109 protein-coding genes, 1 tRNA gene and 1 riboswitch (2 of these 111 running past the window's edge) are annotated in these 114,278 nt (G+C 52.2%); of the genes, 59 read left to right on the top strand and 51 right to left on the bottom strand.

Features of this window, described 5'->3' with window-relative positions; all coding sequences use genetic code 11:
- The 3 genes from AC55FS_RS01490 to AC55FS_RS01480 all read right to left on the bottom strand — a co-directional run.
- Positions 1-558: the beginning of an Ig-like domain-containing protein gene (locus tag AC55FS_RS01490; RefSeq protein ID WP_496934296.1), read on the bottom strand. It extends 1,875 nt beyond the left edge of the window; only the first 558 of its 2,433 coding nucleotides appear in the window; the start codon lies at positions 556-558; the stop codon falls past the left edge of the window.
- A 97-nt stretch (positions 559-655) separates the two neighbouring features.
- The gene (locus tag AC55FS_RS01485; RefSeq protein WP_496934295.1) at positions 656-1,285 is read right to left on the bottom strand and encodes a sensor histidine kinase; all 630 of its coding nucleotides are present in this window, start codon (positions 1,283-1,285) and stop codon (positions 656-658) included.
- Positions 1,282-2,922, bottom strand: coding sequence for a response regulator (locus AC55FS_RS01480; RefSeq protein ID WP_496934294.1), 1,641 nt, complete (start codon positions 2,920-2,922; stop codon positions 1,282-1,284). The genes AC55FS_RS01485 and AC55FS_RS01480 overlap by 4 nt, the downstream gene beginning before the upstream one ends.
- Positions 2,923-3,039: 117 nt before the next feature.
- On the opposite strand from AC55FS_RS01480, the gene AC55FS_RS01475 reads away from it, so the two are divergent.
- Positions 3,040-3,933, top strand: coding sequence for a lysophospholipid acyltransferase family protein (locus AC55FS_RS01475; protein WP_496934293.1), 894 nt, complete (start codon positions 3,040-3,042; stop codon positions 3,931-3,933).
- 22 nt (positions 3,934-3,955) lie between these two features.
- On the opposite strand, the gene AC55FS_RS01470 is transcribed toward AC55FS_RS01475, so the two are convergent.
- The 9 genes from AC55FS_RS01470 to def form a co-directional block, all read right to left on the bottom strand.
- On the bottom strand, positions 3,956-4,576 hold the full coding sequence (locus AC55FS_RS01470; protein ID WP_496934292.1) for an HvfX family Cu-binding RiPP maturation protein: 621 nt from the start codon (positions 4,574-4,576) through the stop codon (positions 3,956-3,958).
- A 57-nt stretch (positions 4,577-4,633) separates the two neighbouring features.
- On the bottom strand, positions 4,634-5,014 hold the full coding sequence (locus tag AC55FS_RS01465) for an HvfA family oxazolone/thioamide-modified RiPP metallophore (protein ID WP_496934291.1): 381 nt from the start codon (positions 5,012-5,014) through the stop codon (positions 4,634-4,636).
- Between the two features lie 216 nt (positions 5,015-5,230).
- The gene (locus AC55FS_RS01460; protein ID WP_496934290.1) at positions 5,231-5,419 is read right to left on the bottom strand and encodes a zf-HC2 domain-containing protein; all 189 of its coding nucleotides are present in this window, start codon (positions 5,417-5,419) and stop codon (positions 5,231-5,233) included.
- The gene (locus tag AC55FS_RS01455) at positions 5,406-5,996 is read right to left on the bottom strand and encodes a sigma-70 family RNA polymerase sigma factor (RefSeq protein WP_496934289.1); all 591 of its coding nucleotides are present in this window, start codon (positions 5,994-5,996) and stop codon (positions 5,406-5,408) included. Before AC55FS_RS01455 ends, AC55FS_RS01460 begins: the two co-directional genes overlap by 14 nt.
- Positions 5,997-5,999: 3 nt before the next feature.
- Positions 6,000-7,454, bottom strand: a complete 1,455-nt coding sequence (locus AC55FS_RS01450; RefSeq protein ID WP_496934288.1) for a TrkH family potassium uptake protein — start codon at positions 7,452-7,454, stop codon at positions 6,000-6,002.
- 27 nt (positions 7,455-7,481) lie between these two features.
- Positions 7,482-8,855, bottom strand: a complete 1,374-nt coding sequence (gene trkA / locus AC55FS_RS01445) for a Trk system potassium transporter TrkA (protein WP_496934287.1) — start codon at positions 8,853-8,855, stop codon at positions 7,482-7,484.
- 49 nt (positions 8,856-8,904) lie between these two features.
- Positions 8,905-10,224 carry a 16S rRNA (cytosine(967)-C(5))-methyltransferase RsmB gene (rsmB, locus tag AC55FS_RS01440; protein WP_496934286.1) on the bottom strand — a complete coding sequence of 440 codons (1,320 nt, stop codon included), beginning with the start codon at positions 10,222-10,224 and terminating at the stop codon, positions 8,905-8,907.
- A complete protein-coding gene (gene fmt / locus AC55FS_RS01435) occupies positions 10,221-11,177 on the bottom strand; it encodes a methionyl-tRNA formyltransferase (protein WP_496934285.1) in 957 nt (318 codons plus the stop codon). The genes rsmB and fmt overlap by 4 nt, the downstream gene beginning before the upstream one ends.
- A gap of 1 nt (position 11,178) precedes the next feature.
- A complete protein-coding gene (def, locus tag AC55FS_RS01430) occupies positions 11,179-11,700 on the bottom strand; it encodes a peptide deformylase (RefSeq protein WP_496934284.1) in 522 nt (173 codons plus the stop codon).
- Positions 11,701-11,882: 182 nt separating this feature from the next.
- Here def and AC55FS_RS01425 point away from each other — a divergent pair, with 182 nt between their 5' ends.
- From AC55FS_RS01425 to aroE, 7 genes are all read left to right on the top strand, one after another.
- On the top strand, positions 11,883-12,953 hold the full coding sequence (locus AC55FS_RS01425) for a LysM peptidoglycan-binding domain-containing protein (RefSeq protein WP_496934283.1): 1,071 nt from the start codon (positions 11,883-11,885) through the stop codon (positions 12,951-12,953).
- Positions 12,954-12,974: 21 nt separating this feature from the next.
- Positions 12,975-14,066 carry a DNA-processing protein DprA gene (gene dprA / locus AC55FS_RS01420; RefSeq protein ID WP_496934282.1) on the top strand — a complete coding sequence of 364 codons (1,092 nt, stop codon included), beginning with the start codon at positions 12,975-12,977 and terminating at the stop codon, positions 14,064-14,066.
- Positions 14,067-14,078: 12 nt separating this feature from the next.
- A complete protein-coding gene (locus AC55FS_RS01415) occupies positions 14,079-16,205 on the top strand; it encodes an ATP-binding protein (protein ID WP_496934281.1) in 2,127 nt (708 codons plus the stop codon).
- The gene (locus AC55FS_RS01410) at positions 16,159-16,854 is read left to right on the top strand and encodes a response regulator transcription factor (RefSeq protein WP_496934280.1); all 696 of its coding nucleotides are present in this window, start codon (positions 16,159-16,161) and stop codon (positions 16,852-16,854) included. Before AC55FS_RS01415 ends, AC55FS_RS01410 begins: the two co-directional genes overlap by 47 nt.
- A 73-nt stretch (positions 16,855-16,927) precedes the next feature.
- The gene (gene tsaC, locus AC55FS_RS01405; protein WP_496934279.1) at positions 16,928-17,503 is read left to right on the top strand and encodes an L-threonylcarbamoyladenylate synthase type 1 TsaC; all 576 of its coding nucleotides are present in this window, start codon (positions 16,928-16,930) and stop codon (positions 17,501-17,503) included.
- A 9-nt stretch (positions 17,504-17,512) separates the two neighbouring features.
- Entirely contained in the window at positions 17,513-18,454 is a 942-nt protein-coding gene (gene hemF / locus AC55FS_RS01400) for an oxygen-dependent coproporphyrinogen oxidase (protein ID WP_496934278.1), read from the top strand.
- A 9-nt stretch (positions 18,455-18,463) separates the two neighbouring features.
- Positions 18,464-19,285 (top strand): shikimate dehydrogenase, encoded by an 822-nt coding sequence (gene aroE / locus AC55FS_RS01395; protein ID WP_496934277.1) that lies wholly within the window; start codon positions 18,464-18,466, stop codon positions 19,283-19,285.
- A gap of 37 nt (positions 19,286-19,322) precedes the next feature.
- Here the strand turns inward: aroE and AC55FS_RS01390 are convergent, their stop codons facing one another.
- Positions 19,323-20,042: a YebC/PmpR family DNA-binding transcriptional regulator gene (locus AC55FS_RS01390; RefSeq protein ID WP_496934276.1), complete on the bottom strand. Its 720-nt coding sequence runs from the start codon at positions 20,040-20,042 to the stop codon at positions 19,323-19,325.
- A gap of 80 nt (positions 20,043-20,122) precedes the next feature.
- On the bottom strand, positions 20,123-20,518 hold the full coding sequence (locus AC55FS_RS01385; protein ID WP_496934275.1) for an acyl-CoA thioesterase: 396 nt from the start codon (positions 20,516-20,518) through the stop codon (positions 20,123-20,125).
- Positions 20,519-20,798: 280 nt separating this feature from the next.
- On the opposite strand from AC55FS_RS01385, the gene AC55FS_RS01380 reads away from it, so the two are divergent.
- The 6 genes from AC55FS_RS01380 to AC55FS_RS01355 all read left to right on the top strand — a co-directional run bounded on the left by AC55FS_RS01380 (position 20,799) and on the right by AC55FS_RS01355 (position 27,348).
- Entirely contained in the window at positions 20,799-21,842 is a 1,044-nt protein-coding gene (locus AC55FS_RS01380; RefSeq protein ID WP_496934274.1) for a PstS family phosphate ABC transporter substrate-binding protein, read from the top strand.
- Positions 21,843-22,021: 179 nt separating this feature from the next.
- Complete coding sequence (gene pstC / locus AC55FS_RS01375) at positions 22,022-23,395, top strand: phosphate ABC transporter permease subunit PstC (protein WP_496934273.1); 1,374 nt, start codon at positions 22,022-22,024, stop codon at positions 23,393-23,395.
- Positions 23,388-24,656, top strand: coding sequence for a phosphate ABC transporter permease PstA (gene pstA, locus AC55FS_RS01370; protein ID WP_496934272.1), 1,269 nt, complete (start codon positions 23,388-23,390; stop codon positions 24,654-24,656). The genes pstC and pstA overlap by 8 nt, the downstream gene beginning before the upstream one ends.
- 37 nt (positions 24,657-24,693) lie before the next feature.
- The gene (gene pstB, locus AC55FS_RS01365; RefSeq protein WP_496934271.1) at positions 24,694-25,497 is read left to right on the top strand and encodes a phosphate ABC transporter ATP-binding protein PstB; all 804 of its coding nucleotides are present in this window, start codon (positions 24,694-24,696) and stop codon (positions 25,495-25,497) included.
- Positions 25,498-25,507: 10 nt separating this feature from the next.
- A complete protein-coding gene (gene phoU / locus AC55FS_RS01360; RefSeq protein ID WP_496934270.1) occupies positions 25,508-26,227 on the top strand; it encodes a phosphate signaling complex protein PhoU in 720 nt (239 codons plus the stop codon).
- Between the two features lie 206 nt (positions 26,228-26,433).
- The gene (locus AC55FS_RS01355; RefSeq protein WP_496934269.1) at positions 26,434-27,348 is read left to right on the top strand and encodes a porin; all 915 of its coding nucleotides are present in this window, start codon (positions 26,434-26,436) and stop codon (positions 27,346-27,348) included.
- A 149-nt stretch (positions 27,349-27,497) separates the two neighbouring features.
- On the opposite strand, the gene AC55FS_RS01350 is transcribed toward AC55FS_RS01355, so the two are convergent.
- The 4 genes from AC55FS_RS01350 to phoB (AC55FS_RS01335) form a co-directional block, all read right to left on the bottom strand.
- The gene (locus AC55FS_RS01350; protein ID WP_496934268.1) at positions 27,498-27,821 is read right to left on the bottom strand and encodes a hypothetical protein; all 324 of its coding nucleotides are present in this window, start codon (positions 27,819-27,821) and stop codon (positions 27,498-27,500) included.
- 425 nt (positions 27,822-28,246) lie between these two features.
- A complete protein-coding gene (locus tag AC55FS_RS01345) occupies positions 28,247-28,564 on the bottom strand; it encodes a hypothetical protein (protein WP_496934267.1) in 318 nt (105 codons plus the stop codon).
- 387 nt (positions 28,565-28,951) lie between these two features.
- Positions 28,952-30,223, bottom strand: coding sequence for a phosphate regulon sensor histidine kinase PhoR (gene phoR, locus AC55FS_RS01340; protein ID WP_496934266.1), 1,272 nt, complete (start codon positions 30,221-30,223; stop codon positions 28,952-28,954).
- 23 nt (positions 30,224-30,246) lie between these two features.
- Positions 30,247-30,951: a phosphate regulon transcriptional regulator PhoB gene (gene phoB, locus AC55FS_RS01335; protein ID WP_496934265.1), complete on the bottom strand. Its 705-nt coding sequence runs from the start codon at positions 30,949-30,951 to the stop codon at positions 30,247-30,249.
- A 163-nt stretch (positions 30,952-31,114) separates the two neighbouring features.
- Between phoB (AC55FS_RS01335) and AC55FS_RS01330 the strand changes: the two genes are divergently transcribed.
- The 3 genes from AC55FS_RS01330 to AC55FS_RS01320 all read left to right on the top strand — a co-directional run bounded on the left by AC55FS_RS01330 (position 31,115) and on the right by AC55FS_RS01320 (position 32,919).
- A tRNA-Thr gene (locus tag AC55FS_RS01330) sits at positions 31,115-31,190 on the top strand.
- A 103-nt stretch (positions 31,191-31,293) separates the two neighbouring features.
- Positions 31,294-31,617, top strand: coding sequence for a DUF3392 domain-containing protein (locus tag AC55FS_RS01325; protein ID WP_496934264.1), 324 nt, complete (start codon positions 31,294-31,296; stop codon positions 31,615-31,617).
- Positions 31,618-32,106: 489 nt separating this feature from the next.
- Positions 32,107-32,919, top strand: coding sequence for a hypothetical protein (locus AC55FS_RS01320; RefSeq protein ID WP_496934263.1), 813 nt, complete (start codon positions 32,107-32,109; stop codon positions 32,917-32,919).
- Here AC55FS_RS01320 and trmH read toward each other — a convergent pair.
- The gene (trmH, locus tag AC55FS_RS01315; protein ID WP_496934262.1) at positions 32,894-33,595 is read right to left on the bottom strand and encodes a tRNA (guanosine(18)-2'-O)-methyltransferase TrmH; all 702 of its coding nucleotides are present in this window, start codon (positions 33,593-33,595) and stop codon (positions 32,894-32,896) included. The two genes, AC55FS_RS01320 and trmH, sit on opposite strands and share 26 nt — an antisense overlap.
- Positions 33,596-33,722: 127 nt before the next feature.
- Between trmH and cysZ the strand changes: the two genes are divergently transcribed.
- Together cysZ and AC55FS_RS01305 are read left to right on the top strand one after the other, a co-directional pair.
- Entirely contained in the window at positions 33,723-34,484 is a 762-nt protein-coding gene (gene cysZ / locus AC55FS_RS01310; protein ID WP_496934261.1) for a sulfate transporter CysZ, read from the top strand.
- A 12-nt stretch (positions 34,485-34,496) separates the two neighbouring features.
- The gene (locus AC55FS_RS01305) at positions 34,497-35,432 is read left to right on the top strand and encodes a response regulator (RefSeq protein WP_496934260.1); all 936 of its coding nucleotides are present in this window, start codon (positions 34,497-34,499) and stop codon (positions 35,430-35,432) included.
- A gap of 137 nt (positions 35,433-35,569) precedes the next feature.
- On the opposite strand, the gene phoR (AC55FS_RS01300) is transcribed toward AC55FS_RS01305, so the two are convergent.
- The 4 genes from phoR (AC55FS_RS01300) to AC55FS_RS01285 all read right to left on the bottom strand — a co-directional run bounded on the left by phoR (AC55FS_RS01300) (position 35,570) and on the right by AC55FS_RS01285 (position 39,469).
- Positions 35,570-36,877, bottom strand: a complete 1,308-nt coding sequence (gene phoR / locus AC55FS_RS01300) for a phosphate regulon sensor histidine kinase PhoR (protein ID WP_496934259.1) — start codon at positions 36,875-36,877, stop codon at positions 35,570-35,572.
- A 3-nt stretch (positions 36,878-36,880) separates the two neighbouring features.
- Positions 36,881-37,579 (bottom strand): phosphate regulon transcriptional regulator PhoB, encoded by a 699-nt coding sequence (gene phoB, locus AC55FS_RS01295; RefSeq protein WP_496934258.1) that lies wholly within the window; start codon positions 37,577-37,579, stop codon positions 36,881-36,883.
- A gap of 352 nt (positions 37,580-37,931) precedes the next feature.
- A complete protein-coding gene (gene ubiA, locus AC55FS_RS01290) occupies positions 37,932-38,837 on the bottom strand; it encodes a 4-hydroxybenzoate octaprenyltransferase (RefSeq protein WP_496934257.1) in 906 nt (301 codons plus the stop codon).
- A gap of 35 nt (positions 38,838-38,872) precedes the next feature.
- Positions 38,873-39,469, bottom strand: coding sequence for a chorismate--pyruvate lyase family protein (locus AC55FS_RS01285; protein WP_496934256.1), 597 nt, complete (start codon positions 39,467-39,469; stop codon positions 38,873-38,875).
- Between the two features lie 143 nt (positions 39,470-39,612).
- Here AC55FS_RS01285 and AC55FS_RS01280 point away from each other — a divergent pair, with 143 nt between their 5' ends.
- From AC55FS_RS01280 to AC55FS_RS01255, 6 genes are all read left to right on the top strand, one after another.
- A complete protein-coding gene (locus tag AC55FS_RS01280; RefSeq protein WP_496934255.1) occupies positions 39,613-39,777 on the top strand; it encodes a rubredoxin in 165 nt (54 codons plus the stop codon).
- A gap of 57 nt (positions 39,778-39,834) precedes the next feature.
- Positions 39,835-40,992 (top strand): FAD-dependent oxidoreductase, encoded by a 1,158-nt coding sequence (locus AC55FS_RS01275; protein ID WP_496934254.1) that lies wholly within the window; start codon positions 39,835-39,837, stop codon positions 40,990-40,992.
- A 65-nt stretch (positions 40,993-41,057) separates the two neighbouring features.
- A complete protein-coding gene (locus AC55FS_RS01270; RefSeq protein ID WP_496934253.1) occupies positions 41,058-41,330 on the top strand; it encodes an HU family DNA-binding protein in 273 nt (90 codons plus the stop codon).
- Positions 41,331-41,347: 17 nt separating this feature from the next.
- A complete protein-coding gene (locus AC55FS_RS01265) occupies positions 41,348-41,881 on the top strand; it encodes a DUF1415 domain-containing protein (RefSeq protein ID WP_496934252.1) in 534 nt (177 codons plus the stop codon).
- A 54-nt stretch (positions 41,882-41,935) separates the two neighbouring features.
- Positions 41,936-42,310: an SCP2 sterol-binding domain-containing protein gene (locus AC55FS_RS01260; protein WP_496934251.1), complete on the top strand. Its 375-nt coding sequence runs from the start codon at positions 41,936-41,938 to the stop codon at positions 42,308-42,310.
- Between the two features lie 18 nt (positions 42,311-42,328).
- Positions 42,329-43,072 carry a hypothetical protein gene (locus AC55FS_RS01255; RefSeq protein WP_496934250.1) on the top strand — a complete coding sequence of 248 codons (744 nt, stop codon included), beginning with the start codon at positions 42,329-42,331 and terminating at the stop codon, positions 43,070-43,072.
- Here the strand turns inward: AC55FS_RS01255 and AC55FS_RS01250 are convergent.
- The 3 genes from AC55FS_RS01250 to AC55FS_RS01240 form a co-directional block, all read right to left on the bottom strand.
- Positions 43,062-44,456, bottom strand: coding sequence for an HDOD domain-containing protein (locus AC55FS_RS01250; protein ID WP_496934249.1), 1,395 nt, complete (start codon positions 44,454-44,456; stop codon positions 43,062-43,064). The genes AC55FS_RS01255 and AC55FS_RS01250 overlap by 11 nt on opposite strands.
- Before the next feature lie 110 nt (positions 44,457-44,566).
- Complete coding sequence (gene recG, locus AC55FS_RS01245) at positions 44,567-46,645, bottom strand: ATP-dependent DNA helicase RecG (protein WP_496934248.1); 2,079 nt, start codon at positions 46,643-46,645, stop codon at positions 44,567-44,569.
- 8 nt (positions 46,646-46,653) lie between these two features.
- Positions 46,654-47,550, bottom strand: a complete 897-nt coding sequence (locus AC55FS_RS01240; protein WP_496934247.1) for a hydrogen peroxide-inducible genes activator — start codon at positions 47,548-47,550, stop codon at positions 46,654-46,656.
- 151 nt (positions 47,551-47,701) lie between these two features.
- On the opposite strand from AC55FS_RS01240, the gene AC55FS_RS01235 reads away from it, so the two are divergent.
- The gene (locus AC55FS_RS01235) at positions 47,702-48,553 is read left to right on the top strand and encodes an SDR family oxidoreductase (RefSeq protein WP_496934246.1); all 852 of its coding nucleotides are present in this window, start codon (positions 47,702-47,704) and stop codon (positions 48,551-48,553) included.
- A 74-nt stretch (positions 48,554-48,627) separates the two neighbouring features.
- On the opposite strand, the gene glmU is transcribed toward AC55FS_RS01235, so the two are convergent.
- Together glmU and AC55FS_RS01225 are read right to left on the bottom strand one after the other, a co-directional pair.
- On the bottom strand, positions 48,628-49,986 hold the full coding sequence (glmU, locus tag AC55FS_RS01230) for a bifunctional UDP-N-acetylglucosamine diphosphorylase/glucosamine-1-phosphate N-acetyltransferase GlmU (protein WP_496934245.1): 1,359 nt from the start codon (positions 49,984-49,986) through the stop codon (positions 48,628-48,630).
- 61 nt (positions 49,987-50,047) lie between these two features.
- Entirely contained in the window at positions 50,048-50,866 is an 819-nt protein-coding gene (locus tag AC55FS_RS01225) for a metal ABC transporter solute-binding protein, Zn/Mn family (protein ID WP_496934244.1), read from the bottom strand.
- A gap of 56 nt (positions 50,867-50,922) precedes the next feature.
- Between AC55FS_RS01225 and AC55FS_RS01220 the strand changes: the two genes are divergently transcribed.
- The 3 genes from AC55FS_RS01220 to znuB are packed head-to-tail and all read left to right on the top strand — an operon-like array spanning position 50,923 to position 52,954.
- Positions 50,923-51,414 carry a Fur family transcriptional regulator gene (locus AC55FS_RS01220; protein ID WP_496934243.1) on the top strand — a complete coding sequence of 164 codons (492 nt, stop codon included), beginning with the start codon at positions 50,923-50,925 and terminating at the stop codon, positions 51,412-51,414.
- Positions 51,411-52,166, top strand: a complete 756-nt coding sequence (znuC, locus tag AC55FS_RS01215) for a zinc ABC transporter ATP-binding protein ZnuC (protein ID WP_496934242.1) — start codon at positions 51,411-51,413, stop codon at positions 52,164-52,166. The genes AC55FS_RS01220 and znuC overlap by 4 nt, the downstream gene beginning before the upstream one ends.
- Positions 52,163-52,954, top strand: a complete 792-nt coding sequence (gene znuB / locus AC55FS_RS01210) for a zinc ABC transporter permease subunit ZnuB (protein ID WP_496934241.1) — start codon at positions 52,163-52,165, stop codon at positions 52,952-52,954. Before znuC ends, znuB begins: the two co-directional genes overlap by 4 nt.
- Here the strand turns inward: znuB and AC55FS_RS01205 are convergent.
- Positions 52,923-53,543, bottom strand: coding sequence for an SCO family protein (locus AC55FS_RS01205; protein ID WP_496934240.1), 621 nt, complete (start codon positions 53,541-53,543; stop codon positions 52,923-52,925). The two genes, znuB and AC55FS_RS01205, sit on opposite strands and share 32 nt — an antisense overlap.
- A 42-nt stretch (positions 53,544-53,585) precedes the next feature.
- On the opposite strand from AC55FS_RS01205, the gene AC55FS_RS01200 reads away from it, so the two are divergent.
- Both AC55FS_RS01200 and AC55FS_RS01195 read left to right on the top strand, forming a co-directional pair.
- Complete coding sequence (locus AC55FS_RS01200; RefSeq protein WP_496934239.1) at positions 53,586-54,926, top strand: MATE family efflux transporter; 1,341 nt, start codon at positions 53,586-53,588, stop codon at positions 54,924-54,926.
- A 209-nt stretch (positions 54,927-55,135) separates the two neighbouring features.
- Positions 55,136-55,759, top strand: a complete 624-nt coding sequence (locus tag AC55FS_RS01195) for a hypothetical protein (protein ID WP_496934238.1) — start codon at positions 55,136-55,138, stop codon at positions 55,757-55,759.
- A gap of 8 nt (positions 55,760-55,767) precedes the next feature.
- Here AC55FS_RS01195 and AC55FS_RS01190 read toward each other — a convergent pair whose 3' ends face one another.
- Positions 55,768-56,685 (bottom strand): LysR family transcriptional regulator, encoded by a 918-nt coding sequence (locus AC55FS_RS01190; protein ID WP_496934237.1) that lies wholly within the window; start codon positions 56,683-56,685, stop codon positions 55,768-55,770.
- 80 nt (positions 56,686-56,765) lie between these two features.
- Between AC55FS_RS01190 and AC55FS_RS01185 the strand changes: the two genes are divergently transcribed.
- Both AC55FS_RS01185 and AC55FS_RS01180 read left to right on the top strand, forming a co-directional pair.
- Positions 56,766-57,308, top strand: coding sequence for a cytochrome b (locus AC55FS_RS01185; protein WP_496934236.1), 543 nt, complete (start codon positions 56,766-56,768; stop codon positions 57,306-57,308).
- 10 nt (positions 57,309-57,318) lie between these two features.
- Positions 57,319-57,894 carry a YceI family protein gene (locus AC55FS_RS01180; RefSeq protein ID WP_496934235.1) on the top strand — a complete coding sequence of 192 codons (576 nt, stop codon included), beginning with the start codon at positions 57,319-57,321 and terminating at the stop codon, positions 57,892-57,894.
- Between the two features lie 66 nt (positions 57,895-57,960).
- Here the strand turns inward: AC55FS_RS01180 and AC55FS_RS01175 are convergent, their stop codons facing one another.
- The 5 genes from AC55FS_RS01175 to prlC all read right to left on the bottom strand — a co-directional run bounded on the left by AC55FS_RS01175 (position 57,961) and on the right by prlC (position 63,891).
- On the bottom strand, positions 57,961-58,995 hold the full coding sequence (locus AC55FS_RS01175) for a hypothetical protein (protein ID WP_496934234.1): 1,035 nt from the start codon (positions 58,993-58,995) through the stop codon (positions 57,961-57,963).
- Entirely contained in the window at positions 58,985-59,590 is a 606-nt protein-coding gene (locus AC55FS_RS01170; RefSeq protein WP_496934233.1) for a penicillin-binding protein activator LpoB, read from the bottom strand. Before AC55FS_RS01170 ends, AC55FS_RS01175 begins: the two co-directional genes overlap by 11 nt.
- A 12-nt stretch (positions 59,591-59,602) precedes the next feature.
- Positions 59,603-61,369 (bottom strand): COG3014 family protein, encoded by a 1,767-nt coding sequence (locus AC55FS_RS01165; protein WP_496934232.1) that lies wholly within the window; start codon positions 61,367-61,369, stop codon positions 59,603-59,605.
- Between the two features lie 216 nt (positions 61,370-61,585).
- Positions 61,586-61,843: a YheV family putative zinc ribbon protein gene (locus AC55FS_RS01160; protein WP_496934231.1), complete on the bottom strand. Its 258-nt coding sequence runs from the start codon at positions 61,841-61,843 to the stop codon at positions 61,586-61,588.
- Positions 61,843-63,891 (bottom strand): oligopeptidase A, encoded by a 2,049-nt coding sequence (gene prlC, locus AC55FS_RS01155; RefSeq protein ID WP_496934230.1) that lies wholly within the window; start codon positions 63,889-63,891, stop codon positions 61,843-61,845. Before prlC ends, AC55FS_RS01160 begins: the two co-directional genes overlap by 1 nt.
- A gap of 74 nt (positions 63,892-63,965) precedes the next feature.
- On the opposite strand from prlC, the gene AC55FS_RS01150 reads away from it, so the two are divergent.
- Positions 63,966-64,517 carry a gamma carbonic anhydrase family protein gene (locus tag AC55FS_RS01150; RefSeq protein WP_496934229.1) on the top strand — a complete coding sequence of 184 codons (552 nt, stop codon included), beginning with the start codon at positions 63,966-63,968 and terminating at the stop codon, positions 64,515-64,517.
- 26 nt (positions 64,518-64,543) lie between these two features.
- Here AC55FS_RS01150 and htpX read toward each other — a convergent pair whose 3' ends face one another.
- Positions 64,544-65,431: a protease HtpX gene (gene htpX, locus AC55FS_RS01145; protein ID WP_496934228.1), complete on the bottom strand. Its 888-nt coding sequence runs from the start codon at positions 65,429-65,431 to the stop codon at positions 64,544-64,546.
- A gap of 194 nt (positions 65,432-65,625) precedes the next feature.
- Between htpX and AC55FS_RS01140 the strand changes: the two genes are divergently transcribed.
- From AC55FS_RS01140 to AC55FS_RS01120, 5 genes are all read left to right on the top strand, one after another.
- Entirely contained in the window at positions 65,626-67,146 is a 1,521-nt protein-coding gene (locus tag AC55FS_RS01140) for a hypothetical protein (RefSeq protein ID WP_496934227.1), read from the top strand.
- Between the two features lie 108 nt (positions 67,147-67,254).
- Positions 67,255-67,355, top strand: a riboswitch (TPP riboswitch).
- A 102-nt stretch (positions 67,356-67,457) separates the two neighbouring features.
- The gene (locus AC55FS_RS01135) at positions 67,458-69,530 is read left to right on the top strand and encodes a TonB-dependent receptor (RefSeq protein ID WP_496934226.1); all 2,073 of its coding nucleotides are present in this window, start codon (positions 67,458-67,460) and stop codon (positions 69,528-69,530) included.
- Positions 69,531-69,542: 12 nt separating this feature from the next.
- Complete coding sequence (locus tag AC55FS_RS01130; RefSeq protein ID WP_496934225.1) at positions 69,543-69,809, top strand: hypothetical protein; 267 nt, start codon at positions 69,543-69,545, stop codon at positions 69,807-69,809.
- Between the two features lie 10 nt (positions 69,810-69,819).
- Entirely contained in the window at positions 69,820-70,443 is a 624-nt protein-coding gene (gene pnuC / locus AC55FS_RS01125) for a nicotinamide riboside transporter PnuC (RefSeq protein ID WP_496934224.1), read from the top strand.
- Positions 70,443-71,258: a phosphotransferase gene (locus AC55FS_RS01120; protein ID WP_496934223.1), complete on the top strand. Its 816-nt coding sequence runs from the start codon at positions 70,443-70,445 to the stop codon at positions 71,256-71,258. The genes pnuC and AC55FS_RS01120 overlap by 1 nt, the downstream gene beginning before the upstream one ends.
- Here the strand turns inward: AC55FS_RS01120 and AC55FS_RS01115 are convergent.
- Positions 71,243-72,196, bottom strand: coding sequence for a homoserine kinase (locus AC55FS_RS01115; protein WP_496934222.1), 954 nt, complete (start codon positions 72,194-72,196; stop codon positions 71,243-71,245). The two genes, AC55FS_RS01120 and AC55FS_RS01115, sit on opposite strands and share 16 nt — an antisense overlap.
- Positions 72,197-72,239: 43 nt before the next feature.
- Entirely contained in the window at positions 72,240-72,509 is a 270-nt protein-coding gene (locus AC55FS_RS01110) for a DUF2782 domain-containing protein (protein WP_496934221.1), read from the bottom strand.
- Between the two features lie 100 nt (positions 72,510-72,609).
- On the opposite strand from AC55FS_RS01110, the gene polA reads away from it, so the two are divergent.
- Complete coding sequence (gene polA, locus AC55FS_RS01105; protein WP_496934220.1) at positions 72,610-75,336, top strand: DNA polymerase I; 2,727 nt, start codon at positions 72,610-72,612, stop codon at positions 75,334-75,336.
- Between the two features lie 269 nt (positions 75,337-75,605).
- Here the strand turns inward: polA and yihA are convergent, their stop codons facing one another.
- Positions 75,606-76,268 (bottom strand): ribosome biogenesis GTP-binding protein YihA/YsxC, encoded by a 663-nt coding sequence (gene yihA / locus AC55FS_RS01100; protein ID WP_496934219.1) that lies wholly within the window; start codon positions 76,266-76,268, stop codon positions 75,606-75,608.
- A 138-nt stretch (positions 76,269-76,406) separates the two neighbouring features.
- On the opposite strand from yihA, the gene AC55FS_RS01095 reads away from it, so the two are divergent.
- The 8 genes from AC55FS_RS01095 (at position 76,407) to AC55FS_RS01060 (ending at position 84,074) form a co-directional block, all read left to right on the top strand.
- Positions 76,407-76,709 (top strand): c-type cytochrome, encoded by a 303-nt coding sequence (locus AC55FS_RS01095; protein ID WP_496934218.1) that lies wholly within the window; start codon positions 76,407-76,409, stop codon positions 76,707-76,709.
- 33 nt (positions 76,710-76,742) lie between these two features.
- Positions 76,743-77,342 carry a c-type cytochrome gene (locus AC55FS_RS01090; protein WP_496934217.1) on the top strand — a complete coding sequence of 200 codons (600 nt, stop codon included), beginning with the start codon at positions 76,743-76,745 and terminating at the stop codon, positions 77,340-77,342.
- 147 nt (positions 77,343-77,489) lie between these two features.
- Positions 77,490-78,125: a thiol:disulfide interchange protein DsbA/DsbL gene (locus AC55FS_RS01085; protein ID WP_496934216.1), complete on the top strand. Its 636-nt coding sequence runs from the start codon at positions 77,490-77,492 to the stop codon at positions 78,123-78,125.
- 70 nt (positions 78,126-78,195) lie between these two features.
- On the top strand, positions 78,196-78,930 hold the full coding sequence (locus tag AC55FS_RS01080) for an endonuclease/exonuclease/phosphatase family protein (protein ID WP_496934215.1): 735 nt from the start codon (positions 78,196-78,198) through the stop codon (positions 78,928-78,930).
- Positions 78,931-78,992: 62 nt separating this feature from the next.
- Positions 78,993-80,696: a GGDEF domain-containing protein gene (locus AC55FS_RS01075; RefSeq protein WP_496934214.1), complete on the top strand. Its 1,704-nt coding sequence runs from the start codon at positions 78,993-78,995 to the stop codon at positions 80,694-80,696.
- 60 nt (positions 80,697-80,756) lie between these two features.
- On the top strand, positions 80,757-81,524 hold the full coding sequence (locus AC55FS_RS01070; protein ID WP_496934213.1) for a DeoR/GlpR family DNA-binding transcription regulator: 768 nt from the start codon (positions 80,757-80,759) through the stop codon (positions 81,522-81,524).
- 9 nt (positions 81,525-81,533) lie between these two features.
- Entirely contained in the window at positions 81,534-83,345 is a 1,812-nt protein-coding gene (gene glmS, locus AC55FS_RS01065) for a glutamine--fructose-6-phosphate transaminase (isomerizing) (protein WP_496934212.1), read from the top strand.
- A gap of 201 nt (positions 83,346-83,546) precedes the next feature.
- Complete coding sequence (locus AC55FS_RS01060; protein WP_496934211.1) at positions 83,547-84,074, top strand: outer membrane beta-barrel protein; 528 nt, start codon at positions 83,547-83,549, stop codon at positions 84,072-84,074.
- A 341-nt stretch (positions 84,075-84,415) separates the two neighbouring features.
- On the opposite strand, the gene AC55FS_RS01055 is transcribed toward AC55FS_RS01060, so the two are convergent.
- The 3 genes from AC55FS_RS01055 to AC55FS_RS01045 all read right to left on the bottom strand — a co-directional run bounded on the left by AC55FS_RS01055 (position 84,416) and on the right by AC55FS_RS01045 (position 89,146).
- Positions 84,416-85,159, bottom strand: a complete 744-nt coding sequence (locus tag AC55FS_RS01055; RefSeq protein ID WP_496934210.1) for a substrate-binding periplasmic protein — start codon at positions 85,157-85,159, stop codon at positions 84,416-84,418.
- A gap of 152 nt (positions 85,160-85,311) precedes the next feature.
- Entirely contained in the window at positions 85,312-87,330 is a 2,019-nt protein-coding gene (gene rep, locus AC55FS_RS01050) for a DNA helicase Rep (protein ID WP_496935930.1), read from the bottom strand.
- 301 nt (positions 87,331-87,631) lie between these two features.
- Positions 87,632-89,146 (bottom strand): YifB family Mg chelatase-like AAA ATPase, encoded by a 1,515-nt coding sequence (locus AC55FS_RS01045; protein ID WP_496934209.1) that lies wholly within the window; start codon positions 89,144-89,146, stop codon positions 87,632-87,634.
- A 121-nt stretch (positions 89,147-89,267) separates the two neighbouring features.
- On the opposite strand from AC55FS_RS01045, the gene AC55FS_RS01040 reads away from it, so the two are divergent.
- Positions 89,268-91,862, top strand: a complete 2,595-nt coding sequence (locus tag AC55FS_RS01040; RefSeq protein WP_496934208.1) for a S8 family serine peptidase — start codon at positions 89,268-89,270, stop codon at positions 91,860-91,862.
- Positions 91,863-91,916: 54 nt separating this feature from the next.
- Here AC55FS_RS01040 and AC55FS_RS01035 read toward each other — a convergent pair whose 3' ends face one another.
- The 6 genes from AC55FS_RS01035 to AC55FS_RS01010 all read right to left on the bottom strand — a co-directional run bounded on the left by AC55FS_RS01035 (position 91,917) and on the right by AC55FS_RS01010 (position 97,769).
- Complete coding sequence (locus AC55FS_RS01035; RefSeq protein ID WP_496934207.1) at positions 91,917-92,975, bottom strand: SMP-30/gluconolactonase/LRE family protein; 1,059 nt, start codon at positions 92,973-92,975, stop codon at positions 91,917-91,919.
- A gap of 48 nt (positions 92,976-93,023) precedes the next feature.
- Entirely contained in the window at positions 93,024-93,794 is a 771-nt protein-coding gene (locus AC55FS_RS01030) for an SDR family oxidoreductase (RefSeq protein WP_496934206.1), read from the bottom strand.
- 23 nt (positions 93,795-93,817) lie between these two features.
- Positions 93,818-94,510, bottom strand: coding sequence for a histidine phosphatase family protein (locus AC55FS_RS01025; RefSeq protein WP_496934205.1), 693 nt, complete (start codon positions 94,508-94,510; stop codon positions 93,818-93,820).
- 3 nt (positions 94,511-94,513) lie between these two features.
- Positions 94,514-95,608 (bottom strand): phosphotransferase family protein, encoded by a 1,095-nt coding sequence (locus AC55FS_RS01020; RefSeq protein ID WP_496934204.1) that lies wholly within the window; start codon positions 95,606-95,608, stop codon positions 94,514-94,516.
- Between the two features lie 10 nt (positions 95,609-95,618).
- Positions 95,619-96,449 (bottom strand): SDR family oxidoreductase, encoded by an 831-nt coding sequence (locus AC55FS_RS01015; RefSeq protein WP_496934203.1) that lies wholly within the window; start codon positions 96,447-96,449, stop codon positions 95,619-95,621.
- Positions 96,450-96,545: 96 nt separating this feature from the next.
- Positions 96,546-97,769, bottom strand: a complete 1,224-nt coding sequence (locus AC55FS_RS01010; protein ID WP_496934202.1) for an acyl-CoA dehydrogenase family protein — start codon at positions 97,767-97,769, stop codon at positions 96,546-96,548.
- A gap of 241 nt (positions 97,770-98,010) precedes the next feature.
- Between AC55FS_RS01010 and AC55FS_RS01005 the strand changes: the two genes are divergently transcribed.
- The 4 genes from AC55FS_RS01005 to AC55FS_RS00990 all read left to right on the top strand — a co-directional run bounded on the left by AC55FS_RS01005 (position 98,011) and on the right by AC55FS_RS00990 (position 105,339).
- Positions 98,011-98,703, top strand: coding sequence for a hypothetical protein (locus AC55FS_RS01005; RefSeq protein WP_496934201.1), 693 nt, complete (start codon positions 98,011-98,013; stop codon positions 98,701-98,703).
- A gap of 319 nt (positions 98,704-99,022) precedes the next feature.
- Positions 99,023-100,834, top strand: a complete 1,812-nt coding sequence (atzF, locus tag AC55FS_RS01000; protein WP_496934200.1) for an allophanate hydrolase — start codon at positions 99,023-99,025, stop codon at positions 100,832-100,834.
- Between the two features lie 27 nt (positions 100,835-100,861).
- Positions 100,862-104,563 carry an urea carboxylase gene (uca, locus tag AC55FS_RS00995; protein ID WP_496934199.1) on the top strand — a complete coding sequence of 1,234 codons (3,702 nt, stop codon included), beginning with the start codon at positions 100,862-100,864 and terminating at the stop codon, positions 104,561-104,563.
- The gene (locus AC55FS_RS00990) at positions 104,560-105,339 is read left to right on the top strand and encodes a GntR family transcriptional regulator (RefSeq protein WP_496934198.1); all 780 of its coding nucleotides are present in this window, start codon (positions 104,560-104,562) and stop codon (positions 105,337-105,339) included. The genes uca and AC55FS_RS00990 overlap by 4 nt, the downstream gene beginning before the upstream one ends.
- 5 nt (positions 105,340-105,344) lie before the next feature.
- Here the strand turns inward: AC55FS_RS00990 and AC55FS_RS00985 are convergent, their stop codons facing one another.
- The 3 genes from AC55FS_RS00985 to AC55FS_RS00975 all read right to left on the bottom strand — a co-directional run bounded on the left by AC55FS_RS00985 (position 105,345) and on the right by AC55FS_RS00975 (position 107,724).
- Positions 105,345-106,088, bottom strand: a complete 744-nt coding sequence (locus AC55FS_RS00985; RefSeq protein WP_496934197.1) for a substrate-binding periplasmic protein — start codon at positions 106,086-106,088, stop codon at positions 105,345-105,347.
- 86 nt (positions 106,089-106,174) lie between these two features.
- Positions 106,175-106,918, bottom strand: coding sequence for a substrate-binding periplasmic protein (locus AC55FS_RS00980; protein WP_496934196.1), 744 nt, complete (start codon positions 106,916-106,918; stop codon positions 106,175-106,177).
- 137 nt (positions 106,919-107,055) lie between these two features.
- Positions 107,056-107,724 (bottom strand): LysE/ArgO family amino acid transporter, encoded by a 669-nt coding sequence (locus AC55FS_RS00975; protein WP_496934195.1) that lies wholly within the window; start codon positions 107,722-107,724, stop codon positions 107,056-107,058.
- Positions 107,725-107,874: 150 nt separating this feature from the next.
- On the opposite strand from AC55FS_RS00975, the gene AC55FS_RS00970 reads away from it, so the two are divergent.
- The 6 genes from AC55FS_RS00970 to urtE form a co-directional block, all read left to right on the top strand.
- Entirely contained in the window at positions 107,875-108,735 is an 861-nt protein-coding gene (locus AC55FS_RS00970; protein ID WP_496934194.1) for a LysR family transcriptional regulator ArgP, read from the top strand.
- A 237-nt stretch (positions 108,736-108,972) separates the two neighbouring features.
- Positions 108,973-110,271, top strand: a complete 1,299-nt coding sequence (gene urtA / locus AC55FS_RS00965) for an urea ABC transporter substrate-binding protein (RefSeq protein WP_496934193.1) — start codon at positions 108,973-108,975, stop codon at positions 110,269-110,271.
- A gap of 55 nt (positions 110,272-110,326) precedes the next feature.
- Positions 110,327-111,961, top strand: a complete 1,635-nt coding sequence (gene urtB / locus AC55FS_RS00960; protein WP_496934192.1) for an urea ABC transporter permease subunit UrtB — start codon at positions 110,327-110,329, stop codon at positions 111,959-111,961.
- A 3-nt stretch (positions 111,962-111,964) separates the two neighbouring features.
- Positions 111,965-113,134 (top strand): urea ABC transporter permease subunit UrtC, encoded by a 1,170-nt coding sequence (gene urtC / locus AC55FS_RS00955; protein ID WP_496934191.1) that lies wholly within the window; start codon positions 111,965-111,967, stop codon positions 113,132-113,134.
- Entirely contained in the window at positions 113,131-113,895 is a 765-nt protein-coding gene (gene urtD, locus AC55FS_RS00950; RefSeq protein ID WP_496934190.1) for an urea ABC transporter ATP-binding protein UrtD, read from the top strand. Before urtC ends, urtD begins: the two co-directional genes overlap by 4 nt.
- Positions 113,896-114,278, top strand: the 5' portion of a protein-coding gene (gene urtE, locus AC55FS_RS00945) for an urea ABC transporter ATP-binding subunit UrtE (RefSeq protein WP_496934189.1). Its footprint extends 316 nt past the window's final position; 383 of the gene's 699 nt are visible here — the first part of the coding sequence; its start codon is at positions 113,896-113,898; its stop codon lies off the right edge, out of view.

Here is a 114,278-nt window from a genome sequence, read left to right as displayed (position 1 = left end):
GGTTTTTTCCGTCTCACCCACTTTAATGGTGTAGTAGCGATGCTGAGACAGGGTGAGCTGATCGTCTTGAATCCATTGCTGGCTGGGATCTAGCCACTCTCCACATGATTGGCCGTCACTGATACTGCAGTCTCTGTTATTTGAAGCCAATACCTGAGCACCGGCGGGTAAATCACCCAAGAATAGCTGTGAATAGTGCTCACCTATCCAAGCTTTAATGCGGTATTCATGATCCACGATTATCGGCCACTGTGCAGAATCAACGCCATTGCTTGCTGTAATAGTCGTTTTACCTGGTTGTGCTGCGGTTACAACGCCGCTATCAGTTACGCTGGCGACACTTGGATTAGAGGAAGAGTACGTCACACTTTCCGCGTTAGTGCTACGTAAGCTATTCGATAACGTTTGCCCAGGTTTTAGGTTAGAAATCTCTGTATGACTAAACTGAAAATTGCTGTTGGTGTCGTCATTGTTATCTTTTTTATCATCAGCGCCACCACAGGCGGAAATAAGAGCAGCACTTAACAGCGGCAGAGTTATTTTTTTGCAGCGGAGCATTACGATTACCACAATCTGAAATAAGGCGGCGGATGATGGTAGTAGGTATGATTAAGGTCAATCTTGTCTGTGAAGAATTTGCAATAACCTGAAGATTCTAGGGTAGGTTAATCGCCACGTGAGCGCCAATGGAACAATTTTTGAGCACAAGCAGGCCCGTCTGTTGCTCCGACCCATGGTGTTTTGCGATTAGATCAACAAAGTACAGGCCAAGGCCGGTCCCATCCTGCTTTTGACTTTTCCAATCACCTTGCAGCACTTCAGGAGGAAAGCCCGGGCCATTATCTTCGACAATGAGCTTTAGCCCATCGCTATCGTCAGCTCGGAATATAATTTCCGACGCACCGGCTTGGGCGCTATTGGTGATTATGGTAATTAGAGCGAGATGAATCAGTGTATCGCTATAAAACCCCTGACATTGCTCGTCTACCTGATTTTTAAATGTTATGCCGGGATACTGCAGTGATGTTGCTTCTATAGCGTCATTGATCGTGTCGTAAGGCCAAGCATCATCGAGAGGGAATTGGTTAATATCGTCTAGCTTATATAAGCTCAGCAATTTCAACGTGTCATTTTTAAGCCGGTTAGTTCGCTGTAAAACTGGCTGTAACAAAGAGTGAAACTCTGATGGAATATTTTCTAAAGCATCGCGCTCACAATCAAGCAAGGACTGCAATTGATTTTTGAGGTCGTGAATAACTGCAGCCACAAGTTGATCAAATTTCATAATCCCGCCGCTCGTTTAAGGCGAGTGTAGGTTTTTCTTAAACGATCATATCGAGGAAAACGCTCGTCGCTTTCACCTATATGGCCTATGCGTTTAAATAGTGCGTGGCAATCCTTTAAGTACGCGACCCGAATATCTTTTTCTTCCATATAACTGATTTTGGCTTGAATTGAATTTAACATGACACTGATGCCAGCCTCATCAAAGTCAGTGGCTTCATCAAAGGCCTCAACGGCCTGTTCATATAGCCCTTTTTCGTAGCACTCAACGCCTTTGGCATTCAGCTCAGTGGTGTATTGGCGTACCTTGATTTGATTTAGCGTTTCCTGCAGGCGCTCCCACTCTTTTTGTACAGACTCTTCGTTGCAGTCGCGCTCTTGAATAACCTTTAACAGTTTTTTCGCTTTGATATGTTGGTCGGTCTGAATATAAGCCTCAGTCATTTGCAGTTGTTGATCAACGCTGGGGTCTTCCATTTTATTGAGTATTTCTTCAGCGTGGTCAGCCGACCTTCGGGCTTTATCAGCTTGACCCATGCGCTGGAACGTTTTTCCTTCAATAATGCTGGTATCAAACATCACACCGGATTGACCCGCATAATCCTGCCGTAGCTCTTCGACATAACGCATTACTTTATCTGCGCGCAGGCGGCTGTCGCGGCCGCCATTTTCTTGTATTCGGCCCTGCACAGCCTTGGCAAACTGTATATAGTTATCTGAATTTTTATAGCAGGAATGGCGACCGAGCCTTACCGCAGCTTCAAAAGCAACCTCTGCGGTAGCAAAGTCTTCATTGGCTGTTGCTAGTTGGCCCAGCTCCATTTGTCGGCGCACGGCTTTGGGAGATATACCCACGGCTTTTTGCAAAAACTGCTGGGCCTCGGCGGGTTGCTCCAGTTCCAGCATAATGCGTGCAAGCCAGTCATAACACTGCACATATAATGGGTGCTTAACCAGAGTTTGCTTTAGCTGCGCCATGGCACCGTGGGAATCACCTAAGTGGTGCATGCAAATGGCTTGCCCTAAGCGTGCCCAAGCAACCGAGCGAATATTAAGTAGATCTGAATACACCCGTATGGCGTCGTCATACTGGTGTTGCTGCATATATAAACGACCAAGAATCCGGGTCAGCGGCATAATGAGTTTAGGTTTTTTGCTCAGTAATTGCTCACTGTGCCGTATGGCATCACTGATACGTTTTTCATCAATGGCATGGTTCACGTCGTACAAGTGAGATTTAATGTTGAGGATACGCGCCAGGCGTTCCTGCAGCATATTGAGGGTAAAGGGTTTGGTAAGGTAGGCATCGGGGTCATACTCGAGGGCACCCATGACCATGTCTACGGCATTTTCTCCCGTCACCATAACGAACAAGGCGGTTGCTCGTAAGCGTTGGGTATAGCGCGCCTCTTCCAAAATCTGTTGACCGTCTTTGCCTTTGCCCAGGTTGTAGTCGGACAGCACCATGTCATAGTCAAACTCGCGCAAGTAATTCATAGCCTCATTGCCATCGACAGCGGTATCGATATGGCTACCGCCGATCACGTTCATCATTTTTTTCAAAGAGGTGCGCGCCTCTACCAGATCATCGACAATCAGGATGCGCTTCGATGCCAGTTCGGTTTCCAGATTGATCATAGGGCCGCCGCTTATTTGGTCATTTCAGTCTAGCAGAGGCCTTCATCCGTGCTGCTGGTCCTTGCCTGTCTGAACAGGTTGCGTACACTGCCGTTTCCCGACGTTAAAGGTGTCAGTATGGGTCATTTTATTGTTGCAATTCTTAAGCTGAGCGGCCGTATCCCCTTGCCATGGGCCCAGCGTTTAGGGGCGGCTATTGGCGTAATAATGGGCTGGTATCGCAATCGCTCGCGTGAAGTCGCACGGCTGAATTTGCAGATGGTATATCCGCAGTTACCCGAACAGGAGCGACAGCAGCTGTGGCGAGAAAGTCTGCGTCACACTGGCATAGTATCGATGGAAATGGGGGTGCTGTGGGGAGCCAGCCCAGACAAAGGCCTAGCTCTGGTGCGTAAGGTGCACAATATCGAACTATTACATGAGGCGTTGGCAGCCCAGAAGGGAGTGCTGTTTTGCGTGCCACATTTGGGCAACTGGGAAATACTTAACCACTACATCACCTCCCAAACAGACGTGGTAGCCATGTACCGTCCCGCCAAAGATCCGGTGTTGGACGAATGGATGCTGAGCAGTCGCAGTAAAACTGGCATTCGCTTGGTACCGACCACATCGGGTGGGGTCAAAGAGTTGTTTAAGGCGATAAAGCGCGGTGCATTCGTTGGCATCTTGCCCGATCAAGAGCCACGTGCTCGTAGCGGTGTGTTTGCTCCCTTTATGGGCCAAGAGACACTGACACCAAAGCTGTGCCATGAGCTGCTACAGCGCAGTGATGCAGTAGCTTTATGTGGCTTTAGTCGCCGCCTGCCCAACGGTGAAGGTTTTGATATCCACTTTGTTAAACCAGATGATGCTATTTACGATAGCGATCCTGTGGTATCGGCGGGCGCGTTGAATGCAGCGATTGAGGCTTGCGTGGAGCAGGCTCCGGAGCAATACCAGTGGACCTATAAGCGCTTTAAGCGCCAGCCCAACGGCGGCAAAAACCCCTATCGGGCAGCGGGAATCCGTTGACAAACTCAGCCCATCAGCCAGCTTAGCGCTGGCTGTCGGGTAACAGAGTGAAACGTCGTGCCAGCCAGTAATCCATGCTGGTGTAGCGACCGCCGCCGGTGAAAAACAAGCTCAGCAGCATAATGAAATAGGTGGCAGCAAACTCGATACCGTTATTTAGTATCACTACGGAACCACGTCCGGTCAGCCAGGAATAGTTACCGTGCTGTTGCAAAATGGATTTGGCTCGTTGCAGTCGCTCGGCTGCTTCCAATACTCTGTCATTGGCCAGCCAGCTACTGGCGTCGGCAATGGCCAGCCAGCCGTTAGGCCAGTGGACTGTGACGGCCGCAATCACCATAGTGATCATCAATGGAATACTAATCCAACGTATTGCTAGACCTAGCAGTAATAGCACGCCACCGAAGAATTCAGTTCCAGCCGCTAAGCCCGCCAGCAACTCGGGAGCAGGCAAACCTAATCCCCACTCAGAGTTGCCAAACCAGGCGGCTGTGTCTTCAAAGTGATCGAGCTTATTCCAGCCGGCTTGCAGCATCACTGGAGCGAGATATAGGCGTAATAACAAGGGGGCCAGCCCATCGGCTACGCTGGTGCGTTGCAGTGCGTGATGAGCAGGTTGGTAAAGGTCTAACAATGTGCGCATGTAATGCTCCAGTGGCGTAGAAATCAGGGGAGAAAACTCCCCTCAATCGATGAAGGCTTAGCTGTTACCGCCGCATTTACCTTCACCACATTTGCCTTCTGATTCGGCTTTGCCACCACATTTGCCTTCGCCGCATTTACCTTCCGACTCGGCTTTGCCACCGCATTTGCCTTCGCCGCATTTACCTTCCGACTCGGCTTTGCCACCGCACTTGCCTTCGCCGCATTTACCTTCTGACTCGGCTTTGCCACCGCACTTGCCTTCGCCGCACTTACCTTCGCCGTGCTTACCGGCTAATTGATAGCCCTGGCTCAGAGTTTGTGATGCAAACGGGTTGTCTGCTTGCGAAGGTGCGCTGGCGGCTTGGCTGGCTGCGGCGGCACTCAGCAAAAAAGCGGCGGTTAAAGAGGCAGATACGGGCTTGAATGACTTTTTCATAAGGCGTTCTCATCAGTTGAATTAACGGGTTGAGCAAGGGCTCAAGAGCGCAGCTTAGCCTGCGTACTGCCTTTGTCGCGGCGATGGTCAATTCATTACAACAGATAGGAAAAAATTTCAGCCGTTGGTGGGGCGCTGTGCGCTGGTTCACACTCCTCATGCCTTACTCAAGAAAAAACGGACTTCCAGCAGCAAGGAGCTAAAAAATGTTAGGCCCTAGTCTTTTTGCTCGGGCTGGTCGCGATATTGGCGGGTAAGGTCACGCAAGGTAACGACCTGGCGACCGAATTGGCGGCAGGCGCTGCAGATGGCGGTGTGCATCTTAAGCGCCATTTTCTCGCGCACAGATAACGGCCGCTCCATGGCGTCCGATTGCAATCGTGTGGCTTGTTCACAGTTCAGCATGTCGCTCCCCTTCAAACCATTGGCTGCTTAAGCACTCGCGCAGTCGCAAGCGAGCGCGGTGTAGCAGCACGTGTACATTGCTGGTGGTCAGTGCCAGGTTGTGGCAAATCTCCTGACTGGTGAGTTCCAGCATCTCTCGCATCATAAAGACGCGCCCTTGATCGGCGGGAAGATGATTCAGGCAATGGTCAAACACGCGCCAGAAATCATCGCTTAATGCTTGCTGGTCGGTGCCACTCCAAGCTCCAGGCTTGCGTTCGCTATGCCAATGTCCGCGCTGATCAAACCATGAGTCGTCGCCATCACCGCATTCATTACACTCATCGTACGAGTCACTTTCTAGATTGCGATAACGTTTGCGCAACAGGTCGGAAATCTTGTTGCGCAAGATAGTAAATATCCAGGTTTTTAGCGCTGCCTTGTGGGCAAAGCGTTCGGCGTTTTTAAAGGCGCCGGCCAGTGCTTCTTGCACCGCATCTTCAGCTTCCTGCTCGTGATTTAACTGCGAGCGCGCAAATGCCAGCATTTGTGTGCGTACTTGGCTTACAAAGGCCGGATCGTGCAGTGAATCTGTCATAGGCTAGCTCCGCCAGAACGCTGGGCTGATCAGTACCAACAGGGTGAAAATTTCTAACCGCCCTAACAGCATAGTCAGAGATAAAATCCACTTGGCGGCGTCGGTAATATCGCCGTAGTGAGCTGCCACGTCGCCCAGTCCTGGGCCGAGGTTGTTCAGGCAGGCACCGACGGCAGAAAAGGCGGTGACGTGGTCAAGGCCGGTGGCCAGCAACGCCAGCATCATCACTAGATAGGTGATGACGTAGAGGGCAAAAAAGCCCCAAACGGCTTCTAATACGCGCTCATTCACTGGCGCATTGCCCAGTTTGACCGGAATGATGGCATTGGGGTGAATCAAGCGGCGGATTTCACGCACCCCCTGTTTATGAATCAGCAGTACTCGAATGGCCTTCATACCACCGCCAGTGGAGCCTGCACAGCCGCCAATAAAGGCCATCATAAACAGCAGCACCGGCAAGAAAATGGGCCAAACAGAAAAGTCTGAGGTGCCAAAGCCTGTGGTGGTGGCGACGGAAACCACCTCAAACACGCCGTAGCGTAGCGACTCAAGCCAGCCATAGGTGTCGGTCAGGTACAGGGCTGGCACCGTCAGCACAATGCCACCGGCAATCACAAAGAAGAAAAATTTCAGCTCGGAGTCGCGCATATAGTGCACCAGAGCTTGGGTTTTGTTATGCCAAGCAAAAAAATGCAAACCGAAGTTAAGCGCGGATATCAGCATAAACACCACGGCGATCATTTCGATGGCTGCGCTATCAAAATGACCAATGCTGGCGTCGTAAGTCGAAAAACCGCCGATGGCGACGGTAGCAAAGCTGTGAGCAACGGCGTCAAAGGCATCCATTCCGGCAAACCAATACGCACTGGCGCAACTGATGGTGAGCATCAAATAGATGTTCCACAGTGCCTTCGCGGTTTCTGCTATGCGTGGGGTGAGTTTGGAATCCTTGATTGGCCCTGGCGTCTCCGCCCGAAATAGCTGCATGCCACCAATGCCTAGCATCGGCAAGATAGCGACCGCCAATACGATAATGCCCATACCGCCTAGCCATTGCAGTTGCTGGCGGTACCATAAAATGGACTTGGGCAGATGCTCGATCCCGGTGATGACGGTGGCACCCGTGGTCGTCCAGCCCGATAAAGACTCAAAAAAGGCATCGGTAAAGCTTAAGCTGGGATTATCGGCCAGCATAAACGGAAAGGAGCCAGTAAGAGACAAGACCAGCCAGAACAACACTGTGATTAAGAAGCCGTCTCGGGTGCGTAGGTCCTGGCGGACCTTACGCACAGGTAACCAGCAAAAAAATCCCAGTCCAAAAATCAGCAGCAAGGCGGTGGCAAAGGCCTGAGTGGCATTGTCGTTGTACCACATCGACACCAGCATGGGAGGCAGCATGGTGAGACTGAATAGCATCAACAGAATGCCCAGCACACGTGCGATCACGGTAAAGTGCATAAATTATAAATCCTTTAATTACCGTGCTTAAAAGAAGCCCAATCCGACCTGGAATAAACGCTCAACATCACTGATATGACGTTTATCAACCACAAACAGAATAACGTGATCTTCTGACTGAATGACGACGTCAGAGGTCGCCATAATCACTTCTTCGCCACGGACTACTGCACCTATGGTGGTGCCTGGTGGCAGGGTAATCTCGCTGATGCTGCGACCAACCACTTTCGACGAGCGACTGTCGCCATGGGCGATGGCTTCTATGGCTTCGGCGGCACCGCGTCGCAGCGAGTGTACGTTGGCAACATCACCACGGCGAACATGAGTTAACAGGCTGCCAATGGTGGCTTGTTGCGGTGAAATGGCGACATCGATCATGCCGCCCTGAACCAAGTCGACGTACGCTGCCTTGTTGATCAGGGTCATCACCTTGCGTGCGCCCAAGCGCTTGGCCAGCAAAGACGACATGATATTCACTTCATCATCGTTGGTGAGGGCGCAGAACACATCGGTGTTTTCGATGTTTTCTTCTTCCAGCAAGGCTTTATCCGTGGCGCTGCCAAACAGTACTACGGTGTGCTTAAGGTTCTCGCTCAAGTACTTGGCACGGTCACGGGAATGCTCAATCAGCTTAAGGCGATAATCACGTTCCAGGGTTTTGGCTAAGCGATAGCCAATATTGCCGCCACCAGCAATGATGATGCGCTTATAAGAATCCTCAGCGCGTCTGAGCTCGCCCATGACGGCGCGAATATTGTCTTTGGCGGCAACAAAAAAGACCTCATCATCGGCTTCTATAACGGTACTGCCGACTGGCTCAATGGCCTGGCCACGGCGGAATATCGCCGCCACACGGGCATCGATATTGGGCAAATGCTCTTTGAGAGTTTGAATCTGCTGCCCCACCAACAAGCCGCCGTAAAAGGCTTTAACGGCCACCAGCTGGACCTTGTTATTGGCAAAATCCAGCACCTGCAGCGACCCTGGGTATTGCAGCAAGCGGCTGACGTATTCGGTTACCACCTTTTCAGGGGAGATGAGTACGTCGATGGGAAAACCTTCATCGCTGAACAAGCCCGTTTCTTTCAGATAAGCATTGGCGCGAATGCGACTGAGCTTTTTCGGCGTGCGAAACAGGGTAAAGGCCACTTGGCAGGCGACCATATTGGTCTCATCCGAGTTGGTGACGGCAATCAGCAGGTCGGCGTCATCGGCCTCGGCATCGGCTAATACCTTCGGATGTGAGGCACTGCCACACACGGTTTTGATGTCGATACGATCCTGCAGCTCACGCAAGCGCTCCTGATCGGTATCCACCACGGTAATGTCATTTTGCTCGTTGGCCAGGTTCTCGGCCAGCGTACCGCCGACCTGACCAGCACCGAGAATAATGATCTTCATATGCGACCTCTGTCAGTGAGCCAGGATCGCTGGCTCGAAGGCGGTTGCGTTAAGCTTTATGCAGCAGGGCGTAATAAAACCCGTCGTGGCCATCTGTTTGCGGTAGCAGTTGGCGACCGGCATTACAGGCATTTCCCCACGGTTTGTCCAGTGTCTGCACGCTAGCATCGGCATTTTGCGACACAAATTGAGCAATTTGCTCGCTGTTCTCCTGCGGCAGCACGGAGCAGGTGGCGTAAAGCAAACGCCCGCCGGGTCGTAAGGCCTTCCAGGCCAGCGACAGCAGTTGTGCTTGAGTCTGCGCCAAGGCAGCAATGTCTTCGCGGCGGCGCAATAGCTTGATATCTGGATGACGGCGAATAACACCGGTCGCTGAGCACGGCACATCCAGCAGGATGGCATCGTATTGCTGCTCGGGCCAGCTGTCAGGGGCTAGCATATCGGCGCACAAGATCTGTGCTGATAGTTGCAAGCGTTCAAGATTCTCTTGGACCCGCTCTAAGCGTGATGCGTCGATATCAGCGGCGGTCACCTGGGCATCAGCCATTTCTAACAAATGGCAGGTTTTACCGCCAGGAGCGGCACAGGCATCCAGTATCTGTTCGCCTGCTTGTGGCTGTAACAGCTGCGCCGCCAGTTGGGCCGCTTCGTCTTGCACGCTAACAAAACCGGCAGCAAAACCCGGTAGGGTGGTGACATCGAGGCCAGTGTTTAGGTAGATACCATCATCACTGAAGGGTGCTGGACGAGCGTCGATCTCGGCCTGCTGCAACTGCTGCAAATAGTCATCACGACTGACTTGGCGACGGTTGACGCGCAAGCACAAGGGGGGCTTATCGTTGTTGTTGCGGAGAATGTCGTCGACCTGATCTGGCCAGGCTTTGCTCAGCATTTTGACTAACCATTTAGGATGGCTGCTGGCGGTCACTGGATTGTCGTCCAGTGCGTGTGTCAGACTTTCGTACTCGCGACCAAAACGTCGCAGGCAAGCGTTGATCACTGCCTTGCCATAGCCCTTGCCCAGTTCTTCACAGCCACTCACGGTGGCATGTACAGCTGCATGAGGTGCCTTGCCTTGCACATGTAACTGATACAAGCCGATGACTAATAAGGCGTGTAGATCCTGGTCGCTGTCATCAAACGGGTTTTTCAGCAGCATTTTGGCCAGCGCATTGAGACGCTGAAAATGGCGGCAACTGCCCAATACCATGTCGCGCAAAAAGCCGCGATCGGCTTGGTCAACGCGTTGCTCTAAGGTTGGCAACAGCTGGTTGAGGGATTGCCCTTGCATAACACCGGCCAGTGCCCGTGCAGCGGCCGCACGGGCAGACAAGGAGGCGCTACTGGCGCCGTACAAAGATGATTTCACACTGGGCTCACTGCACTGAAAACGTAGTTGGGCTGTAGCAATTGCGGCTGGCCATTGATGATGTCAGCCACGGACATGGCCTTTTTGCCCGCTAGCTGTAGCTGAGTGAGGCGCAACAGGCCCTGGCCACAGGCGACTTCAACGCCCTCACTGTCGACAGCAACTATGGTGCCTGGCAGCAGATGATGGGGTTTATGTAAGGCCTGTGCTGCAACGATGCGTATGCGCTCACTGCCTAGAATGGAGTAGCTCATGGGCACCGGGTTAAAGGCGCGTATTTGCAACGCCAATTCGGAACAGGGACGCGACCAGTCGATCTGTGCTTCCTGTTTGCTGAGTTTATGGGCGTAGCAGGCTTGCTCGTGTTGCTGCTGTTCGGGCTGCAATTGGCCGTTTTCTAGTGCGTGTAGGGTATCGAGCAGGGCTGCCGGGCCGAGTTCGGCCAGTCGATCGTGCAAACTACCGCCGGTATCTTCCTGACTGATCACCGTCGTGAGCTTGTGCAACATATCGCCTGTGTCTAAGCCTTCATCCATTTGCATGATGGTAATGCCGGTACAGCTGTCGCCGGCTTCTAGACAGCGCTGAATGGGTGCTGCACCACGCCAGCGCGGTAACAGTGAGGCATGTACGTTAAGACAGCCATTGCGTGGTGCATCCAAGACGGACTTCGGCAATAACAGGCCATAAGCGACCACCACCATGACATCGGCCTGATGCGCTTGCAGCTGCTCAACATCTTCTGCGTGTTTGAAGTTAAGCGGCTGATAAACCGCTAACTGGTGCTCATGGGCCAGTGCTTTGACCGCACTGGGCTGCATTTTTTTGCCACGCTTAGCGGGGCGGTCAGGCTGGGTGTAAACGGCGACTATGTCGTGCTCGCTGTCGATCAATGCCTGTAAGTGCACCGCGGCAAACTCAGGTGTACCGGCAAAAATAACTTTCAATGACATATCAGCGTTGTCCCTGGCGCGCTTCGAGCTTGTGTTTTTTATCGAGTTTGTCTTTGATGCGCTTACGCTTGAGCGGCGACAGGTAATCGACCATTAGCTTGCCTTCCAAGTGGTCCACCTCATGTTGGATACATACCGCCAGAAGACCACGGCACTCCATTTCGAAGGATTGGCCGTTTCGGTCCAGTGCTTTTACTAAGCAGTGCTCAATCCTGGAAATTTCTTCGTAAAAGCCAGGCACGGACAAGCAGCCTTCCTGCATACTTTCAATTTCGCCTTCCAGCACGGTGATTTCAGGGTTGATGAACACCAGCGGCTCGCTGTTATCCTCGGACACATCGATGGTAATAATGCGCTCGTGAACATTCACCTGAGTGGCCGCTAAGCCTATCCCTGGTGCGTCATACATGGTGTCGAACATGTCGTCGATAATGCGACGAATGCGGTCATCTACTTGCTGCACTGGAGTAGCAACGGTACGCAGGCGGGGATCTGGGTATTCGAGGATATCGAGTATGGCCATAGTATCTCTGTCGATAGATTTCTCGTGCTTTATAGAACAGCAAGCTATTGACTTGCTAAACTGGCTGGCGATACAGAAAGAAAGCTAGTGCGCGGTTCCTGCCAAAATGCAGGAGCGGCTATGTCGCCGCGGCGCTGTCGACTGCGCATCGTCAGATGCGTTTATGATAAAGGGAATACAGGATGAGCAAAACCATCAAGCGCGTTCTTCTTACCGGTTTGCTGTGTCTGTCGACTACGGTCGCAGCCTTACCGTTGAAAGCAGACGCTCCGCAGCGTTACACGGTGAAAGATGGCGACACTCTGTGGCACATCTCCGAACGTTTCACCGATGATCCATGGCAGTGGCCGGAAATCTGGTACCTGAATCGTCAAATTGAAGATCCTCATTTGATTTTCCCTGGGGACGAGTTGGCATTGATCGATGTCGGTGGCGAGACCCGTGTGACGGTCGTTAAACGCGGTCAAAGTGCCCGCACGGTCAAACTGTCACCTGGCTCTGAGCCTGGGACCATGAAAATGCATCCAATGGTACGCGTTGAGCCCATTGAGTCAGCCATCCCTGCTATCCCAATGGATGCTGTTCGCGGCTTCTTACGTGATCATCGTGTGGTCGAGCAGAAAGAACTGGATGAGGCTCCTCGAGTACTGTCGGGTAGCGACGGCCACTTGTTAATGGGCGCCGGTAGTACCATTTACGCCCGTGGCGAGATAGGTGAGCAGGTTGCTGCTGCCTACTCGATATACCGCCGTGGCCAGGTTTACATCGATCCTAAGACCGAGGAAGTGTTGGGTTTAGAGGCTCTCGACATTGGCCAGGGGCGTGTAACAGACGTTAATGACGATATTCTAACGCTCGAACTTGAACGCACTAATCAGCAGGTCTCTGTTGGCGATCGTTTACTACAGACAGAAGACCGCACTTTGTTGTCTCGCTTCATCCCCAAGGCTCCAAAGCGGGAGGTTGATGGGCAGATTTTAGCGGTGTCTGGTGGTGTATCGCAGGTTGGCCAGTTTGATGTGGTGGCACTCAATCGTGGCGAACGTGATGGTTTGGAAGCTGGTAGTGTTCTCCTGGTGAAGAAAGAGGGAGAGGTGGTCTATGACCGCGCCGTTGACGAGTATGTGCGTCTGCCATCAGAACGAGCGGGTGTGATGATGGTGTTCCGTACCTATGAAAAGATGTCTTACGGCTTGATCATGCGTGCCACCAAGCCTTTGCGTGTTGGAGATCACTTCTCTTCACCTAACTAACGTCTTAATGGAATATAAACAATGCTCACGGATGAGCAGTTACTCGCCTGGTGGCGGTTACGCCGCCTGCCAGGGATCGGAAATATCGCTGTTAATCGCGTTCGCCTGCAGCTAGACGATCCCGCCCAGTTATTTAGCTCAACCGTCGAGCAACTCATTGATTTCGGCTTAACGCTGCACGCCGCCCAAAATTGGCAACAACAAGCAAGTTTGAGCCAAGGCTTTGAGATGCTACAGCATTGGCGTCAGCAGCCTGACTGTTATGTGTTGCTAGCCGGCGTATCGCCTTACCCTGAATGCTTATCCGCCTTATCGGATGCCCCCATCCTGTTGTATGCCCGTGGCGATTTAACGGCATTAGAGCAACCTTGCATTGCTATGGTCGGTAGTCGCAACCCCAGTCACTATGGCATTGATTGGGCGCAGCAGTGTGCCAACCGTTTGGCTGGAGCGGGCCTGACCGTAGTGTCTGGCTTAGCGTTGGGCATTGATGGTGCCAGTCATCAAGGTGCTGTTGAGCAAGGGCGTAGCATTGCGGTGCTCGGCTGTGGCGCCGATATTATCTACCCGCGCCGGCATCTGAAACTGGCTCAGCAAGTGCTCGAGCAGGGGCTAATTGTGTCGGAGTTTGAACCAGGCACTGCACCTAGGGCGCAACAGTTCCCCTCCCGCAACCGCATCATCAGTGGTCTAAGCCTAGGAACTGTGGTGGTGGAGGCGACGTTGAAAAGCGGCTCGCTTATCACTGCTGGTTTGGCTGCAGAGCAGGGCCGTGACGTCATGGCATTACCAGGGGCTGTGAATAATCCGCTCAGTCATGGCTGCCATCAGCTGATTCGCGACGGTGCTACGCTAGTGCGTGATGCTGACGATGTATTGCAGCAGATTGGCTGGTTTGAACGGCAGCCGCAGCCTGCTTCGCTGGCAATGATACCATCCACGGCAGATAGCCAACCGAGCTTGCTGGCCTGTATTGATTACGGACCAACATCAGTGGATGCCATTGCTGTGCGCAGCCAGTTGCCGGTAGCAGAATTATTGCCGCAGCTCTTGGAGCTGGAGCTTGCTGGCTGGTTGACACAAAGCGCAGGTGGATTTGTAAGGATACGCTGACAGGAGTCGCCTATGGGACCTGCTTTTCATTATCAGGCCTTTGCCATGATAGCCACCGCTTGTGCCGTTTTTTTATGGCCATTGTATTTGTTAAATCGCCATCAGCCGGCGATGCGTCCTTGGCTATGGGCGTCATTGTGCTTACCGGTGGGAACCATATTATTACCGTTGCAGCTGCAAGGGGATGTCTGGTGGGGAGTCACCTTTGCTAACCACTGTCTGCTGTTGTGGAACATCTTCACGGTAATTGGGTTGCTGCTTTATTGCGGCTGGGATGAAGGCCGGGTATGGCGTTTAATGATCACACTCTTCTTACTTATTAGCCTACCGTTTAACTATTTCACCTGGGTCGATTTTGATACTCGTTCCCGCATTCTGATTTTTAGCCTTATGTACATTTTGCTGTATGGCATTGGTGCTACCGTCCTCTGGCAGCGTTTTGGACTGCGTACCGGGCGCTATGGCGTTAACTTGTTGTTTGCCATGTGCAGCTTGATGGCGGTCATTATGGTGTTGAGGGTGCCCGCGGTGTTATTCGATGTCAGCTTTGACTCGATATTGGAGGGGCGCCTAATCAACTTAATCGTCTCCAGTGTGGGTTACTTCGTTGCTTACGGCTTGGTGTTGAGCTTTGCCCTATTGATGCAAGAAGACCGGCAGCTGGAACTCCAGTTACTGCAGCAACAAGCGCAGCACAATGCGGCGGTGAAAAGCCATTTTTTGGCGACCTTAAGCCATGAACTACGAACTCCACTCAATGCCATTACCGGTATTGCAGAAAAGCTACAAAACGACTGTCACGATGCAATGCAAAAGCAGGATTGCAGCTTGATTATTGATCAGGCTATGGGTCTGTCGAAGCTAGCCCGCGATGTGTTAATGCAGTCAGAACAAGAGCATTCAGAAATTTCGCGCCCACAGCAAGCCGTGATGTTGAATCATTGGCTGCGCTGCTTGATAGCCGGTTTGCAACCTGTAGTTCAGCGGCCAAATGTTCTGCTGGAATTGATCTGCCATACCGATCTCGGTTGTCGCCAAATAGACAGCGTACGATTACGCCAGACGCTAACCAACTTGATCGGTAATGCCATCAAATACACCCAACAAGGCAGTATCCGATTGCAAGTCACCGCCGTTGATGAAGGTCGTATTCGCTTTGACGTTGAAGATACAGGTTGCGGCTTAGCAGCAGAAGATATCCCTAGGCTGTTACAGCCATTTACTCGGGCCGATAGTGCGCGTGAACAGGAAGGCAGTGGCTTGGGGTTATCGTTAGCCCAGCAATGGCTGCGGCAAATGGGTAGCCAACTTGATTGCGTTAGCTGGCCTGGGGTTGGTAGTCGTTTTGGGTTTACCTTAGCGCTAGAGCCTGCTGATGTGCAGCTTGAAGATCCAGTGTCGGTCGAGAACAGTTCAGTGGATATCGCATTGTCGGTATTGGTGGTGGAGGACGTATTGCTCAATCGCGAGTTGGTGGTGAATCAGCTGCGCCAGATGGGTCATTGGGTCGCCAGTGTTGCTAGCTTGGCTGAAGCTCGATTACATAGGCAGCAACATCATGTCGATGTCATCCTGTTAGACATGAACCTGCCCGATGGCGATGGCTTAAGCCTATTGCCTTGGTTAAAACAGCAGCAGCTCGATAGCAAGGTCATCGCTTTCACTGCCGATAGCAGTCCAAGGCGACTGCAGCAACTGCAGCAGTCTGGCCTAGACGGTGTCGTTAATAAGCCGGTAACACAAAACATGCTAAAAGCAGCGTTACAGCCGCTGCAGCTGGCAGTGGCTGATCCTATTATCGACAGGCTACAGCTGTCTCAGACTCGCCGGCACATTCCAGAAACGCAATGGCCGCAGCAACTTGAGCAGGCATTGCAGCGACTGCAGCAGGAGACGCCGATTAGTGTGGACGATGAGCAGTGGCGTGCCAAAGTGCATCGCATCGCCAGTCAAAGCAGTAGTTTGGGATTACAACGACTGCGGCTATTGGCGCTTGAGTTACTTGACCAAACTGAGCAGATAGAATCTTATCAGTGTGTTCGTCTACAACAGCTGTTGTTGTTCAGTATCGAATGTCTCAAGGAGCAGAGCCATGCTGGAATACGAAACACAGATACCCTTACTGTTGCTGGAGGATGATGGCCTACTGCAGCAGTCATTAGCCTTCTTTTTGACTCAACAGGGGTTTCAAGTCAGTTGTGCAGAAACGTTGCAGCAGGCGCGTCAACTGCTGTTGCAGATAACACCGCGTATCCTGATTGCCGATGTTTCTTTGCCCGATGGCGAAGCCATGAGTTTGGTGCCAGATCTGCCAGCCCAGTGTGGCAGCATATTGATATCGGTTCACGATGGTGACCAAGATCGCATTCGAGGTCTGCAAGCCGGCGCCGATGATTATGTCTGCAAGCCCGTTAACTATGACGAGCTGCTGTTGCGTATAGAGGCACTATTGCGGCGTATACCGGAAACGGACCCTGACGGCATTCACTTTCTAGGTTTTCAGTTAAATGTGGAAACCCGGGTACTGAGTAAAGACAATGAACACGTCAGTTTGGGCGAACAGGAAATGAATTTGCTGCTGCGCTTATTAGCTAATCAAGGGCAATTGGTTGCACGCGATCGACTAGAACATTGTGTCTATGGCGATGTTTGTGAAGACGCCTGGAAACGCCGCCGTGCCATGGATGTATTGATCAGCCGATTAAGACGCAAGCTGACGCTGGATGGGGTATGCGACAATCGTATTGTCGCCTATCGTGGCCAGGGTTATATGCTGGTTGCGGGTTAACTCACGTGGCTGACCCTTGTGAGGGCAGCCGCCTTGGGTTAGTGTGCAAAGCTAATCTGTATTTGATCAACCCATGAAGACACCGTCCGACAAACCTCCACCTGGAACACTTCCTTCACATTTGGCGCAGGCTGCTTTGCGCGTACAGCAAGGCGATATCTTGGCTTACCCGACCGAAGCCGTTTGGGGGGTGGGCTGTGATCCGGCCAATGAGCAAGCTTTAGAACACCTGTTAGCCTTAAAGCAGCGGCCCTGGCAAAAGGGTCTGATTGTTGTTGCCGCCGATTTGTCACAGCTGGACGACTATCTGTTGCCACTATCGGCCGAAGCTAAGGCTATGGTGCTGCCCGGTTGGCCCGGCCCCAACACCTGGCTGTTACCCTGCTACGACCGTGTGTCGCCGTTGCTGCGTGGCGAACATCAAACGTTAGCGGTTCGAATCAGCGCCCATCCATTGGTGCAGGCGTTGTGCCATCAATGTGGTCCACTGGTATCGACCTCTGCTAATCCAGCCGGTGAGCCACCGGCGTTGTCGCAACAGCAAGTGCAGCAGTACTTTGCTGATGGTGTTTTCTGCGTGCCTGGTGAACTGGGTGATCGCGATCGACCTTCTGATATCCGCACGCTGGATGGCCAGCGTTTACGTTAAGGAACCCCTATGAGTCAGTGTGATGTGGCTGCGGTAAAAGCCTACTTGCTGGATTTACAACAGCGAATTTGTGACGCGCTGGAAGCAGAAGACGGCAGCGCTCGTTTTCAACACGATGACTGGCAGCGTGAACCCAGCGCGCAAAATAGCCTGCGCGGCGAAGGGCGTACCCGGGTAATGGCCAATGGCCAGGTGGTGGAAAAAGGCGGCGTTAACTTTTCTCATGTCTATGGTGATCAGCTGCCAGCGTCAGCCACTGCCTCTCGACCAGAACTGGCGGGGCGTAGCTTTCAAGCTTTAGGGGTGTCTCTGGTAATCCACCCCCACAATCCTTATGTGCCGACTTCCCACGCCAATGTACGTTTGTTTGTTGCCGAAAAAGAAGGTGAAGAGCCGGTATGGTGGTTCGGCGGCGGTTTTGATCTTACGCCATTTTATCCGTTTGAAGAGGATGTGGTGCATTGGCATCAAACTGCTAAGAATCTATGCCAACCGTTTGGCGACCAGGTGTATGCGCGTTACAAGCGCTGGTGCGACGACTACTTTTTCCTCAAGCACCGCAACGAAACTCGTGGCGTGGGCGGTTTGTTCTTTGATGATCTGAATCGCTGGGACGGCGATGACGCAGATTTTGAACGCAGTTTTGCCTTTATGCAGGCGGTAGGTAATGGTTATATCGACGCCTATCTGCCGATTATGGCGCGCCGCAAGGACTACGAGTTTGGCGAGCGGGAACGTAAATTTCAATGCTATCGCCGCGGACGCTACGTCGAGTTTAACTTGGTGTTTGACCGCGGCACCATCTTTGGGCTGCAAAGTGGTGGCCGTACCGAATCCATCTTGATGTCGATGCCACCCGTCGCTCATTGGGACTACGACTGGCAGCCTGAGGCCGGCTCCTGGGAAGAGCGCCTCTACACCGACTTCTTGCCGCACAAAGATTGGGTATAAGGACATTGAATGGCTGATTTATACGCCGTGATGGGCAATCCCATCGCCCACAGCAAGTCTCCTCAAATTCACAGCGCCTTTGCCGAGCAAACAGGTGAGACCGTGATTTATTCCGCCATGCTGGTACCAATGGATGGCTTTGACGATGCCGTCAGCCAGTTTTTCCGCCGTGGCGGCAAAGGCTTAAATGTGACGGTGCCGTTCAAAGAACAGGCATTTCGCTACGCCGATCTGCACAGCGAGCGTGCTCAACGCGCCCAGGCTGTGAATACCCTAGTGATGCAAGCTGATGGTCAGCTGTTAGCCGACAATACCGACGGTGTTGGTTTGTTAACTGACCTGACGGTGAATCATGGCATTGAGTTAGCGGCTAAACGTATTTTGCTACTAGGCGCTGGCGGAGCGGTGCGCGGTGTTCTGCAGCCACTGTTGGCGCAGCAGCCAGCCGAGGTGGTGATTGCCAATCGTACGCTAGCCAAAGCCCAAACTCTGGCCACCGATTTTGCTGACCTAGGCAACCTTCAAGGCTGTGGTTTCGAGCAGCTCAGTGGCAACTTTGATGTGGTGATTAACGGCACCTCGGCTAGTTTAAGCGGTGAGCTACCACCGCTGCCAGCGGGGCTGGTCGATGGTCATACGGCCTGTTACGACATGATGTACGGTGCTGACATGACGGTATTTAGCCAGTGGGCACAACAGCAAGGTGCCGCCATTACTCTAGATGGCCTTGGCATGCTGGTAGAGCAAGCGGCTGAAGCCTTTACTCTGTGGCGTGGCGTGCGACCCGACACCCGCGAGGTGATTGCTGCGATCCGTGCAACGTTAAAATAGCAAGGCCTGGCCGGAGCGGTGGCTCCGGCCAGTCGACTTAGGCAAATTGACCGTTGTGGTAGATTTCCTGCACGTCTTCCAAATCGTTTAGCAGACCCACAAAGCGCTCAAAGCTGTCGGCATCATCGCCACTGATTGGGTGTTCCATGGTAGGCAGATAGGTGATCTCCTGGACTTCAAAGTCGAGGCTGTCATCCATCTCCAGCAATGCCGTTTTGGTTTTGAAGAATTCCGTCGGCGGCACCAATACGGTGATCATGCCGTCTTCACTGTCGATATCAGACACATCGACATCGGCCATCATCAAGGCTTCTAGCGCTGCTTCTTCGTCGTCGCCAGCAAATACAAACATGGCTCTGTGGTCGAACATATGTGACACCGAGCCCTGAGTTCCGAGCTTGGCTTTGCACTTCGAGAAGACACCACGAATTTCGCCAAAGGTGCGGTTGCCGTTGTCGGTCAGAGCGCTGATCAGCACCATCACGCCGCCAGGGCCAATGCCTTCGTATAACGCAGGTTGGAAGTCTTCTCCACCAGCACCCGAGGCTTTGTCTAGGGCTTTTTCAATAACGTGGGATGGCACCTGGTCTTTTTTGGCGCGATCGATCAGGCTGCGCAAGGCCAGGTTGCCACTCGGGTCACTGCCGCCGGCTTTGGCGGTTACATAGATTTCACGGCCGTACTTGGAGTAGACCTTGGTTTTTGCCGCGGCCGTTTTGGCCATGGATTCTTTACGGTTTTGATACGCTCTGCCCATGGGATTCGTCTTGGTTGCAAATAGAATAAGAAAAACGCGTCGATTGTAACCAGACTTGCACAGCAGAGCGAGGCCTGAGCTTAGCGCGGTACCCGGCGAATGCGGCCTTTTTCATCAATCGCGACGTACACAAACTCGGCATCCACCACTTTACGGCGATGATTTTCTTGGGGATTGCGCGACCATACTTCGATACCGATGCGGATAGATGACGTGCCGATATCTAACAGTCGGGTGTAGAAACACACTGCCGCGCCGACCCGGATGGGCGACATAAACGCCACCTGCTCCAGCGCCACGGTGGCGATTCGGCCCTTGGCGACCTGACTGGCGACACTTTCGGCGGCCAGATCCATTTGTGATACCACCCAACCACCACTGATATCACCGTGTGCATTGGCATCACAGCGTGATGGAATCAACCTTAGAGACAGTTCTCCCTCTGGGCTTGGCTGGTTGTCTTCAGAGGATGTCATGGCAAACCTGATTTGTTGTTGTTTGGCGCTGAGTTTACTGCTTTTGCTACGCCAGTACACTCAACTTTGATGTTATCTACCACTCGGTCACAGTCTGTTTCCTCAGGCCCAATAATCCTTATCTGGAGGGGCTAGCAAGACGCTTGGCAGGAGTGGCTGTCATGCAATGGTCATCAAATAGTCACAAAACAAGCCGTTGTCATGTTTCTGTAACATTGCAGCCAAATAATGGCGGCCAGTAACAGCAATCACCCAGCAACCCTGTATAAAGGACACTGTGATGAAAAAAGTTTTGTTGACCGGCGCCGCTTTCATGGCCACTTTGGTGGGCAGCGCTGCGCATGCCGAGCGCGACTACATCAGCATCGTTGGCTCATCGACCGTTTACCCGTTTTCTACTGTGGTAGCTGAACGTTTTGGCAAGTCGACTGATTTCCGTACTCCTAAGGTTGAGTCCACAGGCTCAGGCGGCGGCTTGAAGCTGTTCTGTTCCGGTGTTGGCGGTGCGACGCCGGATATCACCAACGCTTCTCGTGCCATCAAACCGTCTGAAGTTGAGCTGTGTGCCAGCAACGGCGTGACCGACATCATCGAAGTTAAAATCGGTTACGACGGCATCGTTCTGGCCAACGCCAAGACCGCAGAGCGCATGCAGTTGAGCACTAAGGATGTATTCCTGGCGCTGGCGAAAAACATTCCGAATCCAGACGGCACTGACACTCTGGTTGAGAACCCTTACAAAACCTGGAAAGACGTGAACCCAGCACTGCCTGCTCGTGCTATTGAAGTGTTAGGCCCACCGCCAACTTCCGGTACGCGTGATGCCTTTGTTGAGCTGGCGATGGAAGGTGGCTGTAAGCAGTTCCCATTCATCAAGGCGATGAAAAAAGCAGACAAAAACAAATACAAGGCGGTATGCCATGGCATGCGTGAAGACGGTGCTTATGTTGAAGCGGGCGAAAACGATAACTTGATCGTGCAAAAGCTGGCGGCTAATCCTGCAGCACTGGGCATCTTTGGTTACAGCTTCCTGGAGCAAAACGCCGACAAGGTTCAAGGTTCTCTGATCAATGGTATGGAGCCAACCTTCGATAACATCTCTAGCGGTGAATACCCCGTCAGCCGTTCGCTGTACTTCTATGTGAAGAAGGCGCATATCGGTGTGATTCCGGGCATCGAGCAGTACCTGGCTGAGTTCACTTCAGATCGCGCCATGGGTGAGTATGGTTACCTGGCCGAAAAAGGTATGATCCCGATGACTCAGGAAGAGTGGACTGTCGTTCGCAATAGCGTTCAGAGTCTGAAGACTCTGGCTGCTAACTAACGCAGACAAACACTCTGTTTTCAAAAGCCGAGGCTATGCCTCGGCTTTTGTGCGTTAACTTCCCGGCCGGTGCACTAACACGGGCCGCTGGCTTGGATGCCATAACGTCACTGCCGTGGCACAACCGATAACGGGTCAGTCCAGTTAGTGAGGACCGGCCAGGAACTGATTTCAGAACGATGAATTACAGTAGCTTGATTATCGCGATCATCATTTTGTTTGGTGGGGCTTACCTGCTCGGACGAAATCGTGCTCGCATGCTGGCCAACGCCGGCAATTCGCTGCATTCGCTGCCGACCCATTATGGCGCTTTGATGGCAATGTGGACCGGCATCCCAGCCGTACTCTTGGTCCTGCTGTGGACTTTATTGCAAGGCCCGGTGGTCGATACTCTGGTGGTCAAACAGCTGCCGGCCGCTATTCAGCAGGGCAGTGAGGTCGATATTCAGCTGACCTTAAGCAAGGTGCATAACCTGGCCCAAGGCGCAGGTCTAGCGGCAGATGCCAGTTTGCAGCCTGCCGTTGAGCACTTGTTGGCGCTGGAAGAGCGTACCCGAGTATTGCAAGCGGGCGCCGTGCTGGTGTTGGCGCTGCTGGGTTTTGCTCTGAGTTGGAAACGTCTGCGGCCAACGTTGCGTGCGCGTACCGAAGTTGAGCGTATCGTCGGCGTGTTGCTGTTTGCTAGCTCTGGCATTGCCGTGCTCACCACCTTTGGCATTTTGGCGTCGGTATTGTACGAAGCCTGGATGTTCTTCCAGAAAGTTAATGCGCTGGATTTCCTGTTTGGCACCACGTGGTCACCCCAGGTAGCGCTGCGTGCCGACCAGTCTGGCTCATCGGGCAGCTTTGGCGCCGTGCCGCTGTTTGCCGGTACCTTGCTGATCTCCATGATTGCCATGTTAATCGCAGTCCCCGTAGGTCTGATGGCAGCGATTTATTTATCTGAATACGCCACCGCGACGGTGCGCAAATATGCCAAGCCTGCATTGGAGATTCTCGCTGGTATCCCAACCGTGGTGTATGGCTTCTTTGCTGCACTAACGGTCGCACCTTTGGTGCGTGATCTGGGCACCGGCATGGGTTTTGAGGTGTCGTCGGAAAGTGCCCTGGCAGCGGGTTTGGTGATGGGCATTATGATCATTCCGTTTGTGTCGTCATTGTCGGACGACGTGATTAACGCGGTGCCGCAGTCTCTGCGTGACGGCAGCTATGGTCTCGGTGCAACGCGCAGTGAAACCGTACGTCAGGTGATCATTCCTGCGGCCCTGCCGGGCATTGTCGGCGCTGTGATGCTGGCCATTTCGCGTGCCATTGGTGAAACCATGATTGTAGCGATGGCGGCCGGTCTAGCGGCCAATCTGACCGCCAATCCACTCGACTCAGTGACTACGGTGACGGTGCAAATCGTCACCCTACTGGTGGGTGACCAAGAGTTCGACTCGCCGAAAACTTTGGCGGCATTTGCCTTGGGCTTGGTGCTGTTCCTGGTGACCCTGACATTGAACTTCGTTGCCCTGAAAGTGGTGCAGAAATACCGGGAGCAATATGACTAATTTAACCACTCGAGAAAAAGTTGAGCGCAGCATGAAGCGCCGCCGTGCGTCGGAAGCCCGCTTTCGCGCTTACGGCATAGCCTCGGTTACCTTTGGTTTGCTGTGTTTGGTGGTGTTGTTCTCTGACATTTTGAGTAAAGGCCTGTCGGCGTTTCAACAGACGGTGATTGAAGTCAGCATTGAGCTCGACAGCGACTACCTCGGCATCGATGCCAACGCCGATGATAAGGCCGTCAAACTGGCCAACTTCGATGGTCTGATCAAGCGCCATCTGGTGCAGGAACTGCAGCCGGAACGTCGCGACCGGCGCCAGCTGTTTAGCCTTGTCAGTGCCGGGGCCTCTTGGCAACTGCAGCAAATGGTATTGGATGATCGCAGTGTACTGGGGCAGACTATCACCATTGCCCTGATTGCCGATGACGATGTTGATCAGTGGTTTAAGCATGATCGTGAGTTGCAACAAAACCAGCGCCTGAGCGAAGTGCAGTTGGGCTGGCTTAAGCAATGGCAGGACGATGGCCAGCTGTATACACGCTTTAACCGCTTGTTCTTTACCAATGGTGATTCGCGTGAGCCGGAGTTGGCGGGTATTCGTGGTGCCATCTCTGGTACCTTCCTGACCCTGATGGTGACCTTCCTGCTGTCGTTTCCTATCGGCGTGGCGGCGGCTATCTACCTGGAAGAGTTTGCGCCGAAGAACCGCATTACCGAGTTTGTTGAAATCAACATCAACAACCTGGCGGCGGTGCCTTCCATTACCTTTGGTCTGCTTGGCTTGGCGATCTTTATTAATGTCTTTGGTGTATCACGCTCGACGCCGCTGGTGGGCGGCTTGGTGCTCACCCTGATGACCTTGCCAACCATCATCATCTCGGGTCGTGCAGCCATTAAGGCGGTGCCACCGTCAATCCGTGAAGCGGCTTATGGCCTGGGTGCTTCCAAGATGCAGGTGGTTTTCCACCATGTGTTACCGCTGGCCCTGCCAGGCATGCTGACCGGAACCATTATCGGTATGGCACAAGCACTGGGTGAAACCGCTCCGTTGTTGATGATTGGTATGATCGCCTTTGTGGTCGACGTACCAGGCTTTATCAACGATCCATCGACGGTATTGCCGGTGCAGATTTTCCTCTGGTCAGACAGCCCGGAGCGCGCCTTTACTGAGCGTACCTCTGGCGCCATCATCGTGTTGCTGGGCTTTTTGATTACTATGAATGCCGCTGCGGTTTGGTTACGCCGTAAGTTAGAGCGTCGTTGGTAAGCGTGTACAGAGATAAGAGTTATTACTAGGTGCAATTATGAGCATTATTGAAAACCACAAAACTAATGGCCGACCCTTCTCTGACGCGCCCAAGCTGCAGGCACGTGGCGTAGATGTGTTTTACGGTGAAAAGCAGGCGATCTTCGATGTTAGCTTAGATATCGGTGCCAACGAAGTGATCGCCCTGATCGGTCCGTCCGGTTGTGGTAAATCCACTTTTTTGCGTTGCCTGAATCGCATGAATGACACCATCGATATTTGCAATATCAAAGGTGACATTTTGCTCGATGGCGACAACATCTACGATGCTAAGGTCGATGTAGTGCCACTGCGTGCCCGTGTTGGCATGGTGTTTCAGAAGCCAAACCCGTTTCCAAAATCCATCTATGACAACATTGCCTACGGGCCTCGAATTCATGGTTTGGCGCAGTCACGGGTTGAATTAGACGAAATCGTTGAGCGCAGCCTGCAGCGTGCCGGCTTGTGGAATGAGGTCAAAGACCGTTTGCATGCACCGGGTACCGGCCTTTCTGGCGGTCAGCAGCAGCGTTTGTGTATCGCCCGTACCATTGCCGTGGACCCTGAAGTTATTTTGATGGATGAACCCTGTTCTGCCCTGGACCCCATTGCAACGGCTAAAATTGAAGAGCTGATTGACGAGCTGCGCGAAAATTACACCATCGCCATCGTTACTCACTCGATGCAACAAGCTGCTCGGGTGTCTCAGCGCACGGCTTACTTCCATATGGGCCAGCTGATTGAAGTGAATCCAACCGATCAGGTATTTACTACCCCGGAGCATTCACTCACTGAGGCCTACATTACTGGCCGCTTTGGCTAAGGATTAGATGATGGAAATGAATTTTAACCAGCATATCTCTGGCCAGTTCAATGCCGATCTGGAAGCGATTCGCAACCAGATGATGGGCATGGGTGGCTTGGTTGAACGCCAGGTATCGGCTGCCATCGAAGCCATTTGTGGCGGTGATACCAGTGGTGCCGACGATATTATTCGACGCGAAGATGAAGTCGATAATATGGAAGTGACTATTGACCATGAATGCACGCAAATCTTGGTACGGCGCCAGCCGGCTGCCTCCGACTTGCGCATGGTGTTAGCGGTATCGCGGGTGGTGCGTGATCTCGAGCGTATCGGTGATGAAGCGTGCAAGATTGCCATTCATACCCTGGAAGTGGCAGACGCGCGCAACTCGCAGATTTGCCAGCAGTCACTGCGCTATATGGGCTCTGAAGTGGTGAAGATGATATCGGGGGCGCTGGATGCTTTCGCCCGTGCCGATGTTGAAGGTGCCATTGAAGTAGTGCGCAACGACAAATTGGTCGATAAGCAATACGCAGCGGCGCTGCGTGAGCTGATCACCTACATGATGGAAGATCCGCGCTCGATATCTCAAGCCATTAACATCCTGTGGATTTTGCGCGCTCTGGAGCGCATTGGTGATCATGCACGTAACATCTCAGAGCAGGTTATCTACCTGGTCAGTGGTACCGATGTGCGTCATACACCGCTGTCCGAAATGGAAGAGCAAGCGCACAAAGACGACAAGTAAGCACGTCATACTGTGGCGTCATTTGGCGCCGCATCTTTCCACCTTAAGCTTTCCTCTAATCCAGGCCTGCTACAGTGGTAGCGAACAAGTGAGCATGCGGGGTGTGACACAAAGTTGTCGCAAAGAGCTGGCTTGTCATAAAAGTGCAATCTTTTTGAAACATCATTGTCACCCAACGGTAACGATCACCTTCATTGGATAACTTTATGAAAAACTACGCTTTGCTGGCCGCCATGTTGGCGCCAATGGCGGCACAAGCTGCCGACACCATCGAAATTCAAATGCCAGAATTTTACGGCAAGCTGAACCTAACGGTGCAGGCCAACGATGACAGCAAAGGTGAATACACCGAAGTCAGCAGCAATGCATCGCGTTTGGGTCTGAAAGGCAAAGGCCAGTTGAAGCACGGCATTGAAGCGATTTATCAGGTGGAATATCAGACCACTCCCGATAGCAAAGACGGTGACTTTTCTCAGCGCAACACCTTTGCTGGCTTACAAGGCTCAGCGGGTCAGCTGATCATAGGTACCTTTGATACGCCTCTAAAAGCACTGCAGAAAAAAATCGATCAGTTCAACGACCTCGAAGGTGACATAAAAAGTGCCATCACCAGCGCCGAAAACCGTATGGGCAACAGTGTGATGTACACCAGCCCTCGTTTGGCGGGTGTGCAGCTGGCAGTCGATTACATCAGCTCCGAAGACGAAGAGGTTAACGATGGTAAATCTATCGCTCTGAACTATGAGCGTGGCCCTATTTACCTGGGCGTTGCCCGTGATATTGACGTCAAAGCCGAAGACATTGATGTGACCCGTGTCGTGGTGCAAACCAAAGTGGCTGGTTTGCAGCTGGGTGCTTTGTGGGAGCAACAGGATAAAGATGACGTAGACACCGAAGGCTGGGTGGCTTCTGTGGCTTATAAACTGGATATGGGTTTGGCTTTGAAAGCTCAATATGGCCAGTCGGACATCGTCGCTGAAGGTATGAGCACCTACAGCCTGGGAGCTGACTACAGCCTCGGCAAAGGCGCCAAGGCGATGCTGTTCTACACCGACGAAAGTGCCGACGATGAAAGCAAAGACGCCAGCTACGCCGGTGCCGGTATTGAATACAAGTTCTAAGGCTTGCCTGTAAGCATCACACGTTGCGATGGCGTCTGTGTGATTGCTGCACCTTCGACGGCTGCCGGGTAACAGCAGCCGTCGCACGATTTGGCTTTAGCGGCTATCGGTAATTCCCCCGAACAGCCAAAAGCAACAAAGCTCTCATCTCATTTTTCCGTATTCTGATACGGAGTCATATCAATAATTGAATTATCACTGTTATCCATCACTTTATTGATAATTTTTTCAGCCTGTTCCAATGACTCAACTTTGAAAATTGCACAAGAAGCTTTGTTATTTTGGCCCTGTGTGCCGAAGTAAAACCTAAGTGTGTTATGCTGCTCTGAGTAGGTAATATTTATCATAGACACCCCATTCACCCAATTATAGAGCTTTTTGTCACCAAAGATATTTTCGGACTTGTATTTGATTGTTGCTGCATTTGCAATGGCTGTAATTGCCATCAATCCAGCGAAAATAATCCCGCGCATTCTTACTCCTAAATGCAGGGCCGCCTCTCAGAAGCCCTTCCTATATCAATTCAATCGATTACCCGAATGTTTCATCCAAACACTAATCTGCTCTCGCTGACTTAGCACTGGTGATACTGCAGGCACTTTGCCCCATGGCAAGAGCAGCATTATACAAACTGCCGTGAATAGCGAAATGTGTTGGCTTTACTTATATTTTTGTTTGACTTCCGATTAACTGAGGTTTTAGCGCTGAATTTTGTTCGGTGAAACTAGTAATACAAACGAAGTGCAAACGAGACACCCTAAGCCTAGTGCCTGCTTACTCGGTTATTCGCCTAGGTTTTTAGCGCCCTAGTAGGCCGCCTGAATTGGAAATGGCTGTGCCCGCAGGGGCAGCCCTGGACAGCTTTTTTGGGGGATTCATATAATCCCATGTAACCCTGCTATTCAAAATGTTTCGAGATAGCTTCCAGATAATATGTAAGATCTTGTTCTCCATTACTATTGGTATATCTATAGCTCCCGTTTTTTTTGTATTTTTCTAATAACCTGCGTATTTCCATAGACACAAAGTCTGGCAAATCTTCCAAACCTTCTATTGAGTCATGATCATATATGGCAAAAATCACCTTCAGCACCAAACTTGATTCATCACCAAAACCGTATTCCTTCCAAGCCTCATATACCTCAATAATAGTCGCGCCAGCATGAAACATAATCTTCAACCTCTCACTGCTTTTAAGCTTCTTGTGTTCGTCCATAGTGATTTTATTTGCTTAAAATAAGTAATTACAGTTACAAACGAGGCACCCATCCTAAGCCTTGTGCCTGTCCTCTCGATCGTGCGCCTAGGTTTTTGGCGCTTTAGCAGGCCGCCTGAGTTGGCAATGGCTGTGCCCGCAGGGGCTGCCCGGACGGCAGCGCTAGCCAACATCCTGCCGGGATGCAGGCTGTTGGTGTTGCGGCGACCACAGCATTGCAAACAAAGGAGAAAAGGCCTGCGCAGCGCAAAGCAGGGAGTTCGCCTGCCCGGCGTGAGGGATAAGATCCCTCAAGGAGGGCATTAGCTGTTCGGCAAATAAAAACCAGTCACTGGGGCAAGCTGATATTGGCGCACTCACCGCAGTAACATCACTCGGCTAGCGCTTTTATTGTGACCGCACCCGTTCGCCAGGCAAGACAAAGCTAAAGGTACTGCCAGATCCTAAATGAGAATCTATTTCCAGTTGTGAGTCATGGTGTTCTAGTGCGTGTTTGGCAATGGCCAAGCCTAAGCCAGAGCCGCCGACTGTTGATTCGCGCGAGTCGTCAACGCGATAAAAGCGCTCGGTTAAGCGGCTGAGGTGTTCGGGGGCGATGCCCGGGCCCTGATCTGAGATGCTGACTCGTAAACCATTGCCTTCGGCACGAATCTGCAGTCGCACTTCACCATCGCCGCCATATTTATAGGCATTGGTCAGCAAGTTACTGAGCACAGAACGCATTTCTTGTTCAAAGCCCAGTACCTCAACATGGGCATCACAGCTCAGCACCACTGGGTTGTTGGCATAAGATTGCAGCTGATCAATGACGCTATGAGCTAATTGCGGCATATTGAAATACTCGCCGCCGGCATCACGATTGGCGCTTTCCAGCCGTGATAGCTCAATCAAATCGTTAACCAGGCTTTGCATACGCTCGCCTTGGCCGGACATTTGGCCGATGGCTTTTGACAGCGTGGCGGGCAGTTCCATATCGCGGAACATTTCCAAATAGCCATTGATAACGGTTAGTGGCGTGCGTAATTCGTGAGAAACGTCGGCGATAAAGTTCTGACGCATGGTTTCGACCCGCTTGCGTTCCGTCACATCGCGCACCAGCAGGACCTTTTGGTCTAAGCCAAACTGAGTGATCTGCAGCATCAGGGTTTGCGAGCGAATATGATTGAAGTCGAACTGCAGCGCCTTGCTGTAGTCGCCACCATCAAAATACTTAGTGAAGCGTGGAATTCGCAGCAGGTTTTTGATGTGTTGGCCTTGGTCGTCACTGCGCAGGCCCAGTAACCGAACGGCGGCACTGTTGAAGTTGGTGATATAGCCGTCGGCGTCGATAATCAGTACACCGTCTTGCAGGGATTCCAGCCCGTCGTTGTAACGTCGCAGCTGTTTGGCTTGCTGGCTGAGCTTAGTGCGCAGGTTTTTTTCTCGGCGCACAATACGATCAACGCTGTAACCAACCAGGCCACTGTCTTGAGGCGGCGGCCCCATACGATGACTCCAACGATACAGATTGGCCATTGCCCGCAGCGACATGGCATGAGCCACCAGCATACCGGCGATTAAGCCTGGCAAGGGATAGCCCACCGACCAGCCTGCTGCCAGTCCCAAACCGACTGGCACTGCAACACGTAGCAGTTCTCTCTGCCAAATACCCTGGTGCAAGGGCTACCTCACTGTTGAGCCGTTTATCCGGTTTCGACCGCGTCTGGGGTCAGGCGATAACCTGCACCGCGAACGGTCTGAATCATGGCTTGCTGGTCTTGTGGACTCAAAGCCTTGCGCAATCGCCGAATATGCACGTCTACCGTGCGGTCTTCGACATAAACATTGCCACCCCATACCCGATCGAGCAGTTGGGCGCGCGAGTATACTCGATTCGGATGCAGCATAAAGAATTCCAGCAGGCGAAATTCGAGTGGCCCCAATGTCACTTGCTCATCACCTATTGTGCAGCTTTGTGCATTGCGGTTCAGCACTATGGCACCTGCTCGCAGCGTGCCGTCTTCACTCAAACCCTGGCTGCGGCGCAGAACGGCGCGAATGCGTGCCACCAATTCACGCGGCGAGAAGGGTTTAACAACATAGTCATCAGCACCTGCATCCAGGCCACTGATACGGTCGTCTTCATCGCCCCGGGCCGTCAGCAAAATAATTGGGATGTCGGCAGTCCTATCGTCTTTTTTCAGCCGTTTGGTCAGCTCTATGCCAGACAACATGGGCATCATCCAGTCGAGCAAAATCAGATCGGGCCGGTCGTTGACCACCATCTGATGCGCCAGGTGGCCATTAGCAGCAAGTTTGACCTGAAAACCGGCCAGCTCAAGGCTGGTGGAGATCATTTCGCAAATGGCTGGTTCATCGTCGACGACCAAAATGTGATTACCACTCATGTTGCGCCCCGTATTGTGCAGAAATAACCGAGCGTCATTGTGACATTTTTATGAAATTGAGCCAGCGCTTTGGCGACAAATGAAAACCTACGGAGAATCAGATATTTATCGTAAAAAGGGGTTGACGGGGCCAGGCTTCATCAGTAATATCCCCGCCCACTTAGCCGGTATAGCTCAGTTGGTAGAGCAACTGACTTGTAATCAGTAGGTCCCGAGTTCGACTCTTGGTGCCGGCACCATATTAAAAACCCGCTCATCGAGCGGGTTTTTTTATGCCCGTCAGTTGCCGTTTGGCAGCGGATTACTCACTATGCATGCTCTGCATTGTTGTGAGGAAAAGCCATGCTGAGCTGGCTTAATCAATGGTCGGTTTATCTGCGACCACATCTCGATGATATAGCTTTGGCAATGGTGGCAACGCTGCTGGTCATTTTTGGCGACAGTATTAACGATCTGGTACGTCATTTGATGCGCCGCCGCCCTGTCTGGCTGCGTGTCGCTGTTTTTATTGCCTTGTGTGCTTTTGGCTATGGTGCGCTGTCAGTTTTGTTAACGCCGTTGTTGGAAGTGTTTTTACGCCAGTTGCCTGGTTGGCAAATGTTGCTGACGGTGGTGGGGAGCTTTGTCTTGATAGGAGTGTTGGCCGAGCGCTATAAAAAAAGCTAAGGGCCAAAACGAAATCGGGCGCTGCAGACATCCTGTCTGCAGCGCCACAGCACCCTAGATCATCCTGATCTGTCATCGTCCTTGCGGCTATCCAAAGCCTTCATTCATCCTTGCAGCATCCCATGCTGATAGCCATCCTAGCTATGCTCTCCTGAGCAACATCCTTGTGGCATCCTTTGCCGTCATCCATGCAGGTCTCCTGACCTGATCCTTGTTTCCTACTTCGTCCTGAAGAAGAGACGTCCTGTCTCTGTGTCTCCGTACAGGAATTACAATAGCAGAATGGCCACGTTGGAAAAGCCGTGTCTATCTATAATGTGATCTTGTTGGGAAAAACGACTACGCTGAAAAAGCCTTTAAATACAGTGCTTTAGCTTCAGACCTCGGTGTTTTCGGGACAAGAGTGCAGGCTGATTTATGGAGATCTCTTACCACCTTGTGAGATATCTCCTACAAGGGCTAGAGTGCCTCTCTCAAGGGTGAAAAACTATGTCGAAGATCGACGACCGCAGCAGTGAGCCATTTGCGAAACCGTGGCGTTACTTGGCTATGGCGGAAGAAGCGATCACCTTGCTAAAGCAAGGCGTGATTGCCGTGCCAGAAATATCACGCTGGCCTTTGCCCTGGTTTACTTCTTTGTCGGAATCGAATGCGGGGGTTGTTTCTGAACAGGCCTATCAGAGCTATTTGCAGCAAGCTTATGACAAGCTGCCAGCAGCCGTTGCGTCGTTGTTAACCTTCGAGCAGTTCTGTCACCAGGCTAACAGCAAAAGGGCGGAAATAGAGGCACAACTACAGCAGTACAGTGATCAGCAGCAGCGCCAACAGCAAGGCAGTTACCAGGACTGGATGCTACAGCGCTTGTATTCGCAGCCAGACAATGTGGCCGCCTGGCAGCAGCACGAGCACGAGTTGGCATCTGTCTGGTTAGCCATTGAACCCAACAACTGGCCTCAAGCAGAGCTGCAGCCGGTGCAGTATCAAGCACAAAGCTCTTTAGCATATCCGCAAAGATTGCTGGTCGATCCACCGGACAACCAATGCCTGGGTGAGTACCGGCTGTTGCTTCAACGGCAGCAGCAAGAAAAGTGCATTCAGGTGCAAGACATCGATAACGCGCTGATACGTTTGCCGCCCAATGCTATTCGTGCGCTGCTGATAGGGAGTGCGGTTAGCTCAAGCGGACAACAGGAGTTATTGGATTTCTGGTATGGCGATTTTCGCTACCAGCGCATTCCTGTGTTTAAGATGCGCTGGCAGGCTGGACTCACGCGTCCTACTTTTTCCCTTTGCTCGCGCTGAGTTCATTGATTAGCCGCGAAAACTCTTGCGGATCAGCCACTTCGCCGTCCTCGCGCAAGGCTGGATAGGGCACGCCGTATTTCTTACACAGCTTCGTCAGCTGCGGTTGGCACCATTCAAACAATAAGCGCTGGTAGTGCTCGTCGGGCAAGCGCCGTTGATCGTAAAAGCCTGCTCGCTGGCGCTGGTATTGAGCCTCATTCAGCATAATGGCGGCGGCAACTGAGACGTTGAAAGACTCGACCATGCCTTGCATCGGAATCACCAAATGCTGATCGCACAGCCCAGCGGCAATGGCACTCACGCCCTCGCGCTCTGTGCCCATTAACAGCACCGTCGGTTGAGTGAAGTCATATTCACGATAATCGACGGCCTCATCGGTCAGATGAGCGGCCACCACCTTATAGCCTTGTTGCTGAAATCCGCGAATGGCGCCTTCGATATTGGCGTGGGTATGGGCTTCAACCCATTCCGCTGAACCTGCGGTAGCCGCAGTGCGCAAGCGGTAGCGATCACGTGGCCAGACGACGTGAATGTCTGGAATACCGACAGCGTCGCAGGTTCGCGCTATCGCAGCCAGGTTATGTGGCTTATACACTTCATCGGTTAATACCGTCAGGTCTGGCTGACGTCGGTCCAGCGTGGCAGTGATACGCTGCAGGCGTTCGGGAGTCATGATGCAAATCTCTAGCGATCTGGTAATTCAAACCGGCGCTCAGCTGTTGGTTGCTGTCATCGACATGGCTGGTGCTCGGCGGGCACGCATTGTATAAAAGCGCCCCCTTGAATGCACGGAGACCGCTATGAAAGGCAACCCGTTATTAGGTGGACGCTATTGGCTATCGGGCTTGAGCAGCCTGACCCAGCCGGGTTTGCGCCGCTATGTCGCTTGGCCATTGCTGATCAATATTGTGTTGATGAGTGCTGGCAGTTGGTGGGGTATACAGTGGTTAGATGGTGTGACCGACTGGATCTTAAGCGCCTTGCCCGGCTGGTTAAGCTGGATGTATTGGCTGCTGATGCCGTTATTGGTAATGGCTTTTTTAATGGTGCTGGCCTACGTCTTCAGTGCTGTATTGATGTTGATTGCCAGCCCCTTTAATGGCCTGTTGAGCGAAAAAGTCGAGGTGCAGGCTGGCAACCAAATCCCGTACGAAGCCTTAATGCCGATGATTCGTCGCACTTTGGGCCGCGAATTAACCAAGATGGGTTACTACTTGCCGCGTTATCTGGTGTTGTTCATCCTAACCTTTATCCCAGGGATAAACCTGATTAGCCCAGTATTGTGGTTCTTGTTTGGTAGCTGGGTGCTGGGCTTGCAGTACTTGGATTATTCCTACGACAACCATGGCGTCAGCTTTAAGGACATGCGTCAGCAATTGCGTCGGCAACGCTTTACGGTGATGGGCTTAGGGGCGGTGGTGTCTTTGGTGATGCTGGTGCCAGTGCTCAATTGGTTTGTCATGTCGGCTGCCGTTATTGGCGCTACTCGCATGCGCATGCAGCACTTTCCTCTACCAGCGATGCAGCATTCTGTCAGCTATGCTAACAGGAGTTCTGACTGATAAGGCTTGAGCATGGCAAAGCTGAATATTCTGGTGGTTGATGATGCCGCTTTCATTCGTGATTTGGTGAAAAAGGCGATCAAGGAAATCTACCCGGGCTGTACCTTGTTTGAAGCAGTCAATGGCCGTAAGGCCATCACCACCATGAGCAGCAACGAGATTCACGTGGTGCTGTGTGATTGGGAAATGCCTGAGATGTCTGGCTTGGAAGTGCTCGAATGGATGCGCTCAGACGAACGCTATAAAAAAACTCCCTTTATGATGATCACCAGCCGCGGCGAGCGCGACCACGTCGTCAAGGCCGTGACGGCTGGTGTATCCGATTACATCGGCAAGCCTTTTACCCGCGATAACTTTACCGCCAAGGTATCTAAGATGGTGTACAAGCACCATAAGATAAAACCCGGTGGTGGTGGCGCTGCCACGCAGTTGAATGACTCTGCCAGTGTGCTAACGGGAGGACAGGCCGCTGCCGCGAAACCGAAGCATGACATGGGTGGAGCTTCGGTATTAATGGGCCAAAAACCGGCGCCACCTGCCAAAGCCGCAGCGCCGGTAAAACAGGATATGGGCGGTGCATCGGTACTGATGGGTAGCCCTGCGGCTGATAAAAAGGCCGCCAAGGGAGGCAAAGCGAAGGCGGTGGCCAGTGTTCGTTTTGGCTCAGGTGGTACCGCCAAATTAGTGATCAAAGACATCAGTTTGCAAGAGTTGGTCGGCGTGTTTCGCCGCGAAGGTGATCTGCCAGGGCTGCTGGAAACCGTAGTGATCGACATCATGCTGGGAGATGATCCCGGCGATGTAGCGCGCATCAACGGTTATATCCGTGCCATGCAGGCGCAAGAAGCGCACCCTGATGCGGAAACCATTCAAACCGTGATTCGTTACGTTGACGATGATCCGGAAAAACTGGCGATCTTGTCGAAGTTTATTGCGCGAGTTCGCTAAGGACAGTTAACACTATTTCGATCACGCTGTTATGAACTGAAAACCTCTCTATTAAGGCGCAAAGAGTGATGTTTAGCGAGTTAAACAGCACTCCTCATGCCTCACTCAAGAAACAACGGACGTCCAGCAGCAAAGAGCTAAATAGTGTTAACTGGCCTAATGTTTGCCAATAAGCGCTGCGTCGGGAAATGACAGCAAAAGGTGCTGCCCTGGCCCATCTGGCTGTCGACGGTTAAGCGGCCATCATGGCGTAGCAAAACGTGTTTCACTATGGCCAGCCCTAGCCCGGTGCCGCCCGTTTGTGGATTGCGGCTGGGGTCTGCGCGGTAAAAACGTTCGGTCAGGCGCGGCCAGTGATGCTCGGCAATACCTATGCCGCTATCTTGCACGGCCAAAACCCCTTCACCTTCTTGGCAGCGCCAGCTGACTTGGATGCGACCGCCGGCCGGCGTGTACTTGACGGCATTAAAGATCAAATTAGAAAACGCGCTGCGCAGCTCGCTGTCGTACCCTGATAAGTGCCAGTGCGAATCAACCTGTAGGACTATGTCGTGTTGCTCGCCGCTCAGTGCCCGGGCATCGCTGCATATTTGCGCCAATAGCTGTTCCATATCGATCATTTGGGCTTCATGGGGGCGATCGGTTTCCAGGTGCGACAGGGTCAGCAAGTCGGTGATCAGGGCTTCCATACGCTGCGACTGCTGTGACATCTGCTCTAGCATGCGCTGACTGCGACCGGGCAGTTCAACGGCCGTGAGCAAGGTTTCCACATAACCGCGAATGACTGTGAGTGGTGTGCGCAGTTCATGGCTGACGTTAGCGACAAAATCCTTGCGCATCTGCTCCAGTTGCGCGAGGCGGGTAACGTCATGCACCAGCATCAATCGGTCTTTACGGCCAAACAGAGTAATGTTGAACTGCAGCTGTTGTTGCGGATTGACGGGCGACGCTAGGGTCAAGGGCTCATCGTACTGAATGCTATTGAAGTAGCGTTTAAAGTCTGGGTCGCGAATCAAATTGGTCATTGGTTGGCCGACATCGACCGGTGATCTCAGCCCCAGATAGCGACTGGCTGCAGCGTTCCACCATTCGAGATTACCGTGACTGTCGACCATCAATACGGCATCCTGCAGCGCCGCAGTCGAGTCTTGAATGCGATGTAAAATGGCCTTTAGCCGTTGATGATGGCGGCGGCTGCGCTGTTGCAAGCGCTGAGTTTCACGAAACACCTCTCCCCAGATACCGAGGGTGTTGGGCAGTTGGCCACTTTGTCCATCGGCTAACCAGCGATGCAATCGCGCCAGTTGCAGCCATTGCCAGCCGACATAGGCCGCTAAGGTAGTAAACAGTGCCCAACCGGGCTGCTGAAGATAATGACCGACTGCTGCTGCGACCAGCAATAATGCCAGTATACGGCGTAACTCCCTGCGCCAGACGGGGCGCATGGTTTATGCCGCTTTGGTAGAAAAGCGGTAACCCGTGCCGCGCACCGTTTGAATCAGATGTTCGTGAGCAGGCCCTAGGGCTTTTCGCAGGCGGCGAATATGTACATCGACGGTGCGCTCCTCAACATAAACATTGCCGCCCCACACCTGATCCAGCAGCTGAGTGCGCGAATAGGCACGCTCTTGATGGGTCATAAAAAACTGCAGTAAACGATATTCCGTTGGGCCAATATCAACCGGACTATCAAATGAGGTGACTCGATGACATACCGGATCCAGCACTAGGCCGCCCACTTCAATCGGCTCCTCTATGCCTTGCGGCGTGGTGCGGCGCAATACTGCTTTTAGCCGGGCAACCAATTCGCGCGGTGAGAAGGGTTTGGTGATGTAGTCGTCGGCACCGGCTTCCAGCCCTTGCACCTTGTTGTCTTCTTCACCTTTGGCGGTAAGCATAATGATGGGCAGCTCGGCGGTGAGATCTTCACGCTTGAGGCGGCGCGCGAACTCCACACCACTGGTGCCGGGCAGCATCCAGTCAAGCAAGATCATATCCGGCTTGTGGTCCACCACATGGGAGTGAGCCTCCTGGGCGCTGGCGGCCTCAAGACACTCATAGCCTGCCATTTCTAAAGCGACGGCGATCATTTCCCGGATCGGCGCCTCATCGTCGACGATAAGAACGGTCTTGCCTGATTTGCTCATAGTGATGTCACGCAACTGTCATAGTCTGTTCAGCGAAGCTATTACAGCCATAGATTGTTACAGCCATGTGACAGGTCGGAGTTTTGCGTACGAGTTGGCCGCTAGCTTAGGGCCTGTGAACACTATTTCGATCACGCTGTTATGAGATGAACACCCCTCAATTAAGGCGCGACGATGGACGTTTAACGAGTTGAATGAAGGATAAGCAACACGGATTGAGGGATGTTCAGCCATATCCCAAAGGCTTGCAGTCCGTTTTTCCCTGAGTCGTGTTATTCGTTGCTTAATTAACCGGTTAAACCGCGCTCCTCATGCCTCACTCAAGAAAAAACTGACTTGCAGCAGCAAAGAGCTAAATAGTGTTAACAGGCCCTAGGGCAAAAGCAGCAGCCACGCCGGCGAACAATATGGCGCCATACCAGTGGCTCAGACGAAACATGCGAAAGCAAGTATCGCGCTGGCGCTGGCGAATGTTCCACACTTGCCAGCCAGCAAACAGCTGAGCGGCGGCCCAGCCAAGATAATAAACACCGCCCAGTTCTAGTTGCTGTCCAGCCAACAGATAAAACAATCCGGTTAGCACCATCAGAGTGGCGACCATAGTCACGTCCAGGTCGCCAAACAGCACCGCGGTGGATTTAACGCCGATGCGCAGGTCATCATCACGGTCGACCATTGCATAGATAGTATCGAAGGCCACGGTCCAGGTCAGATTGGCAAAATACAATAGCCATAAGCCTTGGGGGAGTTCATTGCTTTGCGCCGCAAAGGCCATAGGAATCGACCAGGAATAGGCGGCACCTAAAAACAGCTGCGGCAAATGGGTATGGCGTTTCATAAAGGGGTAAATAGACGCCAAGCCTAAACCTGCAAATGACAAGGCCACGGTAAATGGGTTGGTTAGCAGCACTAACGCAAAAGCGATGGCCACCAGCAGGGCAAATCCGCTGAGTGCCTGTTTGGCCGTCAGTCGACCCGTGGCCAGAGGGCGGTCTTTGGTACGTTTTACATGGCCATCAATATGGCGATCGGCATAGTCGTTGATGACACAGCCGGCAGAGCGCATTAAAAAAACGCCAATTACAAAAATCAGTACATTGGCTAGATCTGGCTGGCCGGCACCGGCGATCCACAGCGCTCCTAAGGTCGGCCACAGCAGCAGGTAAGAACCAATCGGTCGGTCTAAACGAGTGAGATGAACCCAGTCTATCCATTGAGGCCAGAGTTGGTCGAGTTGGCGGGCGATCTGTGTGCGCACAAGAAGTCCTGTTAGCGAGGCCGACGGAGGCGCAATTATGCCTCAGACGCAGGGGCCTCGCACCCGCCTAGCTGTGCCACTCGCTGCAGTAGATCATCGGCGAAAGCTTCGCTGACCATGATGGGGCTCTGGTTCAGATAAAACAGCGAATAGCGACAACGTTGCCAGCCAGGAATGCGACTACGACAGACCTGCAGAGGGGTGCGTTGAAGATCGGGCTGGCGGAACAAAAAACTGCCTAATGAGCGATTACCGAGGGCTCGCAAGCGCCGCAATGAGCCTTGCAAGGCCTGCAAAGGAACCACGCTGCGAGCTCGCACCATGGCTACTTCACCAACCCACAGCACCACTTCGCGCTGCCAAACCGAGGCACCTGCGGGGAGCTGCATCTGCTGTTGCTCAAATGGCGTGGCCTGACAGCATTGCTCTTGCACCACCTGGACCCAAAACATGCCTGGACGAAGGTTGTCCAATCGCTGACTGAGAGAGCCTGGGTGCAATAACCAGTCGCGCCAAGCGGGCGACAAAGGCGCTAACTGTAAGCACCGTTGACCCGACCAAGTGGGAGTCAAAGGGTGAAATTGCTGGCCGCCCGGTTTGGGGCTGGGTACGAGGGGAGTGCTGCTTTTCATCGGCGCGCAGCATGCGCCAAAGGCGCCGTTCTAGCAAGTGCATTGCAGCCATATCGTATCGCTATGCCCGCAATTGACCGTTGCTTTTCCAACTTCGCGACAGTAGTTTTACCTGCCCGAGAACGTTTGAGAGAGTAGTAAGCATGAAAAAGTGGCAGTGCGTCGTATGCGGCTGGATATACGATGAAGCGGAAGGTGCCCCGGACGAAGGCATCCCGCCAGGCACGCGCTGGGACGACGTGCCCGACGATTTTATCTGCCCAGATTGCGGTGTCGGCAAAGAAGACTTTGAGATGATCGAAATCTAATCCCTTGGGTTAGCACTGAGCTGACCAGACATTGCCCCCTTACGTTAGGTAGTCAGTATGACGGATACGCAAGCTCCGATTGTTGTCATTGGGTCCGGCTTGGCCGGTTACAACCTGGTGAAAGAAGTGCGCAAGCTCAACGCTGAGCTGCCAATTTTGGTGATCACCGCAGATGATGGTGCCAATTATTCCAAGCCCATGTTATCGACCGGTTTCACCAAAGAAAAAACCGCAGAGCAGTTGGTGATGGCCACCGCCGCTGACATGGCTGAACAACTGAATATCGTTATTCGCCCGCACACGCGGGTGAGCCATATCGATCCGCAACTGAAAAAAGTGTTTATTGGTGAAGAACCGGTGTCCTACAGCAAGCTGGTATTGGCCTGGGGTGCCGAGGTGGTCAAGGCTCGTTATGAAGGCGATGGCGATGACCGCGTCTTTTCCATCAATGACCTGAGTGATTATGGCCGTTTCCGCCGTGCTGCCATTGGTAAAGAGCGCGCGTTAATCATGGGTGCCGGTTTGATTGGTTGTGAATTTGCCAACGATCTGGCCAATGGTGGCATCCGCACAGAGGTGGTTGCTCCGTGTGAACATATTCTGCCCGGATTGTTACCGGCAGCGGCGGCGCAGGCCGTACAGCAAGGGCTCGAATCGTTAGGTGTGCGCTTTCATCTGGGACCCTTGGTGACTCGCATTGAGCGCCTTGATGACGGCGTGCGTGCCACTTTGAGTAACGGTGAAGTGATCGATGCTGATGTGGTGTTATCGGCTATCGGCTTGCGCCCTCGGTTAGATTTGGCGGTGAAAGCAGGCCTTAAAGTAAATCGTGGTATTTGCGTTGACCAGACCCTGCTAACCAGCGAAGCCGATATTTATGCCCTTGGCGACTGTGCTGAGATCGAAGGTCACGTGCTGTTATATGTGTTGCCGCTGATGACCTCCGCTCGGGCATTGGCCAAGACCTTAACCGGCGATACCACGCCTGCCAGCTTTGGTGCCATGCCGGTGACGATAAAAACCCCAGTGGTGCCCGTGGTGGCCGCTTTGCCAGCGGCCAATGCGGCTGGAGAATGGCACATTGAAGCTGAAGGTTGTGACGTACAAGCGGAATTTCGTGCCCCAGAGGGTGATTTACTGGGATACGCTTTGACCGGCGGCAAACTTAGCAATAAAGTAGCGCTCAACAAACAACTGCCGCCTTTGTTACCCTGACAGCGGCAGTTTGGTGTGTGTATTCCCGGTCGGGATACTGAGTTAATCAATATAGGAAGCAATTCATGCGTAAACCAGAACTGGCGGCAGCTATCGCTGAAGCAACTGACCTGAGCAAAGAAAAAGCCGCTGAGGTTGTGACAGCATTCACCGATCAGGTCGCCAAGGCCCTGAGCGAAGGTGACAGCGTTAGCCTGATCGGCTTCGGTACTTTCGAAGTTCGTGACCGTAAAGAGCGTCAGGGTAAAAACCCGCAGACCGGTGAAGCCATCACCATCGCAGCGGCCAAAGTTCCTGCGTTTAAAGCAGGTAAAGGCCTGAAGGAAGCAGTGCAATAAGCGCTGAATCCCCTCAGTTGCTGACCCGTGAGTGGGTTCAGCAACTGGTCATTGGCGAGGGACTGTGCCCTTTTGCGGCACCCGTATTTGAGCAGATGCGCATCGATGTCTGCGACAGCCGTGATCTGACCACCATTACCCATAGTTTTTTGCAGTTGCTGCGTGAAGTGGCGGCGGCCAATCCACAACAGCTGCCGACGGCGCTGTTTGTTGTTCCTAACGCGTTGCACGATTTTTACGATTACCTGGATTGGTGTCAGGTGTGTGATGATTTGCTGGTGCAGCAGGAGCTGGAAGGCGAATTGCAGCTAGCCACCTTTCATCCGCGTTATCAATTTGCTGATGAGCATATGGACGATTGGTCCAACTTTTCCAATCGCTCACCGTATCCCATGCTGCATCTGATCCGAGAAGCCGATATAGAAGCGGCGTTGGCCGATGTGTCGCACCCTGAGCGCATTCCTGAGCGCAATAAAAAGCATTTGCGCAGGCTCGGCCGAGACGGACTCTTGCAAGCAGCCCCGGCTCTGGCAAAATCCGGCCTGCTGTAGCTGGCAGCGCCATCCTTCCCGCCGCTACGGATTCGTTTTTATTAAGGAACCTTCATGATCAAATTTCGAATGCTGTTGTGGCTACTTGGCTACATGATGAAAAAAAATGCTCGTGCCAACGAGGATTTTCAAAAACAGCTGCAAGACAAAGACTTTGCTTTCCAAATGCAAACTGACGATGGCAGCGTGGTGCGCAGCTTCCGTATCAAGGACCAGCGCATTAAGAGCAAAGGCAAAGCCCATCAGGAACCGGCGTTCACCATCAGCTTTAAAGATGCAGAAACCGGGCTAAAGATTCTGACAGCCAAAGATAAAAATGCTTTTATGAAAGGTATTCAGGATAAAGACATCAAAGTCACAGGTGACCTGTCGCTGGTGATGTGGTTCCAAGGCATTGCCAAGTACCTGAAGCCACGCAAGAAGAAGTAATTCCTCAACGGGAGACTGATGTTGAAGCGCTGTACCCTGCTATTACTGCTACTGGCTGCGCCATTGAGCTGGAGCGACACGCAAGATCTGGCTTTGCTGGATGCTAACACCAGTAGCACGGTGAATCCCGTGAGTGTGCGGCAACATGTCGCCGAGCTGATGGGGGTGGTTGGTCTTGCCGATCAAGCGCGTCACGTCAGTCAGGCCGTGTTAAATGCTCAGCAGGCTTCACTTGGCCATCAGTATCGGGTGGTCAATCGCGTGGCAGCGCTGTGGTCGCCGCAACGGGTACAGCAGTATTGGCTTGATGCCGCCCCCAACCTCTCTGAGCAGCAAGCATTGCAACTGCAGCAGCAACTACAGCGCTTGCCGTGGCAGCAGGCTAAACAGCGTGAACTGCGTGCCATTGAACAGCAAAACTCGGCGGAGTATGAGCAATACGTGCAGCGTCTGCGTCAGCAAAATCCGCCCGCTGACCGCTTGGCCTTGATTGATGCCCTGAATGAAGCCATGCATTTTTCACAGTTGATGATTCGCACCCGTGCGTCTGTGTATCAGCAGTTGCAACAGGAACTGCCAGACTGGCAAGCACCAGAGCAGTGGCAACTTGGTGTACGTCAGCAAGTGAGGGAATTTTTGCTGTTTACCCATCGACGTACTCCCAATGAGCAGCTGCAAGGACTGGTTGAGCTGTATCGGCAGCCGCTATTACAGCAGTGGGTGCAGCGCTTTGTACAACGCTTGCCCGAGGTTAACGGTTAAGCATCTGCGCCATCTTAGCCAGTTCGTCGAGCTGGCTTAATACCTGCTCTGTGGTTTCAGCGACCGCCTCTTCCTTAAGCCCTAAGTGATCGAGCAAATAGTCTTCTGTGTGCTCGGCCGGACCATCACCAAAACCATGGTGGCGTAGGCTGCGACAAGCAATGTAGAGCAGATGAGCGAAATCTCGATGTTCACCTTCATAATGTGGATTATGCATTTGCCGGGTCGCCACCACCACCTCGTCGGGCATGCGCCATTGCTGCATCAGGCAAGCGCTGACTTGCTCACGAGTCATGCCGAGTAAATGCCGTTCAATATAAAAGCGATTAATGTGGGGGTTGGCTTCGATATGGCGGCTGATCAGTGAAAATTGCGGCGGGAACACGTGCCCTAGCACCAGAAAACCAAAGTTGTGCAGCAAACCACACAGATAAGCGAGACCATGATTGGGCCGTAGTCGGTTGGGCATGCGCCGTACCAGCTCACCGCACAGTGCTGCAGTAACGACGGACTGCTGCCAAAATGGTGCGTAACCATTGGGGCCCTCTTTGGGCACCGTCAGAGTCCGCCCGAGTGCCAGCCCGAGCGCCAGATTAATCACCAGATCAAATCCCAGTACCCGAATCACCGCTTCTTCTACGGTTTTGACTTCACCGCGTACGCCGTAATACGGGGATCTGGCCCAGCTAACCACTTGAGCCGACATACCCGGGTCTAGCTCTACCGCTTGTGCCAGGCTGGTGCTGTCGGCGTTGGGGTCAACTCGTAGTTCTATAATGCGACGTGCCGTTTCTGGTAGTGGCGGTAAGTCGAGGGTTTCTTCCAGCCGCTGCTGTATACGCAATGGCGTGAACTGGCGGATAGCCACTTCGACATCGGATAGATCTTGATCTCTGTCTTGATGATGCAAATCCAGAGGCAAAGGAGCTGTGTATTGGCCGACGTGGGAGCTGGCTGTCAGGCTGCGAAATTGCTCCATCGGAACCTTTAGCCACTGATGTTCATCACCGGCAACAATATAGAGCTCATTTTGCTCCAGCAGCGCATCATCGACCAGGCTATCGATACCGGTCACTTGTGGCAAAGCCGGGAATTCCGACAGACCGTGGTGACGTTTTAATTTATCCAGTTCGTCCGCGCCCAATGCCACAAACTGCCGCCCTAGCCGGTGAGCAAGAAGATTTAAATCGAGCATGCGATTACCGGGAATCACCACCTGAACCTGCCCTGCAGCGTCTTTTAAAAACACCACATTGGCGACTTGAGCGGAATATGAAGCGGGCGTATTGCTTTGCATAAGGCGGAGAAGTTCCTCATCGTCCGTCAGCGTGTATTGGATGTGCCAGTCTTCAAGCACTTTACGCACTGTTGCCGGGATTGCCATGGCGACCACCTGAGCTAGATCCATCTAATCAGTATAGGTTAGCTGGCTTGTCTCAGCATGATAGCGGCGATGTTCATGCTGTGATCAAGTCGTCGTAAAACGACTCATACTTAGACGCTGGCAAAGCGTTCGGCGTCGCCTAACCAGCGCCGTATCAAAGGCTCGACCGCTTCAGGGTGTTGCTGCCAGATCTGCTCGGCCATGGTGCGTACTTGCGGCAGTAATTCGCCATCACGCTGTAGATCGGCAATACGCAGCATCTGCAGGCCAGTCTGGCGGGTACCCAGCAGCTCGCCTGGGCCGCGGATTTGCAGATCTTGTTCCGCAATATAAAAACCATCCTGGCTGTCACGCATCACTTGCAAACGTTGCTTGCTGGTCAGCGACAGCGGCGCCTTGTACAGCAAGACACAATGGCTTTTGGCCGACCCTCGACCGACCCGGCCACGTAATTGGTGCAGCTGCGCCAGGCCCAAACGTTCCGGGTTTTCGATAATCATCAAGCTGGCGTTGGGAACATCAACGCCCACTTCAATAACAGTGGTGGCGACCAGTAAGTCGATTTCGTGGGCTTTAAAGGCGGCCATAATGGCGGCTTTTTCATTAGCCTTCATGCGCCCGTGAACCAACGCAATGCGTAAATGTGGCAAGGCATCACGCAACTCCTCGGCGGTATTTTCGGCCGCTTGGCATTGCAAGGTTTCACTTTCTTCAATCAGGGTACATACCCAGTAGGCTTGGCGGCCATCACCACAGGCATGATTGACGCGTTCAATGACTTGATCACGGCGCTGATCGGCAATGGCTACTGTGGTGATGGGACTGCGCCCGGGGGGCAGCTCATCGATAACCGAGGTATCGAGATCGGCGTAAGCGCTCATGGCGAGGGTGCGTGGAATTGGCGTCGCCGTCATGATGAGCTGATGCGGAGACAAACCTTGCTGACGGCCTTTTTCGCGCAACGATAGGCGTTGATGTACCCCAAACCTGTGCTGCTCATCAATGATGACCAAGGCCAAATTCTGAAACTCAACGTCGTCTTGAAATAACGCATGGGTGCCCACTGCGAGCTGAACCTCACCACTGGCAAAGTCTGCCAAAGCGGCTTGCCGGGCTTTACCTTTGACCTTGCCTGCGAGCCAGCCACAGCGTACCCCAAGGGGCTCAAACCAGTGACTCAAATTATGGAGGTGCTGTTCGGCCAGGATCTCGGTCGGCGCCATTAATGCCACTTGATAGCCTGCTGCTAGTGCCTGGCAGGCTGCTAAAGCGGCGACTAGGGTTTTGCCCGAGCCAACATCGCCTTGCACCAGTCGAAGCATGGGGTATGGGCGGCATAAGTCGGCGCCGATTTCATTGACCACTCGCTGCTGCGCAGCGGTGGGGGTGAAAGGCAGTTGAGCCAGTAGTTGTGGTTGCAAGCGATTGTCATTGGCCAAGGCGGCCGCTTGATGCGCTTGTACTTGCGCTCGCAGTCGATGCAGTGACAGCTGGTGGGCCAACAATTCTTCCAAAATCAGTCGCTTTTGCGCTGGATGTTGCCCCTGTTCGAGCTGCGCCAGATTGGTATCCGTAGGCGGCTGGTGCAAAAATAACAGAGCTTGCTCAAGGGTCGGTAGCTGCCACTGTTTTAGCCAATCGGCGGGCAGCAGGTCGGTCAAATTCAGCTTTTGTTGGCGCAGCAGGTTAAGGGATTCTTCGTGCAAAATACGCAGCCGCTGCTGACTGATGCCATCAGTCGCCGGATAGACTGGCGTCAACTTAGCTTCCAGCTCGTTTTCTAAGCCGTCTTCTATCAGTTGGTATTCGGGGTGATACAACTCCAGGCCACTGGCACCGCGGCGCGGTTCGCCATAACAGCGGATAGTGTTGCCAGTGGAGAACTGTTTTTTTTGCAGTGCGCTGAAATGGTAAAAGCGCAAACTGACGATACCTGAGTGGTCTTGCAGTTTGACCAACAGGCTGCGGCGTTTGTTAAACACCACACTGGCCGCGCGTACTTCGCCTTGAATTACCGCCGGGCGCATGGGTTGCAGCGCACCAATGGCGGTAATGCGACTGCGGTCTTCGTAGCGAAATGGCAGATGAAAAAACCAGTCTGCCAAATTAAAGATGTGCAGCGCCTGCAGTTGTTCGGCCAGCTTGGGGCCAATGCCCTTAATGTCGGTTAATTCAGACGCTGCCGCCATACAGAGGCCTAGCGGATTTCACATTGCAGAGCGGTTTCCAACATCAGGTCGATTGCCTGACCGCGAGGGAAACTCAATCGCCAGGCTAAGGCGACACTGCGATAGGGAGCGGGAGAAGAAAACGGTCGGGTGGTGACCAGGTTGTGGTCGATATTACTGATCGCGGATTCTGGCAGCACCGAAATGCCCAGCCCCGTGGCCACCATATGCTTCAGTGTTTCCAGCGAACTGCCTTCGGTAACGCTGCCCAGACGGGTGTGGTGTTTGCGTGATAGCGCTGGACAAAACTCGAACACCTGGTCACGAAAACAATGGCCTTCGCCCAACATCAACAGGTCTTCATCGACCAGCATATCGGGCTCGATGCTGTCTCGCTGGCACCAAGGATGGCCCTTTGGCAAAACCACAACAAAATTTTCGTCGTACAGGACCCGGGTAACAACATCGGGTTCATTAAAGGGCAGTGCCACTATGATGGCATCGAGCTCGCCGTCACGCAGCTGGCGGCGTAACACGCCGGTGTAGTTTTCCTCCAGATACAAGGGCATGGCCGGTGCACGACGATGAATCTGCGGTACTAAGTGTGGGAACAAATAGGGTCCAATGGTAAAGATGGCACCAATGCGCAGTGGCGTGCTGAGCTGGTCTTTACCTGAGCTGGCCAGCTCCTTGATGGCCCGAGCTTCTTCCAGCACACGCTGAGCTTGGGTGACGATGCGCTCGCCCAGAGGAGTGACTCGTACCGCACTCTTACTGCGCTCAAAGATGGCGACTTCTAGCTCGCTTTCTAACTTCTTTATCGCTACGCTCAGCGTCGGCTGACTGACGAAACATTTCTCTGCCGCGCGACCAAAATGGCGCTCCTGAGCCAGGGTGACAATATATTTCAGTTCCGTCAGTGTCATGATTAGTCTCTTGTATAGGTGAGATATCCGCGATAAAGCTTACCTATCAAGGTAGTGAAAATAAAGCACCTGGCCCGTGTCAGGTGCCACAATAACAGGGCGGCGTCGGAACCGCCGTGAGCGCAAATATCCGTCAGCAGGGGAGTAAGATATGGCGCGTATTATGATTGTTGGGGCTGGTGATATTGGTGGTGGCTTGGCCTGTCACCTACATGGACAAGGACATGACGTCGTTGCGGTACGACGATCTGACAAAGCCGTCGGTGACGGCATCACCTGTGTGCAGGCCGATGTGGCCGATCCAGAGACCCTAATCGAGCTAGCACAGCCCGTCGATATTCTGGTGTACAGCGTTGCATCGCCCGATTTCTCCAAAGAGGGCTATCACACCTTCTATTACAAAGGTTTAAAAAACGTGTTGCGGGCGGTGCGAGCGCAGGCACCTAAGCATGTGTTTTTTGTTTCCAGCTCCAGCGTTTATCACCAGATGGATGGCGAATGGGTGGATGAAAGCACTGCCACTGAGCCGACCAGTTTTGCTGGCAAAGAAATGTTGGCTGCCGAGCAAGCGCTGTTAAAAGACAAATTGCCTGGCACTGTGGTGCGTTTTACCGGGATTTACGGCCCAGGCCGCAATCGCATGATTGAGCAGGCGCGCCATGGCGGCCATTGTGACCCAGAGCCACCGGTGTGGACCAATCGTATTCATCGCGACGATTGCATTGCGGTGTTGGCCTTGCTGATCGATCGGGCGTTGAACCAGCAACCTTTAGATGACATCTACTTAGCTACGGATGACGAACCGGCTACTTTGTTTGATGTGCTGGAGTGGATGAAAGATCGCATTGGCGATGTCGATCCGGATCACGATATGCCCGAGGTAACGCGCCGTGCTAATCGTCGTTGCAGTAATGCCAGACTCAAAGCGTTGGGCTACGAGTTCCATTATTCGAATTACCGCGACGGCTACGATCAACTGTTGGCCGATATGGGCTTGGTGTAGCGTCACGCTGCAGAGTTGGCAGCAGCGTGACGGTTATAGCCTGAGGCAGTGTTAGCCTGAAATAGTCGCAGCGACTATTTTTTCGGTCGCTGCCAGCCAGAGATATTGCGCTGCTTGCCTCTTGCGATCGCCAGCTCACCGTCTTCGACCTTCTTGGTGATCACTGAGCCTGCACCTGTGGTTGCCTCTTTGCCTACCTGCACCGGGGCCACCAAACAGGTGTTGGAGCCAATAAAGGCACCATCAGAAATCTCCGTTTGGTACTTGTTCACACCATCATAATTGCAGGTGATGGTTCCGGCGCCGATGTTTACGTCTTGTCCTAATTGGGCGTCACCGATATAGCTCAGATGATTGACCTTAGAGCCAGCACCGATGCGGGCCTTTTTCACTTCGCAGAAGTTGCCGACCTTAGCCTTGTGAGCCAGCTCAGCTCCGGGGCGCAGGCGTGCGTATGGGCCAACTTGGCATTCCTGCTCCAGCTGGGCCTGATCGAGCAAGGAAAAGGCGTCAATCTGACTGCCAGCGCCAATGCGACTGTCGCGGATCACGCAGTGGGGGCCGATGCGAACGCCATCGTCCAATACCACCTCGCCTTCAAACACACAGCCGACGTCGATAAAAACATCTTTGCCAACGCTGACCTGGCCACGAATATCGATACGAGCGGGGTCGACTAGGGTCGCGCCTTCATGCATTAGCTGTTCTGCCCGTCGACGCTGAAGACTGCGTTCTAGTTGGGCCAGCTGCAGGCGGTCGTTAACGCCCTGTACTTCATCGCTGTCGTTAGCGAGCAGGCTATTAACGGCAATGCCATCGGCGACGGCCATCGCAATAATGTCGGTTAAATAATATTCGCCTTGGGCGTTAGTGGCAGATAGCCGGGGCAACCAGATCTTTAGCTGCTCTGCATTGACGGCCAGAATGCCGGTGTTTACTTCACGTATCTGCAGCTGCTCGGCTGATGCATCTTTGTGTTCAACGATGGCTTGTACTTGGCCGTGCTGATCACGCACGATGCGGCCATAGCCGCTGGGGTCTGGCAATTCGATGGTTAGTAGTGCCAGCGCTTGCTGCTGAGTTTGCTGTAACAGTTGCTCTAGCGTGTCGCGCTGCAGCAATGGCACGTCGCCATACAACACCAACACGGTAGCGTTATCGGCGATGGCTGGCATGGCTTGGGCAACGGCGTGGCCGGTACCCAGTTGCTCGGTTTGCTCGGACCAAATGATGTCGCTGTGTTGAAACTGCTGGCGGACCAACTCGGCACCATGGCCTACGACCACATGCTGTTGAGCTTGCGGCAGTTGCTGAGCCGTTTCTAATACATGCGCTAGCATGGGTCTACCCGCCAGTGAATGTAACACCTTGGGCAAGTCAGACTTCATGCGCGAGCCTTTGCCCGCAGCCAGGGTAACAACGGCCAGTGCCATAACAATCTCCAGAAAAATCAGCGCAGTATTTTAACAGTAGGGTATAGCCAGAAAACAGCGACTAAGCATCGCTGGGTGGCTGCAGGCAGCCGGCTGCACGTTGCGCCAACTGCAGCAGGAACTGGCCATAGCCTTGCGGCGATAGCTTGATATCGGCCGCCATAGGGTCCAGTTCGGCACGTTGAATCTTCATATCGCCGATTAACGCATCGACCAACGCTGGATCGTATTGCGGCTCGCTAAAGACACAATGCACATTGCCTTGAGCCAATTGAGTGCGTAGCTTGGCCATGGTTTTTAGGCCTGGTTTATGTTCCGGCGACAGGGTTAAGGCGCCTTTTTGCTTCAGCTGTAGGGCTTGCACCCAGTGATCATAAGCACGATGAAAAACAAAAAATCCATGCTCGCGCACAGGTGCCAACAGCGCATCGCTAGTAGCGAGCGTCTGTTGTACCTGCTGGCGAAAATCATCGCTATTTTGTCCCAGTTGCTCGGCCAGTGCGGCTTGCAGCCCGATCATTGCTTCGGGGGATAACCACCAGTGTGGATCTGATGCGGCATTGTCAGGGGCGTAGTCGGCGGCATTGAGCCAAATTTTATCGGGCCAGCGATTCACGAAGTGGCGCAAATACGGCTCAGCTTTTGCGCCGCTCCAGATAATGATGTCGGCCTGTTGCAAGTGGCTGATGTCTGACGGTCGCAGAGCAAAGTCATGCGGTGACATATGGCCGGCAACCAACGTATGTAACTGCTCCGGCTCGACCACGGACGCAGCCACCAAGGCCAGCGGATGAACACTGGCCAGCACCTTCACGGGCTCGCGCGCCAGAGCCGGGCTAAGAGCGAGCATTGTGGCCAGAAATAAAACAATTTTTGTCATTGAGTTGCGGCATTCCTGTCGTAGAATTGCAACATTATAACCTAGAATCTTTGCCTATGACTGCCGATGCTCTCAGCCCCCATAATCACCGCCATTGCATAGATCAGGCTCTGGCTCAGGCACGCCAATTGTGCGAGCAGCGTGGCGCCCGGTTGACCGATATCCGCAAGCGGGTGCTTGAACTGGTGTGGCAAAGTCACCAGCCCGTGGGCGCTTATGATTTGCTGCCGGCGTTGGCTGAAGATGGCTTTAACTCAGCTCCGCCAACGGTTTATCGGGCGTTAGATTTCTTGCTCGAGCTGGGCTTGGTGCATCGGATCAGCAGCTTAAATGCCTTTATTGGTTGCACCAACCCGGGCCACCAGCATCCAAGTTGCTTCTTTTTATGCCGCCAATGCGGCGTTGCCCAAGAGTTGGACCAGGCGTATGTCTCGCGCTTATCGGCCGAGGTTGAAGCCACCTTGGGCGTTGTAGTTGAGACGCAACTGACGGAACTGAGCGGCTTGTGTCCCAATTGTGCTGCCACTGATGCAGGAGCTCGTTCGTGAGCACTGAATTACTTCGTGCGCAACATCTGCAGTTACAACGCCAGCACAAGACGGTGTTGGATAATGTCAGCCTAAGCTTGGCGGCTGGGCACATCATGACCCTGATCGGCCCTAATGGCTGCGGCAAGTCGACCTTAATACGCGTGTTATTGGGGCTTGAGTCCGTCGATAGCGGTGAGCTTTGGCGTCAGCCAGGCCTGCGCATTGGCTATATGCCGCAACGACTGATGTTGGATGATCGACTGCCGCTAAACGTCAGTGATTTTCTCGCCTTGTCGCGCCAAGCCAAGCGCCAGGATTTGCAGCACTGGCTGCAGCGGCTGGGCATTGAACAGTTGCAGCGTCAGTCTGTGCACCGCCTTTCTGGAGGTGAGTGGCAACGTGTGCTGCTAGCACGTGCATTGCTCAATCAGCCACAGTTGTTGGTGCTGGATGAACCGGTGCAAGGGGTGGATGTGCAAGGCCAAATGGAGCTGTATGAGCTGATACCGACCCTTCGCGACGAGCTTGGCTGTGCCGTTTTGATGGTGTCCCACGATTTGCATTTGGTGATGGCGGCGACGGATGAAGTGGTCTGTCTGAATGGCCATGTGTGCTGCTCTGGCCATCCTGATCAGGTGTCTATCGATCCGGCTTATCTGAGTTTATTCGGTCGCCAGCCCACTATGGCGCCCTATACCCACCATCACGACCATGCTCACTGTCTCGATGGTCATGTGGAACCGGTGCAGGTGAATGGAGGGCAGTCATGACGTTGCCTTGGTGGAGTGCGGCGCTGGCCGCCGGCATTTTATTGGCCATTATGGCAGGACCTTTGGGCAGTTTTGTGGTGTGGCGACGCATGGCGTTTTTTGGCGACACCTTAGCTCACGGCGCCTTGTTGGGGGTGACGCTCGGTGTGCTGACCGACATTGATCCGCTGTTGGCGCTAGTACTGGGCTGTGTGGTGCTGGCGCTGCTGTTATTGCCACTGCAACGCAGCAGTCGCGTCTCTTCTGATACCTTGCTCGGCATAGTGTCACATTCGACCCTGGCGTTAGGCATGGTGGCACTGAGCCTGGCCGAGGGGATTCGGGTCGATATGATGGGCTACTTATTTGGTGATCTGCTGGCGGTTGGTCAGCGTGATGTGCTGTGGATGGCTTTGGCTGCACTAGTGGTGTGTGCTTTGCTGGCCTGGCAATGGCGCGGTTTGGTGGCGGTGACCGTCAGTGCCGAGTTAGCTGCGATGGATGGCTATCCGGTGCAACGGTTAAACGTATTACTGGTGGTGCTATTGGCCTTGGTGGTGGCATTAGCCATGAAAGTGGTGGGTATTCTACTGGTCAGTGCACTGCTGATCATACCGGCAGCGACCGCCCGCAGCCTGGCCAGCACCCCGGTGCAAATGGCTCTAGGGGCCATCGTCATTGGGGTGTTTGCCGTAATAGCTGGGCTGTTGGCGTCGTTTTATTGGGATACGCCGGCTGGCCCAGGAGTGGTCGTGGCAGCAGCCAGCGTGTTTGTCGTTAGCTTGCTGCGTCGTCCAGTAGCCAGTTAAGCAGCGGTAGCAGTCGCTGCGGATCGTGCGGCGGAGCAATATAACCACGGTAACGACCTTGTGGATCGAGAATCGCAAGGTTGGCACTGTGGTCCATCAGGTAGGCCTGACCATCTGCTCGGTCGACACGACTGTAGACAGCATGCAACTCACTGGCGAGGGTCTGCAGGGCTTGTGGATTTCCGGTCAGGGCGCGAAATTCCGGATTGAAGTAATCCATATAAGACGACAGCGACTCGGCGCTGTCACGCTGCGGATCGACCGATACCATCACCACCCCCAATTGTTGCTGCTGCCGGGCACTGAGCTGTTTCCAACTGCGGTTGAGATGGGTCAGTGTCATCGGGCAGATGTCTGGGCAGTAGGTGTAGCCAAAAAACAGCAGCTGCCAGCGTCCTGATAAATCGGCAGGTACCAATGGCTGGCCGTTTTCATCGATAAAGCGAAAATCCGATACCGGCAGCGGTTGCGGGAACAGCACCAAGCCATCGCGTTGGATCAGTTGTGCTGGCCCAGATTTTGGGGCAGTCAAGATACCGCTCAGCAGAGCAGCGAATAGCGTTACAACGAGCAAGGTTACACGTAGCATTAGCGCCTCATTTGTGTCCATTCGGGCGGGAGTATACCAACCATGACGGCATCGCCGGAGAAGGTCAACGACAGCTGGCGTGCGACACAAGGTCGCATCCTGGCCCTGGCCTGGCCCATCATCCTGAGCAACATTACCGTGCCTTTGCTGGGCTTAGTCGATACCGCGGTGTTAGGGCATCTGGACGATGCTCGCCATCTTGCAGCCGTGGCCCTTGGCAGTCAGTTATTTACCTTGTTGTTCTGGAGCTTTGGGTTTTTACGCATGGGCACCACGGCGCTGGTGGTGCAGGCCAGCGGTCGCAATGATCAGCAACAAGTGATTCAAGTGTTGCAGCGAGCGCTGTGGTTCATCGTGCCGTTAGCACCAACGGTGGCGCTGTTATCCTGGTGGTTATGGCCACTGCTATTGCCGCTGATGGGTGGCTCTTCGGCGCTGCAGCAAGAAGCCCTGCAGTATCTGCATATTCGTTTGCTGGCGACGCCCGCTGTGCTGCTGCAATACAGCCTGATGGGATGGTTTATTGGCCAGGGCAAAACCCGTTTGCCGCTGCTGATGCTGGTCACTGCCAATAGTATCAATGCGCTGTTGGACGTTGTTTTTGTTTTTGCTTTGGATATGACCAGTAACGGCGTTGCTCTGGCAACGGCCATCGCTGACTACAGCGCCGCTGGGTTGGGAGTGTGGCTGGCGCAACGACAGGGTCTGCATGGATTGGGAGCGATGCCGACGCTGTCCTCTATGGCGGCGACATTACGGGTTAATCAGCACCTTTTTTTACGTACCCTGTGTTTGTTGTCGGTGTTTGCCTTTTTTACTGCTCAAGGAGCACGTCAGGGCGAGTTAATTCTGGCTACGAATGCCATGCTGATTACATTGCTGCTGTTAATTTCCAATGCCTTGGACGGTTTTGCTCACGCCGCAGAGTCCTTAACCGGACAAGCGTTAGGCAGCAACCAGCCGACCCAGTTACGGCGTGCGGTGATGGCCACCGGCATTAACTCTGCGGTACTGGCATTATTCCTTTGCGGGCTGTTCTGGCTGGCAGGCCCTTGGCTATTGGCGCAACTCACCGACAATCCGGCACTGCTGGATAGTTTGCAGCAATATCAAGGCTTTTTGTTCTGGCTGCCGCTGGCTGGCTGCGCCAGTTATTGGCTGGATGGAGTACTGGTCGGGGCGGGTGCTACAGCATCGATGCGCAATGCCATGGTGCTGTCAGCCATGATGGTGTTTTTGCCACTCTGGTGGTGGTTGCAGGCCTTTGGCAATGACGGTTTATGGTGGGCCTTTTATGGTTTTTTGCTGGCTCGCGGCAGCTTCATGATATGGCCGTTAGTGCAGATCATGCGCCATCCGCAGGCTTTTCGAGAAGCGCATTAGCGCTTTTGCAAAGCTGGTCTATACTTCCCGGCTTTGCCGTCAGACCCTTTGTAAGCGCCTGATTATGTTTATTTTTTTTAGACTAAATCCGTCTAAACGAAAACGCTTCTGACTATTGTATGTGAGCCGGCAGCTGATTAACGTGTAACCCCATCGGAGGGAATCACTGGGAAATAATCACCATGCGCGACGACCATTTGGACACTCTTGTGCATAGTATTCAGGCTGCCAAAACAGCCGAGTATCAGCATCAGATTTTGCGCCAACAAGTACAGTTACATCATCAGCAAATCTCACGCCTGGTAGACTTATCCAGGGACAGCAACGGCGATACCTTGTATCACTTTGTTTTACGCTATATCAGTGAAGTGCCCAGCATGCTGTTGAATCTCCAGCATGCCGCTATCGAAGCGGGTTTGTGGCGTTATGTGCAGCCCGTTATGGAAGTTGCTCTGGCCTTTGTTCAGCCTGAACCTGAGCAGCCCGAAAGCGATCAAATTGTCTCGCTACTGCATCAGGCGTATCTCGTTCACCGGTTATTGGAAGAGGTCAATGAGACCTATATTCACCGTGTCGGACAGCCAATGGTGCCGCAGGATATGACCTTGGCCAATGTCATTGTTCATACCTTGATTGAAGAATCTCTAGTAGAAGGTTTGGAGCGTTTGGTTGAGCATTCTGTGCAACAGGTGTTCAGTCCTAAGCGCGCTTATCAGGATCCTGATTTTTGCGCTTACCTATCGCGTCGCGAAAACAACAACCTTGTGCGTATCGCCCAGCCCTGGCCCTGCATGAGCGCTGAAATGGGCATGCCAAGCCCAATGCTGAATTGATGTACAGCTTAACCATCGCCCAGCTGTTGATGTAAAAACTCCAACAAGGCCCTGACCCGGGAGCTGTTTTTTAGCTCCCGATGATAAACAAACCACATAGGTTCCGGCTTGGCCGGGATATCCAGCGGTACCGGCAGCAGCCCGTCATTCTGCGCTTGCTGGTGTTGCAGAGAACCAAAACCGCCAATTCCCATGCCTTCTCTGACGGCATAATAAATGTCGTTAAAACTGTTGCTGCTGAGGGCAATGCAGTGTTCAGGCACGCGTTGCAACACCGCTCGTATTTCAGCAATGCGGCGCTTACTACCGGTTGGCAACACCCAGGCGTGCTGCGCTGCTTGATCCAATGAGCTGGGCAGACCATAGCGACGGGCATAGCTGGGTGCAGCATAAAAATGAATTTCTACCCGAGTTAACGGCCGGGCAATCAAATCGGCTTGCTGGGGCTGAGGGCCCATACGAATTGCGACGTGAACATCGCCATTGGTGAGATTAACGTGTTCATCCGTGGCCAGTACTTGCACCCGGATTTCTGGGTGTTGATGACGGAAGTCGCGCAGTAAAGGCGCAAAGAATTGAGAAAAATCCGTGGCGGTGGAAATTCGCAAGGTTCCGCCTGGACTGGCGTCCAGTGCCGCTAAGTTGCTGTGCAATCGCTGCATCGACGCGGCTAATGGCTGCCCATGTTGCAGCAGGTAGCGGCCTGCATCGGTGAGTTTGTAGCCGCGCTGGTGGCGGATAAACAGGTTTTGGTTCAGGCTGCTTTCCAGCTGGTTGATGTGCCTTAGCACGGTGGAATGATTCATACCCAGCTGTTCGCCAGCGCGACTCAAACTACCCAGCTCGGCCACGGCCAATGCAATGCGGATATCATCCCAGCGAAAATCATCGCCCATATTGAATAAGTTCTGTGCAAATATGCACAATTATTGTCTCGTAATTGTTCTTTTTCAAACACTGCCGTCCCGCTATGGTATGAAATCACCAAGCTAAAACGAGAATCGTTATGCTCAAAAATACGCCCAATGGGTATGGTTGGGTGTCCATCGCATTGCACTGGGTGATGGCGTTGGCGCTGTTGGGGCTATTTGGCTTGGGCCTGTATATGGTCGAGCTGACCTATTACGACCCCTGGTACCGGCAATCGCTGAATTGGCACAAAAGCATCGGTATCTTACTGGCAGTGACCTGGCTGATACGGGTACTGTGGCGACTGAGTAATTCCACACCTGAGGTCATTGCCTCTAAACGCTGGCAGGTATTGTCTGCCCATGCAGCGCATTGGCTGTTGTATCTGTTGATGCTGGCCTTGTTTGTTAGTGGCTATTTGATATCGACCGCCGATGGCCGCGAGATTGATGTTTTCGGTTGGTTCTCTGTACCTGCCACAGTAACCGGCGATAACCAAGAAGACTGGGCCGGCGAAGTACACGAATGGTTAGCCTGGAGCATCATCGCAGTGGCTGCGGTGCATGCGGTGGCTGCCATCAAACATCATGTCATTGATGGTGACGACACATTAAAACGCATGTTTAAAGCAAAGAAATAAGGAGTAAATAATGAAAAAACTACTGATCGCTGCAGGTATCAGTTTGTCTGCTTTAGGGTCTGTAACGGCTCAGGCAGCTAGTTACGATATTGATACTAAAGGTGCCCATGCTTTTATTCAGTTTCGTATTCAGCACTTAGGCTATAGCTGGCTATTAGGGCGCTTTAACGAGTTTGACGGCCAGTTTGAATACGATGCCGCAGCGCCAGAGAAGTCGTCTATTAACGTTACCATTAATACCGCCAGCGTTGATTCCAATCATGCTGAGCGTGATAAGCATCTGCGCAGCGAAGATTTCCTGAACGTGGATGAGCATCCTAAAGCCATGTTTAAAAGCACGGGCTTCAAAAGCACTGGCGACGGCAAGGGCATGATCAGCGGTGACTTCACGTTAAATGGCGTGACTAAAAATATTAGTTTCCCCGTTGAGCGTATCGGCGAAGGCGACGACCCGTGGGGAGGCTACCGTGCAGGTTTTATGGGTAAAACCACACTTAAGCTAGCAGATTACGACATTACTTATAACCTCGGCCCGGCTTCTGCTGAGGTGGAGATTGAACTGCACGTAGAAGGCATTCGCAAATAAGCCTGATGCAGCATCAAAAAAACAGCTTGCCGGAGCAAGCTGTTTTTTTAGGGCTAACGCGACGAATTAGTCGAGATATTTCACCAAGCTACTGGCAAATGCGGTACCCATGGCTTTGGCCAAACGTTTGGCAGCACTTTGCTGGGCCATATCGTATAAACCAGAGACACCTTTAGCGCGCTCGCTAAACACAGATAACACCCGACCATTGCCATCCATAATCCGCACCCGACAGTCGGCGAAGACATAATGGGACTGGTTTTGGTAGCGGCCACTGATATCTGCTTCCAGCTCAAACGTCAGGTCGGCACCTTGCGATTGAATACGCAGCCCTTGCTGGGTTAATGCTTCAATCACGGCGGTTTCCAGCTTTTGTGCATCTCTGTCTTTGACTACCACCGCCACTTGCAACTGGCCAATCAATTGACTGATGCGCTGCTGCAACTGTTGTAGCTCGGTCGGTAGCGGTTCACTACGACGACTGGTGGCGACAAACGCCAGTTGCTCGGACAGCTGCTGACGTTGCTCAAACAACGGCATTGCCGGAAGCAAAGCCTGCAGTTGTTGTAACCGAGGTCCACTCACCGGCTGTTGCGCAATACTGCTCAGCTGTTGCTCTACATCGCCTATTCGACGCTGCAAACGTTGTGCTGCGGCACTACGGTCCAACTCTGCCAGTGCATAAGCATAGCGGCGGCCATTGTAGCTGCCAGTGTATTGCTCGCTGATGTGCACTTCGTCCAATTCGACCGGTTTGACCTGACTGCGTACCTGTTGGCGAACCACCCGCTCAATCTCGCTTTCACGGCCAGTACCGCTGCGCTCAGTCACCTGGTTTTCAAAGTCACTGCTGATGGTAACTTTGAGCTGACTGACCAGATCGGCACGCGCTAAGTCGGCGGCGCGCTGCAAGGCATCGGTTGGATTGCCATACACTTCCATGCTGCCAACGCCGTACGCATAACCGCTGCGTGACGGTGTTTGCTCAACCCACAAGGGGGTGTCATTGGCACCGCTGGAGGTGTTACTCGGCTGTGAAGTACAGCCGACCAACAGCAGGCCCGTGGTCAATGCCAGGGCCAGCGTGCGGTTAGAAGCCAAACGAGTTTTTCTCTTGCAGCTTTTGAATCTTCTTCTGGCCATTCCACACCTCACGGTTGGATTGCATATCGATCAGTTTCATATCCACTTGATAGAAGGTAACGCGGTCGTTACCGACCTGATCAACGATAGAATTGATGCTGCCGGACAAGGCAAAATCAGACGCATCTTCCATGCCCATCTCTTTGGCATTGCGAGAGTTCAATTCCTGGTCCTGACGTTCCGCACGGATGGCATCACGCTCGGCTCCACCGGTTACAAAGTCAGCACGGCCAGAACGAATAATGGCGCGCTTCACATCGTTAACGAAGGTATCAACGGCGATGTGCTCATGGGACTTGTTAGAAATGCGCGAGATAATGATGGTTGGACGACGGTTGTTGTTTTGTGAAAAATCACGCGCCCAAGGGAACGACAGCATATCGTCAATCATCTCATTGGCGACCAGCTCAGAGTCTTTTGCATTCCAACGGTCAGACAAAGCGATTTCCTGGCCCGGGTCAACACGCGATACTTTGGTGGCACAGCCACTGCTCACTGCCAGGGCTGCGCCCAACAAAGTGATTGAAGTCAGGCGAGTCAGAGTAATTGGCATAACAAGTCTTCCTTAATTTTCTGCGGTCTGTAATGCAGGTTCAGTGGCCGGAGTGACGGCACCTGTGGTTGGGTTTGGCAGTGAACGCACTCGCCAAAGACGAATGTCTCCAGCTTTCACGTCCATAGTAATGCTACTGCGATGCTGTTGCTTGCCGTGCAACTGTGAATTCAATTCAAGCTGATGTTGACCCGGCTCCAGCAAGGTACGGCGGATGCGGATGTCCTGTGGCAGTAGCAGCCAATTGCGGGTTTCCGCTGCATCGGTCAGCTGTGCAGTTAGCTTTCCGACCACGCCCAATAAGCCATTGCCACCGGCAACGGTTTGCGCCGTTAGCGCCTTTAACGACGTTCTTGCCAGTGCCAGTTGAATATCGGTCGAGGAGCGAGTCATCTGTTCCTGAATACCCATTTGTGCCGGATTGGATGCTTTAATCATCGGCAGCTGGCTGTCATTCACTGTCAAAATCGAGCTACCTAAAGGCTTCGCTGGGCGGTAATAGGGCACAGTAACCCGCATTGAGCTGCCAATCGCTTTAATCAGCCCTAAATCAACGGCTGTGTCCCACAAAGGACCAAGGCTTTGAGTCTTGGTGAAGCTATTCAGGACAATGCCGACTTCAATGGCATCCAAGTAATTGGCGAGAGCATCGACGAAGTTTTTGTCGGCGTAGAGCAGGTAAAACCAAGCTAGCTGATAGCGGTCGGTCGAAAAGGCATAGGGTGTTAGTTCCAGCGCCTTCAGTGTTGGATTGACCGACAGGTTGAGGTTCATCTCACGCCGCTGCGGTGCCAGACCTTTGTGTTCCAGAACGATCAGCTGTGCGTAATCTTTACTCAGCCATTGCTTGAGTTCCTGCTGTCTCGGTTTAGTCAGCTTTTCACGCTCATAACGACGAGCCTGAGTCTTCATGCCATCTTTATGCATCATGCGAATGGCATCAAACCAGGCCTGCTCCGTCATTGATTCATCGAGGCGGAACTGTTTGACGAAGCCGTCTTCGTAACTGGTCGCCGCTTTTTGATAGCTAATGCGAGCGTTGTCGTATTCGCCATTCATCTCAAAGCTAATGCCAGTGAGGTAATGGGCCATGGCATCATCACGGTATTGCAGCTGGTCCATATCAACCAGGTTGCCTTGCAGCTTTTCAAAGATTTTCAGGATCGTATTGAATAGCTGCGCATCTTTTTCCGCTTGCTCCGCATACGTCCCCTTGCGGCTGTTAAGATCGTTCAGACGGATGATAAGGCGGCGAGATTCAATGCGGGCGCCTTCTAAAGCGCTTAAGTAGTCACTGCGACTGCTGGCTTGCTGAGCCAGACCAAAATAGTTCAACGCTTTGTAGTAATTGATGAAAACTTTTTCGAAGTCGGCACCAGGGTAAGCGCCCTGGCGTGGATTCGACATCATCACCGCCATGGTTTCAGTGACACTGGTGGTTTCTAGCTGCTCGGCAATGCGCTCGGCTTGTTCTAGCAACGCGTTACTGGCAGCAAAATCATTTTGCAAATGCTTAACCACACCCAGCTCCAAGTGATAGAGCAGGCGGTCGTTGCCCTCGGCATCGAGAGACTTTTTAAAGCTTTGTTCGGCAGCAACAAACTGTCCTTGTTCAACTTCCGTCAAAGCCTTTTCAACCCCCTTGCCATAGGTTGCACAGCCACTGGCCAATAAGCACAGGCTGCTGATAGCAACAACACGTTGGGCTGATTGTTTAATCGCCGACAGGGGTGAAGGACCAGCGGAGGATGACCGCCGGATATGGGCCGTTGATAACACAGCAACTCCCTATGCATAAATGTTTTCGGGGCGGCAGTGTACCTTGCAGACAAATTGCTTGCCAACAGCTAATAAAAAACCCTGACGACCTCCGTGCCGTCAGGGTTTTCAGTTCGGGTGCTGAATGAACTAATGCTTTCAGTGTACTGACGATTGAAAGGCCATTCAATTATAAAAATCTATTGGCCTGATAACCAAAATCGCAGTTGATAAGCGTTAACTCTTGTCCGTTGGGTTGCTCAGTATGCGCAACGGTTGCTCATCCTCGTCTAACACAGCCTTACCCACAGGAGTAACCCGAGTCGCCAGTTCGCTGGCTTGGGCATCCAACTGCTGCTGCTCGGCGCTGGTCTGACTAAAGCCACAGCTAACGCATTCACGCACTTCGTCACCGTTGTCGTTGCGGAACATAACCACCCGATCCATGGCCGCACATTTGGGGCATACAGCGCCGGCAATAAAGCGGCGCTTCATCAGGCAGCATCCTTGGCATCGATACCGCTGTGGCGCAGCAGAGGTTCCACCGATGGTTTGCGACCACGGAAGGCAGCAAACAACTCTGCCGCTGAGCGGCTACCGCCGTTGGCCAATACGGTATCGCGGAATAAGGCACCGGTATCAGCATTGAAAATGCCATCTTCTTCGAAACGCGAATAAGCATCGGCACTGAGCACTTCTGCCCACTTATAGGAGTAGTAGCCAGCGGCGTAGCCGCCGGCAAAAATATGGCTGAAGCCATGCTGGAAGCGGTTGAACTCGGCTACCGGTACCACTGAAACCTGCTGGCGGACTTGTTGCAATAAAGCATCGATATCGACCTGATTGTCATCGCGATACTCATGGTGCAAGCGGAAATCAAACAACGAAAATTCCAGCTGACGCATCATCATCATGCCGCTTTGGAAGTTTTTGGCTGCCAGTAACTTGTCTAATAATTCCTGTGGCAATGGCTCACCGGATTGGTAATGGCCGCTGATAAAGGCCAGTGCTTCAGGCTCGTAACACCAGTTCTCCAGGAACTGGCTAGGCAGCTCTACTGCGTCCCAGGCGACGCCATTGATGCCACTAACAGCGGCAACATCAACCTGAGTCAGCATATGGTGAATACCGTGACCGAATTCGTGGAATAGCGTGGTCAGCTCATCGTGAGTTAAAAGCGCCGGTGTATCGCCCACTGCAGGGCTGAAATTGCACACCAGATACGCCACAGGTAGCTGCAGACCATCGACGGTCTGGCGACGAATGCGGCAATCATCCATCCAGGCGCCACCGCGTTTTTTCTCACGGGCATACAGGTCAAGATAGAAGGCAGCGATTTGCTGGCCGTCTTTTAATACATGGAAGAAGCGTACGTCAGGGTGATAGCTGTCGAATTCAGATTGCTCTTCAAAGCTAACGCCAAACAGACGGGATACCACTTCAAACATGCCGGAAATAGTACGATCAACGGGCAAATAGGGGCGGATATCTTCTTGCGACAGGGCGTAGCGTGCTTGGCGCAGCTTTTCTGCCGCATAGGTAACATCCCAGGGCTGCAGCGCTGGCAAGGCTAATTCGTCGGCGGCAAACTGCTGCAGCTCATCGAATTCACGCTGCGCCTGGGGCTTGCTGCGTGTTGCCAGATCATTCAGGAAGTCCATGACCTCATCGGCGTTGCCGGCCATTTTGGTGGCAACGGAATATTCAGCATAACTGTCAAAGCCCAGCAGCTGCGCCAGTTCAAAGCGCAACGCCAGAATTTCGCTCATCACTTCACTGTTGTCGAACTCGCCGGCGTTTGGACCCTGGTCAGAGGCGCGGGTAACAAAGGCGGTGTACACCTGCTCGCGTAACTGACGGTTATCGGCGTAGCTCATGACCGGCATATAAGCTGGGTAATCGAGGGTGATGAGCCAGCCATCCAGGCCTTTTTGCTGAGCTAACTGTGCCAGCAGGCCTTTGGCACTATCAGGCAAGCCGGATAGCTGGCTTTCATCACTAACGTGATGGCTCCAGGCATGGGTGGCATCTAGCACGTTTTCTCCAAACTTGCTGGTCAGCTCGGACAGTCGCTGTTTGATTTCGCCAAAACGACGTTTTTTATCGTCGTCCAAATCGACACCGGCCAGGCGGAAATCGCGCAGCGCATGTTCGATGGCGGTTTGCTGTGCCTGGCTCAGCTGATCAAAGTCGGATGAGTCACGCACGGCCATATAAGCATCGAACAAAGCCCGGTTTTGTCCCATTTCCGTGCTGTATTGGCTTAGCAGCGGTAAGCAGGCGTTATAAGCATCGCGCAACTCGTCTGAATTCATGGTTCCATTTAAATGACCGACCGGTGACCAAGCCTGAGCCAGCTCGTCATCCCACTGCTCTAACGGTGCTATCAGGTTGTCCCAGCTCGGTTCCGGCTGACTGTCGAGCAAGGCTTGAATACGCTGGCGGTTGTTATCTAGCAGCTGTTCGATCGCCGGTTGAATATGCTCTGGGCGAATGGCGCTGAAAGGCGGCAGGGTGTGACGTTGCAACAAAGGGTTGGTCATGTCGTGGTCCATGAAATTTGGCATTTCCTTTGTTATTGGGTCAAATAGCCAAAATTCAAATGAGAGGCAATGAGATGGCGGATATTCGCAGTTATCAGGGCATGGCGCCGCAACTCGGGCAGCGCGTATTTGTCGATCGCAGCGCCGTCGTAATCGGTGATGTCACCCTGGGAGATGATAGTTCGGTGTGGCCGCTGGCCGTGATTCGCGGCGATATGCACCGTATTCGCATTGGCGCTCGCAGCAGTGTTCAAGATGGCGCGGTATTGCACATTACTCACGCCAGTGACTACAACCCGGGCGGTTACCCGCTAGAAATTGGTGACGATGTCACCATTGGCCATCAGGCCATGCTGCACGGTTGTCAGATTGGCAATCGCGTCTTGATTGGCATGAAGTCGATGATTATGGATGGTGCCGTGGTTGAAGATGAGGTCATCGTTGCAGCGGGGGCGGTGGTGACGCCAGGCAAGGTACTAGAAAGCGGCTATTTGTATGTTGGCAGCCCGGCCAAAAAGGCCCGAGCCATCACAGACAAAGAGCGCAGCTTCTTTACCTATGGTGCCGGCAACTATGTGCGTTTAAAGGATAAGCACCTGGCGGAAGGCTATCATTTGCCGGCATAAAAAAAGCCGCTAATGCGGCTTTTTCTTTAGGCTGAGTAGCGCTGACGCAAGGCGTTGATGCGCTGGTCCAGCGGCGGATGGCTGGCAAACAGGGCTGACAGCTTGCCTTCGCCACGAATACCAAAGGCCACCAGCTCTCCACTTAAGTCCGATGGTTGCTCGTAGGTTTGCTGCAGTGCCGCCAAGGCACTGATCATGGCTGCCGGGTTGACCAGCTCGGCGCCTGCTTGGTCGGCACGATATTCGCGACGACGGCTAAACCAGGCAACGATGGTTGATGCCAGAATTCCAAGAATAATCTCAGCCACTATCGTAGTGACAAAGTAAGCAATGCCTGGACCGTCTTCGTTTTTGAAAACCGCCCGGTCAACGAAGTTACCGATAATACGGGCAAAGAACATCACAAAAGCGTTTACTACTCCCTGAATCAGCGCCAGAGTGACCATATCACCGTTGGCAACATGGCCAATTTCGTGGCCTAGAACCGCTTTTACCTGTTCTTTATCCATGCGTTGTAGCAGGCCAGTAGAAACGGCCACCAAAGCATCATTTTTATTCCAGCCGGTGGCAAAGGCGTTGGGGGCATCGGAGTGGAAGATGCCCACTTCTGGCATACCGATGCCGGCTTTGTCGGCCAATTCTTTTACCGTGCTCAGCAGCCACTGCTCGCCGCCATTTTGGGCTTGATCGATGATTTGCACGCCCATCGAACGTTTGGCCATCCACTTTGACAGCAGCAATGAAATAAAAGAGCCGACCATGCCGAACACCAGACAGAAGACCATCAGGTTGGCAAGGTTCAGGCCGCTACCAGATTGCTCAAAGTAGCTGTTCACACCCAGCAGCGACAGCGTAACGCTGGCTACTGCCACTACGGCGAGGTTGGTCGCCAGGAATAACAAAATACGCAGCATAGGTGCGTCCTCCCATCATGATCACGATTGTCGTGTTTATAGCGCCAATATTGTGTTTTTTGCGACAAAATCAATAGCACAGTGTGTCAGGAAGTGTGCGATTTAAGATTCGCAGCAGAAAGCCGTTAACCAAACTATGGCTTAGGACCTGTTAACACTATTTCGATCACGCTGTTATGAGCTAGAGGCCGCGTATGGATACACCCATGAAGCTCAGTAATGCCCATTATTTGCCCACGCCGCTGCCCAAGTCCCTAGACTTCATGGGTGAGCAGAATATTCGCGGTGTCAATACAACGCAGAGCTTGCCCGTCGCATCGATTGAGGAACCGGTGCTGGAAGCCCCCGTACGTTATGTTCAGTGGCAGCATCGCATCGATGGAGACGATCAGCTAGCAGCAGCACGGTCACATTTACCACGGTTGTCCGAGTCTTGGGCTGCTGCGGTGCAGGCCGGGCCCGGTCGGCACCAGAGTGAAGTCAGTCGTTATCAGTATCACTCCATGTTGGGTGAAGCGGACGGTGCTATTGAGCCCTCGTCGTGGCAATTACGCTCACAGCATAGCCTTGATATGACTATCACACTAAGCTCAGGTCGTAAGGTAACGCTGCAGTGGCGTAATGAAACTGGCCTAATGACAGCGCAGATTCAGGGCCAGACGCATGGTGTGTCGGTACAACGTAGCAGCATGGATAGCCAAATATCAGCGCCTTTGTCCGACCGTGAGCAACAGCAGCTCAGTGATTTTATCGAACGTCTTGAGGGGGTAGCTAAACAGCTTGAGCAGGGGCGTTTGGATATCGCCAGTCTGGGCTTAACTGAGCTGACCGACATTGACTCACTACGGTTCGAACTGCGCAACGACAACGGCCAGCGCTTAACGGTTGATTACCAGCAAGATGAACATCAACGTCAGCTTGACCTAGACTGGAATGGCCATCGGCTGGATCTAAGCGTCGCCGTTAATAGCTGGGGCGGTGCGTTACAGGCAGAGCAGCGCGAATCCAGCCTGCAACAGTATTTGGCCTTGATTGAATCTGGCTTACGCCAAGGCAAAGTCAGCGACGCGGTGCGCGACATGATCAGTCAGTCTTTTTCGATGTTGCAGCAAGCGGACACTGATGCTCTGTCCCAGCCGTCGTCAATGGCACTCACCGGGGCTGCACAGCAATTAATGACGGGTGTGGCGGACTTTTCGCTGCAGTATCAATCGGTGATTGAAAAGCCGAATCCTGATCCCAGTAAGGGCCACGAAAAAGTCTCGACCCGATTACAACTGCAGCAACTGACTGAGGTACGCGAGCAAGGCTCGCAACTTAAACTGCGGCAAACTCAGCGTTACCAGTTGGATGCCAGTTATTACCAACCGATCGATGGTCTAAAAGCGCCAGACTTTGGCAGTCAGAGCTATCGCTATATCAGTTTGTCAGAGCAAAGTGAGCGGGTGGTTGAAGCTGACTACCAGCAAGGCCTGCTGCAGCGTTTGCAAGTGCTGGATGAGTACCAGTGGCAGCGCCGCGAGCAAAGTTATCGTGCTGGTGAACTGGTGTCCGATGAACAGCAGGGCGATCATCAAGCACGATTGTATGATCTGACCGATGTACTGCGGGTTGAGCCACTGAATAATCTAGAGCTGCAGCAACACCAGTATGACGATGCACTGCTATCAGCACTGGTGATTCAACGACCCAAAGCTGCTTTGCAGCGCTTTTAACGCCACAAGCCCTACAAATAGCTGCTTGTGCGGCAGGTATAAAAGCGAATTACTTGCATGTGAGCTGGATTTGTCCTTTAAACCCGCCCAAGTCACGACATACAATGTGCGCCTCCCAAGGGGTGGCTTAGCGCCTGAGATGCTGTTGGCAGCAAACCCTGGAACCTGATCCGGTTAATACCGGCGTAGGAATGGGCTGTGGCGTACGCCGCATCGCAATAGTCAGAGCTGTGCTCCGACCTACGCTCAACCGGGTTTCTTTGTTTTGTCGCCGCATTGCTCGGCGAGCTGTCTGAGGAATCCAAAAACTTATGTTCGCCCCCTCCCGATTACTGCCCCTGGCCGTGTGCCTACCGCTGACCGTAATGGCCGATGAGCCGGTGTTGGATACCGTACGGGTCAATGCCGATTTTCGCCAAAGTGATGTGCAGCAACTGCCTGAAGCCGTGACTGTGGTGACGTCAGAACAAATAGAGCAGCGTTCGGCACAACATTTGGAGTCGGTGCTGTCGCTGGCGCCGAACGTGAACTTCGCGGCCGGTGCCTCACGCGGACGTTTTTTTCAGATTCGTGGTATTGGTGAGCGTAGCCAGTTCGTTGACCCGGTGAATCCGTCAGTTGGCTTAGTCATCGATGATATCGATATGACGGGCCTGGGTGCAGCCGCCAGCTTGTTTGATGTGCAGCAAGTGGAAATCTTGCGTGGTCCGCAAGGCACACGTTTTGGCGCCAATGCACTGGCCGGTTTAATCAATATCACCAGCCGCGATCCGAGTACAGAGAGTCAAGGCTACGCCAAAACCAGTGTTGGTAACTATGCCAGCCAAAGTATCGAAGGGGCAGTGGGTGGATCTTTGAATGACATGAGTCAGGCGCGCATAGCGGTCAAACTGATGCAATCGGACGGTTACAGCGACAATGAATACCTGCAGCGTGACGACACCCAAAACATCGACGAAAAGCTGTTACGGTTGAAGCTGGCAATACAGCCAGATGATGCCAGCCAGTTACGTTTAACTTACTTGTACGCCAATATTGATAACGGCTACGACGCCTTTAACTACGATAATGACCGCACAACTTTATCTGATGAACCTGGCAAAGATGCACAGCGTACACATGCGGTGGCTGTGGGCTACCAACGTCAGCTGAACTCTGCAGTGCGACTCGAAGCTGTACTGAACCGCAGTCGTAGTGACAGCGAATACAGTTACGACGAGGACTGGGCATTTGCTGGTATTCACCCAGATGGCTACAGCTCATTTGATGAATACTTGCGCGATTACCATCGCCGCAGCATCGACGTGCGCCTGCTGTCGGCCGCTGATGGACGAATTTTTGCCGACACTACCGACTGGGTGGTGGGCTTTTATCAGATGAACCGCGATGAATCGCTGCAGCGTAATTACACCTACAATGCTGGCCCTTATAAGAGTGATCTGGATGTCAGCTCTAGTTCTTTGTATGGCGAAGCGACTACCGTCTTTAGTCCGACACTGAGTCTGACCTGGGGGCTGCGTGGCGAGCGCTGGCGCAATGAGTTTGATGACAGTGCCGCCGTAACGGCAGACGAAAGCGAAACACTGTGGGGCGGTAAAATCACCTTGGATATGCTGCTATCGCCCCAGCATTTGGGTTATGTTTCTCTCGCTCGAGGGTACAAAGCGGGCGGCGTAAACAGTGATCCGGATATCAGTGAAGACAATCGCACCTTCAATACTGAAATCAACTTCACCACTGAGCTCGGACTAAAATCGAGCTTGCTAAACGATCGCCTGACCACCCGTGTTGCCGCTTTCTACATTCAGCGCCGTGATCAGCAAGTTAAAAGCTCCTACGCCATTCAGAATGCCGATAATTCGCTGACGTTCCAGGATTATCTGGCCAATGCTGCCGAGGGTCGTAACCGCGGCTTAGAGTTGGAAGCCAGCTGGCGTGCCAGTGAGCAGCTCGATCTGGCACTGAGTGCGGGCTATCTGGATACTGAGTTTGTTGACTACCGCTACCAGACCGAGGCCGGTGAATTTAGCAAGGATGGTCGTAGCCAGGCTCATGCGCCTGAGTACACGGTGGCGGCAGCACTGAACTATCGTTTCACATCCGCACTAGCACTGCAGCTGGAAAGCGAAGCCAAAGACGAGTTCTACTTTTCTGATAGCCACGATGAACGTTCTAAGTCTTATGTGTTGTGGCACGCGCGTTTGAGCTATCAATGGCAACAGGCACAGTTGGCGTTGGCAGCCCGCAACCTCACCAATACCGATGTTGAAACCCGCGGTTTTGGCGGCTTTGGCAATGACCCTCGCGATGGTTACGCCAGCAGTCGTTACGTGCAGCTGGGTCAGCCGCGGCTGCTGATGGTTGAAGCGAAATACACCTTTTAATGGGAATCAGACATGCAAATCTCGGTAGAAATTAGCAACTATCCTTTGGCTGATGACTATATCCCGGCGATCAAAGCTTTTATCGATCGCCTCAATGCCATTGAGGGTCTCATTGTGCTTACCAATACCATGAGTACCCAAGTCTTTGGTGAACACGAACTGGTGATGGATACGCTGAAAGAAGAAATGCAGCGTAGCTGGCAGGAGTTCGGCAAGTCGGTCTTTGTGTGCAAGTTTATCGGCGCCAACCTCGATCCGGCCACTAAGCCTCACGGTTAAGGAAATGGATATGGAGTCGATCTGGCAAGGTGTGATTAGCGCTGCTGCTGCCATGAGTCCTTGGGAAGTGGTCGCTGTGGCGCTGGGCATAGCCTATTTAGTGTTAGCCATGCGCCAGAGTAACTGGTGCTGGTACGCAGCCTTTGGCAGCACCGCTATTTTTAGCTGGCTGTTCTGGGATGTCAGCCTAGTGATGGAATCAGCGTTGAATGTTTATTACCTGGTAATGGCGATTTATGGCTGGTGGGCGTGGCGTAGCGGCGCAACATCCGCTGCAGAAACTAGGCCTGTGGTGAGTTGGACTTGGCCAAAGCACATGAGCGTCATTGCTCTGGTGCTGACACTAACGGCGATCAGCGGTTATTTGCTGGAGCAAAACACCGATGCGGCGTTGCCTTATCTAGATTCTTTCACTACTTGGGGCAGTGTTATCACCACCTTTATGGTGGCTCGTAAAGTGCTGGAAAACTGGCTCTATTGGCAGGTATTTAACAGTTGTGCCATCGTGCTGTATCTGGATCGCGAGCTCTACTTAACTGCCGTGTTGATGGCGGTGTATCTGCTGCTGGCGGTGATTGGCTGGTTTATGTGGCGCCGTGACTATCAACAGCAAGCTGAGATGGTGGCGGCCTGATGTTGGCGCTGCTAGATCAGTGGCCGCAGTGGGGTTTTGGTCAGCCACCGAGAGCCGCCCAAGCGCTGCCCGGCGGCCTGACCAACCAGTGCCTGTTGCTGGATATTCCACCTGCACGCTACGTATTGCGCATGGAGGCAGGCAATAGTGCCCAGCTGGGCATTGATCGTGAGGTGGAATATCGCATCCATCAGGCTGCAGCCGTCGACGGCTTAGTGCCGCCAGTGCGCTTTCGCAGCCGTGATGACCACTATTGGATTCGAGACTATGTGCGTGGCTGGTTGCTGCAAGAAGAGCAGTTAGACGAAATCGTGCTGCCGCAAATGGCGGATGTGCTCAAGCGGGTACACAAGCTGCAGGTGTCTTCGGTGCCGGAAGTCGATCTAATTGCCAAGGGTGATTTGTATTGGCGACGTATTTGCTCGCAGCGTTTGCCGGCAGCTAAGCTGCGCGAGCTGGTGGCCGATTTGCGTCGTCAGCTGCAAGGCTGGCCGTCGGCTGAGCGCTGCATTTGCCACCTCGATCCCACCTTAGGCAACTGGTTGCAAACCGGCGATGGCTGGCGCTTGTTGGATTGGGAATATGCCGGGCTTGGCCACCCCTACTGGGATCTGGCGGCCTTGGTGCAGGACGCCAATTTAACTGATGCGCAGGTACAATGTTTGTTAAAGGCCTATGGCGCAACGGATGACGATGCTTGGCAGTTTGCCCTGGCGCAGCTGCAATTTATTGCCGCGCTATGGTATTGCGCTCAGGGCATTTGGACTCAGCTGGAACTGGAAGCCTATTTGTTGGGCGTTCAGGCGCTCAGCTGACGCCGCGCCAATAATTTATCACGCAGCTCAGCCGGGTCTTTTTGCAACGCCAATTCGCCTTGCTGCTGTTGTTGATGCTGTTGCGTTAGCAGGCGGCTGAGCCAGAAGCGCAACGCCGCGCCGCGTAACACCAAAGGCCAAGCTTGCTGCTCTTCAGCAGTGAACGGACGTACCGACTGATAGCCGGCATGCAGCGCTTCGACCAAACCATCAAACCATTGACCACGAACATCACTGCACCAGTCGTTGGCCACAATGGCGAGGTCGTATAACCAGGCATTCTGACAGCCGTTATACAGGTCCAAAATAGCGCCGACTTGCGGCCCCTGATCGGTGTCGACAAACAAGGCGTTGTCATGAAACATATCGCCGTGAATCCAGCCATGCGGTAGGGATTGCCACAGCGGTTGCTGCTGCTGTTGGTAAGCCACTTCATCGGCCAACAGTTGTTGCTCTGGCTCTGATAAGTGCTGACCTAAGCTGGCATGATTGGCTTGCCACCATTCGAAACCGCGCGGATCGGGACGCTCGACCGCTAAATCGTCTGCAGCCAAATGCAACTGCGCCAAAGTGACACCGATGGCGTGGCAGTGCTGGGCATTGGGCTGAGTTATATGATGGCCGTGCAGTAACGGGCACAAAATAGCTGGTTTGCCATGCAGCTGGTGCAGCCATTGGCCCTGGCGGTCGGCAATGGGGGCTGGCACCAATAACCCTTTTTCACCTAAATGCACCGCGAAGCGAATAAAGTCTTCGACTTCATCGCTATCGTGATGCTCAAAGATGGTCAGTACACAGGCTTGCTGCTGTGTGGTGACAAAATAATTGGTGTTTTCAATTCCGGCTTCAATGCCCTTATAGGACACCAAAGAACCCAGATCGAACTGCGCCAGCAGGGTTTCGATATCTGCTTGGCTTAAGCTGGTATAAACCGACATAACTGCTCTTATCTGCCGTTAAACAAGGACATCACTGGCGGATTTACCAGCGAAAGATGACCCACTTGGGCGCCTGAATATTAGGATTGTCGCGGCGCACATAATCGCCATCGACGTTTTGATCGGGCACCAGATAATAGGGTTTACCTACTTTGGGAACGACCTTGATTTCAGTGATCTCGCCATTGATGCGGTATTCGTAAAAGGTTTTATCGCCGTCATTGCGAATGGTGACGGTCTCATCACCAGGGGCGGCTATGGCCGTCAATGGCAGCAGCGCAGCCAGGGTAATCAGACGAATTAAGTGCTTCATGATAGACTGCGCCTCATATTAAGCAGACTTGGTACATGTAACGCATTGTACGACGTAACGCTGCTGAACCCCAGTTTTCGCCGCAAGGACTAACGCTTCCATGTCGCATCCCGTGATTCTTGTTGATGGCTCTTCCTATTTGTTTCGGGCCTTTCACGCCATTCCATTGCTGACCAACTCTACTGGACTGCATACCAATGCCGTTAAGGGCGTGATCAGTATGATTAAGCGCCTGCAAAAGGACTATCCTGGCGCCCAATTGGTGGTGGTGTTTGACGCTAAAGGTAAAACCTTCCGCAGTGATATCTACCCAGAATACAAGGCTCATCGTCCGCCAATGCCGGAAGAGCTGCGTGAACAGATTGAACCCATTCACGCCATTATCCGCGCTATGGGTTTGCCGCTGTTGATTGAAGAAGGGGTCGAAGCCGACGATGTTATTGGCACCCTGGCTAGCCAAGCGTTAGAGCACCAGCAAGATGTGATTATCTCCACCGGCGATAAAGACATGGCGCAGCTGGTGAATGAGCATGTTGCTCTGATCAACACCATGACCGACACCTTTATGGACGTCGACGGCGTCAAACAGAAGTTTGGTATACCGCCCGAGCATATCGTCGACTACTTGGCGCTGATGGGCGACAAGGTCGATAACATTCCCGGCGTGCCCAAAGTCGGTGAGAAAACTGCGGTTGGCCTCATTGCCGGCTTGGGCAGTTTGGAGTCAGTTTATGAGCGCTTAGATGAGGTCAAAACCCTCGATTTTCGCGGGGCCAAAACCCTGGCGCCTAAACTCGAAGAGCACAAAGAGCAGGCGTTTTTATCGAAAGAGTTGGCCACCATCAAGTGCGATGTGGAGCTGCAGCACAGTCTGACTGAGCTGTGCAATCAGCCCCAGGACGAAGCAGCGCTATTGGACTGGTTCAAGCAATTAGAGTTTAAAGCCTGGATTGCTGAGCTGAGCTCTCAAGAAGGCGCAACCAATGCTGGCGAAGAAGACGCAGCCCCCGCTGCTATTGAAACCCAATACGACATCATCTTTAGCCAGGCAGAGCTGGATGCTTGGTTGCAGCGTTTGAACGCCGCTGAGTTGTTTGCCTTCGATACCGAAACCACCTCACTGAATTACAAGCAAGCCAGCATTGTCGGTGTGTCGTTTGCCGTTGAGCCTGGCAAAGCGGCTTATGTGCCGCTGGCTCACGATTATGAAGGCGCCCCCGAGCAGCTCGATCGCGACGCCGTGTTAGCTCAGTTAAAACCACTGCTGGAAAACGACGACTGTAAGAAGGTCGGCCAGCATATGAAATACGATATGCATGTATTGGCTAACCATGGCATTCAGTTACGCGGTGTGGCGTTTGATACTCAGCTGGAATCTTATGTGCTCGACTCAGTCGCGACCCGTCATGATATGGACAGCTTGGCACTGAAATATTTGGGCCATAGCTGCATCAGTTTTGAAGATGTGGCCGGTAAAGGTGCCAAGCAAAAAACCTTCAATCAGGTCGAGATCGAGCAAGCGGGCCCTTATGCCGCCGAAGATGCTGATATTACCTTGCGTTTACACCAACTGCTGTGGAGCAAGTTAGAGCAACAGCCAACACTCCAGCAGGTGTTTACCGACATCGAAATGCCGGTAATGCCGGTTTTGTGTGACATGGAAGAAACCGGCGCCTTGATTGATCCTGAGCTGCTATTTCAGCAAAGTCAGAGCATCGAACAGCGCTTAGTTGAACTGGAGCAGCAAGCTCACAACGAAGCCGGTGAGGTGTTTAACCTCAGCTCACCCAAACAGCTCGCCACCATCCTGTTTGAGAAACAAGAGTTGCCGGTGGTGAAAAAAACCCCCAAAGGCGCACCGTCAACGGCAGAAGAGGTGCTGGTGCAGTTGGCAGAAGAGTACGAATTACCGCGTTTGATTATGCAGCATCGTGGTCTGGCCAAGCTAAAGAGCACTTACACAGATAAGCTGCCCAGCATGACCCATGGTGACAGCAATCGTGTGCATACCTCTTACCATCAGGCGGTCGCGGCGACGGGGCGTTTGTCGTCCAGTGATCCCAACTTACAGAATATTCCTATTCGCTCGGATGAAGGTCGCCGCATTCGCCAGGCCTTTATCGCCCCCCCAGGCTACAAGCTGGTGGCAGCGGATTACAGTCAGATCGAGCTGCGCATCATGGCGCATTTATCGGGCGATGAGGGCTTGCTCAACGCCTTTGCCGAAGGACGGGATGTTCACCGTGCCACCGCTGCCGAGGTGTTTGAAGTAACGGAAGATGAGGTCAGCGATAACCAGCGCCGCAGCGCCAAGGCCATCAACTTTGGATTGATCTATGGCATGTCGGCCTTTGGTTTGGCGCGCCAGCTGGGCATTAGCCGCAGCGAAGCGCAGCAATATGTTGACCTCTACTTTGAGCGTTACCCGGGTGTGCGCCACTACATGGACAGTACCCGTGAGCAGGCCAAAGAGCAGGGCTATGTTGAAACCATTTTTGGCCGCCGTTTGTACTTGCCAGATATTCGTTCGCGCAATGTCGGTCGTCGCCAACATGCTGAGCGCACCGCCATTAACGCTCCTATGCAGGGCAGTGCTGCCGACATTATCAAACGTGCCATGGTGGCGGTGCACCAGTGGTTGCCAGACTCAGGTTTTGATGCTCGCTTAATCATGCAGGTGCACGATGAATTGATACTCGAAGTGAAGGCTGATCAGGCGGACGCTTTGGCTGAGGCTCTGAAGCAGCAAATGCAGTCTGCCGCTGAGCTGAGGGTGCCACTGCAGGTAGAAGCAGGCATTGGCGATAACTGGCAGCAGGCCCACTAATTGTTGGTTTTGCACGCTAAGATTTGTCGGTTAGGCAGATTGCAGGCATAAAAAAGACCCGGCCGCCATTGGGGGAGCGGACGGGTTAACTTCAGGTCATTGGGGAAGACCGAAGGAAGAACAACTAATGGAACCAAGAGAGAAAACAGCTTTTCAGTGGCAGCGTTCGCCACTAATTTCACTATAGCCAACCGCCATCGACGGGTGGCCGCAAATGACTAAAATAGATTGTTTTTGCTGATCGGCTCTATAGGGCGCTAGCTGCTCGATTAATCAAGCAGGTGATCCGGCAAGGGCGGTATATAGTCGTCGTCTTGCTGCTCTGCAAGAAACCAGCTGTCGAGCTTTTGCTGCAACAGTTTCAAGCCTTCACCATTGTGTGACGAGAAGGTCTGTGCCGACATGGGGGTGTTGTAGGTCTTGAGCGCTTTTTTGACTTGTAGCAGAGCTGCCTGGGCAGGGCCACGCTTTAGCTTGTCGGCCTTAGTCAGCAGCACGTGCACAGGCATATTGGCTTGTGTTGCCCAGTCCAGCATGGCGACATCAAACTCTTTCAGTGGATGGCGAATGTCCATCAACAACACCAATCCGACCAGTGGTTCGCGCTTGTCGAGGTAAAACCCCAGCTCCTTCTGCCACTCGTTTTTCTTGGCGACCGGCACTTTGGCGTAGCCGTATCCGGGCAAGTCCACCAGCGCCAGCGGTGAATCACCGAGGCGAAAAAAGTTGATCAGTTGAGTTCGGCCCGGTGTTTTACTGGTTCGTGCCAGTTTTTTATTGCCGGTCAAACGGTTAAGGGCACTCGATTTACCGGCGTTGGAACGCCCGGCAAAGGCCACTTCTCGATCAATGTCGGTAGGACATTGGTTAAGGCGAGCGGCACTCTTATCAAAGTGAGTGTTGGTATAGGTCAATGAATCCGGCTTTGACATGGGGTAAACGTAATGACCGTCTGGAAGTTAATGTTTATAATGGCGGGCCTTTGGATGACGCTCCTAGTCTATCACAGAGCGCTGAGTTCGAGGCGACGCTGTTTTTAATTTGCAAAAACGAGCAGAGAGAGACTCACAATGAAGAAAACACTGACTGTGATAGCAGCACTGACTGCAGCCGCATTGAGCACTAATGTGCACGCTTTTGACGTTGATGCCAAGTACAAACAAGCCTGTTCTGCCTGCCATGCCATGGGCGTAGCGGGAGCACCGAAGGCGTTTGATAAAGCAGCTTGGGAGCCTCGCTTGGCTACTGGTATGGATGCCATGGTCAATAGCGTAAAAAATGGCAAGGGTGCGATGCCACCGCGTGGCCTGTGCATGGATTGTACTGATGAACAGTACACTCAGCTGATTAACTATATGGCTGCGCCCAAGTAATAACACGAATTCACTTATAACCTGGACCTGATGATGAAAAACCTGTTGATTAGCCTGATTGTTTCGGCTGGACTGATGTCCGTGGCAAATGCTGGTGATGCTGAAGCCGGGAAAGCGCTTTCGGCCAACTGTGCGGCATGTCATGGTGCGGATGGCAACAGCCCCTCGCCGGCCTTTCCTAAAATTGCTGGCCAGGGAGAGCGCTACTTAATCAAACAGATTACCGAAATTCGTGACGGTGCTCGTCAGGCTCCCGCTATGCAGCCGTTTGTAATGAACTTAAGCGAGGAAGACATTGCCAACCTGGCGGCCTACTTCGCAAGCCAAACCGCAACCACTAGCGGCGCCAAAGAAGAACTGGTTGAACTTGGCGCGCAAATCTTCCGTGCTGGTATCGAAGAAAAAGGCATTCCAGCTTGTCTGGCATGCCATGCGGCAGATGGCTCAGGTGTCGAGTTGGCTGGCTTCCCTCGTTTGGCCGGTCAGCATGATGCCTATACCGCGCAGCAGCTGCATGCTTTCAGTGCCGGTACTCGCAACAACGACCAAGCGGCGATGATGCGCACCATCGCCGAGCGTATGCACGACAAAGAAATCGAGGCAGTTGCCTCTTATATTCAGGGTCTGCGTTAAGTCACAGTCTGATAAAAAAAGCGGCCTAGGCCGCTTTTTTTATCCCTAAAGCTTGCGCTTCTTTGCGCCCCTGCGGTGGGCGCTCGGGAACCTTTGTGCAACAATGCCATCTGTCTTTACTTGACCAAACAAGGCTGGAGTTTAGGGATGTTATCTCGAATTAAAGTAGGATTGCTGGCCATGCTGGCAGCAATGACGATGTCTGTTCAAGCGGCAGATTACCAAGCAGGTAAGCATTACACGGTATTAGATAAGCCAGTGCCGGTGCAAGCCAATGGCAAGATTCACGTCGAAGAGGCTTTCTGGTACGGCTGCCCGCACTGCTTCCATTTGGAAAGTGTACTGGAGCCGTGGAAAAAGCAATTGCCAGATGACGTTCAGTTTACCGGCGTACCGGCCATGTTTGGCCGCGCCTGGGTAGTCCATGCTCAGCTGTACCATGTAGCCGATGTTCTGGGCGTGTTGGACAAAGTGCACGAGGATATCTTCAAAGCCATCAATGTCGGCGGTAAACGCCTATTGGACAAAGATGATCAGCGTGAATTCCTGATGGAAAAAGCTGGCGTCAGTGCTGCTGATTTTGACAAGGCCTATGACTCTTTCACGGTTAAAGGCCGCTTAAAACAAGCTGATCAGCGTATTCGCGCGTTCAATATCACTGGTGTGCCTGCATTGATAGTGCAAGGCAAATACATAGTGGCAGCGAATGAAGCGATTCGCCAAGAAGAGATGACCAAGGTGGTTGATTTCCTGATTGAGAAGGAGCGCAGTGCGCTCAAGTGATCCTTTTGCGACGGGCAATAGTTGCTCGTTGCAGGACTTTCTGACGGCTCCGCGTGCGGAGCCATGCAGCTTGCGGCTGCTTACATTCAACATGCAGGTCGGCATCCAGACACGTGGTTATCACGACTATCTGTTGAAAAGCTGGCAACATCTGTTTCCATCTTCCAGCCGCCATAATGTGCTGGAGCGTATTGCTGAGTTAGTGCACTCTTTTGATCTAGTGGCATTGCAAGAGGCCGATGCCGGCAGCTGGCGTAGCCGCCATCAAAACCAGGTCGAGGCTCTAGCACAGCTGGCTCAATTTCCTTATTGGTATCAGCAAGTCAATCGAAACCTAGGTGCTCTGGCGCGGCACAGCAATGGTCTTTTGGCGCGCCAGCCGCTTAAAAACCTTGAACAACATAGGCTACCCGGCTGGCTACCTGGCCGCGGTCTGATGCTGGCACAACTGGTGTGGAATGCTCAGCCAGTCATGATTGCTGTTACTCATCTAGCGCTTGATCGACGTACTCAATTTGGCCAACTTGATTATTTAGTGCAACAGGTCGCTGATGCTCAGCACTTGATTATTATGGGCGACCTTAACCAAGAAGCTGAGGTGTTACTGCAGCATAGCCCGCTGAAGCGGTTGCGCTTGCAGCCTCTGCCGCACCATTGTCATAGCTTTCCTAGCTGGCGACCACAGCGCGGATTGGATCATATTCTGGTCAGCGAAGGCTTAACAGTGCAGCGTATGGCTACGATCCATCACCCGTTATCCGACCATTTACCCGTGGCGGCAGAAATCACTCTCGCCGATTGTTGATCGCACTGCTGGTCTTATCCTTTTCTATACTGGAAGCGCGATAAAGGCACAGGGGCGGCATCATGGCAGAAGACGCGGGCGACTCGGTTCGACGTTGGCGTGACAAGTATCTCGATCTGGTTGAAGACCACGAGACGCTCAAGCACAGTTCAGATGAACAACAAGACCAGCTAAGGCGTGCTTTGGTTATGGTGTCGCTGTTGGCTGAGGGACAGGAGGCCAGTGTTGATAGTGCCTTGTCTCGGTTACGAGAAACCCTCAAGCCAGGTGCCGTGGGCATGGAAAAAACCCTGTCGGATCTGGAGCGGGCGGTGCGCCGTTTTGAGGATCAGAACACGGCACGTGCAGAAGTGTTATTGGGCGAGTTAACCGATGCGGCCAGTAAACTGGCAGATTGTCCTTTGCCTAAACCACTGTTAAAGCGCATTAAGGACATACGTAAACTGGCGAGTACAGAGCTGCAGAGTTGGGCTGGTTACATCAACCAGCTACAGGCATGGATGCAAATTATGGGCGAGCTGGCCACGCTAGAAGGCCATGATGAGCCGCGTTCAAAATGGTGGCAGCGTTGGTTCGCTTCTCGCGATGATCAGACCGCAGATGCCGAGACAGTCGAGTCCGAATCAATAGAATCTTTGTCGCCATCAAAACCTATTCAACTGGAGCCTAATGCTCAGGTCGCTGAAGTCAGCGGTGAACCCGGCTTTTCACATATTGCTGAAGAAGTCTCGCAAACGTTACTGAATCTACTGTCTCAGTTGGTGATACCTGAACGGTTAAATACTGCGGCTAATGATTTACAGGCTCGCTTAAGCAAGGGGCTGAACTGGTATGAACTGGTGCCCTTGCTGGAAGATACCGCCGAGTTGCTGATCGAATGCTTGGGCAGTGGGCAGCAGGAATTTGAACGCTTTCTGGCGAACTTGGATGAGCGTTTGCAAGCGATCCAGCTGCTGGTTAGTGATGCCCATGGTGGCCAGGAAGAGCGTGAGCGCGCCCGGCAAGATCTCGATTCTTTGGTGCGTGATCAAATTGCCGACATTCGTTCCGTGGTCACTGGTTCCAGAGATTTAGGCGAGCTGGGGTCCAGTGTCAGGGAACATCTGACTCTAATCGTGCGGGCGATGGAAAAATACCAAGAAGATGAACGTGAGCGCGAGCAGCGTTTATCGGCCAAGTTAGAGATGCTACAGAACCGTCTTGATGAGATGGAAAAAGAAGCGTCGATGGCGCGCAAAGTAATAGAAGAACAGAAACGTCGTGCCACTCATGATGGACTTACTGGTTTGCCCAATCGCGAAGCGTATTTACTGCGCTTAGAGCAAGAACTGAAACGACGTTCGCGCTATGGCGGTGCTCTGGCGTTGGTGATCGCCGATGTCGATCATTTCAAATCGATTAACGATAACTTTGGTCACCTGGCCGGTGACAAGGTGCTGCAGTTATTAGCTCGAGCAATGCGAAAGTATCTAAGAGACGTCGATTTTGTGGCCCGTTACGGCGGTGAAGAATTCGTTATCTTGATGCCTGAAACCAATGGTGTTGAAGCGTTAGTGGCATCAGAGAAGTTGCGCAAAGCAATCGAAAAGGCACCGTTTCACTTTAAGCAGCAGCCGGTCAAAATCACCATGTCCTTTGGCATAGCCGAGTTTAGCGACCAGCATGACACTGACAGTGTGTTCGATCGTGCCGACAAAGCGTTGTACAAAGCGAAAGGCGCGGGGCGCAACCAATGTCAGCTCAGTGAAGAATCCGACGCCGACTAAACACTTGCCCATGGTAAATAAAAACGCTAATGTTTCGTTTTTGTTTCGGTTCGAAAGAATATGGCAAGAGGCCAAACACTGCAGCGTCGTCATCAGATCGTTACCCTGTTGCAGCAACAAGGGGAAGTTCAGGTTGAGCAGCTGGCGCGACAACTCGCAACATCTGAAGTGACCATTCGTAAAGACCTCAAGGCTCTGGAGAGCAGCGGTGTACTGCTGCGTCGTTATGGCGGTGCGGTACCTATGCCAGACGAGCAGCCACGAGCGCTCATTAGTGAGGTTTCGGTTCGAAAGAAAGAAATTGCAGCATTAGCAGCGCAGCGCATTCGCGATCACCAGCGCTTGATCATAGATTACGGCTCTACCACCACCGCGCTGATTCCACATTTGGAGCATTACCGCGGCTTGGTGGTGATGACCAACTCATTGAACGTTGCTCGTAGTGTGTTGGCCCTGGATAACGAACCCACCTTGCTAATGAGCGGTGGTACCTGGGATCCGCAATCTGAGTCCTTTCAAGGTCAGGTGGCAGAACAAGTATTGCAGGCTTACGATTTCGATCAGCTGTTTATCGGCTGCGATGGCATTGATCCGCAACGCGGTACCACTTCCTTTACCGAACTGTTATCCCTCAGTCGTGCCATGGCTGACGCTGCGCGTGAAGTGGTGGTGTTGGCCGAATCGGACAAAATCGGGCGCCGTATTCCAAACCTGGAGCTGGCCTGGTCTTTGGTGGATGTTTTGATTACCGACTCTGCCATCCAACCTGAGCAGCAACGTCAAATTGAACAACAGGGTGTGCGAGTTGAGCTCGCTGCCCACGATTAAGGATTATTTATGTGTGGCATTGTTGGCGCGGTAGCGCAGCGAGATGTGGCGGACATTTTGTTAGCCGGTTTGAAACGCTTGGAATATCGCGGTTATGACTCTGCAGGCTTGGCTATTTTAACCGACGCAGGACAGCAGCGCTTACGACGTCTGGGCAAGGTTGAAAGCTTGGTTCAAGCGCAGCAGCAGCAACCTTTACGCGGTGGTACCGGCATTGCCCATACTCGCTGGGCCACTCATGGTCAGCCGTCTGAGGCCAATGCTCACCCTCATCAATCAGGGGCAATTATGGTGGTGCACAATGGCATCATCGAAAATCACGCAGAACTGCGCCAGCAGTTGCAGCAACAAGGCTATCGTTTTGAGTCAGATACCGATAGCGAAGTTATTGCTCACCTGATCGCTGAGCGGCGCCAGCAAGGCGATGATTTACTGCAAGCAGTGAAAGCCGTGCGCAAGCAACTAACGGGTGCTTATGGTATGGCGGTGACCGATGAGCGAGCACCGCAGCAACTGGTGGTGGCTCGTAGCGGTAGCCCTTTGGTGATTGGTGTTGGTATAGGTGAACACTTCGTGGCGTCAGATCAGTTGGCGCTGCTACCGGTGACTCAGTGTTTTGCCTTTCTTGAAGAAGGCGATGTGGCTCTGATTGAGCGCCAAGGTTATCAGGTGTTTGATATCAATGACCAAGCCGTCGAACGAAGCGCACAGGAATCTACGCTGGAGCATAGTGCGGGTGATAAAGCGGGTTTCCGCCACTATATGCTAAAAGAAATTCACGAGCAGCCGGAAGCCATTCAAGCAACGCTGGAAGGGCGGTTAGAACAGGGGCGGCTACAGCTGGACGCCTTGGGTGATCTAAGCGATATCGAGCAAGTGCAAATCATTGCCTGTGGCACTTCGTACCATGCCGCTATGACGGCTCGCTATTGGATTGAAAGTCTGGCGCAAGTGCCTTGCAACGTTGAAATCGCCTCTGAGTTTCGTTATCGCCGTTCAGTGGTGAGACCTAACTCGCTACTCGTCACCATTTCGCAAAGTGGAGAAACAGCGGATACCTTGGCGGCTTTGCGTCTGGCAAAAGAGATCGGTTACCGTCGTACCTTAGCTATCTGTAATGTGCCCGGCTCATCGTTAGTGCGTGAATCGGATTTGGTGTTAATGACCCGAGCTGGTGCTGAAATCGGTGTCGCATCGACTAAAGCGTTTACCACTCAGCTAGTCGCTTTGCTGTTATTAACTGTGGCTTTAGGCCGTGGTCGTGCAATAACCGAAGCGGAAGAAAAGCCTATCGCCGATGCTCTGCACTCGCTGCCGCAACTGGTGGCACAAACACTAGATATGGATAGTGAAATAGAAACACTGGCGCAATGTTTTGCTGAAAAACATCATGCGCTGTTTTTGGGGCGTGGTAGCCAATACCCCATCGCCATGGAAGGTGCGCTCAAGCTCAAAGAAATATCCTATATACATGCCGAAGCCTATGCCGCTGGAGAGTTAAAGCATGGTCCACTGGCATTGATTGATGCGGAAATGCCGATTGTGGTGGTGGCACCAAACAATCAATTGATGGAAAAATTAAAATCCAATATCGAAGAGGTCAAGGCACGCGGTGGAGAATTATATGTATTTGCCGATGAATCCGCAGGTTTGATCACGGAAGATAATGTAAAGGTGTTACCTGTTGTGCATTGCGATAATGTAATTGCACCGATTATTTACACCATTCCATTGCAGCTGCTCAGTTACCATGTTGCCGTAATAAAAGGCACCGACGTCGATCAGCCCCGTAATTTGGCCAAAAGTGTAACGGTCGAATAATACATATCGTTGGTTAGGTTGGCTGGCCAACGATTTCAAAATTATTGATCTAGGTCTCACCGGGCAAATTGCAAACAGTTTGTCGCATCGTTACTATTGCCCGTTACTATGGCTGCCTGATTGGGGTGACCTTTACAATTACGTGTATTTGTTAAGTTATTCAAAATAGTGTCAAGAGCATATGGGCAAAGGAGAGAAGTTGTGAAGAAAATATTGTTAGCGGTAGCCGTTATGGTTAGTGCAAATGCTTCTGCATTGAAGTTAGATGTGGATGACTTGTACGTTTCTGGTGGCTTGCATTTGTCAGATTTAGACTATGGTGATGACAATGCTGTCGGGTTTGGTATTGGAGCTGGTGTACCGATCAAAGGTCTGAATATCGCTCCAGAAGCTGATCTGGATTTCTTTCTTGAAGCTGGCTATATCTACTTCGGTGAAACTGAGTATGGTTTCCTGGATTGGAGCTCATCTGCGAGTACGATTTATACTGCAGCAAAAGTATCAAAAGAGTTGAAAAATCAGTTCTCGGTTTATGGAAAAGCCGGTCTTGGTATCTTGTTTGAAGAATATGAAACTAGAATTAGTGAGCATGATGATACCAGTTTTGGAATTTTATTCGGAGGTGGTTTAGGTTATCGGCTAACCGAAAAACTGGGGGTAAATGCTGAGTATGTATTCTACCCTAGTGGTGTATCGAGCTTATCGGCTGGAGCATCGTTTAGTTTCTAATTGTCTAGCATAGGGCGCCGGAGTATATGCGCCCTTTGTATGACTTTTCAGTATTCGGAATTTTCTTAATAAACATCAAATACAGAATTGCAAATTTAATGTTTGTTCGGTTGTGGTTGCATACTATAAATAATATACGAACATATAGTCATGCCAAAGCCTATTTTATATAATTTAATGAAGGTTTTTTTATAAGAAGCATTTAGATTGGTGCTCCAGCTGGCTCTTGTTTTTGAGCTGGCTTATACGCAGTCAGTGTGATATTTAGTACGTATTTATATTAGGCTATAAATCTGAATAACGGGTACTGTAGTAATGCAGTACCCATGTCTGTAGAAAGGTTAAAAATAGGGTTTCAGAAGTTCTTCTAGTTTTCCTTCGCTGCGAAGTTTGGCAATGCCTGTGCTAATTTGTTTTTCTAGCTCTTCGCTATTAGGGATGTTACGACTAACCATCATATAGAATTTATCACCAGCAATGCCAGGAATGGCATTATGAGCCCATGCATCTGTCAGCAATTTCTGACCAATTAATTCAAAACCGGCCAAGATTTCATAACGTGCTAGAGCAATATCACAGCGACCTGCAGCGGTTTTACTTAATAATTGTTCGAAGTTATTAGTAGTACGCTCAACAGCTTCTGAGTCAATACCAAAACCAGAATAGTTATAGCCCCTTAGTCCGCAGATGCGATATTTGGTTTTAGCTTCTTCTGCTGACATCTGAATACCGTCAGGGAAACGTGATTTTTGATAAATAAAACTGGGCTGAACGGTATAGTAGTAATCGGTGAGCCTAAAGGTCTTGCGGCGCTCGTCATTGGCTGATGCACTCAGTGCAACATGAATGCGACCAGCATCGGTATCTTGCATACAGCGCTTCCACGGCAGCATTTGCACTTCAAATTTAACGCCCATGGGATCAAAAATAGCGGCTAGTACATCAAGGTCATAGCCTTTTACTGCACCACCACTTTCATAGGTGTATGGCGGCCAGCCAGCGTTATCGCCGCAGAATTTGAGCATCTCTGCCTGAGCCGTAGAGCCGGCCATTAACAGTAGCGCCAAAAATATAACTCGTGACATGGCAGCAACCTCGTGCCTTGGGAATGTCTGCTGAGTATAGAAAGGCTGCAGGCGGGTTAAGCACCAGTGGAGGAAAGTCTGCCAGATTCTGTTATGCGATCCTTGATTCGACGATGGAATGCGTTCGTATCATCCGTGCTGAACATGCTGAGCTAAAAGTCAGCCAGCATGTTCTTTAGGCTATTCAGGGTGTCTTGGCCGCGCTGTTTTTGCGCTTCTTCTGAGGATTCGGTTTTGCCTTCCCACTCAACGTCTTTCTGCGGCAGTTCATCAAGAAAGCGTGAGTGTGTGGTGGTGGCGGTTTCACCGTACTGGCGCCGCTTGGCGGCATAGGTGAGGGACAGGGTACGCTTGGCCCGGGTAATGCCCACGTACATTAGGCGTCTTTCTTCTTCAATGGTATTGGCTTCAATGCTGTTGCGATGAGGCATCAGTTCTTCTTCCATACCAATGATATAGACATGAGGGTACTCCAAACCTTTGGAGGCATGCAGGGTGAGCAGCTGCACCTGGTCGTTTTCGTCTTCTTGCTCTTGTTGCTCCAGCATGTCGCGCAACACCAGTTTGCCGACGGCGTCTTCAATGGTGCATTCATCACCTAGTTCATCGGCTTTTTCGATCATCTTGGCCACTGAATCGACCAGAAACCAAACGTTTTTCATACGCCGCTCGGCCTGGTGTGGAGTGCCTGAATTTTGTAGCAGCCAGCCCTCGTAGTCGATGTCGTTAATCAGTTCTTTAATGGCGTCGACCGGATCATTGGTGTAGGCGTTGCGAGTAATGCCTTCCAGCCATTGGCCAAATCGACGCAGGCGATCAACGGCTTTTGGCATCAGCATTTGTTCCAGCCCCATTTCGGTGGTCGCCGACATCAAACTGGTACCGCGCATGGCAGCGTATTCACTGAGCTTTTCAATGGTCGTTGGACCGATTTCGCGTCTTGGCGTATTGATGATTCGCAAGAAGGCGGCATCATCACTGGGGTTAATCAGCAAACGCAGATAGCCCATGATGTCCTTGATCTCATTACGGCCAAAAAACGACTGGCCGCCACTGAGCTTGTAGGGCACCTGAAAGGATTGCAGCTTCATCTCGATGGCGCGGGATTGGTGGTTGCCCCGATACAACACGGCAAAGTCACGGTAGCTGCAGCCAAAGCGCAATCGCCGCTCAATAATTTCGGTCGCCACTCGTTCGGCTTCGGCTTCATCGTTACGGCATTTAAGAATACGGATAGGATCGCCATAGCCTTTGTCAGACCACAGTTTCTTTTCAAACTCGTGTGGATTGTTGTCAATGACATGGTTGGCGGCATGCAGAATCAAGCCGGTAGAGCGGTAGTTCTGTTCGAGCTTAATCAGCTTCAGCGTTGGAAAGTCTTTTTTTAGCAGCGCTAGGTTTTCTGGCCGGGCACCACGCCAGGCATATATCGATTGGTCGTCATCGCCTACCACGGTCAGGCCGGTACGGTGGCCAACCAACAGCTTTACCAGTTCGTACTGGCTGGTATTGGTATCTTGATACTCGTCCACCAGCAGATAACGAATCTTCTTTTGCCAGCGCGTTAACACCTCTTCATGGTCTCGAAATAGCAGTGTCGGCACCATGATGAGGTCGTCAAAATCTACCGCATTGTAGGCTTTGAGCATGCGCTGGTAGACCGAGTAGGTCTGCGCAATCATCATTTCTTGTGGGCTTTGCGCTACTTGCAGGGCGTGGTCCGGAGTAATGAGGTCGTTCTTTAGATTGCTGATGCTGTTCTGCACCAGCTCGATCATATCTCCGTCGTCGCCATGCTCCCTATGCATAACGTCACGAATGATGTTTTTGCAGTCGTCCTGGTCGAGAATCGAAAAGCCCGACTTATAGCCCGCCGGTTTCAGCTCGTGGCGAATAATGTTAAGGCCGAGGTTATGGAAGGTAGACACCGTTAGGCCCTTGGCGCCGCCTTTGCCGACCAGGGCATTGACCCGCTCTTTCATTTCCCGGGCAGCCTTATTGGTAAAGGTCACCGCAGCAATGTGGTGTGCCTTGATACCACAGGCTCCAATCAGATAAGCGATCTTACGGGTAATCACCGAGGTTTTACCGGAGCCGGCACCAGCCAACACCAGTAAAGGACCATCAATGTATTTCGCCGCTTCACGCTGGCGGGGATTAAGCTGGGACAAATCAACCACGAGATATAACCGCTGTCAGAATTCGGGCAAGCCGCGTAGTCTACCACTGCTCATGCATAAGCCCAGCTTCATCCTTCTAAGCAGGCAGTGTTGTCGCCTGACTCATACGGCAGCTGTGTTGGAAATCACACTGTGCCTGCCACGCTCGTTACTGAAAATGTGGCGGCCAAGTTAACCAAAGAAGATGCTGGAGTTAAACGGGCTGTCGGTGTTGAGGTGATAGATCACCAGCACGGCTACGATCACTATGACAATGGCTAAGAACTTCACTAACTCCCGTGGCATAACTACCTCACTTCAAATACCGATCGAGGGAGCGATAGCCAATGGCCTCGGCCAGATGCACTCGCTGTATAGCTTTGTTATCGGCCAAGTCAGCAATCGTTCGAGCAATTTTTAATAAACGATGGTAACCACGAGCCGACAGATTCAGCTGCTCCGCCGTTTGAGCAAACCATTGCAGATCCTTTTGTTCAAGGGCGCAGAAGTGTTCGCACTGGCGGCTGCTCAGTTGACCATTGCTGCACTGCTGACGCTGTTGTTGAATCTTGCGGGCAGACTCAACACGTTGACGCACCTGCAGAGAGCTGTCCCCAGTGGGCTGCTGCTGCAGTTGTTGCAGCGGCAACGGCGGTACCGCCACATGCATATCAATCCGATCCAGTAGTGGCCCAGAGGCCTGCCCCTGATAGCGCTGCACTTGCTCTTGAGTGCAGCGGCAGCGTCCAGAGCTATCGCCATGATAACCACAAGGGCAAGGGTTCATGGCCGCCAGCAGCTGAAAGCGAGCTGGGTATTCGATGCTCTGCAGTGCCCGGCTGATCACGATTCGGCCACTTTCCATTGGTTCGCGCAACACATCCAGCACCTTACGGCTGTATTCCGGCAATTCGTCCAGAAACAACACGCCGCCATGGGCCAATGAGATCTCACCAGGCTTGGGATGTGCGCCACCGCCAACCAGAGCAATGCCGGAAGCCGTATGGTGAGGGGCACGAAACGGCCGTTGGCGCCAACGATTGAGCCAGTTACTCGATGTTTGGCTTAACGACTGCACCATGGCCGATTGCAAGGCTTCGTCGTCACTCATGGGTGGCAGTAAACCAGGCAATCGACTGGCGAGCATAGTTTTGCCGCTGCCCGGCGGCCCAATAAATAACAAATTGTGTTGCCCGGCTGCGGCGATTTCTAATGCTCGCTTAGCATGTTGTTGGCCGCGCACGTCGGCCAAGTCTGGAACATTACTGATGGCATAATTCTCTACCAAGGGTGCAGGCAGCACAGCGTCGAGCTGTAACTGACCGTGCAAGTATGCACAGACATCACTCAAGCTCGCCGCACAGATCACATCCGCTTGGGGGCACAAGCTGGCTTCTTCGGCATTGCCACAGGGAATCAATAAACGATGTTTGGCCTGGGTGGATTGTAAGGCGACGGACAAGGTACCGCGAACAGGCTGCAACGCCCCGCTCAGGGCAAGTTCGCCAATAAATTCGTGCTGATCCAAGGCTGAAGCTGGGATTTGGCCGGAGGCGGCTAAGATTCCTAAAGCGATGGCGAGATCGTAGCGGCCGCCTTCTTTGGGTAGATCGGCCGGAGCAAGATTAATGGTGATGCGTTTGGCCGGAAAATCAAAGCCAGCGTTAATGAGGGCGCTACGGACTCTATCCTTGCTTTCTTTTACCGCCGTCTCTGGCAGCCCCACCAGTGATAACGACGGCAGACCGGAGGATAAATGCACCTCAACACGCACCATCGGCGCATCAACCCCACATTGAGCGCGAGTTAAAACCTGAGCCAGTGACATAGACATTCCTTTGACTATTGCACAATAAAAGCCTAGAGCAGATATACGCCATCAAAGACTATGACCTGCAAAACTCAGCTCTGGGTGCGATACTAGAACAGCAGAACGCGAGGAAGAGTTTATGTTGTATTTACGGCCAGCCAAGATGTCTCTGGTAATGTTAGTAGCTCTATTGGTGGCCTGCGGTGGTGGCGGCTCGGGTGGACGTGATAGTGCACCTGTCCCACACCCTGAACCGCAACCCGAACCTACGCCTGAGCCAGATCCTATTCCCGAGCCTCAGTCCAGTTCGTTTTCTCTATCAGGTACCCTTGAGCCGGCGGCGTCCATGTTGGTGGATTCAGACGTGAATGACGTTTTTGCTGAGTTCGCTGACAACAGTAGTGTTTCTTCTGCGCAATCTTTACCCAACGTGGTGACAGTTCAGGGGTTTGCTTCGGCGGTCGCAGCTAGCAGTAGCCCCAGTCTGTCACGTTATGCGTTTTCCACCGATAGAGATGATTATTTCCGCGCCCGTTTGCAAGTTGGCCAGGTCGTACAGCTGCAGGTGGTCGACTCGAGTAATACTGCTGGCCCGTTGTTGAGTAGCAATGACCTAGACCTATACATTCAGCGTGTTGGTAGCGATACAGTACTGAGTTCACGAGATACTGGTGAGTACGAGCAGCTAGTCGTGAGCGAAAACGGTGACTATTACATCAATGTCTTTGCTTATGATGGCATATCGAAGTATGTGCTGCGGCTGCTGCCGCCAGGTTCGGCATCAACATTAACTAGGCAAGCCACTAGCACAGACCGCTTTGTCAGCGGTGAAGCCATTGTGCGTTATCGCCAAGGGGCTTCCACGGCGCGCTCAGCAGCAGCCAAAGCGGAGAGGCCACAGCTCGTCTCTTTAACGTCTTCATCTACGCAAATCACTCGCAGCACTCGCAGCGGTAAAACAAGTTTTGAGCAGCAGCGTCAGACCTTAATCGATATTAAGCGTCTCAATCAGCAAGCGGATGTGCTCTATGCCGAACCTAATTACGTTCGGCAGCCTTATCGGGTACCCGATGACCCAGGCTATAACTGGCAGTGGCATTATCCGGCGATGAACTTACCTCAGGCCTGGGATTTGGCGGTGAGTGATGATGCCTCGACTGCGCCTATTGTTGCAGTACTCGATACCGGAGTTTATTTGGCCCATCCCGACTTTAGTGGCCAGCTTGTCGATGGCTACGACTTTATCAGTTTGCCATCCATTTCACGTGATGGTGATGGCATTGACAATAATCCCGACGATCCGGGCGATAGTGCCACGCGAGGACAAAGCTCCTGGCACGGAACACACGTGGCTGGCACGGTCGCTGCAGCCAACAATAATAGTGACGGCGTTGCTGGCGTGAGTTGGGGAGCTAAGGTTATGCCGGTGCGCGTACTGGGCGATGGCGGCGGTACGACCTACGATATTGTTCAGGGAGCCTATTGGGCGGCTGGCCTTAGCAACGATAGTGGTACTGTGCCGGCTCGTCGCGCTGATGTGATTAATATGTCTTTGGGTGGCGGCAGCTACTCGGCCGCAGAAGAAGAAGCGTTTAGGCGGGTTCGTGATGCTGGTGTGTTAGTGGTGGCCGCTGCGGGCAATGAAGCCACCAGTCAGCCTAGTTATCCAGCAGCATACGAAGGTGTTGTCTCGGTGAGTGCGACCACCATTAACAATGCCTTGGCCTATTACTCCAATTTTGGCAGTAGCATTGATGTTGCTGCTCCAGGTGGCGATGCTCGGCGTGACCTTAACCGCGACGGTAACCCTGATGGTATCTACAGCACATATGTGGACGATCAAACGGGCAGTCGTCGGCCAAGTTATATGTTTGAACAGGGCACTTCCATGGCGGCCCCCCATGTTGCAGGCGTTATGGCGTTGATGAAGGCAGTTTATCCGGCCTTGACACCTGACCAGTTTGATCAGCTGTTGATGGCTGGGGACCTAACCGAAGATATTGGCAGTTCAGGCCGAGATAATAATTTTGGCTATGGCTTAATTGATGCCAGCAAAGCGGTACGAGCGGCGGCGGCATTGGCCAACGGTGGCGAAGCGCCTGAATTGCCAGTGCAGCTGAGCGCATCTCCTGCGGAGTTACAATTCGATCAGCAAACCAGCGTATCGTTAACCATCAGCAACCAAGGTGGTGGCAGTCCCAGTGTCAGTGTGGTCGATGATGCCAGTTGGTTAACGCTCAGTGCCACTAATGTTGATGCGACAGGATTGGGTAGCTACACCGCCACAGCTAACACGAGCGGTCTGGCAGACGGTTTTTATAATGGTGAGATCACCATAACACCAACCGATGGCAATGTTTTGACTGTGCCAGTGTATTTGTTGTTGGGGAGTGAAGAGGTAGCAGGCCAGCTGACCCAGCACTATGTACTGCTACTAGATAAAAATGGCAATGAAACCATTGCCAGTAAAGCGAGCGAAGCGGATGGTAGCTTCCGTTTTGATAATATTGAGCCTGGCGAATACCGTATCAGCGCAGGGTCCGACTTAGATGTTGATAGCTTTATTTGCACGCCAGCGGAAACCTGTGGTGCATACCCGGCCTTGGGGGCTGAGCAAATCATCGAAGTGACGGATAGCGATATTAGTGGCTTAAACTTTTTGGTGCGGGTGGTTGCCGGTGGTCTTATCGAATCGACTTCTACTCAACCGCAGCAACAGGGGCTGAAACGCTAATTCATTGTTGCACAGTCGGTGCTGCCCGGCTGTGCATTCAATCTTAATTTCTTGTTAAAACGCCAGCTTGCCGATGCGGTCCATCTGTAAAGTTCCCAGATACAAACCATCCTCTTCCGGTTGCACCGACGTAATGCCACCTATAGCCACGGCGGCTTGATCATGCAAGGTCTGCAGCACTTGGCCATCTTGGTCGATATTCACAATAAAACCATAAGGCGCTGGCATAGGCATTAAGGCGGAAGGCAATTTAGCAGCTAGGTTTTTTAACCAGGGCAAAGGATGAATACGGTCGACCAAGGTTGGGCGTAAAGCATACAGAGATAACCAATAACTGCCGTTATGAGCTCGTGCGATGCCATCTGGCAGGCCGGGTAATTGGTCGAGCACAATTTCATGCTGGCCGGCTTTGGGCCCGGCTAGCCAGATCTTGCTGATGCGATAGGCAAAGGTTTCATTTACCAATACGAAGCGCTGCTGTGCATCGACGGCTACACCATTGGCAAAAGCCAATTGGTCGGCTAATAAGTTCAATTGCTTTGTGGTTGGATTGAGAGCGAATAATCTCCCAGAGGGACGACCATCGAGAATATCCAAGGTCAGTTGGCTAAAGGGATAGCGGTTGGAGGCGTCGGAAAAATAAATAGTGCCATCGGCACCCACATCAACATCATCCACCACACCTAATTGCCTTCCCTGAAACTGGTCGGCTAACACTTCTAGATCAAATTTAGGAGTCATGCGCAACAGACCTTTTTGCGCATCAGCAATGATCAAGTTTTGTTGTTTGTCCCAGGCCAGCCCCAACGGACGACCACCGGTATTGACGAGTTGCTCCCAGCTAGCATGTGGGCATTTGCGTACAATCGCGCCGTCGTTGGTTCCTGTGTAAATGCAGCCCAATAGATCTTTAGCGATATCCTCTCCACCGTGCTGGCCATTTGGTAAGGCAGTTATTTGCACACTCTGCAGGGTATCATTGGCTTGCCAGGGGCCTTTGAGAGGAATGGGTTGGCTGGGGCTAACGGCGATGGAATCGATCGGTGAGGGCAGCATCCACAGACCAACGATTGCCAGCAACAGCAGGGCCATTAATGAAAAAATTGTCTTCATAAAATCTGCTAGCTCCGTGCATAGAATGGCCCGACTATAACCGAATTGTTACACTAACAAATAGCCACCATCGACGTTAATGGCCGCGCCCGTGGTATAGCTAGATGCACTGGACGCCAGGTATAACACAGTACCTGCCATTTCCTCTGGCATGGCCACACGTTTCATAGGAATGTGCATCAGCGCCATTTTTAAGATGGCATCATTGCTGGTTAACGTGCTGGCAAATTTAGTGTCGGTCAGGCCAGGTAGTAGGGCATTTACACGAATATGCTGTTGTGCACATTCTTTAGCAAAGGCTTTGGTCATGGCGATCACGGCCGATTTGGTGATGGAATAAATACCCTGCATATCTCCAGGCACCACGCCATTGACTGATGCAACGTTAATAATGGAGCCGCCGTCGCCTTTTTTCATTAACTTGGCGCCGGCGCTAGACATAAAAAAGTAGCCGCGAATATTTACATCGACGGTTTTTTGAAAAGCACCTAAATCGGTATCGAGAATGTGGCCAAAATATGGATTGGCAGCGGCATTGTTAACCAGAATATCGAGCTTTCCGTGATTGGCTTCAATGGCATTAAAGCAAGCGTCGATTTGCTCCACTTCACCGATATGGCAAGCCAAGGCTTCTGCGCTGCCTCCCGCTTCTTTAATCTCGTCGGCAACGCGTTGGCAGCCATCTAGCTTACGGCTAGAGACGATAACGTGCGCGCCAGAGGCAGCTAACAGTTTGGCGATGCTCTCTCCAATGCCGCGGCTGGCGCCTGTGACCAGCGCAATACGACCAGATAAGTCGAATAGTTGTTGTGGATTCATAGATAAACTCCCTCGATATCGCGTTAGCGGTAGGTCAGATATTTGGGTCCGGCTTGGGCCAGATGGTGTTGCTCATTAAAAGCTGCCAGGTTCACTCGGCCACTACGGCTATAGAGTAATTGGCTAATGCCACCATTGAGCAGTGTCCAGTTGAGTTCAAACGCGGCCTTGTTGTCGAGCCTTAAACAATGCTGCGCCAATGCGGTGATCGGTCCACCAGAGGTGAAAATAACAATATCCTTGCCGGCGTGTTGCTGCATTAACTGCTCAGTAGCAGCAATGACGCGCTGACAAAATGTTGGCCAGGATTCTTTATAGTCAGCATCGTGCTTAGCGCTAGTCCAGCGCTCAACCGCTTGAATAAATAAAGATTGAAACGCTTTATGTTTGTTTTTTTGACTGAGCAGCCAAGCCCCTAGAAGTAATTTATTACCAAATTTCGGAAAAGCACGGGCGATTACATCGTCGGAATCAAACTCGTTAAAGCCTGCCTGTTCATGTACAGGTCCATGGCTATGCCAAAGGCCTTGTGCAGCCTGTAGGGTTTGACGGTGACGTTGCATGGCACCGTGGACCACAATATCTGCCTCAACGCCGCGCAGCATTAAGGCTTTGCCTACCAGGCTACCCTGGGCAACACCAGTATCGGATAGCTGATCGTAGTTAAGTTTGCCAAATCCGGCTTGGCCGTGGCGCACCAAATAAATACTGGCCACTGTTTACATTCCAGAACGTTTAATGATGCGTTGGCAACGCCAGTGAATATAGTGCACAAACAACCAGAAGTGCTTAAACGCTGGGTTATCCGTTTGCTTATGGTAATAGCGGTAATAAATTTGCTGCACAATGACCGCCAAACGGAACAGACCAAACACTTCGTAAAATGGCCATAGGCGGCTGTCTAAATTCATTTTTTCACAGTAATAGTCGACAATTTGCTGGCGTGTCAGCATGCCGGGTAAATGACTGGGCTGGCGGCGAATCATTCGCATCACTCGATCATCATCGGCTTGTACCCAATAGGCCAAGGCACCACCCAAATCCATCAGCGGATCACCTAGCGTAGCCATTTCCCAGTCGAGTACGCCGATGATTTCACTCGGGTTATCTGGGCTCAGCACCAGATTATCCATGCGATAGTCGTTGTGGATAATGCAGGTGCTGATGTCTTCCGGTTGTTGCTGTTGCAACCAAGTCATAATCTGTTTAAACCCAGGAACATTCCAGGTTTTGGACTTAACATAGCGTTGACTCCAGCCTTCGACCTGACGCTTCACATAGCCCTGGCCTTTGCCCAAGTCCTGCAGCCCAGCTGCTTGGTAGTCGACTTGATGTAAGTCGAGCAGTTTATCGATCACGGAATAACATAAGCCGCGAGCTTGCTCTTGGTTTAGCTGCATGCCTTTTGGCAAGTTGTTGCGAGGGATAATGCCACGCAGTCGTTGCATCAGATAAAAATCACTGCCAATGACGTTGGGGTCGTCACAAAACGCAACCATGTCCGGTACATAGGGGTACACTTGTTTCAACCGCTGCATAACAGTAAATTCGCGCTTCATATCGTGGGCGCTGGCGGCTTTATGGCCCGCCGGTGGGCGGCGAAGAATCAGATCATTATTGGCATAGTCTGGCGAATACAATAGGTGATAGGTCAAGTTGGATGCGCCGCCAGAGAATTGTTTGATTTGTGGCAGTTGCGATCCGTAATCAAACCCCTGAGCATTTAGCCAATCATGCACCGCCTGTAAATCAAATGCATCGCTATCGCGCAGCATTTTTGCCTGGTCAATAAATTGTTCACTTATGGTATGCATGGTTGTCATATCAATGGTCACTGGTCGAAGTATGGCGACTTTCTTCACGCTGTTTTATGCGCTTTGCCATTTTTATCACTTCGCGGCGGTATAAAAACGGCAAATACTTTTTTATAAAATAGCTGCGCCGGCCAACTGGGTGAGGATTGCAGATCATGGTGTTATTGAGCATGGCTTGATAGGCTGCTTCGGCAATGTCGTCGGCATTTAACGCTGATGCTTCAAACACTTTGTCGACGAACTTGAGCATGTCCGGATCAGAGGTTTTCATACTATGGTTTAGATTGGTACGAAAAAATCCCGGACATAAAGCGGTAACACCAATGCCATAGGGCATGAGTTCAAAATGCATGGTTTCTGAGATGGCCACTACCGCGGCTTTGGTGGCGTTGTACGAGCTCATGGAGGGAGCCTTCATCAAGCCTGCTAGCGAGGCAACATTAATAAAATGCCCTGTTCCGGCTTTTTTCATCATTGGGGTAAAGGTACGACAGCCCAGGGCGACGCCTTTAATATTGATGTCGATGACCCATTCCCACCAAGCCCACTCACCGGCATCAATGCGATCGCCAGTGGCAACACCAGCATTATTAATGACGACATCGATACGCCCCCAACGTTGTTGCACCGCTTGCTGAAGTTGCAACCACTGTGTTTCTGAGCGCACATCCAGTTCATGTACCCAGCCTTGGCCACCGGCGCTATTAACTAGCTCTAAGGTTTCCTGACTACCTTCAGGATTAATATCGGCGATGCAAATATCTGCGCCTTCACGGGCATAACGCAATGCTAATGCTCGGCCTAAGCCACTGGCTGCACCGGTAATCAGAACGGTCTGCATAACATATCTCGCCTGGCAGGATGTAAGGTGAAAGATTATTGTTCTGTAGTAAATGGCCTGTTAAGGGCCATTCGTGCCGCCATCAGCGCAGCGATATCAGTCGTGCGCCATATGGGCCTTGTATTTGATCATTTCGATCTTAGCGATGAGTCCACGATGCACCTCATCGGGACCGTCAGCTAAACGCAGAGCGCGCGCTGCTGCAAACATGCCCGCTAATGGGAAGTCATCTGATAAACCGCCGCCGCCATGAATTTGCATGGCAGCATCAATTATTTGCTGGGCCATATTGGGAGCAATGACTTTAATTTGTGAAATTTCACTCATCGCACCTGCTGCGCCGACTTTATCGATCATCCAGGCAGCCTTTAATACCAGTAAGCGCGCTTGCTCGATGTTCATGCGCGCGTTGGCAATAATGTCGCGATTGCCACCCAGATTCACCAATGGTTTGCGGAAAGCAGTGCGCTGGGAGGCACGAATACACATCAGTTCCAGCGCTTTTTCTGCCATGCCAATTAAACGCATGCAGTGGTGAATACGGCCAGGCCCTAAGCGTCCTTGAGCAATTTCAAAACCGCGCCCTGGTCCCGCGATCATATTGGTAATCGGCACGCGCACATTATCGAAGCTGATCTCGCCATGGCCGTAGGGCTCATCGTAATGGCCAAATACGGGTAACATGCGTTCGATGGTGACGCCCGGTGCATCCATTGGGAACAGCACCATCGAATGTTGTTGGTGGCGTGGTGCGTCTGGGTTAGTGAGGCCCATAAAAATGCCGACCTTACAGTTGGGATGGCCAATCCCTGTGCTCCACCATTTGCGCCCGTTCAGCACAATCTCGTTCCCTTCGATCATGGCTGTGGCTTCCATATTGGTGGCATCGGATGACGCCACCCCAGGTTCTGTCATGCAGAAGGCAGAGCGTATCTCTCCCGCCATCAGTGGTTTTAGCCAGTGTTCTTGCTGTTCAGCGGTGCCGTATTTTTCCAGCACTTCCATATTGCCAGTATCTGGGGCGTTGCAGTTAAAAACTTCTGGTGCAATAAACGAACGTCCAGTCAGCTCGGCTAACGGCGCATATTCCAGGTTGCTCAGGCCGGCACCGTGGTCGTGATTTGGGAAAAACAAATTCCATAAGCCAGCAGCTTTGGCCTTGGTTTTTAGCTCTTCGATAATGGGCAGCACCACCCACTTGTTATCAAGGCTGTGAAGTTCACGCAGGTAGTCTTCTTCTACCGGTTCGATTTCATCGCGAATAAAGGCGCTTAGGCGCTGGATGTAGTCTTGTGCTTGGGCGGAATGCTGAAAGTCCATAGGCTTACCAGATCGAAGGTGGATGCTTACAGCCTATTGTGAAAGTTCGCATTAGAAAAATGAATGTTAGTTATTCTCAGTTATAAGTTCTGCGAATTGTATTGATTGAACTGAGACCCAGTTGTGTTTCTGGGAACATCGTTATTGAGACTATGCGAGAACGCGTTAGCTTAGGGCCTGTTTACACTATTTAGCTCTTTGCTGCTGAAAGTCAGTTTAATTTCACCTAAGGATGGTATTTGTGAAAAGCAACCAATTAACGCTGTTAGTCCTGGTTCTGTCTTCTTCCATGTTAGTAGCCTGTGGAGGCGGTTCATCGGGCTCCTCCTCTGATAACGATGACACCACACCTGTGGTAGATAGCGGCGGTGGCGGTAGCAGCGACAATGGCAGTGATAACGACAACGATGGCGGAGAGACGGCAGATAATGCGAGCCTGGCGGTGCTGCAAGGTGACTGGGTACGCGAGTGTTTTGTTGATGACGGTGATCGTTCAGGCAAAACCAACCTGACGGTCTCAGGCAATACCTTTACACAGATAAATCACACATTTACCGATACATCATGCTCGATGCCTGAAATGACGTTTGAGATCCAAGGACGACTGAGCATTCAAGGCGAGAAAATCCTGTCCTCAGGGCAGACCGCCATCAAGCTGCTGACCCCGAATGTTGACTATATGGTCACACTGCACCGTGAAGAGTTTGTTCAAGGAATGAGTGCCGCGAGTTCCTGTGGCACCAGTAATTGGGCCGTTGGTAAACAGGTTAATATCACTGATTGTGAGCTTTTCCAGACGGCGGTAGAGGAGTTTGATAAAGGTGCCTTATATCTGGTCGAGGGCGATTTGCTTTACGGTGGTGACGAAGATTCACTTGGAGCTGATGGTTATCCATCGCAGCTCGATGACAGCCCTTTCAAACGGGTGAACTAATCTAATCGCCGGCACTATTCTGGTGCCGGCATACGAATCCCAATGAGGCATTTTTCTGCTCTCCCGCGTTAGCCATCTTGTTCATCTTTATTGCACAGTCTTACACCATTTTAGTTTTCTCTGTGCTGTTTCAGTGCGCAGTCCTCACTATTTTGGGACCAGCGGTCAGTTATTTTTGAATCCTCTATCCCTGTCATAACAAGGCCTGTAGCCCTATTTGCCGGTAGCAAAAACCGGGTTGGCACGCTCATCGCTCTGTCACTTGTATACAAGGTTGAATTCAATTCCGCACACAGCGGATGTGATGAGAGCGACAACGATGACAACGGATTTTCAAACCCCATTAGGATGGTCGATCAACGACTGGCGGCAGGCTTATCGTCAGGGCCACAGCCCGGCGGAATTATTGGCAGCACTGCGCGCCAGTATTGAAAAAAGTGAATTTACTGATGGCCAGCGCACGGATGGCAGCAGCTGGATCAGTCTGGCCAGTGAGGCCCAATTACAGCAACAGCTAGAGCAGCTAGCAGAGCGTTTGCAGCAGTTGGGTGATATCAGCCTGCTGCCTTTATACGGTGTGCCCTGCGCCATTAAAGACAATATTGATGTCGTGGGTTTTAACACCACGGCAGCTTGCCCAAGCTTTGCTTACCCGCCCGAGCAGGATGCCCACGCCGTGGCGCTGTTGAAACAAGCCGGTGCCATTGTGCTGGGCAAAACCAATCTTGATCAGTTTGCCACAGGCTTAGTGGGCACACGCTCACCATACGGTGCGGTACCTAACCCCTTTAACTCTGATTACATCAGCGGCGGTTCCAGCTCCGGCTCTGCGGTGTCATTAGCGAGTGGTCAGGTGGCGTTTTCCTTGGGTACGGATACCGCAGGTTCTGGCCGAGTACCGGCAGGTTTTAATCATTTGCTGGGATTAAAGCCCAGTCGCGGTGTGATCAGCACACGCGGTGTGGTGCCAGCCTGTCGCAGTCTTGATTGTATTTCGGTATTTGCCCTGAACAGCCAGGATGCCAATAGCATCTACCAGGTGTTAGCTCAATACGACGGCGAAGACAGTTATGCTCGCCCCTTGGCCTCTACCGGCAAAAACCAGGTTAAAACCCTGGCGGTGCCACAGCAGATCGACTGGTTTGGCGATGACTATCAACAGCAGGCCTTTGAACAGGCGTGCAAGCAGGCCAAGCGTCTTGGCTACCGTCTAAAAAGCATAGATTTCAACCCCATGCTGCAGCTGGCTGAACTGCTGTATCAGGGCCCCTGGGTAGCCGAGCGCTTTGCCGCGGTTGGCGAGTTTATTCGCACTAACAGCAAGGCCGATTTAGATCCGGTGGTGGCCGCCATTATTGGCGAAGGCGATCAAGCTTCGGCCGTGGATGCCTTTAACGCTGAATATCAGCGCCAGGCCTTAAGCCGGCAAATTCAGCAAGTATTCGAACAGGTTGATGCCTTGTGGGTACCGACCACACCTTGTTTGCCAACCCTAGCGCAGGTGAATGGAGCACCGGTAGAGATCAACAGCCGCTTAGGCACCTTTACCAACTTTGTGAACTTGGCTGATTTATCAGCACTCGCAGTGCCGGCTCACTTACGCGCTGATGGTTTGCCCTTTGGCATCACATTGATTGCACCGGCCTTTAGTGAGTCGGCATTGCTGCAGTTTGCTCAGCACTGGCAAGCCGAGCTGGCCTTGCCGACGGCGCCTGCATTGTTGGACGTGCGGCCAGAGCAAACTGTGGTGTTGGCCGTGGTCGGTGCGCATTTAACTGGCATGCCGCTCAACCATCAGCTCACCAGTCGCCACGCTCAGCTACTGGAGCAAACCCTCACCGCCAGTCATTACCGCTTATACGCCTTAGCCAACACCACACCGCCTAAGCCAGGCCTGGTGCGCGTAGCAGAAGGTGAGGCTGGCCACAGCATCATGGTTGAGTTGTGGCGCCTCGATCTGGCTGCGTTTGGCAGTTTTGTTGCTGAAATCCCCCAGCCGTTAGGCATCGGTACGTTAGAGCTGGCCGATGGCCGATTGGTTAAGGGCTTTATCTGTGAACCCGCTGCTGTACCCAGCGCCACCGACATCAGCCACTTCGGTGGCTGGCGCGCTTATATCGCTCAATGTTGATTTCACCGCCCAGACAAGGAGAGAGCCATGTTTAACAAAGTCTTAATTGCCAACCGCGGTGAAATTGCTGTGCGCATCGCCCGCACGCTCAAACGCATGGGCATAGCATCCGTTGCCATTTATGCCGAGGCCGACCGCAACAGCGCTCATGTTAGCTGTACCGATGAGTCCTATAGCCTGGGCGAAGGCAGTGTCGCCGACACTTACTTGCAGGGCGAGCGCATCTTGCAGTTGGCGCTTGATTGCGGTGCCCAGGCCATTATTCCGGGTTACGGCTTTTTGAGTGAAAACGCCGACTTTGCCCAGCAATGCGAAGCCCAGGGGTTGGTCTTTGTCGGTCCGACAGCGCAGCAAATGCGCGACTTTGGTTTAAAGCACACCTCACGTGAGTTGTGTCAGCAAGCGGGTGTGCCACTCACGCCTGGCACTGGCCTGCTGGACAACCTCGAACAGGCGTTAGCAGCGGCACAGCAGATTGGCTATCCCATTATGCTGAAATCGACCGCCGGCGGCGGTGGCATTGGCCTGACGCGCTGCGACGAGGAGCAAGCCCTGCGTGACGCTTTTGATACTACTCGGCGTCTGGGCGAAAACTACTTTCGTGATGGCGGCGTATTTATCGAACGTTTTGTCGCCCGCGCCCGCCATATCGAAGTGCAGATTTTTGGCGACGGACAGGGGCAGGTGGTGGCGTTAGGTGAGCGCGACTGCTCGCTGCAGCGGCGCAATCAAAAGGTGGTGGAAGAAACGCCAGCGCCTAACTTACCTGAAGCGACGCGCCAGGCACTGCATCAGGCTGCCATCGATTTGGGCCGCTCGGTGAATTATCGCAATGCCGGCACGGTGGAGTTTATCTACGACCAACAGCGCGATGAATTTTATTTTTTGGAGGTGAACAGCCGCTTGCAGGTTGAGCACCCCGTGACGGAAATGGTCACGGGCGTCGATCTGGTGCAATGGATGGTCGAGCTGGCGAGCGGCACGACTCCGGAACACATGGCGGGCTTTTCTAGCGCCGCTGCGTCTGCCCCTCGCATACAAGGCGCGGCCATTGAAGTGCGCATCTACGCCGAAGATCCACTGAAAAACTTTCAGCCGGCTCCCGGTTTACTAACGCATGTTCAGTTTCCGCAAGACACCCATGTACGTGTCGACACCTGGGTTAGCAGTGGCACGGAAGTGAGCGCCTTGTACGACCCTATGCTGGCCAAGCTGATTGTACATGGCGAGGACCGTTTCGATGCCATGGCTAAGCTGCAAACCGCGTTGGATCATACCTCGCTGTCGGGCATTGCCACTAACCTGGATTATTTACGCCAGATTATCGCCTGGCCACAGTTTCAGGCGGCCGAGGTGAGCACCCGAGCGCTGGAGTCGTTTGTGTATCAGCCGCGTCATATCGAAGTGTTGAAAGCTGGCACCTACACCAGTGTGCAGGATTACCCCGGTCGTAAAGGCTATTGGGATATCGGCGTGCCACCGTCTGGGCCGATGGATGATTATGCCTTTCGTTTGGCCAATCGCATTGTTGGCAACCATGCCAGCGCGGCGGCGTTGGAATCCACGTTAATTGGCCCTGAACTGATGTTTCATAGCGATGCCGTGATTGCGCTCACTGGTGCTAGTAGCCAGGCGCTTTTAGACGGTGAGGCGGTGCCACTGTGGCAGCCGATTGAGGTAACAGCCGGGCAGACATTGCAACTGGGCAAAGTCGAACAGGGCTGTCGGCAATATTTAGCGGTGCGCGGTGGTTTGGATGTGCCGCAATACTTAGGCAGCCGTTCTACCTTTGCGTTGGGCCAGTTTGGCGGCCACGGTGGTCGTACCTTGCGCGCCAGCGATATGCTTGCCATTTCCGATGCCAGCATTGCGGCTTGCACTACTCCAGCGCCGCAATATCCAGTTCAAGCTGCGCCTGCCGAGCTGATTCCGAGTTATCCACATAATGAGGAAGGCGGAGCAGTATGGGAGATCGGTGTGATGTACGGCCCCCATGGGGCACCGGATTTTTTCACCGCAGACTCCATACAGCAGTTCTTAACCACCGACTGGGAAGTTCACTACAACTCGAATCGCTTGGGCATTCGTCTCAATGGTCCTAAGCCTGAATTTGCTCGCCAGGATGGCGGTGAGGCGGGTCTGCATCCGTCCAATATTCACGATTGTGAATACGCCATTGGCTCGATTAATTTCACGGGTGATATGCCGGTGATTTTGACCCACGATGGCCCCAGCCTGGGTGGCTTTGTCTGCCCGGTGACCATAGTGCAAAGCGAGTTATGGAAGGTGGGCCAGGTAAAACCCGGCGATCGCATTCGCTTTGTGCCCATGACCTTTGAGCAAGCATTGGCGCAAGAGCAGTGCATTGATCAAGCCATTGAAACACTGCGGCCATTTAGTGAGCTAGCCAATAATGAAATAGCCAAGTTCGGCCAGCCAAACTTGGAGCCTGGTGATACCGCGTCGGCCACTATTTTGGCGCAATTACCGGCCAGCGAGGGCCGGCCAGAGGCTGTGTATCGCCAAGCCGGTGATAAATACATATTGATTGAATACGGCCCTGTGGTGCTGGATTTAAGCTTTCGCTTTCGTATCCATGCGTTAATGCAAGCACTGAAGCACCGTGGGATTGCTGGCCTTGAAGAAATGGCACCGGGCGTGCGCTCGCTGCAAATTCGCTACGATAGCCGGGTCATTCATCAGCAGGACTTAATGCAGGCCTTGTTGGACACCGAAGCCAGTCTGCCCGACAGCCACAACATGAGCCTTAAAACCCGGGTGGTGCATTTACCCATGGCGTTTGAAGACAGCGCCACCTTAGATGCTGTGGCCAAGTATCAGCAATCGGTACAAGAAAAAGCGCCCTGGCTGCCCAATAATGTCGACTTTATTCAGCGCATTAACGGCCTAGACAGTCGTGATGAAGTAAAGCGCATTATTTATGGTGCTAGCTATATGGTGTTGGGCCTGGGCGATGTGTACTTGGGAGCACCCTGTGCCGTGCCGGTTGATCCACGCCATCGCTTATTAACGTCAAAATACAATCCAGCCCGCACCTTTACCGCCGAAGGCACCGTGGGTATTGGCGGCGTTTATATGTGCATTTATGGTATGGACAGCCCAGGCGGCTATCAGCTGGTGGGGCGTACCTTACCGATTTGGAATAAATATCTGAAAAACTCACAGTTTGCTACTGGTGAACCTTGGCTGCTGAAGTTTTTTGATCAGGTGCGTTATTACCAAGTTAGCGAAGAAGAGCTCACCCATCAGCGTGAAGCCTTTAGAGAAGGCAGACTTAGCGTTCGTATTACCGAAGAAGACTTTAGCCTGGCTGAATATCAGAAGTTTCTAGAAAACAACGACGACAGCATCCGTGCCTTTAAGCAACAGCAACAAGCCGCCTTTGCCAAAGAAGTAGAGCATTGGAACAGCGGTGAGGCCTTTAGTGCGGTGAAAGAGCAAGCGCAGGGTATTGCCTCGGTAGAGTTAGATGGCGAAGCGGTGCACAGCGATATTGCTGGCAATATCTGGAAGCTGGAGGTGCAACAAGGTCAGCGCGTAAAAGCCGGCGATGTGTTGTTGATTGTCGAAGCTATGAAAATGGAGTTTCCAATCTTGGCGCCGATGGATGGCATTGTTGCTACCTTATGCTGTGAAGAAGGCATAGCGGTACAGCCAGGGGATGCGGTGCTCAGTATTGAACCAGCGGAGCAGGAGGTGCTGGTATGAATGCCGTCGAAGCAGAAGGCTCAGTAACAGAAACGCCTGCAAAGCCAGTAAATGAAAAAACCGAAAGTAAAAAAACAGCGAGGCCAAAAAACCTGGCCGAGCGTATTTATTTGCAATTAAAGCAGGATATTTTTGACTTTCAGTTATTGCCCGGTGATCGCTTTAGTGAAAGCGAAATCGCCGCTCGTATGCAGGCATCGCGCACCCCCGTACGTGAAGCCCTGTATCGACTGGAGCGTGACGGCTACGTGCAGGTGCACTTTCGCAGCGGCTGGCAGGTACGGCCATTTGATTTTCGCTATTTTGAAGACTTGTATGATGTGCGCATTTTACTCGAATCTGAAGCCGTTAGACGCATCTGCGCTAGCCGTGAACGCGATGCTCTATTAGCCAATCTGACCAGCATCTGGTGCTGCGAGCCAGCGGAGCGTTTAAGTGACAGCTCAACAGTAGCCGGCTTGGATGAAGGCTTCCATTTTGAGTTAGTTGAGCTGGCGGGCAACCAGGAAATGGCTGCGATTCATAAAGACGTATGTGAGCGTTTGCGCATTATTCGCCGTCTGGACTTTACCCAAGAGGGGCGGATAGAAGCGACCTATGATGAGCACGGCGGTATTATTGAATTACTGCGCCAAGCGGGAGCAGAGAAGGCTGTCGCTGAATTAAAGCATCATATTGAAGTGAGCAAAAACACGGTGCGTAAAATAACCTTGCACCGTATTCAGCTGGCTAAGAGTCGCTATAACATAAATATTCAGGCGCCAGAAGGCGCCTGATGCGATTACATTTTATATTCGCCTCTGGCCGAGGCTTCACGGTAGGCGTCTAACTTGCCGTCTTCATTGAGCTTGGCCATGCCACGATTAAAAGCGTCGATCAGATCTTGGGCACGGGGGGATTTTTTGGAAATAATTAGGTAGTAGTCACGTTGGTTTATAGTGGTTGGGTTGGCTTCTATTTTATCGCCGATATTCATATTCAATATCAATTCCTTGCCAACATCGGTGTCTTCCAGTACAAAATCTAGCCGGCCATGCATCAGCTTTTGCATATTATTTTCAGCATCCGATACCCGCTGTATTTTTAATTGGCCAGCCTCTTCCATCTCTTCAGTGCCGTAGGTGTAACCAATCATGCCACCTACTCGTTTACCGGCAAGGTCCGCCATGCCGCTGATGGGCATGTTTTTACCTTTTTGCTGAAACAGTGAGGTACTTAAACGGATAATGGGTTCAGAGAACAGAAAATCGGCTTCACGCTCGGCATTTTTACTCCAGATGATGCTGCCATCATATTTCCCGTCTTTGGCGTCCTCATAACCGCGCTTCCACGGCATGTAAGCAAATTCCACCTCATAGCCAGCCGCCGCAAAAGCTTCCTTGGTAAACTGAGTAATAAATCCGCCGTTTTTCAGTTGTTCAGATTGGTATGGCGCCCATTCGCCATTCGCTAGCTTAACGGGCTCTGCTTGCACAGCAGCGCTCATGAGCACGAGTAGTATTGCAGTACAGGAAAAGAACTTCATGTTGTCAGCCTCGCAGTTAGCAGTGGCATAAGGCTAGCAAAAGAGTTTGCTGCTCCAACAACTTGGCAGGATTGGTCGTTATGCCTTCAGCGTTTATAGTCGCCTCGGGCAGAAGCATCGCGATAGGCTTGCAGCTTGCCTTGTTCCTTCAGTTTGGCCATACCGCGATTAAAGGCCTCTAGCAGTTCTTTTGCTCGCGGTGAATTCTTAGAAATAATTAGATAGTAGTCACGATGGTTGATGGTGGTGGGGTGTGCTTTGATTTGCTCGGTTAGGCCCATTTGGCGGACAATCTCATGGCCTACGTCTGTGCTTTCCAGTACAAAATCTAACCGCCCTACCAGTAGCTTTTTAAAATTAAACTCAGGGCTGGTGTTGCGTTGGATTTCGATAATGCCGGCTTTTTCTAGCTCTTCGGTGCCGTAGATGTAGCTCAACATTCCACCCAGCTCGAGCCCGGCTAGATCTTCAATGGAGTCGATCTTGTAGTGTTTATCGACTTGTTGAAACAGTGAGGTGCTGAGTTCAAAGATGGGGTCTGAGAACAGGAAATGTTCAGCCCGTTCATCGTTTTTACTCCAGATAATGCTGCCGTCAAAATGGCCTACTTTGGCTTCTTCGTAGCCGCGTTTCCAGGGCTGGTAAGAGAACTCTACCTCATAGCCAGAAGCTTCGAATGCTTCTTTGGTGAACTGGGTAATAAAACCGCCGTTTTTTAGTTGCTCAGATTGGTAAGGCGGCCACTCGCCATTGGCCAGTTTAACCGGCTCAGCTTGAGTCGCCATGCTCAGAAACAGTAGAAATAAACTGGTGTTAACAAGCCATGTCATAGGGATAGGAGTTAGCTGCTAGCCATCTAGTCAGGCTAGCAAAAGCCGTTAGTCGTCAGGGCCGCTGGCAGGAATGGTCGGTGTTCGACATAAGTCGCAAGTCCCGCTTCTCAGAGCGCCTTATATTGGCTCGACGATCAGGGCAATAAACTCATGGCTACCAGCAACAGAATACAGCCTGTGATGGTGTCCATCACCCGCCAATGGTGAGCCGAGGTCAGGCGATGGCGAAGCTTTTTGGCACTGGCCACTAAGGTGCTAAACCAGGTGGCCGATGCCAGCCCGGCACCGAGGATAAATAACGCTGGATAGCTCTGCTGTGCACCCACACTGCCAATTAAAATCACGGTATCCAAGTAAACATGGGGGTTCAGCAAGGAAATCGCTAAGGCTTGTCCCGCCATTCGCCAGGGGCTGCCACTGCTCACCGCATCGGCTGCCACCAGGCCCTCGGAGCCATGCCAAACCCGGGCAAAGGCTTGCAGTGCCAGATAGATCAGCAAGCCAATGCCCATCCAGGTCAGCACCGGCACTAAGCCAGGAATCACTTGCTGAATATAATCGAGACTAAACACCCCGACCGACATCAAGCTGATATCAATGGCAATGCACACCATGGCGATGGTCCAAGGGTGCTGATTGCGCAGCGCTTTATTCAACACCCAGGTGTTTTGTGCCCCGACGGCGACGATAAGGCTGATGGTGACGGCAAAACCGGTCACAACTGGGGAGATTAAGGTGCTCATGGGGATGTTGACCAAAGGTGTTGAGAAGAACCAGCGGCACGATACGATTCCAAACAACATCAGTCCAACTCATAAATCTAATCATATATAAGTTATACTAATGATGTTGGCTGGTGTGTCGGTGCAAGCAATGGCCAGTGTTGGTAAACAGCTTTCGCTGCTGGACAGCCATGCTGCGCAGTTATAAATAGGCAAATTGAGGTAGCAAGTATGCTGGATTACCCTGCTCTGCAGGCTCTGGTCGCTGTGATTGAAGCACGGGGCTTTGAGCGTGCCGCCCAGCGTTTGAGCATCAGCCAATCGGCGGTCAGTCAGCGCATCCGGCAACTGGAATATAAGCTGGGCCAGCCGGTGTTGTTGCGCACCAGTCCACCCAGACCCACCGAACTGGGACAACGACTAGCCAACCATTTGCAGCAAGTGGTGCAATTGGAGCAGGCATTATCCACTAGCGAACAACAGCAACAACGCTTGCGGGTGCGACTGGCGGTCAATGCCGACTCCATTGATACCTGGCTGGCGCAAGCATTGGCAGCGGCCGAAGTGAGCCAGAGGATGGATTTTGATTTTGTCGTTGAAGATCAGGATGTTGGCCTTAAACGGATGAAAAATGGCGAAGTCATGGCCTGTATTTGCGCGAGCGAGCAGCCGGTGAACGGTGGCCTGGCACAGTATTTGGGTAATATTCGTTATCGAGCCTTGGCCAGCCCGGAGTTTATTCAACGTTATCAGCAGTCAGGTTTTGAGCATATGCCGTGCTTAATCTACAGCGCCGATGATCGTTTACAGCATCGATTTTTACAGGCTCAAGGAATTAGCGAACCACGCAACAACCATGTTTGCCCATCATCTTATGGATTTGTGAATCTGGCTGTGGCTGGTTTGGGTTACGGCATGATGCCCGAGTTGCAGGTGCAAACGCAGTTGAATACTGGTGAGCTGGTGGACTTGGTTGCCGGGTACAGCTTAGATGTGCCCTTGTATTGGCATTATTGGCAAACAGAAAGTCCGGCCTTGGCAGAACTGCGCCAGTCCGTGGTAGCCGTGGCCAAGCATCATCTATCGCACTGAATCACGTTCACTGAATTAGCTTTTAAGTTGCTTTCTGGCATCAAACGCGAGAAATACGCTGCACTATTAACTGGCACCTCCTCATATTCATGCCGAACAGCGGTGCACTCGTGTCTGTGAGGTTGGATTTAAAAAACGAATAATAGAGGAAAAACAATCGGTTAATTCTCAGGCATTAGATTGGTACAGCGGTTGCACTCAACCTTGTATACATGACAACCGAGAAAGGACAGTCCGATGAAAACCACTACGTTTAATAAGGCCGGTAAGTTTTTCGCACTGACAGCTCTGTGTGCGGGTATCAGTTTGGCTCATGGCGAAGACACCATTAAAGTTGGGGTGTTGCATTCCTTGTCTGGCACCATGGCCATATCGGAAACAACACTGAAAGATACTGTGTTGATGCTGATCGAAGAACAAAACAAAAAAGGTGGTTTGCTCGGTAAAAAGCTTGAGCCCATTGTGGTTGACCCGGCCTCTAACTGGCCATTGTTTGCAGAAAAAACACGTGAACTACTGGAGCAAAAAGATGTAGACGTTATCTTTGGCTGCTGGACATCGGTATCACGAAAGTCTGTTTTACCCGTGATTGAAGAACTGAACGGATTAATGTTTTACCCGGTTCAATACGAAGGTGAAGAGTCATCACGCAACGTCTTTTACACCGGCGCTGCACCCAATCAGCAGGCCATTCCTGCTGTCGACTATTTGATGAATGAAGTCGGTGTAAAGCGCTGGGTGCTGGCCGGTACCGATTACGTTTACCCCAGAACCACAAATAAGATTCTGCAAAGTTATCTGCAATCCAAAGGCGTGAAGGCGGCCGATATTATGGTGAACTACACGCCATTTGGTCACAGTGATTGGCAGACCATAGTGGCCGATATTAAGGGTTTTGGCAGCAGTGGTAAAAAGACGGCGGTGGTTTCGACGGTGAATGGCGATGCCAATGTGCCTTTTTATAAAGAGCTAGCGAATCAGGGAATCAGCGCTGAAGATATCCCTGTGCTGGCTTTCTCTGTCGGCGAGGAGGAATTATCCGGTTTTGACACCTCGCCTCTGGTCGGGCACCTAGCGGCCTGGAACTATTTCCAAAGCGCCGATGCTGACGTGAATTATGCCTTTATTGACCAATGGCATGCTTACACAGGTGACAAAAAACGTGTGACCAACGACCCTATGGAAGCGACCTTTATCGGCTTTTCTATGTGGTCAAAGGCGGTGCAAAAGGCAGGCTCTGCAGAAGTCGATAAAGTGCGTCAGGCTATGTATGGCATAACGGTACCGAATCTAACGGGTGGCATGGCGGTGATGAATGAAAACCATCATTTATCAAAACCAGTATTGATTGGTGAAATTCAGGAAGACGGTCAATTTGATATTGTCTGGCAAACCGATGCAGTAGTGAAAGGCGATGCTTGGACCGATTATCTGCCCGAGTCTAAGCAGCTGATCGCTGACTGGACGGCACCCATAAATTGCGGCAATTACAACACAGTGAGCAAGACCTGCGGCAGCGCTATTGCGGCCGATTAAGGGCCTGGCGGGCCGCTCGCTGCGGCCCATGTTTTATTTGGCAAGGATGAAAACAATGCATTACAGGCTTGTTTGGTTGTTAAGCATGCTGCTGATTTGTGGCTCGGCGAATGCAAACTTGACAGTGATTGAAGATGCACAACTAAAAAACTTGGTACAACGACTGGCGACGGCATCCTATCAGCAAAAATCGTTATTGGTGAGCGACATCGCTAATACGGCATCGCATAATAAACGTTGGCTGCTTGAGCGTCTGGCAGAGAACCAATTGTATCGACGCAAGCAGGACAGCAAGGTATTTGTTATTGCTGATTTTTCTGTCGGTGGCAAAGCGCAATCAGTATTGGATACTGAAACTATCCTCATTAAAGATAATCGTGAGCGGCGCAGCTTTAAAAAAATAGGAGTGAATAACTCGGTTCGCCGTGCTATTCGATCAGCGCTGGCCCAGTTCATGCTCAACTCATCACTGCAATCTGAACGTTTAGCGGCGGCACAGCAATTGTTGACTGAGCCCGGCGAGATTAGTCGAGTGGCGCTTGCTCATCGATTGACGGTAGAAGCAGATGCGCAAGTCACAGAATTGCTTCGACTGGTGTCATCATTAAAGCAATTACAGTCTGACGATTCATCACAACGGATACAGGCAATAAAAGCCATGCAACGCAGTCTGTATCCGCCAGTGAAGGTGGCATTACTGCAACATCAAAAAACATTGCAAGCCCAGTTGCCAGAATATCGCCAAGAATACCTATTGCTTCAGCAAACCTTGCAAACCATCGAACAGTTACAGCAACTGAATGCATACGCCAAAGACTTGTATTTTGGCTTGTCACTCGGCGCTGTGTTGTTACTGGCGGCCATAGGCCTAGCCATCACCTTTGGTGTTATGGGAGTCATTAATATGGCCCATGGAGAAATGATCATGTTAGGTGCATACACCACTTATGTTATTCAGCAATGTTTGCCCGATGCCATTGGCCTGTCTTTGCTGGTGGCGATACCGGCGGCCTTTGTTGTCAGCGGAGCTGTCGGAGTCTTAATCGAGCGCAGCGTGATTCGCCATTTATATGGGCGGCCTTTGGAAACCTTGTTGGCTACCTTTGGCATTAGTTTGGTATTGCAACAAGCCGTACGTAGCCTATTTGGACCATTAAATCAGGAGGTAATGACGCCCCAGTGGATGGCAGGCAGCTTTATGCTTAATCCTGGGCTGGAATTAACCTGGAACCGGCTGTATATCCTGGTATTTAGCCTGATCGTTTTAGCAACCTTAGCCTTGGTAATGAAGCGAACGCTATTCGGTTTGCAAATGCGTGCAGTCACCATGAATCGGCCCATGGCCAGCTCCATGGGTATAAAAACAGGTTGGGTGGATGCGCTGACCTTTGGTCTGGGATCTGGCATAGCCGGCATAGCTGGGGTGGCTTTGAGTCAGTTGACCAACGTCGGCCCTAATTTAGGTCAGGCCTATATTATCGATTCCTTTATGGTGGTGGTGTTTGGTGGTGTCGGTAATTTATGGGGCACCTTAGTGGCGGCCATGTCATTGGGTGTGGCGAATAAGCTATTTGAACCCATTGCCGGTGCGGTACTGGCCAAGATACTGGTATTGGTCTTTATCATCTTGTTTATTCAAAAGCGGCCACGTGGACTTTTTGCTCTCAAAGGCCGAGCTGTGGAGGGTTAACATATGTCGACAGCTGTAACAATGGGCCCTTTAACTCGGCTAATGATTGATGATGTTAATGGCCGTCGGTTATTGATGGTTATTGCTGCTTTGGCTGTGGTGGTGCCTTTTTGCAATTTGATATTTCCAGCGGATTCAGTGCTGCATATATCCACCTACACCATGACCTTGTTGGGCAAATACTTGTGCTATGCCTTGCTGGCAATCGCTGTTGATCTGATATGGGGATACTGCGGTATTTTAAGTTTGGGCCACGGCGCCTTTTTTGCCTTGGGTGGATATGTCATGGGCATGTACCTAATGCGCCAGATTGGTGATCGTGGAGTGTATGGTAACCCTGAACTTCCCGACTTTATGGTGTTTTTGAATTGGTCAGAATTGCCTTGGTATTGGTTAGGGTTTGACTCGTTTGCATTTACTCTGTTGATGATCTTACTGGTGCCAGGCACGTTGGCATTTGTATTTGGTGCACTGGCATTTCGCTCCCGGGTTAGCGGTGTCTATCTGTCCATCATTACCCAGGCCATGACTTATGCCTTGATGCTGGCGTTTTTTCGTAATGATATGGGCTTTGGTGGCAATAACGGTCTGACGGATTTTAAAGATATCCTGGGCTTTGATTTGCAGTCAGATACCACCCGCGCTGCACTGTTTATTGCATCGGCACTGGCTTTGTCGCTGGGCTACTGCATCAGCCGTATTATCGTCAGTTCTAAACTAGGGCGAGTGTTGGTAGCGATTCGTGATAGCGAAGCACGAACCCGGTTTTTAGGTTATCGGGTCGAACACTACAAGCTATTTGTTTTTGTCATTTCAGCCATGTTGGCGGGTATCGCAGGTGCTTTGTATGTGCCTCAAGTAGGAATTATTAATCCAGGCGAGTTTGCACCGCTGTTTTCTATCGAAATCATTATTTGGGTAGCCGTCGGCGGACGTGGCAGCTTATACGGTGCTGTTATCGGTGCACTGTTAGTCAGTTATGCCAAAACCTGGCTTACCGGAGCCTTCGCCGAGCTATGGCTGTTTTTATTAGGCGGCTTATTTGTTTTTACCACCCTATATTTGCCTCGCGGCGTGGTGGGTTTGTGGCAGCCAATAAGGCAGCGCATAAATCAGTATTTTGCGGCGAGACCAGGCTACGATAAAGCCGATAACAGCGAGGGGTCAGTATGAGCCTGGCGAGCAAACATATCGAACAGCCCAGCGTATTATATCTGGATGGTGTCAGCGTCAGCTTTGATGGTTATAAAGCACTGAACTCTTTATCACTGTGTATCGAACCTGGAGAAATGCGTGCCATCATTGGCCCAAATGGTGCCGGAAAAACCACCATGATGGATGTTATTAGTGGTAAAACCCGACCCGATAGCGGCACAGTATTATTTAACGACCAGCATGACCTCACTCGTTATGACGAAGCCGCGGCAGCTAATTTGGGCATTGGCCGTAAGTTTCAAAAGCCGAGTGTCATTGAAAGCCTGACGGTGTTTGAGAATCTGGAGCTGTCGTTGCGCGGTGGTCGCCGCCTTTGGCAGGCCTTGTCTCATCGCTTAAGCCATCAGCACAAGCAGCGCATTAACGAGATTTTGGAATTGATTGATTTAGCTGCTCGGCAGACTTCACTTGCCGCGAGCTTGTCCCATGGTCAAAAACAATGGCTGGAGATTGGCATGCTGCTGGGCCAGGAGCCACAGTTATTGCTGATTGATGAACCTGCTGCAGGCATGACCGACGAAGAAACGGTCAAGACCGCCCGCTTATTTAGAACCTTGGCACAAGAGTATTCATTAATGGTGGTGGAGCACGATATGGACTTTATTGCCGAGTTAGATTGTCGGGTCACAGTACTGCATGAAGGCAGCGTTTTGGCCGAGGGCTCGCTGGCGTCGGTAAAAGCCAACCATAAAGTCATTGACGTGTATCTGGGGCGCTAAATGCTAAAAGTAAATCATTTAAACGTTGCTTATGGCGCCAGCCAGGTGCTGTACGATGTATCCATGCAGGCTGAGGTTGGTAAGGTCACCTGTGTACTGGGGCGCAATGGCGTGGGCAAAACCACGTTAATGAAAACCCTGGCTGGCCACCTGACGCCAGTTAATGGTCAGATTCGCTGGCGCGATCAATTATTGGTGGGAAAATCGGCTGCCCAGCGTGCTCGTACTGGCATCGCTTATGTTCCCCAGGGGCGCGATATCTTTGCCCAGTTGACGGTGGAAGAAAACCTGCAAACGGCCTTTTCGGCCTTGCCTCGCCAACAGCGTCGCATCGACCCTGAAGTCTTTGCCCTGTTTCCTGTGTTGCAACAAATGCGCAAGCG

The sequence above is a fragment of the Bacterioplanes sp. CLAM21 genome (genome assembly GCF_059641015.1).
Note: the sequence above shows the minus strand (reverse complement) of the source record. Positions and strands in the feature narration are given on the sequence as shown.

What these genes read in the sequence shown, in the direction of transcription:
- AC55FS_RS01485 (WP_496934295.1), bottom strand. Translation starts at nt 1,285, where the DNA reads ATGAAATTTGATCAACTTGTGGCTGCAGTTATTCACGACCTCAAAAAT.
- AC55FS_RS01480 (WP_496934294.1), bottom strand. Translation starts at nt 2,922, where the DNA reads ATGATCAATCTGGAAACCGAACTGGCATCGAAGCGCATCCTGATTGTC.
- AC55FS_RS01475 (WP_496934293.1), top strand. Translation starts at nt 3,040, where the DNA reads ATGGGTCATTTTATTGTTGCAATTCTTAAGCTGAGCGGCCGTATCCCC.
- AC55FS_RS01470 (WP_496934292.1), bottom strand. Translation starts at nt 4,576, where the DNA reads ATGCGCACATTGTTAGACCTTTACCAACCTGCTCATCACGCACTGCAA.
- AC55FS_RS01465 (WP_496934291.1), bottom strand. Translation starts at nt 5,014, where the DNA reads ATGAAAAAGTCATTCAAGCCCGTATCTGCCTCTTTAACCGCCGCTTTT.
- AC55FS_RS01460 (WP_496934290.1), bottom strand. Translation starts at nt 5,419, where the DNA reads ATGCTGAACTGTGAACAAGCCACACGATTGCAATCGGACGCCATGGAG.
- AC55FS_RS01455 (WP_496934289.1), bottom strand. Translation starts at nt 5,996, where the DNA reads ATGACAGATTCACTGCACGATCCGGCCTTTGTAAGCCAAGTACGCACA.
- AC55FS_RS01450 (WP_496934288.1), bottom strand. Translation starts at nt 7,454, where the DNA reads ATGCACTTTACCGTGATCGCACGTGTGCTGGGCATTCTGTTGATGCTA.
- trkA (WP_496934287.1), bottom strand. Translation starts at nt 8,855, where the DNA reads ATGAAGATCATTATTCTCGGTGCTGGTCAGGTCGGCGGTACGCTGGCC.
- fmt (WP_496934285.1), bottom strand. Translation starts at nt 11,177, where the DNA reads ATGTCATTGAAAGTTATTTTTGCCGGTACACCTGAGTTTGCCGCGGTG.
- def (WP_496934284.1), bottom strand. Translation starts at nt 11,700, where the DNA reads ATGGCCATACTCGATATCCTCGAATACCCAGATCCCCGCCTGCGTACC.
- AC55FS_RS01425 (WP_496934283.1), top strand. Translation starts at nt 11,883, where the DNA reads ATGAGCAAAACCATCAAGCGCGTTCTTCTTACCGGTTTGCTGTGTCTG.
- dprA (WP_496934282.1), top strand. Translation starts at nt 12,975, where the DNA reads ATGCTCACGGATGAGCAGTTACTCGCCTGGTGGCGGTTACGCCGCCTG.
- AC55FS_RS01415 (WP_496934281.1), top strand. Translation starts at nt 14,079, where the DNA reads ATGGGACCTGCTTTTCATTATCAGGCCTTTGCCATGATAGCCACCGCT.
- AC55FS_RS01410 (WP_496934280.1), top strand. Translation starts at nt 16,159, where the DNA reads ATGCTGGAATACGAAACACAGATACCCTTACTGTTGCTGGAGGATGAT.
- tsaC (WP_496934279.1), top strand. Translation starts at nt 16,928, where the DNA reads ATGAAGACACCGTCCGACAAACCTCCACCTGGAACACTTCCTTCACAT.
- hemF (WP_496934278.1), top strand. Translation starts at nt 17,513, where the DNA reads ATGAGTCAGTGTGATGTGGCTGCGGTAAAAGCCTACTTGCTGGATTTA.
- aroE (WP_496934277.1), top strand. Translation starts at nt 18,464, where the DNA reads ATGGCTGATTTATACGCCGTGATGGGCAATCCCATCGCCCACAGCAAG.
- AC55FS_RS01390 (WP_496934276.1), bottom strand. Translation starts at nt 20,042, where the DNA reads ATGGGCAGAGCGTATCAAAACCGTAAAGAATCCATGGCCAAAACGGCC.
- AC55FS_RS01385 (WP_496934275.1), bottom strand. Translation starts at nt 20,518, where the DNA reads ATGACATCCTCTGAAGACAACCAGCCAAGCCCAGAGGGAGAACTGTCT.
- AC55FS_RS01380 (WP_496934274.1), top strand. Translation starts at nt 20,799, where the DNA reads ATGAAAAAAGTTTTGTTGACCGGCGCCGCTTTCATGGCCACTTTGGTG.
- pstC (WP_496934273.1), top strand. Translation starts at nt 22,022, where the DNA reads ATGAATTACAGTAGCTTGATTATCGCGATCATCATTTTGTTTGGTGGG.
- pstA (WP_496934272.1), top strand. Translation starts at nt 23,388, where the DNA reads ATGACTAATTTAACCACTCGAGAAAAAGTTGAGCGCAGCATGAAGCGC.
- pstB (WP_496934271.1), top strand. Translation starts at nt 24,694, where the DNA reads ATGAGCATTATTGAAAACCACAAAACTAATGGCCGACCCTTCTCTGAC.
- phoU (WP_496934270.1), top strand. Translation starts at nt 25,508, where the DNA reads ATGGAAATGAATTTTAACCAGCATATCTCTGGCCAGTTCAATGCCGAT.
- AC55FS_RS01355 (WP_496934269.1), top strand. Translation starts at nt 26,434, where the DNA reads ATGAAAAACTACGCTTTGCTGGCCGCCATGTTGGCGCCAATGGCGGCA.
- AC55FS_RS01350 (WP_496934268.1), bottom strand. Translation starts at nt 27,821, where the DNA reads ATGCGCGGGATTATTTTCGCTGGATTGATGGCAATTACAGCCATTGCA.
- AC55FS_RS01345 (WP_496934267.1), bottom strand. Translation starts at nt 28,564, where the DNA reads ATGGACGAACACAAGAAGCTTAAAAGCAGTGAGAGGTTGAAGATTATG.
- phoB (WP_496934265.1), bottom strand. Translation starts at nt 30,951, where the DNA reads ATGAGTGGTAATCACATTTTGGTCGTCGACGATGAACCAGCCATTTGC.
- AC55FS_RS01325 (WP_496934264.1), top strand. Translation starts at nt 31,294, where the DNA reads ATGCTGAGCTGGCTTAATCAATGGTCGGTTTATCTGCGACCACATCTC.
- AC55FS_RS01320 (WP_496934263.1), top strand. Translation starts at nt 32,107, where the DNA reads ATGTCGAAGATCGACGACCGCAGCAGTGAGCCATTTGCGAAACCGTGG.
- trmH (WP_496934262.1), bottom strand. Translation starts at nt 33,595, where the DNA reads ATGACTCCCGAACGCCTGCAGCGTATCACTGCCACGCTGGACCGACGT.
- cysZ (WP_496934261.1), top strand. Translation starts at nt 33,723, where the DNA reads ATGAAAGGCAACCCGTTATTAGGTGGACGCTATTGGCTATCGGGCTTG.
- AC55FS_RS01305 (WP_496934260.1), top strand. Translation starts at nt 34,497, where the DNA reads ATGGCAAAGCTGAATATTCTGGTGGTTGATGATGCCGCTTTCATTCGT.
- phoR (WP_496934259.1), bottom strand. Translation starts at nt 36,877, where the DNA reads ATGCGCCCCGTCTGGCGCAGGGAGTTACGCCGTATACTGGCATTATTG.
- phoB (WP_496934258.1), bottom strand. Translation starts at nt 37,579, where the DNA reads ATGAGCAAATCAGGCAAGACCGTTCTTATCGTCGACGATGAGGCGCCG.
- AC55FS_RS01285 (WP_496934256.1), bottom strand. Translation starts at nt 39,469, where the DNA reads ATGAAAAGCAGCACTCCCCTCGTACCCAGCCCCAAACCGGGCGGCCAG.
- AC55FS_RS01280 (WP_496934255.1), top strand. Translation starts at nt 39,613, where the DNA reads ATGAAAAAGTGGCAGTGCGTCGTATGCGGCTGGATATACGATGAAGCG.
- AC55FS_RS01275 (WP_496934254.1), top strand. Translation starts at nt 39,835, where the DNA reads ATGACGGATACGCAAGCTCCGATTGTTGTCATTGGGTCCGGCTTGGCC.
- AC55FS_RS01270 (WP_496934253.1), top strand. Translation starts at nt 41,058, where the DNA reads ATGCGTAAACCAGAACTGGCGGCAGCTATCGCTGAAGCAACTGACCTG.
- AC55FS_RS01260 (WP_496934251.1), top strand. Translation starts at nt 41,936, where the DNA reads ATGATCAAATTTCGAATGCTGTTGTGGCTACTTGGCTACATGATGAAA.
- AC55FS_RS01255 (WP_496934250.1), top strand. Translation starts at nt 42,329, where the DNA reads ATGTTGAAGCGCTGTACCCTGCTATTACTGCTACTGGCTGCGCCATTG.
- AC55FS_RS01250 (WP_496934249.1), bottom strand. Translation starts at nt 44,456, where the DNA reads ATGGCAATCCCGGCAACAGTGCGTAAAGTGCTTGAAGACTGGCACATC.
- recG (WP_496934248.1), bottom strand. Translation starts at nt 46,645, where the DNA reads ATGGCGGCAGCGTCTGAATTAACCGACATTAAGGGCATTGGCCCCAAG.
- AC55FS_RS01240 (WP_496934247.1), bottom strand. Translation starts at nt 47,550, where the DNA reads ATGACACTGACGGAACTGAAATATATTGTCACCCTGGCTCAGGAGCGC.
- AC55FS_RS01235 (WP_496934246.1), top strand. Translation starts at nt 47,702, where the DNA reads ATGGCGCGTATTATGATTGTTGGGGCTGGTGATATTGGTGGTGGCTTG.
- glmU (WP_496934245.1), bottom strand. Translation starts at nt 49,986, where the DNA reads ATGGCACTGGCCGTTGTTACCCTGGCTGCGGGCAAAGGCTCGCGCATG.
- AC55FS_RS01225 (WP_496934244.1), bottom strand. Translation starts at nt 50,866, where the DNA reads ATGACAAAAATTGTTTTATTTCTGGCCACAATGCTCGCTCTTAGCCCG.
- AC55FS_RS01220 (WP_496934243.1), top strand. Translation starts at nt 50,923, where the DNA reads ATGACTGCCGATGCTCTCAGCCCCCATAATCACCGCCATTGCATAGAT.
- znuB (WP_496934241.1), top strand. Translation starts at nt 52,163, where the DNA reads ATGACGTTGCCTTGGTGGAGTGCGGCGCTGGCCGCCGGCATTTTATTG.
- AC55FS_RS01205 (WP_496934240.1), bottom strand. Translation starts at nt 53,543, where the DNA reads ATGCTACGTGTAACCTTGCTCGTTGTAACGCTATTCGCTGCTCTGCTG.
- AC55FS_RS01200 (WP_496934239.1), top strand. Translation starts at nt 53,586, where the DNA reads ATGACGGCATCGCCGGAGAAGGTCAACGACAGCTGGCGTGCGACACAA.
- AC55FS_RS01185 (WP_496934236.1), top strand. Translation starts at nt 56,766, where the DNA reads ATGCTCAAAAATACGCCCAATGGGTATGGTTGGGTGTCCATCGCATTG.
- AC55FS_RS01180 (WP_496934235.1), top strand. Translation starts at nt 57,319, where the DNA reads ATGAAAAAACTACTGATCGCTGCAGGTATCAGTTTGTCTGCTTTAGGG.
- AC55FS_RS01170 (WP_496934233.1), bottom strand. Translation starts at nt 59,590, where the DNA reads ATGCCAATTACTCTGACTCGCCTGACTTCAATCACTTTGTTGGGCGCA.
- AC55FS_RS01160 (WP_496934231.1), bottom strand. Translation starts at nt 61,843, where the DNA reads ATGAAGCGCCGCTTTATTGCCGGCGCTGTATGCCCCAAATGTGCGGCC.
- prlC (WP_496934230.1), bottom strand. Translation starts at nt 63,891, where the DNA reads ATGACCAACCCTTTGTTGCAACGTCACACCCTGCCGCCTTTCAGCGCC.
- AC55FS_RS01150 (WP_496934229.1), top strand. Translation starts at nt 63,966, where the DNA reads ATGGCGGATATTCGCAGTTATCAGGGCATGGCGCCGCAACTCGGGCAG.
- htpX (WP_496934228.1), bottom strand. Translation starts at nt 65,431, where the DNA reads ATGCTGCGTATTTTGTTATTCCTGGCGACCAACCTCGCCGTAGTGGCA.
- AC55FS_RS01140 (WP_496934227.1), top strand. Translation starts at nt 65,626, where the DNA reads ATGGATACACCCATGAAGCTCAGTAATGCCCATTATTTGCCCACGCCG.
- AC55FS_RS01135 (WP_496934226.1), top strand. Translation starts at nt 67,458, where the DNA reads ATGTTCGCCCCCTCCCGATTACTGCCCCTGGCCGTGTGCCTACCGCTG.
- AC55FS_RS01130 (WP_496934225.1), top strand. Translation starts at nt 69,543, where the DNA reads ATGCAAATCTCGGTAGAAATTAGCAACTATCCTTTGGCTGATGACTAT.
- pnuC (WP_496934224.1), top strand. Translation starts at nt 69,820, where the DNA reads ATGGAGTCGATCTGGCAAGGTGTGATTAGCGCTGCTGCTGCCATGAGT.
- AC55FS_RS01120 (WP_496934223.1), top strand. Translation starts at nt 70,443, where the DNA reads ATGTTGGCGCTGCTAGATCAGTGGCCGCAGTGGGGTTTTGGTCAGCCA.
- AC55FS_RS01115 (WP_496934222.1), bottom strand. Translation starts at nt 72,196, where the DNA reads ATGTCGGTTTATACCAGCTTAAGCCAAGCAGATATCGAAACCCTGCTG.
- AC55FS_RS01110 (WP_496934221.1), bottom strand. Translation starts at nt 72,509, where the DNA reads ATGAAGCACTTAATTCGTCTGATTACCCTGGCTGCGCTGCTGCCATTG.
- polA (WP_496934220.1), top strand. Translation starts at nt 72,610, where the DNA reads ATGTCGCATCCCGTGATTCTTGTTGATGGCTCTTCCTATTTGTTTCGG.
- yihA (WP_496934219.1), bottom strand. Translation starts at nt 76,268, where the DNA reads ATGTCAAAGCCGGATTCATTGACCTATACCAACACTCACTTTGATAAG.
- AC55FS_RS01095 (WP_496934218.1), top strand. Translation starts at nt 76,407, where the DNA reads ATGAAGAAAACACTGACTGTGATAGCAGCACTGACTGCAGCCGCATTG.
- AC55FS_RS01090 (WP_496934217.1), top strand. Translation starts at nt 76,743, where the DNA reads ATGAAAAACCTGTTGATTAGCCTGATTGTTTCGGCTGGACTGATGTCC.
- AC55FS_RS01085 (WP_496934216.1), top strand. Translation starts at nt 77,490, where the DNA reads ATGTTATCTCGAATTAAAGTAGGATTGCTGGCCATGCTGGCAGCAATG.
- AC55FS_RS01075 (WP_496934214.1), top strand. Translation starts at nt 78,993, where the DNA reads ATGGCAGAAGACGCGGGCGACTCGGTTCGACGTTGGCGTGACAAGTAT.
- AC55FS_RS01070 (WP_496934213.1), top strand. Translation starts at nt 80,757, where the DNA reads ATGGCAAGAGGCCAAACACTGCAGCGTCGTCATCAGATCGTTACCCTG.
- glmS (WP_496934212.1), top strand. Translation starts at nt 81,534, where the DNA reads ATGTGTGGCATTGTTGGCGCGGTAGCGCAGCGAGATGTGGCGGACATT.
- AC55FS_RS01055 (WP_496934210.1), bottom strand. Translation starts at nt 85,159, where the DNA reads ATGTCACGAGTTATATTTTTGGCGCTACTGTTAATGGCCGGCTCTACG.
- AC55FS_RS01045 (WP_496934209.1), bottom strand. Translation starts at nt 89,146, where the DNA reads ATGTCACTGGCTCAGGTTTTAACTCGCGCTCAATGTGGGGTTGATGCG.
- AC55FS_RS01040 (WP_496934208.1), top strand. Translation starts at nt 89,268, where the DNA reads ATGTTGTATTTACGGCCAGCCAAGATGTCTCTGGTAATGTTAGTAGCT.
- AC55FS_RS01035 (WP_496934207.1), bottom strand. Translation starts at nt 92,975, where the DNA reads ATGAAGACAATTTTTTCATTAATGGCCCTGCTGTTGCTGGCAATCGTT.
- AC55FS_RS01030 (WP_496934206.1), bottom strand. Translation starts at nt 93,794, where the DNA reads ATGAATCCACAACAACTATTCGACTTATCTGGTCGTATTGCGCTGGTC.
- AC55FS_RS01020 (WP_496934204.1), bottom strand. Translation starts at nt 95,608, where the DNA reads ATGCATACCATAAGTGAACAATTTATTGACCAGGCAAAAATGCTGCGC.
- AC55FS_RS01015 (WP_496934203.1), bottom strand. Translation starts at nt 96,449, where the DNA reads ATGCAGACCGTTCTGATTACCGGTGCAGCCAGTGGCTTAGGCCGAGCA.
- AC55FS_RS01010 (WP_496934202.1), bottom strand. Translation starts at nt 97,769, where the DNA reads ATGGACTTTCAGCATTCCGCCCAAGCACAAGACTACATCCAGCGCCTA.
- atzF (WP_496934200.1), top strand. Translation starts at nt 99,023, where the DNA reads ATGACAACGGATTTTCAAACCCCATTAGGATGGTCGATCAACGACTGG.
- uca (WP_496934199.1), top strand. Translation starts at nt 100,862, where the DNA reads ATGTTTAACAAAGTCTTAATTGCCAACCGCGGTGAAATTGCTGTGCGC.
- AC55FS_RS00990 (WP_496934198.1), top strand. Translation starts at nt 104,560, where the DNA reads ATGAATGCCGTCGAAGCAGAAGGCTCAGTAACAGAAACGCCTGCAAAG.
- AC55FS_RS00985 (WP_496934197.1), bottom strand. Translation starts at nt 106,088, where the DNA reads ATGAAGTTCTTTTCCTGTACTGCAATACTACTCGTGCTCATGAGCGCT.
- AC55FS_RS00980 (WP_496934196.1), bottom strand. Translation starts at nt 106,918, where the DNA reads ATGACATGGCTTGTTAACACCAGTTTATTTCTACTGTTTCTGAGCATG.
- AC55FS_RS00975 (WP_496934195.1), bottom strand. Translation starts at nt 107,724, where the DNA reads ATGTTGTTTGGAATCGTATCGTGCCGCTGGTTCTTCTCAACACCTTTG.
- AC55FS_RS00970 (WP_496934194.1), top strand. Translation starts at nt 107,875, where the DNA reads ATGCTGGATTACCCTGCTCTGCAGGCTCTGGTCGCTGTGATTGAAGCA.
- urtA (WP_496934193.1), top strand. Translation starts at nt 108,973, where the DNA reads ATGAAAACCACTACGTTTAATAAGGCCGGTAAGTTTTTCGCACTGACA.
- urtB (WP_496934192.1), top strand. Translation starts at nt 110,327, where the DNA reads ATGCATTACAGGCTTGTTTGGTTGTTAAGCATGCTGCTGATTTGTGGC.
- urtC (WP_496934191.1), top strand. Translation starts at nt 111,965, where the DNA reads ATGTCGACAGCTGTAACAATGGGCCCTTTAACTCGGCTAATGATTGAT.
- urtD (WP_496934190.1), top strand. Translation starts at nt 113,131, where the DNA reads ATGAGCCTGGCGAGCAAACATATCGAACAGCCCAGCGTATTATATCTG.